Origin of the sequence: Gordonia sp. DT219 (assembly GCF_049847065.1) — a bacterium.
In the GTDB taxonomy this organism is placed as follows: domain Bacteria; phylum Actinomycetota; class Actinomycetes; order Mycobacteriales; family Mycobacteriaceae; genus Gordonia.
On the sequence record NZ_JBNCNR010000003.1, the window covers coordinates 230,182 to 345,524 of the forward strand.

General features: G+C 67.7%; 101 protein-coding genes, 1 tRNA gene and 1 other RNA gene (1 of these 103 running past the window's edge). 43 read left to right on the top strand and 60 right to left on the bottom strand.

Annotated elements, in window-relative coordinates:
* Positions 1 to 148 precede the first annotated feature (148 nt).
* From ACPXB3_RS06750 to ACPXB3_RS06760, 3 genes are all read right to left on the bottom strand, one after another.
* Positions 149 to 1,114: a carbohydrate kinase family protein gene (locus tag ACPXB3_RS06750; RefSeq protein ID WP_425705819.1), complete on the bottom strand. Its 966-nt coding sequence runs from the start codon at positions 1,112 to 1,114 to the stop codon at positions 149 to 151.
* Positions 1,115 to 1,253: 139 nt separating this feature from the next.
* Positions 1,254 to 1,613 (bottom strand): HesB/IscA family protein, encoded by a 360-nt coding sequence (locus tag ACPXB3_RS06755; RefSeq protein WP_425705818.1) that lies wholly within the window; start codon positions 1,611 to 1,613, stop codon positions 1,254 to 1,256.
* Positions 1,614 to 1,778: 165 nt separating this feature from the next.
* Positions 1,779 to 2,840 carry a glycerate kinase gene (locus ACPXB3_RS06760; RefSeq protein WP_425727132.1) on the bottom strand — a complete coding sequence of 354 codons (1,062 nt, stop codon included), beginning with the start codon at positions 2,838 to 2,840 and terminating at the stop codon, positions 1,779 to 1,781.
* Positions 2,841 to 2,954: 114 nt separating this feature from the next.
* Between ACPXB3_RS06760 and ACPXB3_RS06765 the strand changes: the two genes are divergently transcribed.
* Genes ACPXB3_RS06765 through ACPXB3_RS06775 form a run of 3 tightly spaced genes read left to right on the top strand, consistent with a single transcriptional unit; the run spans position 2,955 to position 6,269 of the window.
* Positions 2,955 to 3,635 carry a DUF3043 domain-containing protein gene (locus ACPXB3_RS06765; RefSeq protein ID WP_425705816.1) on the top strand — a complete coding sequence of 227 codons (681 nt, stop codon included), beginning with the start codon at positions 2,955 to 2,957 and terminating at the stop codon, positions 3,633 to 3,635.
* A gap of 4 nt (positions 3,636 to 3,639) precedes the next feature.
* Positions 3,640 to 5,463, top strand: a complete 1,824-nt coding sequence (cobT, locus tag ACPXB3_RS06770) for a nicotinate-nucleotide--dimethylbenzimidazole phosphoribosyltransferase (protein ID WP_425727133.1) — start codon at positions 3,640 to 3,642, stop codon at positions 5,461 to 5,463.
* Positions 5,464 to 5,471: 8 nt separating this feature from the next.
* Positions 5,472 to 6,269: an adenosylcobinamide-GDP ribazoletransferase gene (locus ACPXB3_RS06775; RefSeq protein ID WP_425727135.1), complete on the top strand. Its 798-nt coding sequence runs from the start codon at positions 5,472 to 5,474 to the stop codon at positions 6,267 to 6,269.
* A gap of 29 nt (positions 6,270 to 6,298) precedes the next feature.
* Here ACPXB3_RS06775 and ACPXB3_RS06780 read toward each other — a convergent pair whose 3' ends face one another.
* From ACPXB3_RS06780 to ACPXB3_RS06790, 3 genes are all read right to left on the bottom strand, one after another.
* A complete protein-coding gene (locus tag ACPXB3_RS06780; protein WP_425727137.1) occupies positions 6,299 to 7,405 on the bottom strand; it encodes a branched-chain amino acid aminotransferase in 1,107 nt (368 codons plus the stop codon).
* 65 nt (positions 7,406 to 7,470) lie between these two features.
* Positions 7,471 to 8,580 carry a glycine cleavage system aminomethyltransferase GcvT gene (gcvT, locus tag ACPXB3_RS06785; protein WP_425727139.1) on the bottom strand — a complete coding sequence of 370 codons (1,110 nt, stop codon included), beginning with the start codon at positions 8,578 to 8,580 and terminating at the stop codon, positions 7,471 to 7,473.
* 33 nt (positions 8,581 to 8,613) lie between these two features.
* Positions 8,614 to 9,210, bottom strand: a complete 597-nt coding sequence (locus tag ACPXB3_RS06790; RefSeq protein WP_425705875.1) for a CHAP domain-containing protein — start codon at positions 9,208 to 9,210, stop codon at positions 8,614 to 8,616.
* 194 nt (positions 9,211 to 9,404) lie between these two features.
* Here ACPXB3_RS06790 and ACPXB3_RS06795 point away from each other — a divergent pair, with 194 nt between their 5' ends.
* The 6 genes from ACPXB3_RS06795 to ACPXB3_RS06820 all read left to right on the top strand — a co-directional run bounded on the left by ACPXB3_RS06795 (position 9,405) and on the right by ACPXB3_RS06820 (position 16,472).
* Positions 9,405 to 10,946, top strand: a complete 1,542-nt coding sequence (locus ACPXB3_RS06795; protein ID WP_425705811.1) for a leucyl aminopeptidase — start codon at positions 9,405 to 9,407, stop codon at positions 10,944 to 10,946.
* Positions 10,947 to 11,111: 165 nt separating this feature from the next.
* Positions 11,112 to 12,965, top strand: a complete 1,854-nt coding sequence (gene sucB, locus ACPXB3_RS06800) for a 2-oxoglutarate dehydrogenase, E2 component, dihydrolipoamide succinyltransferase (RefSeq protein WP_425727141.1) — start codon at positions 11,112 to 11,114, stop codon at positions 12,963 to 12,965.
* A 6-nt stretch (positions 12,966 to 12,971) separates the two neighbouring features.
* Positions 12,972 to 13,859 (top strand): TIGR01777 family oxidoreductase, encoded by an 888-nt coding sequence (locus tag ACPXB3_RS06805; protein ID WP_425705809.1) that lies wholly within the window; start codon positions 12,972 to 12,974, stop codon positions 13,857 to 13,859.
* Positions 13,849 to 14,610 carry a lipoyl(octanoyl) transferase LipB gene (gene lipB / locus ACPXB3_RS06810; protein WP_425727143.1) on the top strand — a complete coding sequence of 254 codons (762 nt, stop codon included), beginning with the start codon at positions 13,849 to 13,851 and terminating at the stop codon, positions 14,608 to 14,610. The genes ACPXB3_RS06805 and lipB overlap by 11 nt, the downstream gene beginning before the upstream one ends.
* The gene (gene lipA / locus ACPXB3_RS06815; protein WP_425727145.1) at positions 14,607 to 15,695 is read left to right on the top strand and encodes a lipoyl synthase; all 1,089 of its coding nucleotides are present in this window, start codon (positions 14,607 to 14,609) and stop codon (positions 15,693 to 15,695) included. The genes lipB and lipA overlap by 4 nt, the downstream gene beginning before the upstream one ends.
* Before the next feature lie 30 nt (positions 15,696 to 15,725).
* Positions 15,726 to 16,472: a DUF4191 domain-containing protein gene (locus ACPXB3_RS06820; protein WP_425705806.1), complete on the top strand. Its 747-nt coding sequence runs from the start codon at positions 15,726 to 15,728 to the stop codon at positions 16,470 to 16,472.
* 52 nt (positions 16,473 to 16,524) lie between these two features.
* On the opposite strand, the gene ACPXB3_RS06825 is transcribed toward ACPXB3_RS06820, so the two are convergent.
* On the bottom strand, positions 16,525 to 17,022 hold the full coding sequence (locus ACPXB3_RS06825) for an RDD family protein (RefSeq protein ID WP_425705805.1): 498 nt from the start codon (positions 17,020 to 17,022) through the stop codon (positions 16,525 to 16,527).
* Between the two features lie 399 nt (positions 17,023 to 17,421).
* Here ACPXB3_RS06825 and glnA (ACPXB3_RS06830) point away from each other — a divergent pair, with 399 nt between their 5' ends.
* A complete protein-coding gene (gene glnA, locus ACPXB3_RS06830; protein ID WP_425727147.1) occupies positions 17,422 to 18,855 on the top strand; it encodes a type I glutamate--ammonia ligase in 1,434 nt (477 codons plus the stop codon).
* A gap of 206 nt (positions 18,856 to 19,061) precedes the next feature.
* A complete protein-coding gene (locus ACPXB3_RS06835; RefSeq protein WP_425705803.1) occupies positions 19,062 to 19,247 on the top strand; it encodes a hypothetical protein in 186 nt (61 codons plus the stop codon).
* A 36-nt stretch (positions 19,248 to 19,283) separates the two neighbouring features.
* Here the strand turns inward: ACPXB3_RS06835 and ACPXB3_RS06840 are convergent, their stop codons facing one another.
* Entirely contained in the window at positions 19,284 to 20,819 is a 1,536-nt protein-coding gene (locus tag ACPXB3_RS06840; protein WP_425727149.1) for an MFS transporter, read from the bottom strand.
* Positions 20,820 to 20,919: 100 nt separating this feature from the next.
* Here ACPXB3_RS06840 and ACPXB3_RS06845 point away from each other — a divergent pair, with 100 nt between their 5' ends.
* On the top strand, positions 20,920 to 21,657 hold the full coding sequence (locus tag ACPXB3_RS06845) for a TetR/AcrR family transcriptional regulator (RefSeq protein WP_425727151.1): 738 nt from the start codon (positions 20,920 to 20,922) through the stop codon (positions 21,655 to 21,657).
* Between the two features lie 99 nt (positions 21,658 to 21,756).
* Here the strand turns inward: ACPXB3_RS06845 and ACPXB3_RS06850 are convergent, their stop codons facing one another.
* From ACPXB3_RS06850 to glnA (ACPXB3_RS06860), 3 genes are all read right to left on the bottom strand, one after another.
* The gene (locus tag ACPXB3_RS06850; RefSeq protein WP_425727153.1) at positions 21,757 to 22,698 is read right to left on the bottom strand and encodes an endonuclease/exonuclease/phosphatase family protein; all 942 of its coding nucleotides are present in this window, start codon (positions 22,696 to 22,698) and stop codon (positions 21,757 to 21,759) included.
* Between the two features lie 16 nt (positions 22,699 to 22,714).
* Positions 22,715 to 25,723 (bottom strand): bifunctional [glutamine synthetase] adenylyltransferase/[glutamine synthetase]-adenylyl-L-tyrosine phosphorylase, encoded by a 3,009-nt coding sequence (locus tag ACPXB3_RS06855; RefSeq protein WP_425727155.1) that lies wholly within the window; start codon positions 25,721 to 25,723, stop codon positions 22,715 to 22,717.
* Positions 25,724 to 25,790: 67 nt separating this feature from the next.
* Positions 25,791 to 27,131 (bottom strand): type I glutamate--ammonia ligase, encoded by a 1,341-nt coding sequence (glnA, locus tag ACPXB3_RS06860; protein ID WP_425727157.1) that lies wholly within the window; start codon positions 27,129 to 27,131, stop codon positions 25,791 to 25,793.
* 248 nt (positions 27,132 to 27,379) lie between these two features.
* Between glnA (ACPXB3_RS06860) and panB the strand changes: the two genes are divergently transcribed.
* From panB to ACPXB3_RS06875, 3 genes are read left to right on the top strand one after another with little or no spacing between them, the layout of a single operon-like run.
* Positions 27,380 to 28,240 carry a 3-methyl-2-oxobutanoate hydroxymethyltransferase gene (gene panB, locus ACPXB3_RS06865; protein WP_425705797.1) on the top strand — a complete coding sequence of 287 codons (861 nt, stop codon included), beginning with the start codon at positions 27,380 to 27,382 and terminating at the stop codon, positions 28,238 to 28,240.
* 51 nt (positions 28,241 to 28,291) lie between these two features.
* On the top strand, positions 28,292 to 29,260 hold the full coding sequence (gene pip, locus ACPXB3_RS06870; protein WP_425727159.1) for a prolyl aminopeptidase: 969 nt from the start codon (positions 28,292 to 28,294) through the stop codon (positions 29,258 to 29,260).
* A 51-nt stretch (positions 29,261 to 29,311) separates the two neighbouring features.
* On the top strand, positions 29,312 to 30,802 hold the full coding sequence (locus tag ACPXB3_RS06875; protein WP_425705795.1) for a CHAD domain-containing protein: 1,491 nt from the start codon (positions 29,312 to 29,314) through the stop codon (positions 30,800 to 30,802).
* 81 nt (positions 30,803 to 30,883) lie between these two features.
* Here ACPXB3_RS06875 and rnpB read toward each other — a convergent pair.
* From rnpB to cobC, 5 genes are all read right to left on the bottom strand, one after another.
* An RNA gene (rnpB, locus tag ACPXB3_RS06880) (RNase P RNA component class A) lies at positions 30,884 to 31,288 on the bottom strand.
* A gap of 55 nt (positions 31,289 to 31,343) precedes the next feature.
* Positions 31,344 to 31,991, bottom strand: a complete 648-nt coding sequence (locus tag ACPXB3_RS06885) for a histidine phosphatase family protein (protein WP_425727276.1) — start codon at positions 31,989 to 31,991, stop codon at positions 31,344 to 31,346.
* Between the two features lie 50 nt (positions 31,992 to 32,041).
* Positions 32,042 to 32,779, bottom strand: a complete 738-nt coding sequence (locus ACPXB3_RS06890; protein ID WP_425727160.1) for a zinc ribbon domain-containing protein — start codon at positions 32,777 to 32,779, stop codon at positions 32,042 to 32,044.
* A gap of 60 nt (positions 32,780 to 32,839) precedes the next feature.
* A complete protein-coding gene (locus ACPXB3_RS06895) occupies positions 32,840 to 33,964 on the bottom strand; it encodes a Nif3-like dinuclear metal center hexameric protein (RefSeq protein ID WP_425727162.1) in 1,125 nt (374 codons plus the stop codon).
* The gene (gene cobC, locus ACPXB3_RS06900) at positions 33,957 to 35,042 is read right to left on the bottom strand and encodes an Rv2231c family pyridoxal phosphate-dependent protein CobC (protein ID WP_425727163.1); all 1,086 of its coding nucleotides are present in this window, start codon (positions 35,040 to 35,042) and stop codon (positions 33,957 to 33,959) included. Before cobC ends, ACPXB3_RS06895 begins: the two co-directional genes overlap by 8 nt.
* A 33-nt stretch (positions 35,043 to 35,075) precedes the next feature.
* Between cobC and ACPXB3_RS06905 the strand changes: the two genes are divergently transcribed.
* From ACPXB3_RS06905 to ACPXB3_RS06915, 3 genes are read left to right on the top strand one after another with little or no spacing between them, the layout of a single operon-like run.
* Positions 35,076 to 35,759 carry an HAD hydrolase-like protein gene (locus ACPXB3_RS06905; RefSeq protein ID WP_425705791.1) on the top strand — a complete coding sequence of 228 codons (684 nt, stop codon included), beginning with the start codon at positions 35,076 to 35,078 and terminating at the stop codon, positions 35,757 to 35,759.
* Positions 35,752 to 36,234, top strand: a complete 483-nt coding sequence (locus ACPXB3_RS06910) for a low molecular weight protein-tyrosine-phosphatase (protein ID WP_425705790.1) — start codon at positions 35,752 to 35,754, stop codon at positions 36,232 to 36,234. The genes ACPXB3_RS06905 and ACPXB3_RS06910 overlap by 8 nt, the downstream gene beginning before the upstream one ends.
* 49 nt (positions 36,235 to 36,283) lie before the next feature.
* The gene (locus tag ACPXB3_RS06915; protein WP_425727165.1) at positions 36,284 to 37,330 is read left to right on the top strand and encodes an SURF1 family protein; all 1,047 of its coding nucleotides are present in this window, start codon (positions 36,284 to 36,286) and stop codon (positions 37,328 to 37,330) included.
* Positions 37,331 to 37,432: 102 nt separating this feature from the next.
* Here the strand turns inward: ACPXB3_RS06915 and ACPXB3_RS06920 are convergent, their stop codons facing one another.
* Both ACPXB3_RS06920 and ACPXB3_RS06925 read right to left on the bottom strand, forming a co-directional pair.
* Positions 37,433 to 38,338, bottom strand: coding sequence for a cobalamin biosynthesis protein (locus tag ACPXB3_RS06920; protein WP_425727277.1), 906 nt, complete (start codon positions 38,336 to 38,338; stop codon positions 37,433 to 37,435).
* Between the two features lie 89 nt (positions 38,339 to 38,427).
* Positions 38,428 to 39,060, bottom strand: a complete 633-nt coding sequence (locus tag ACPXB3_RS06925) for a Type 1 glutamine amidotransferase-like domain-containing protein (RefSeq protein ID WP_425705787.1) — start codon at positions 39,058 to 39,060, stop codon at positions 38,428 to 38,430.
* A gap of 62 nt (positions 39,061 to 39,122) precedes the next feature.
* Between ACPXB3_RS06925 and ACPXB3_RS06930 the strand changes: the two genes are divergently transcribed.
* On the top strand, positions 39,123 to 39,953 hold the full coding sequence (locus ACPXB3_RS06930; protein ID WP_425727166.1) for a spermidine synthase: 831 nt from the start codon (positions 39,123 to 39,125) through the stop codon (positions 39,951 to 39,953).
* On the opposite strand, the gene ACPXB3_RS06935 is transcribed toward ACPXB3_RS06930, so the two are convergent.
* The gene (locus ACPXB3_RS06935; protein WP_425727168.1) at positions 39,941 to 40,759 is read right to left on the bottom strand and encodes a maleylpyruvate isomerase family mycothiol-dependent enzyme; all 819 of its coding nucleotides are present in this window, start codon (positions 40,757 to 40,759) and stop codon (positions 39,941 to 39,943) included. The genes ACPXB3_RS06930 and ACPXB3_RS06935 overlap by 13 nt on opposite strands.
* A 335-nt stretch (positions 40,760 to 41,094) precedes the next feature.
* On the opposite strand from ACPXB3_RS06935, the gene ACPXB3_RS06940 reads away from it, so the two are divergent.
* The 3 genes from ACPXB3_RS06940 to ACPXB3_RS06950 all read left to right on the top strand — a co-directional run bounded on the left by ACPXB3_RS06940 (position 41,095) and on the right by ACPXB3_RS06950 (position 43,150).
* On the top strand, positions 41,095 to 41,910 hold the full coding sequence (locus tag ACPXB3_RS06940) for an alpha/beta hydrolase family esterase (protein ID WP_425727170.1): 816 nt from the start codon (positions 41,095 to 41,097) through the stop codon (positions 41,908 to 41,910).
* 58 nt (positions 41,911 to 41,968) lie between these two features.
* Positions 41,969 to 42,946, top strand: a complete 978-nt coding sequence (locus ACPXB3_RS06945; RefSeq protein ID WP_425727172.1) for a helix-turn-helix transcriptional regulator — start codon at positions 41,969 to 41,971, stop codon at positions 42,944 to 42,946.
* Between the two features lie 129 nt (positions 42,947 to 43,075).
* Positions 43,076 to 43,150 (top strand) — tRNA-Val (locus ACPXB3_RS06950).
* A 160-nt stretch (positions 43,151 to 43,310) separates the two neighbouring features.
* Here the strand turns inward: ACPXB3_RS06950 and ACPXB3_RS06955 are convergent.
* The gene (locus tag ACPXB3_RS06955) at positions 43,311 to 44,585 is read right to left on the bottom strand and encodes a DUF222 domain-containing protein (protein ID WP_425727174.1); all 1,275 of its coding nucleotides are present in this window, start codon (positions 44,583 to 44,585) and stop codon (positions 43,311 to 43,313) included.
* A 300-nt stretch (positions 44,586 to 44,885) separates the two neighbouring features.
* Here ACPXB3_RS06955 and ACPXB3_RS06960 point away from each other — a divergent pair, with 300 nt between their 5' ends.
* Positions 44,886 to 45,065 carry a hypothetical protein gene (locus tag ACPXB3_RS06960; protein ID WP_425727176.1) on the top strand — a complete coding sequence of 60 codons (180 nt, stop codon included), beginning with the start codon at positions 44,886 to 44,888 and terminating at the stop codon, positions 45,063 to 45,065.
* 97 nt (positions 45,066 to 45,162) lie between these two features.
* Here the strand turns inward: ACPXB3_RS06960 and ACPXB3_RS06965 are convergent, their stop codons facing one another.
* Entirely contained in the window at positions 45,163 to 46,572 is a 1,410-nt protein-coding gene (locus ACPXB3_RS06965) for an MFS transporter (protein WP_425704309.1), read from the bottom strand.
* Positions 46,573 to 46,777: 205 nt separating this feature from the next.
* Between ACPXB3_RS06965 and ACPXB3_RS06970 the strand changes: the two genes are divergently transcribed.
* A complete protein-coding gene (locus tag ACPXB3_RS06970) occupies positions 46,778 to 47,683 on the top strand; it encodes an IclR family transcriptional regulator (protein ID WP_425727177.1) in 906 nt (301 codons plus the stop codon).
* Positions 47,684 to 47,840: 157 nt separating this feature from the next.
* Here ACPXB3_RS06970 and ACPXB3_RS06975 read toward each other — a convergent pair whose 3' ends face one another.
* The 4 genes from ACPXB3_RS06975 to ACPXB3_RS06990 all read right to left on the bottom strand — a co-directional run bounded on the left by ACPXB3_RS06975 (position 47,841) and on the right by ACPXB3_RS06990 (position 53,894).
* A complete protein-coding gene (locus ACPXB3_RS06975; protein WP_425704311.1) occupies positions 47,841 to 48,710 on the bottom strand; it encodes an NAD(P)-dependent oxidoreductase in 870 nt (289 codons plus the stop codon).
* Between the two features lie 143 nt (positions 48,711 to 48,853).
* A complete protein-coding gene (locus tag ACPXB3_RS06980) occupies positions 48,854 to 50,563 on the bottom strand; it encodes a dihydroxy-acid dehydratase (protein ID WP_425727179.1) in 1,710 nt (569 codons plus the stop codon).
* Positions 50,560 to 52,014: an NAD-dependent succinate-semialdehyde dehydrogenase gene (locus ACPXB3_RS06985; protein WP_425704313.1), complete on the bottom strand. Its 1,455-nt coding sequence runs from the start codon at positions 52,012 to 52,014 to the stop codon at positions 50,560 to 50,562. The genes ACPXB3_RS06980 and ACPXB3_RS06985 overlap by 4 nt, the downstream gene beginning before the upstream one ends.
* Positions 52,011 to 53,894 (bottom strand): thiamine pyrophosphate-dependent enzyme, encoded by a 1,884-nt coding sequence (locus tag ACPXB3_RS06990; protein ID WP_425704314.1) that lies wholly within the window; start codon positions 53,892 to 53,894, stop codon positions 52,011 to 52,013. The genes ACPXB3_RS06985 and ACPXB3_RS06990 overlap by 4 nt, the downstream gene beginning before the upstream one ends.
* Positions 53,895 to 54,227: 333 nt before the next feature.
* Between ACPXB3_RS06990 and ACPXB3_RS06995 the strand changes: the two genes are divergently transcribed.
* The 3 genes from ACPXB3_RS06995 to ACPXB3_RS07005 all read left to right on the top strand — a co-directional run bounded on the left by ACPXB3_RS06995 (position 54,228) and on the right by ACPXB3_RS07005 (position 56,506).
* The gene (locus ACPXB3_RS06995) at positions 54,228 to 54,656 is read left to right on the top strand and encodes a GlcG/HbpS family heme-binding protein (protein WP_425704315.1); all 429 of its coding nucleotides are present in this window, start codon (positions 54,228 to 54,230) and stop codon (positions 54,654 to 54,656) included.
* Complete coding sequence (locus ACPXB3_RS07000) at positions 54,653 to 55,474, top strand: sugar phosphate isomerase/epimerase family protein (RefSeq protein WP_425727180.1); 822 nt, start codon at positions 54,653 to 54,655, stop codon at positions 55,472 to 55,474. Before ACPXB3_RS06995 ends, ACPXB3_RS07000 begins: the two co-directional genes overlap by 4 nt.
* A gap of 141 nt (positions 55,475 to 55,615) precedes the next feature.
* Entirely contained in the window at positions 55,616 to 56,506 is an 891-nt protein-coding gene (locus tag ACPXB3_RS07005; protein WP_425727182.1) for a DMT family transporter, read from the top strand.
* An 11-nt stretch (positions 56,507 to 56,517) separates the two neighbouring features.
* On the opposite strand, the gene ACPXB3_RS07010 is transcribed toward ACPXB3_RS07005, so the two are convergent.
* Complete coding sequence (locus ACPXB3_RS07010; RefSeq protein WP_425727184.1) at positions 56,518 to 57,501, bottom strand: TauD/TfdA dioxygenase family protein; 984 nt, start codon at positions 57,499 to 57,501, stop codon at positions 56,518 to 56,520.
* A gap of 108 nt (positions 57,502 to 57,609) precedes the next feature.
* Entirely contained in the window at positions 57,610 to 59,958 is a 2,349-nt protein-coding gene (locus tag ACPXB3_RS07015; protein ID WP_425727186.1) for an arylsulfatase, read from the bottom strand.
* 206 nt (positions 59,959 to 60,164) lie between these two features.
* On the opposite strand from ACPXB3_RS07015, the gene ACPXB3_RS07020 reads away from it, so the two are divergent.
* Genes ACPXB3_RS07020 through ACPXB3_RS07035 form a run of 4 tightly spaced genes read left to right on the top strand, consistent with a single transcriptional unit; the run spans position 60,165 to position 65,378 of the window.
* The gene (locus ACPXB3_RS07020; protein WP_425727188.1) at positions 60,165 to 61,763 is read left to right on the top strand and encodes an ABC transporter substrate-binding protein; all 1,599 of its coding nucleotides are present in this window, start codon (positions 60,165 to 60,167) and stop codon (positions 61,761 to 61,763) included.
* Complete coding sequence (locus ACPXB3_RS07025; RefSeq protein ID WP_425704321.1) at positions 61,763 to 62,719, top strand: ABC transporter permease; 957 nt, start codon at positions 61,763 to 61,765, stop codon at positions 62,717 to 62,719. The genes ACPXB3_RS07020 and ACPXB3_RS07025 overlap by 1 nt, the downstream gene beginning before the upstream one ends.
* Positions 62,720 to 63,703 carry an ABC transporter permease gene (locus ACPXB3_RS07030; protein WP_425727190.1) on the top strand — a complete coding sequence of 328 codons (984 nt, stop codon included), beginning with the start codon at positions 62,720 to 62,722 and terminating at the stop codon, positions 63,701 to 63,703.
* A 1-nt stretch (position 63,704) separates the two neighbouring features.
* Positions 63,705 to 65,378 (top strand): dipeptide ABC transporter ATP-binding protein, encoded by a 1,674-nt coding sequence (locus tag ACPXB3_RS07035; RefSeq protein ID WP_425727192.1) that lies wholly within the window; start codon positions 63,705 to 63,707, stop codon positions 65,376 to 65,378.
* Positions 65,379 to 65,387: 9 nt separating this feature from the next.
* Here the strand turns inward: ACPXB3_RS07035 and ACPXB3_RS07040 are convergent, their stop codons facing one another.
* The 7 genes from ACPXB3_RS07040 to ACPXB3_RS07070 all read right to left on the bottom strand — a co-directional run bounded on the left by ACPXB3_RS07040 (position 65,388) and on the right by ACPXB3_RS07070 (position 71,075).
* A complete protein-coding gene (locus ACPXB3_RS07040) occupies positions 65,388 to 65,828 on the bottom strand; it encodes a nitroreductase family deazaflavin-dependent oxidoreductase (protein ID WP_425727193.1) in 441 nt (146 codons plus the stop codon).
* A gap of 6 nt (positions 65,829 to 65,834) precedes the next feature.
* Entirely contained in the window at positions 65,835 to 66,071 is a 237-nt protein-coding gene (locus ACPXB3_RS07045) for a hypothetical protein (protein ID WP_425704325.1), read from the bottom strand.
* 93 nt (positions 66,072 to 66,164) lie between these two features.
* Positions 66,165 to 67,265, bottom strand: a complete 1,101-nt coding sequence (locus tag ACPXB3_RS07050; protein WP_425704326.1) for an ABC transporter substrate-binding protein — start codon at positions 67,263 to 67,265, stop codon at positions 66,165 to 66,167.
* A gap of 96 nt (positions 67,266 to 67,361) precedes the next feature.
* Complete coding sequence (locus tag ACPXB3_RS07055) at positions 67,362 to 68,165, bottom strand: ABC transporter permease (protein WP_425704327.1); 804 nt, start codon at positions 68,163 to 68,165, stop codon at positions 67,362 to 67,364.
* Positions 68,162 to 68,917 carry an ABC transporter permease gene (locus tag ACPXB3_RS07060; protein ID WP_425704328.1) on the bottom strand — a complete coding sequence of 252 codons (756 nt, stop codon included), beginning with the start codon at positions 68,915 to 68,917 and terminating at the stop codon, positions 68,162 to 68,164. Before ACPXB3_RS07060 ends, ACPXB3_RS07055 begins: the two co-directional genes overlap by 4 nt.
* Positions 68,910 to 69,746: an ABC transporter ATP-binding protein gene (locus ACPXB3_RS07065; protein ID WP_425704329.1), complete on the bottom strand. Its 837-nt coding sequence runs from the start codon at positions 69,744 to 69,746 to the stop codon at positions 68,910 to 68,912. The genes ACPXB3_RS07060 and ACPXB3_RS07065 overlap by 8 nt, the downstream gene beginning before the upstream one ends.
* 36 nt (positions 69,747 to 69,782) lie before the next feature.
* Positions 69,783 to 71,075 (bottom strand): DNA polymerase III subunit delta', encoded by a 1,293-nt coding sequence (locus ACPXB3_RS07070; RefSeq protein WP_425704330.1) that lies wholly within the window; start codon positions 71,073 to 71,075, stop codon positions 69,783 to 69,785.
* 172 nt (positions 71,076 to 71,247) lie between these two features.
* Here ACPXB3_RS07070 and ACPXB3_RS07075 point away from each other — a divergent pair, with 172 nt between their 5' ends.
* The gene (locus tag ACPXB3_RS07075) at positions 71,248 to 72,729 is read left to right on the top strand and encodes an adenylate/guanylate cyclase domain-containing protein (protein ID WP_425704447.1); all 1,482 of its coding nucleotides are present in this window, start codon (positions 71,248 to 71,250) and stop codon (positions 72,727 to 72,729) included.
* A 22-nt stretch (positions 72,730 to 72,751) separates the two neighbouring features.
* Here ACPXB3_RS07075 and topA read toward each other — a convergent pair whose 3' ends face one another.
* The 3 genes from topA to ACPXB3_RS07090 form a co-directional block, all read right to left on the bottom strand.
* Positions 72,752 to 75,961, bottom strand: coding sequence for a type I DNA topoisomerase (gene topA, locus ACPXB3_RS07080; RefSeq protein WP_425727195.1), 3,210 nt, complete (start codon positions 75,959 to 75,961; stop codon positions 72,752 to 72,754).
* A gap of 262 nt (positions 75,962 to 76,223) precedes the next feature.
* Entirely contained in the window at positions 76,224 to 76,805 is a 582-nt protein-coding gene (locus ACPXB3_RS07085) for a hypothetical protein (protein WP_425727196.1), read from the bottom strand.
* A gap of 188 nt (positions 76,806 to 76,993) precedes the next feature.
* Positions 76,994 to 77,197: a cold-shock protein gene (locus ACPXB3_RS07090; protein WP_004022110.1), complete on the bottom strand. Its 204-nt coding sequence runs from the start codon at positions 77,195 to 77,197 to the stop codon at positions 76,994 to 76,996.
* 472 nt (positions 77,198 to 77,669) lie between these two features.
* Here ACPXB3_RS07090 and ACPXB3_RS07095 point away from each other — a divergent pair, with 472 nt between their 5' ends.
* Together ACPXB3_RS07095 and ACPXB3_RS07100 are read left to right on the top strand one after the other, a co-directional pair.
* The gene (locus tag ACPXB3_RS07095) at positions 77,670 to 80,030 is read left to right on the top strand and encodes a DEAD/DEAH box helicase (RefSeq protein WP_425727278.1); all 2,361 of its coding nucleotides are present in this window, start codon (positions 77,670 to 77,672) and stop codon (positions 80,028 to 80,030) included.
* Between the two features lie 35 nt (positions 80,031 to 80,065).
* The gene (locus ACPXB3_RS07100) at positions 80,066 to 82,090 is read left to right on the top strand and encodes a response regulator transcription factor (protein WP_425727198.1); all 2,025 of its coding nucleotides are present in this window, start codon (positions 80,066 to 80,068) and stop codon (positions 82,088 to 82,090) included.
* A 57-nt stretch (positions 82,091 to 82,147) separates the two neighbouring features.
* On the opposite strand, the gene ACPXB3_RS07105 is transcribed toward ACPXB3_RS07100, so the two are convergent.
* A complete protein-coding gene (locus ACPXB3_RS07105; RefSeq protein WP_425727200.1) occupies positions 82,148 to 84,943 on the bottom strand; it encodes a LuxR C-terminal-related transcriptional regulator in 2,796 nt (931 codons plus the stop codon).
* A gap of 74 nt (positions 84,944 to 85,017) precedes the next feature.
* Complete coding sequence (locus ACPXB3_RS07110) at positions 85,018 to 86,421, bottom strand: hypothetical protein (protein WP_425727202.1); 1,404 nt, start codon at positions 86,419 to 86,421, stop codon at positions 85,018 to 85,020.
* A gap of 415 nt (positions 86,422 to 86,836) precedes the next feature.
* Between ACPXB3_RS07110 and ACPXB3_RS07115 the strand changes: the two genes are divergently transcribed.
* On the top strand, positions 86,837 to 87,382 hold the full coding sequence (locus ACPXB3_RS07115; protein WP_425704336.1) for a hypothetical protein: 546 nt from the start codon (positions 86,837 to 86,839) through the stop codon (positions 87,380 to 87,382).
* Between the two features lie 60 nt (positions 87,383 to 87,442).
* On the opposite strand, the gene ACPXB3_RS07120 is transcribed toward ACPXB3_RS07115, so the two are convergent.
* The 12 genes from ACPXB3_RS07120 to ACPXB3_RS07175 form a co-directional block, all read right to left on the bottom strand.
* On the bottom strand, positions 87,443 to 87,811 hold the full coding sequence (locus ACPXB3_RS07120) for an Rv3654c family TadE-like protein (RefSeq protein WP_425704337.1): 369 nt from the start codon (positions 87,809 to 87,811) through the stop codon (positions 87,443 to 87,445).
* On the bottom strand, positions 87,808 to 88,224 hold the full coding sequence (locus ACPXB3_RS07125) for a TadE family type IV pilus minor pilin (RefSeq protein WP_425704449.1): 417 nt from the start codon (positions 88,222 to 88,224) through the stop codon (positions 87,808 to 87,810). The genes ACPXB3_RS07120 and ACPXB3_RS07125 overlap by 4 nt, the downstream gene beginning before the upstream one ends.
* Positions 88,225 to 88,226: 2 nt before the next feature.
* Entirely contained in the window at positions 88,227 to 88,448 is a 222-nt protein-coding gene (locus ACPXB3_RS07130) for a DUF4244 domain-containing protein (protein WP_425704450.1), read from the bottom strand.
* 115 nt (positions 88,449 to 88,563) lie between these two features.
* A complete protein-coding gene (locus ACPXB3_RS07135; protein ID WP_425704338.1) occupies positions 88,564 to 89,187 on the bottom strand; it encodes a type II secretion system F family protein in 624 nt (207 codons plus the stop codon).
* Positions 89,184 to 90,011 carry a type II secretion system F family protein gene (locus ACPXB3_RS07140; RefSeq protein WP_425704339.1) on the bottom strand — a complete coding sequence of 276 codons (828 nt, stop codon included), beginning with the start codon at positions 90,009 to 90,011 and terminating at the stop codon, positions 89,184 to 89,186. Before ACPXB3_RS07140 ends, ACPXB3_RS07135 begins: the two co-directional genes overlap by 4 nt.
* Complete coding sequence (locus ACPXB3_RS07145; protein ID WP_425704340.1) at positions 90,008 to 91,177, bottom strand: TadA family conjugal transfer-associated ATPase; 1,170 nt, start codon at positions 91,175 to 91,177, stop codon at positions 90,008 to 90,010. The genes ACPXB3_RS07140 and ACPXB3_RS07145 overlap by 4 nt, the downstream gene beginning before the upstream one ends.
* Complete coding sequence (gene ssd / locus ACPXB3_RS07150) at positions 91,174 to 92,229, bottom strand: septum site-determining protein Ssd (protein WP_425727204.1); 1,056 nt, start codon at positions 92,227 to 92,229, stop codon at positions 91,174 to 91,176. The genes ACPXB3_RS07145 and ssd overlap by 4 nt, the downstream gene beginning before the upstream one ends.
* Positions 92,230 to 93,179: 950 nt before the next feature.
* The gene (locus ACPXB3_RS07155) at positions 93,180 to 93,935 is read right to left on the bottom strand and encodes an oxidoreductase (RefSeq protein ID WP_425704342.1); all 756 of its coding nucleotides are present in this window, start codon (positions 93,933 to 93,935) and stop codon (positions 93,180 to 93,182) included.
* A gap of 55 nt (positions 93,936 to 93,990) precedes the next feature.
* Positions 93,991 to 95,721 (bottom strand): dipeptide ABC transporter ATP-binding protein, encoded by a 1,731-nt coding sequence (locus ACPXB3_RS07160; RefSeq protein WP_425727206.1) that lies wholly within the window; start codon positions 95,719 to 95,721, stop codon positions 93,991 to 93,993.
* Positions 95,718 to 96,725: an ABC transporter permease gene (locus ACPXB3_RS07165; RefSeq protein WP_425704344.1), complete on the bottom strand. Its 1,008-nt coding sequence runs from the start codon at positions 96,723 to 96,725 to the stop codon at positions 95,718 to 95,720. The genes ACPXB3_RS07160 and ACPXB3_RS07165 overlap by 4 nt, the downstream gene beginning before the upstream one ends.
* Positions 96,718 to 97,644 (bottom strand): ABC transporter permease, encoded by a 927-nt coding sequence (locus ACPXB3_RS07170; protein ID WP_425704345.1) that lies wholly within the window; start codon positions 97,642 to 97,644, stop codon positions 96,718 to 96,720. The genes ACPXB3_RS07165 and ACPXB3_RS07170 overlap by 8 nt, the downstream gene beginning before the upstream one ends.
* Positions 97,645 to 97,738: 94 nt before the next feature.
* Positions 97,739 to 99,337: a peptide ABC transporter substrate-binding protein gene (locus tag ACPXB3_RS07175; protein ID WP_425704346.1), complete on the bottom strand. Its 1,599-nt coding sequence runs from the start codon at positions 99,335 to 99,337 to the stop codon at positions 97,739 to 97,741.
* A 415-nt stretch (positions 99,338 to 99,752) separates the two neighbouring features.
* Here ACPXB3_RS07175 and acs point away from each other — a divergent pair, with 415 nt between their 5' ends.
* The 3 genes from acs (at position 99,753) to ACPXB3_RS07190 (ending at position 103,374) form a co-directional block, all read left to right on the top strand.
* Positions 99,753 to 101,705 carry an acetate--CoA ligase gene (gene acs / locus ACPXB3_RS07180; RefSeq protein ID WP_425727208.1) on the top strand — a complete coding sequence of 651 codons (1,953 nt, stop codon included), beginning with the start codon at positions 99,753 to 99,755 and terminating at the stop codon, positions 101,703 to 101,705.
* A 166-nt stretch (positions 101,706 to 101,871) separates the two neighbouring features.
* Positions 101,872 to 102,441, top strand: coding sequence for a phage holin family protein (locus ACPXB3_RS07185; RefSeq protein WP_425727210.1), 570 nt, complete (start codon positions 101,872 to 101,874; stop codon positions 102,439 to 102,441).
* A 3-nt stretch (positions 102,442 to 102,444) separates the two neighbouring features.
* Entirely contained in the window at positions 102,445 to 103,374 is a 930-nt protein-coding gene (locus ACPXB3_RS07190; protein WP_425727212.1) for an alpha/beta fold hydrolase, read from the top strand.
* An 8-nt stretch (positions 103,375 to 103,382) separates the two neighbouring features.
* Here the strand turns inward: ACPXB3_RS07190 and ACPXB3_RS07195 are convergent, their stop codons facing one another.
* From ACPXB3_RS07195 to nth, 4 genes are all read right to left on the bottom strand, one after another.
* Entirely contained in the window at positions 103,383 to 104,576 is a 1,194-nt protein-coding gene (locus ACPXB3_RS07195) for a MarP family serine protease (protein ID WP_425704350.1), read from the bottom strand.
* The gene (locus ACPXB3_RS07200) at positions 104,573 to 105,406 is read right to left on the bottom strand and encodes an NUDIX hydrolase (RefSeq protein ID WP_425704451.1); all 834 of its coding nucleotides are present in this window, start codon (positions 105,404 to 105,406) and stop codon (positions 104,573 to 104,575) included. Before ACPXB3_RS07200 ends, ACPXB3_RS07195 begins: the two co-directional genes overlap by 4 nt.
* An 80-nt stretch (positions 105,407 to 105,486) precedes the next feature.
* A complete protein-coding gene (locus tag ACPXB3_RS07205) occupies positions 105,487 to 106,260 on the bottom strand; it encodes a TlpA disulfide reductase family protein (protein ID WP_425704351.1) in 774 nt (257 codons plus the stop codon).
* Complete coding sequence (nth, locus tag ACPXB3_RS07210; RefSeq protein ID WP_425704452.1) at positions 106,260 to 106,946, bottom strand: endonuclease III; 687 nt, start codon at positions 106,944 to 106,946, stop codon at positions 106,260 to 106,262. Before nth ends, ACPXB3_RS07205 begins: the two co-directional genes overlap by 1 nt.
* Positions 106,947 to 107,185: 239 nt before the next feature.
* Between nth and ACPXB3_RS07215 the strand changes: the two genes are divergently transcribed.
* Positions 107,186 to 107,398: a hypothetical protein gene (locus tag ACPXB3_RS07215; protein WP_425704352.1), complete on the top strand. Its 213-nt coding sequence runs from the start codon at positions 107,186 to 107,188 to the stop codon at positions 107,396 to 107,398.
* 132 nt (positions 107,399 to 107,530) lie between these two features.
* Entirely contained in the window at positions 107,531 to 108,205 is a 675-nt protein-coding gene (locus tag ACPXB3_RS07220) for a Crp/Fnr family transcriptional regulator (RefSeq protein ID WP_006373149.1), read from the top strand.
* 124 nt (positions 108,206 to 108,329) lie between these two features.
* On the opposite strand, the gene ACPXB3_RS07225 is transcribed toward ACPXB3_RS07220, so the two are convergent.
* From ACPXB3_RS07225 to ACPXB3_RS07240, 4 genes are all read right to left on the bottom strand, one after another.
* Entirely contained in the window at positions 108,330 to 109,181 is an 852-nt protein-coding gene (locus tag ACPXB3_RS07225) for an MBL fold metallo-hydrolase (RefSeq protein ID WP_425704353.1), read from the bottom strand.
* 62 nt (positions 109,182 to 109,243) lie between these two features.
* On the bottom strand, positions 109,244 to 110,011 hold the full coding sequence (locus tag ACPXB3_RS07230; protein WP_425704354.1) for a sulfite exporter TauE/SafE family protein: 768 nt from the start codon (positions 110,009 to 110,011) through the stop codon (positions 109,244 to 109,246).
* Positions 110,008 to 110,484 carry a RidA family protein gene (locus tag ACPXB3_RS07235; protein WP_425727214.1) on the bottom strand — a complete coding sequence of 159 codons (477 nt, stop codon included), beginning with the start codon at positions 110,482 to 110,484 and terminating at the stop codon, positions 110,008 to 110,010. The genes ACPXB3_RS07230 and ACPXB3_RS07235 overlap by 4 nt, the downstream gene beginning before the upstream one ends.
* A 6-nt stretch (positions 110,485 to 110,490) precedes the next feature.
* On the bottom strand, positions 110,491 to 110,655 hold the full coding sequence (locus ACPXB3_RS07240) for a hypothetical protein (RefSeq protein ID WP_425704356.1): 165 nt from the start codon (positions 110,653 to 110,655) through the stop codon (positions 110,491 to 110,493).
* A gap of 286 nt (positions 110,656 to 110,941) precedes the next feature.
* Here ACPXB3_RS07240 and ACPXB3_RS07245 point away from each other — a divergent pair, with 286 nt between their 5' ends.
* Together ACPXB3_RS07245 and ACPXB3_RS07250 are read left to right on the top strand one after the other, a co-directional pair.
* Positions 110,942 to 111,940: an ArsA family ATPase gene (locus tag ACPXB3_RS07245; RefSeq protein ID WP_425704453.1), complete on the top strand. Its 999-nt coding sequence runs from the start codon at positions 110,942 to 110,944 to the stop codon at positions 111,938 to 111,940.
* Positions 111,940 to 113,034: an ArsA family ATPase gene (locus ACPXB3_RS07250; protein WP_425704357.1), complete on the top strand. Its 1,095-nt coding sequence runs from the start codon at positions 111,940 to 111,942 to the stop codon at positions 113,032 to 113,034. Before ACPXB3_RS07245 ends, ACPXB3_RS07250 begins: the two co-directional genes overlap by 1 nt.
* 63 nt (positions 113,035 to 113,097) lie before the next feature.
* Here the strand turns inward: ACPXB3_RS07250 and ACPXB3_RS07255 are convergent, their stop codons facing one another.
* Positions 113,098 to 113,406, bottom strand: coding sequence for a WhiB family transcriptional regulator (locus tag ACPXB3_RS07255; protein WP_425704358.1), 309 nt, complete (start codon positions 113,404 to 113,406; stop codon positions 113,098 to 113,100).
* A 307-nt stretch (positions 113,407 to 113,713) separates the two neighbouring features.
* On the opposite strand from ACPXB3_RS07255, the gene ACPXB3_RS07260 reads away from it, so the two are divergent.
* A protein-coding gene (locus ACPXB3_RS07260; protein ID WP_425704359.1) for a penicillin-binding protein crosses the window boundary here: on the top strand, positions 113,714 to 115,343 show its 5' portion. 821 nt of this gene lie beyond the right edge of the window; only the first 1,630 of its 2,451 coding nucleotides appear in the window; its start codon is at positions 113,714 to 113,716; its stop codon lies beyond the right edge, outside the window.

The following is a 115,343-nucleotide window of genomic DNA, read 5'->3' on the forward strand; positions in this document are numbered from 1 at the left end:
CGTCGGGTCTGCACGACGAAGAGCGAGGAGCGCAGCGACGGTGCGATGAGGAGGAAGACCCGGCGCCAAGAGCCCGGCGGGCGCGACGGCGAAGCCGGCGCCAAAAGCAGAGCCCGGCGGGCGCGACGGCGAAGCCGGCGCCAAAAACTCAGAAGATGGCGCCGATTTCGTGTGCGGCGTCGGTGCCGTAGGCGTCGGCGATCCGGGCGATGGCCGAGTCGTGGTGCCATGTCCAGTCTTGTGTCGAGACTGTTTCGAGCACAAGTACGGCGACCATCGAGCCGAGTTGTGCGGCTCGCTCGAAGCCGAGCCCGTTGCTGACGGCGGTGAGGAATCCGGCGCGGAAGCCGTCGCCGACACCGGTCGGATCGACTTTCGCTTTCTCGGGCACCACCGGGACGTGAATTCGGCTGCCGTCACTTTGGATGATTTCGACGCCACCGGCGCCGAGGGTGGTGATGCGGGTGCCGACCATGTTGCGTACGCGTTCCTCGGTCAGTCCGGTTTTCTCGCGCAGTAGTCCCCATTCGTACTCGTTGGTGAACAGGAAGGTGGCTCCTTCGATGAGGCTGCGCGCGGATTCGCCGTCGAGTCGTGCGAGTTGTTGTGAGGGGTCGGCGGCGAATGGGATGCCCAGGTCGCGGCATTCGGCGGTGTGGGCGACCATTGCCTCTGGGTCGTCGGCACCGATCAGCACCAGCTCGGCGTTTGCGGCGTCGTGGTCGGCGAGTTTGATGTCGCGGGCTTCGCTCATCGCGCCGGGGTAGAAGAAGGCCAGTTGCGCCATCGCTTCGTCGGTGGTGCAGGTGAAGCGCGCTGTCTGATGCTGAGTGGATACGCGGACCGCCCGGCAGTCGACACCGTGCGTTTCCAGCCACCCGCGGTAGTCGTCGAAGTCGGCGCCGACCGACCCGACAAGCACGGGAGCACCGCCGAGCTCGCCCATCGCGTAACAGATGTTGCCGCCGACTCCTCCGCGCCGGACCACGAGGTCTTCGGCGAGGAAGCTCAATGAGATGTGGTCGAGTTGGTCGCTGAGCAACTGTTCGGAGAACTTGCCGGGGAATTTCATCAGATGGTCGGTTGCGATCGAGCCACATACATAGATGGTCACGGGGGATTCAGCCCTTCATCTCCTCGGCGGTAACGGCCTCTCACGCTACCGACCGACTCATAAAAGCATCCGACCGCATCCCCGGAGTACGGGAATGCGGTCGGATGTGGCTGATCCGGCGTCGGCGTGCGACGGGAAGTCAGTTGAACGAGTCGCCGCAGGCGCAGCTACCCGTCGCGTTCGGATTATCGATGGTGAAGCCCTGCTTCTCGATGGTATCGACGAAATCGATGGTCGCGCCCTGCACGTAGGGAGCGCTCATGCGGTCGACCGCGAGGTTGACGCCGCCGAAGTCGGCGATGACGTCGCCGTCGAGGCTGCGGTCGTCGAAGAACAACTGGTAACGCAGTCCCGCGCAGCCGCCGGGCTGTACGGCGATGCGCAGCGACAGGTCGTCGCGGCCTTCCTGATCCAGAAGCGTCTTCGCCTTGGACGCGGCGGCGTCGGTCAGGATGATTCCGGTGGTGGTCACGGTGCCGGATTCGTTCTGCACAGTCATCGATGTTCCTCCGTGCTGGTCGAGGCCGGCTCGATTGGGCCGGTTGCGGTCGGCCCCCGGCTCACGCGCGGGGACGCACATTTGTACGGTCGGCTTCAACGGTACCCCTTGTACGCGTATTCCCGCCCCACCCGATTCGACCATCGGCGGTGAACTCGCCGACACTCACACCCAGCCCGCGGCGATCCCGCGGACCATCTGGCTGAGCTGATTGCCCGCATCGTCCATCGCCAGCTGTATCGACCCGGCGTGGTCGACGATCGAGTAGGCCGCGGCGATGTCGGCTTCGGCTATCTCACGGGCGCCGAGCGTGACCTGGCCGGCCACCACCATGGTGGGCACCGAGGCGGCGCGGGCGGTGGCGTTCAGCGCGGAAACGACCTTGCCGCGCAGGGTCTGGCTGTCGAATCTGCCTTCCCCGGTGATGAGCAGGTCAGCCGTCGCGATCTGCGCGTCCCGGTCGGTCGCCCCGGCAACCACGGATGCCCCCGACACCCGATGCCCACCCAGCGCGAGCAGAGCCGCGCCCAGCCCGCCGGCGGCTCCGGCCCCGTGTTCGGCGCTGACGTCACGACCGGCCATCTGCGCCAGCACCCGATTCCACCGGGTCATCCGTTCCTCGAGGATGCCGACGGTCTCGGTGTCGGCCCCTTTCTGCGGACCGAACACCGTCGCCGCACCCGACGCGCCGAGCAGCGGATTCTCCACGTCGGAGGCCGCCACGACGTCGATTCCGCGACACCGCGCCACGGCGTGCTCCGGTCCGCCGAGCGCGTCGATGAGGCCGCGGCCGCCGTCGGTGGTGGCGCTGCCGCCGAGACCCACCACCACCGAGGAGGCGCCCGCACGCAGTGCCGCGTCGACGAGTTGACCGACACCGAATGTGTCGGCGGCCGTTGCGGTGCGTGGCGTGGGGCGGCCACCGAGCTGGTGCAGACCGCACGCCTGCGCGCCTTCGACGTAGGCGACCGTCCGCTTGCGAACCCGGTCGTCGAGCAGCCATTGTGCGGTCACGGCGGCTCCGAGCGGTCCGGCCACCTCCGCGGAATGCACCGTCCCGAAACTGCCGGCGAGCACCGACACGAACCCGGGGCCGCCATCGGATTGGGGTGCGCGGACGACCTCGTCATCGGGACGGGCTGCTAGCCATCCGCGCGCGATCGCGTCGGCGGCCTCGACCGCGGTCAGGGTGTCGCCGAAGGAGTCCGGGGCGATCAGGAGACGCATGTCACCCCCGCGGACGCGGTGCGAATCGGGGGGTGCAATGCCGTATCCGTCATGCGGGGCAAGTATAGGGAGGTCGGCGCATCACGGCAGCGCGGATCACCTAGGCTCGGGGATGTGAAGTTGCCATGGACCAAGGACGATTCCACCCCGGCGGACGACGCCGCCGAGACGTCCGTCGACGCCGATTCGACGGACTTGGTCGATCTCTCGAAGCCGCGGGGCGGCGGGTACACGCCAAGCAAGGGACGTCCGACTCCGTCGCGCCGTGAGGCAGAGCGCCGACGCCGCGGTCCGGTCGCGCCACCGCCGACGACGCGAACCGAGGCCCGGGCCCGCAAGAAGGAACTGCGGAGCTCGATGACCAAGGAGGACAAGAAGCAGGTCTCTGCCGACCGTCGTTCCCAGCGCCTGGAGCAGCGTGAACGGATGATGGCAGGCGAGGAACGCTATCTGATGCCGCGCGACAAGGGTGACGTGCGTCGTTACACCCGTGATCTGGTCGATTCGCGGCGCAACTTCGCCGGGCTGTTCATGCCGTTCGCGGTGGTGCTGATCATTGTCATGTTCGTGCCGGCGATCGCGGTCTACTCGACCTTCTTGCTGCTGGCCTTCGTCGTCCTGATGGCGATCGACGGTGTGATCCTGGGCCGGCTGGTGAGCAAGCGCACCCATGAGCGTTATCCCGACAGCACCGATGGCGGACTGAAACTGGGCTGGTACGCCTTCACGCGTGCGATGCAGCTGCGTAAGATGCGCGCACCCAAGCCGCAGGTCTCCGTCGGCGACGAAGTCTGAGGCGATGACGACACGAGGAATCCGGACCCTGATCCTCGGTGGGGTCCGGTCAGGAAAGTCGGCTCACGGTGAGGGACTGCTGCGTGACGCCGTGGCCGTGCGATACATCGCCACCGGCCCCACGCTGACCACCGATCCGGAGTGGACTGCGCGGGTCGAGCGGCATCGTCGCCGACGCGATTCCCGGTACACGACGGTCGAGACGATCGCTCTGGCCGAAGAGTTGCGCTCGCATCATGACACCCCGACACTCGTCGACGACCTGGGCAACTGGCTCGCCGCACGTCTGGACGCCACTCAGGCATGGTCGCAATCACCACCGCCGGACCGGACCGCCGAAAACAATGAGTTATGTTCTGCGATAGCAGCATTCACGGATGACCTCGTCCTGATCAGCCCGGAGGTCGGGTTGGCTCCGGTGGCCGGAAACCCCGCAGGTCGACTGTTCCAAGAGGAACTCGGTGCACTCAACGAGGCCATCGCCGCGGTGTGTGACCGAGTACTGCTGGTGGTTGCCGGCCGCGTGCTGGAGCTGACACCGGCACCGGCGTCGGTGCCGACACCTACGCCATCGGTGAGCGAAGCCGCGGCAGGCGCGGCCGCTTCGACGACGACCGAGCGCGTCCCGGCCGCGGCGGCCACCGCTGATCCGACGATCGCGACCCCGACCCCGACCGCTACAGATCGCACCATTGCCGACGCGACCACCGCCACCGGTCCGGCCATCCCCGAGGTCTTCGACCCGATCGTGCCGCCCGATGAGCAGGCCGCCGAGGCGGCCCGCGCGCGCCAGCTGCAATTGACCAAGCCGGCCGGTTCCCTCGGACGCCTCGAAGAGCTCGGCGTGTGGATCTCGGCCTGCCAGGGCACGTGTCCCCCGCGTCCCCTCGAGGCTCCCACCGTGGTGGTGTTCGCGGGCGATCACGGCGTGGCTCAAGGCGGGGTGTCGGCATACCCGCCCGAGGTGACCGCGCAGATGGTGGCCAACATCGCCGCCGGCGGAGCGGCCGTGAATGTCCTCGCCCGCCGCTACGGTGCCACGGTGCAGGTGGTGGATATGGCCGTTGATGCCGACACCGCACCCGAGGTCTCGGCCTACAAGGTGCGTCGCTCCAGCAACGACCTGCGGGTCTCCGACGCGCTGACGATCGATGAGGCCCGACGTGCGCTCGCCGCCGGGCGGGCCATCGTCGACGATCTCGTCGACTCGGGCGCCGATCTACTGATCGCCGGCGACATGGGTATCGGCAACACCACGCCCGCCGCGGTCATCATCGGCACCCTGGCCCGGCGCGAGCCGGTCGAGGTCGTCGGGCGTGGCACCGGGATCGACGATTCGGGCTGGATACGCAAGACAGCCGCGATCCGCGACGGGATGCGCCGCGGCCGTCGGCATCGCAACGACCCGCTGTCCCTGCTGGCCGCTGTCGGTGGTGCCGATCTCGCTGCCATGGCCGGATTCCTGGCCCAGGCCGCCGTGCGCCGGACGCCGGTGATTCTCGACGGTGTCGTCGTCACGGCAGCCGCGCTGATCGCGGTCGAGTTGGCGCCGGGCGCCACCCGCTGGTGGCTGGCCGGACACCGGTCGGTCGAGCCGGCCCAAAACATCGCGCTGGAACACCTGGATCTCGAGCCGCTGCACTCGTACGGTATGCGACTCGGTGAGGGCACCGGCGCGCTGAGCGCACTGCCGACGGTGATCGCCGCCGTCGATGTCATGACGTCGATGTCGACCTTCGGCGAGGCCGGCGTCAGCGATTCCGACTCCGCCTCAGATGGGGCGGCCGGATCGGATCCGGCTGCACCGCAAGCGGTCACGCTCCCCTGATAGCACCGATGCGTCCGATCCGCGCAATCGCTGTCGCGGTCAGCTGGCTGACAGTTCTGCCCATACCGCGCCGGTTCACCGACGCACCGCCGGACCGACAGGTGGGCGGCAGGGTCATCGCGGCGGTGCCGGTGGTCGGCGCGTTACTCGCGGTGGTCGCGGCCCTGGCGGCCTGGGGGTTGTCGGCCACCGCCGCTCCGAGCGCGCTGATCGGGGTGCTCGTCGTCGCGGTACTCGGCCTCCTCACGCGCGGCATGCACCTCGACGGGCTGGCCGACACCGCCGACGGCCTCGGGTGCTATGGGCCACCCGAACGGGTCGCCGCGGTGATGCGGTCGGGCACGGTGGGACCGTTCGGGGTGGCGACGCTGGTCGTGGTGGCAGCGCTCGAGATCGTCGGATTCGGCACCCTCACCACCCAGAGCCGTTGGTGGGAGCTGGGTTTGGCGATAGGCACCGCCCGCGTCGCGGCTGTGGTGGCATGCCGGTGGTCACAACGCCCGGCACACCCGAACGGGTTCGGTGCGCTCGTCGTCGGCACCCAACGCACCTCGATCGCGCTGTGGACGGTGACGGCCGTGGCCGTTGCCGCGCTCATCGGCGGCTATGGCAGGACCGGATACGCTTCCGGCGCACCCGACGGCGGCTCGCTGCTGCGGGCCGCCATCACCGTGGTCGTCATGCTCGCATTCACGTGGGGCTTCACCCGCCATTGCGGCCGCCGCATGGGCGGGCTGTCGGGCGACGTGCTCGGTGCAGTGATCGAGCTGGGGACCGCGATCATGCTCGTCGGACTGATGCTCTGAGCGCCACCCACTGGGAGCCGCCGGGGCCGTCAGCTGCGGTACAGCTCGGTCATCCACCCGTGGGTGTCGGCGAACTTGCCGCGCTGGATGCCGGTGAGGGTGTCGCGCAGCGCCAGGGTGACCTCGCCGGGCGTGCCGTCACCGATGGAATAGTCGTCGGTCTCGCTCTTGACGTGGCCGACGGGGGTGATGACCGCGGCAGTGCCGCACGCGAACACCTCGGTGATGTCGCCGGAGGTGACGCCCTTGCGCAACTCCTCGGTGGTGATCTTGCGTTCCTCGACGGCGAACCCGGCATCGGTCGCCAGCGCCAGCAGCGATTCGCGGGTGATCCCGGGCAACAGCGACCCGGTGAGCTCCGGCGTGACCAGCCGGGCGTCGGCGCCCGAACCGAAGACGAAGAACAGGTTCATCCCGCCCATCTCCTCGATGAAGCGGCGTTCGACGGCGTCGAGCCAGACCACCTGATCACAGCCCTTGGCGGTGGCCTGCTCCTGGGCGAGGAAACTCGCGGCGTAATTGCCGCCGCACTTGGCGAAGCCGGTCCCACCGGGTGCCGCCCGGACGTACTCGGTGGACAGCCACACACTGACCGGTTTGATGCCACCGGAGAAGTAGGCGCCGGCAGGCGAGGCGATCACGCAGTAGCGGTACTGATTGGACGGGGCGTTGACGCCCAGACCCGCCTGGGAGGCGAACATGAACGGGCGCAGGTACAGCGACTCCTCGCCGCCGGCCGCGGGAACCCACTCGTTGTCCGCATCGAGCAGTACGCGCAGCGATGCGATGAAGTCCTCGACCGACAGCGGCGGCATCGCCAGCCGCTCCCCCGACCGCTGCAGGCGCAGTCCGTTGGCCTCCGGGCGGAACGCCGCGACCGATCCATCGGGCTGACGGTAGGCCTTGAGTCCCTCGAAGATCTCCTGGCCGTAGTGCAACACCATCGCCGAGGGGTCGAGCGCGATCGGCCCGTACGGAGTGACCCTGGCGTCATGCCAGCCACGGTCCACGTCGTAATCCACCGTCACCATGTTGTCGGTGAAGAATTTGCCGAAGCCGGGAGTGGCGAGGATGTCCGCGCGCTGCGACGCCGGCACCGGGTGTGGATGCTCGGTACGGGTGAACTGCAAGGTCATTGGTTCATGGTAACGCCGGCGGGCAAACCGATTCCGTTGAGGTGCGGCGCACGATCGGCCGAATCCTAGACGTGCGACTCGACGAACGGCGGGATGACGACCTCGCAGGGCAGTGACCGGCCGCGAACGTCGACGATGACCTCGGCGCCCTTCCCGATCGCCGAGGTGGTGTCGATGAGCGCCAACGCGATTCCCTGTTTGAGGGTGGGCGAGAACGTCCCGGAGGTACATACGCCGATGCGCTCACCGCCCGCGGCACCAAGCACGTCGCAGCCGGCGCGCGGCACGCCACGACCGGTCGCGCGCAAACCGTAAAGCCGACGCGCCGGCCCGTGGACCTTCTCCGCGATCAGCGCCGCGCGGCCGAAGAACGACGGCTTGTCCCAGCCGACGGCCCAACCGCTGCGCGCCTGGTTGGGGCTGATCTCCGGGGACAGTTCGTGTCCGTGCAACGCATAGCCCATCTCGGTGCGCAGGGTGTCGCGCGCACCGAGACCGGCCGGCAGACCACCGAGCCGGTGCACCTGTTCGAGTAGCGCGTCGAAGACGGGACCGGCCGCCGACCACCGGGGCAGGATCTCGTAGCCCCGCTCACCGGTGTATCCGGTGCGGCAGACCCGCACCTGATACGTCCGGCCGCCGGCAGCCAGCTCGGCGTCGACGAAGGCCATGTATTCCATCTCGGTGGGCAGACCCACCGCGGCGAGGACCTCAGGGCTGCGGGGCCCCTGCACTGCGAAGACCGCATACTCGCGATGGCGGTCGGTGATCGTGATCTCCGCGGGCGCGGCCGCCGCCAGGGCGCCGACCACTGCAGCGGTGTTCGCCGCATTGGGGACCAGGAACACGTCGTCGTCGGCCACCAGGTAGGCGATCAGGTCGTCGATGACTCCCCCGGAAGCATTGCAGCACAACGTATATTGCGCCTTGCCTGGCACGATCTTGCCGAGATCGTTGGTAAGTGTGGAGTTGACGAACGCCGCCGCCCCCGGCCCACGGACCGAGGCCTTACCAAGGTGGCTGACGTCGAAGAGGCCCACCGCCTCGCGCACCGCGGCGTGCTCGGCGACGGTCCCGGAATATGCAACGGGCATGTCCCATCCGCCGAATTCGGCAAAGCTCGCCCCGAGTGCGACGTGCCGATCGGCGATGGGGCCGGCGAGGATATCGGTCATGGGGTCAACCTACCGCGGCCCCCGACACGTCGGTCAGCCCGCGCCGGGCATCCCGAAACCCTGCAGGCCCGGGTCCGTCGCGAGCGCCGCGGTGCGCAAGGTGATCCCATCGGCCTCGTTGCCGCCGACGGTGCGCACCTGATCACCGTCCACACTGACCACGATGTTCGTGTGCTGTCCGAGCGGACTCGGCTTGTCGTAGACCACGATGTCGCCGGGTTGCGGATGATGTGCCGGTCCCCGCCACCGCCCAGAGCTGTGCAGATAGTCCGTCAGCGTGGCCACGCCCGGGATCCGCCACGATCCGGAGTTCGGATTGTTGAGTGGCACACCGGATTCGCGCATCACCGTGCTCACGAAGTCCGCGCACCACGGCTCCTCGGCACCACCGGAGTACGTCGTCCCCGGCGCGTTGCGTGCGTACTGCGCCCGCACCACGTCGATGATGCGGCGACGCTGTGGCGAAAGACCCGTGGTGTCGACAGCCGGAAATGACGGCCGCGCCGAGGGCACCAGTCCACCGACCGCGCGTGACAACGGATCACCGCCGCCACCGAGTGCACGCATGCCGACGACCGCCGACACGCAGGCCACGATCAACACCACACCGATCACGATCGCCCCGCGCATCCGTGCACGGTCCGTTCGTCCCCCTGCCCGCCCGGCGGCGGGCACCGCCCCGGTCTCCTCGCGCGCTGCTCCCACACGTTCGCTCACCCCGGCGATGCTACGGCGGCGGCGTGTCCGGACCGCTGCCCGCGCCACGGACGTCGGACGCTGAGATGACGGGCGGCCGGCGAGCACCCTGTGGCAAGGTTGATCGGGTGAGCAAGAACGAGAGCGTCGACCGTACCCGCGGCCCCCAGATCACCCTGACCACCTCGATCGGCAAGGACGACCAGGCCCTCGTGCTGGGGCTTGTCGAGGCCAACGCCGGCCCCGACGGTTCCGGCAATGCCGACGCAGCCCCGGCCCTGCTCGGCGCGGACCTCCTCGACGACGCGGCCGCCGCCGCGATCACCTCGGCTCTCACCGCGGTCGGTGCCACCGGGTCGCACGGCGAGGTCACCCGCATCGCCGCCCCCGAGTCACTCGGGGTCACGGTCGTGGTGATCATCGGAGTCGGTGACGAGGCCGCACTCGACGATGCGGAAAAGGTGCGCCAGGCCGCCGGCATCGCCGCCCGGTCCCTCGACGGATATGACGTCGTGGCGACCAGCCTGGGGACGGCCGACCTCGGCGCCGCGGCCGAGGGCCTGTTCCTCGGCGCCTACCGCTTCGAAGAATTCCGGTCAGCACGGTCGGCGTCCAAAAAGCTGCCGCCCACGATTGTGCACATGCTCGTCGGGTCTGCCGACAAGGCCGCCAAAACCGAACTCGCACATGCCCTCGCGGTCGCCGATTCGGTGGCGATCGCCCGTGACTTCGTCAATACCCCGCCGAGCCATCTCTATCCCGAGGAGTTCGCCGAGCGCGCCCGCGAGCTCGGCTCCAAGGCAGGACTCAAGGTGGAGATCCTGGACTACGACGCGCTGCGCAAAGACGGCTACGGCGGGATCGTCGGTGTCGGCAAGGGCAGCTCACGTCTGCCCCGGCTGGTCCGGCTGACCCACACCGGCAAGAAGTCGGCCAAGAAGGTCGCGCTCGTCGGCAAGGGCATCACGTTCGACACCGGCGGCATCTCCATCAAACCGGCCGCCAACATGGACGCCATGACCTCGGACATGGGCGGCGCCGCGGCCGTCATCGCCGCCACGATCGCCGCGGCCCGACTCGATCTTCCGGTCACGGTGACCGCCACCGTGCCGATGGCCGAGAACATGCCGTCGGGTACCGCGCAGCGTCCCGGCGACGTCCTCACCCAGTACGGCGGGACGACGGTCGAAGTACTCAACACCGACGCCGAGGGGCGACTGGTCCTCGCCGATGCGATCGTGCGGGCCTGTGAGGACGAGCCCGACTATCTCATCGACACCGCGACCCTCACCGGCGCGCAGATGGTCGCGCTCGGCACCCGCACCCCAGGGGTGATGGGTACCGACGAATTCCGCGACCGGGTGTCGTCGTTGTCGCAAGAGGTCGGCGAGAACGCCTGGCCGATGCCGCTTCCCACCGAGTTGCGGGCCGATCTGTCGTCCCGGGTCGCCGATCTGGCCAATGTGACGCCGCACCGCTGGGGCGGCATGCTCGCCGCCGGACTGTTCCTCAAGGAATTCGTGCCCGCGGGCGTGCAATGGGCGCACATCGATATCGCCGGGCCGGCGTTCAATACCACCGGGCCTTGGGGGTACACCCCGAAAGGCGGTACGGGAGTACCGGTTCGGACGATCACGCGAGTTCTCGAGGACATCTCGGCCCAGAGCTGACGCGTGGTATTCGGCCCACACGCCACGTCCGCGGCTGCGGTGGCGGGTAAGGTCTAGCGATGGGCGCTCGGCCACCCGCCACACGCCCGGGAGACGCGGCACACACACCGCTTTCCATGCGAACCACGCACAGACCCACCACGTCGAGTTCAGGAGTCAACAGCAATGGCCTTCTCCGTCCAGATGCCCGCCCTCGGTGAGAGTGTCACCGAGGGGACAGTGACCCGGTGGTTGAAGGAAGAGGGCGACACCATCGAGGCCGACGAGCCCTTGCTCGAGGTGTCGACGGACAAGGTCGACACCGAGATCCCCGCCCCCACCTCCGGCGTGCTGACCAAGATCGTCGCCAAGGAAGACGACGTGGTGGAGATCGGCGGCGAACTCGCGCTGATCGGCGAGGCCGGCGAGAGCGCCTCAGACTCCGGCAACGCAGACTCAGGCAACGCGGACTCGGGCAGGGCGGACGAGGCCGGCGGCGACGAGCCCACCGATGCCGGCGAACCCGAACAGGCCGACGAGGCCCCGTCGACCTCGGCCGAGGCACCGGCCCCGAAGCCGGTCGCGGCGACCGGTGGCAGTGGCGCGAGCGGAACCGACGTGCTGATGCCCGAACTCGGCGAGTCGGTGACCGAGGGCACCGTGACCAACTGGCTCAAGTCGGTCGGCGACGAGGTCGCCGAGGACGAGGCGCTCCTGGAGGTCTCCACCGACAAGGTCGACACCGAGATCCCGTCCCCGGTCGCCGGAACGCTGCTGGAGATCCTCGCGCAGGAAGACGACGTCATCGAGGTCGGCGGCAAGCTGGCCGTGATCGGCGACGCCGCGGCGGCCACCGCCGAGCCGCAGCGCGCGCCGGAGCCCGAACCAGAACCCGAGCCCGCAGAGCCCGAGCCGGCGAAGTCCGAATCTCCCGCACCCCAGGCTCCCGCACCCCAGGCTCCCGCACCCCAGGCTCCCGCACCCCAGGCTCCCGCACCCCAGGCTCCCGCACCGAAGACCGAGCCGGAGCGCGAACCCGTCAAGGTGGAGTCGGCGACTGCTGCGGCCGGCGACAACAATGATCTGCAGTCGACGCCGTATGTCACCCCGCTGGTGCGGAAGCTGGCTGCGGAGAACGACATCGACCTCGCCACGCTCAAGGGCACCGGAGTCGGCGGCCGCATCCGCAAGCAGGACGTGCTCGCCGCCGCCGAGTCGAAGAAGGCGCCCGCATCGGCACCCGCTCCGGCCGCAGCCGCACCGGCGCCGGCAGCATCGCAGGCGTCGTCGCCGGAAGTCCGCCCGGAACTCGCCGCCCTGCGCGGCACGACCCAGAAGATCAGCCGCATCCGGCAGATCACCGCCAAGAAGACCCGCGAGTCCCTGCAGAGCAGCGCACAACTGACGCAGGTGTTCGAGGTCGACATGACCAGGATCGTCACTCTTCGCAAGGCCGCGAAGGAGTCGTTCAAGGCGTCGGAGGGGGTCAACCTCACATTCTTGCCGTTCATCGCCAAGGCCGTCGTCGAGTCGCTCAAGGCGCACCCGAACGTCAACGCCTCGATCGACGAGGACGCCAAGGAGATCACCTACCACGACAAGGTGCATCTGGGGATCGCGGTCGACACCGAGCAGGGGCTGCTCTCCCCGGTGATCCACAACGCCGACGATCTGTCGATCGCCGGCTTGGCCCGCGCCATCGCCGACATCGCCGCCCGCGCCCGCAGCAATGGCCTCAAGCCCGACGAGTTGGCCGGTGGCACGTTCACCATCACCAACATCGGCAGTCAGGGCGCGCTGTTCGACACACCGATCCTGGTGCCGCCGCAGGCCGCCATGCTGGGCACCGGCGCGATCGTCAAGCGCCCGGTCGTCATCACCGGCGACGACGGTTCGGAATCGATCGCGGTGCGTTCGATGTCCTATCTGCCGCTCACCTACGACCACCGGCTGATCGACGGTGCCGATGCCGGACGCTTCCTGACGACCATCAAGAAGCGACTCGAGGCAGGCTCGTTCGCCGCTGATCTCGGCCTCTAGGTACCGATGCGGGTCGCCGTCGCCGGCTCACACGGGCTGATCGGATCCGCTCTGGTCACCGCCCTCGAGTCGTCGGGCCACGCCGTGCGTCGGCTTGTCCGTCGCGAGGCCGCGCTCCCCGACGAGTTCAGTTGGGACCCAGAGACCTTCGGGGTTCCCGGGGAGGCTCTCGACGGAGTCGACGCGGTGGTGAACCTCGGCGGAACCGGGATCGGCAACCGGCGTTGGAGCGGGCACTTCAAACAAGAGTTGCGCGATTCGCGGATCACACCGACCGAGGTCATCGCCGAGGCCGTCCGTGGGGCCGGTGTCCCCACCCTGGTGAGCGCGAGCGCCACCGGCTACTACGGGGACACCGGTACACGGACGGTCACCGAAGGTGATGGGCCCGGCTCGGGATTCCTGGCCGAGCTCGCCACCGATTGGGAGCGGGCCGCGACCGGCGATGCCGGCTCCGGCACCCGCGTCGTGCTGTTACGGACCGCACCCGTGCTCTCGCCGCACGGTGGCGTCCTCGCCCGGTTGCGTCCATTGTTCACACTCGGCCTCGGCGGCACCATAGGCAATGGGCGCCAATACTTTTCCTGGATCTCACTGGTCGACGAGGTACGCGCGATCGCGTTCCTGTTGGACTCGTCGATCAGCGGGCCGGTGAATCTGTGCGCGCCTGCGTCCATTCCGTTCGCCGGCTTCGTCGATGCGCTCGGGCGCGCCGTGCACCGGCCGACGCTGGTCGGCGTGCCGGCGTTCATCGCACGCAAGGCCGGTGGCGAGATGATCGAGGAGATGGTTTTGTACTCCCAGCGCGTTGCACCCGGTGTGCTCACCGACAACGGTTTCGATTTCGTCCACCCCACCATCGCGCAGGCCCTGGAGTACGCCAATGCCCGCTGACACCACCGCCGCCCCGCCGTCCCGGCGGAAGTCCTTGCGCGCCTCCCAGGCCCCGATCGAGGTGCGTCACCTCGGCGTCGTCGGGTATCGCGAGGCATACGAGCTGCAGCATCACCTGGCCGGTGAACGTGCCGACGGCACGCTCGACCACGACCTGCTGCTGCTACTCGAACACCCGTCGATCTACACCGCGGGCAAACGCACCGAGGACGCCGACCGACCCACCAACGGCGCCGAGGTCATCGACGTCGACCGCGGTGGCCGGATCACCTGGCACGGCCCGGGTCAGCTGGTGGGCTATCCGATCATCAAACTGGCCGAACCGCTCGACGTCGTCGAATACGTGCGGCGCCTGGAGTCCGCGCTGATCGGGGTGTGCGCAGCACAGGGCGTAACCACCACCCGCGTCACCGGCCGCTCGGGTGTGTGGGTGGTCGACGACTCCCCCGCCCCCGGGGTCACAGCCGAACGCAAACTGGCCCAGATCGGCATCCGGGTGGCGCGCGGCGTCGCGCTGCACGGTTTCGCACTCAACGTCGACCCCGACATGAGTGCCTTCGACGCCATCGTTCCGTGCGGCATCGCCGATGCCGGGGTGACATCGATAAGCCGTGAGACCGGGACCTCGCCGGCCGTAGGCGAGGTCGCCGAGAAAGTCGCCGACGCCGTGTTCGCCGCCCTCGACCGGTCCGAACAGCCGGCACCACCGCCGGTCGGGCAGTCCGGCCCGCGCGTAGCATCGGTGCGGTGACCGTGTCAGAGACCCGCCCCGCGGCTACCGCTCAATCCGCCCCCACTCGATCCACTCCGGCCGAGCCCGCCCCCGCCCAGTCCGCCCCCAACGGGCGCAAGCTGTTGCGGCTGGAGGTTCGCAACGCGCAGACCCCGATCGAGCGCAAGCCCTCCTGGATCAAGACTCGCGCGACGATGGGCCCGGAGTACACCGAACTCAAGGGTCTTGTGAAACGTGAAGGGCTGCATACGGTCTGCGAGGAAGCCGGATGCCCCAACATCTACGAGTGCTGGGAAGACCGGGAAGCCACCTTCCTGATCGGCGGTGAGCAGTGCACGCGCCGATGCGACTTCTGCCAGATCGACACCGGCAAACCCGCCGAGCTCGATCGCGACGAACCCCGTCGCGTCGCCGAGAGCGTGCAGGCGATGGGACTGCGCTACTCCACGATCACCGGCGTCGCCCGCGACGATCTGCCCGACGAGGGTGCGTGGCTCTACGCCGAGACGGTACGCGCCATCCACGCACTCAATCCCGGCACAGGCGTGGAGAACCTCATCCCCGACTTCCACGCCAACCCCGATCTCCTCGCCGAGGTCTTCGAGGCACGCCCGGAGGTGCTCGCGCACAACCTGGAGACGGTGCCCCGCATCTTCAAGAGCATCCGCCCGGCGTTCCGGTACGAGCGGTCTCTCGATGTACTCACCCAGGCCCGCGACTTCGGACTGGTCACCAAGTCCAATCTGATCCTCGGGATGGGTGAGACCCCCGCAGAGGTGCAGTCGGCGATCGTCGATCTACACGAGGCGGGCTGCGACATCCTCACCATCACGCAGTACCTGCGGCCGTCGCCGCGGCATCATCCGGTGGCCCGGTGGGTCAAGCCCGAGGAGTTCGTCGATCACTCGGAGTTCGCCGAAGAGATCGGATTCGCCGGCGTGATGGCCGGCCCACTGGTGCGCTCGTCATATCGCGCGGGCCGGCTGTACGCGCAGGCCATGGCCCGGCACGGCCGGCAGCTACCGGAGTCGCTGGCCCACCTCGTCGCCGAGGGATCGGCCACGCAGGAGGCCTCGAGCCTCATGGCCCGACTCGCGCGCTGACCGGTTTTTCCGCGCCGTAGACTGTCACCTATGGCAAAGGCGCAAGACAAAGACGCGAAGGCCGCCGCGAAGAAGGCCCGCAGGCAGGCCTCGAAGGAACGCTACAAGCAAATCTGGCAGGCGTTCCAGATGCAGCGCAAAGAAGACAAACGACTGATCCCGTACATGGTCGGCGTCTTCGCGCTGATCGTCGTGATCTTCGTGGTCATCGGCTTGTTCATCGGGTCGCCGTGGTTGCTGGTACCGATCGGCGTCGTGCTCGGCATCCTCGCGGCGTTCCTGCTGTTCGGACGGCGCGTCCAGCGATCGGTGTACACCAAGGCGGAGGGGCAGCCCGGCGCAGCCGGGTGGGCGCTGTCGAACATGCGCGGCCAATGGCGTGTGCAACAGGCGGTCACCGGCACCGCCCACCTCGACGCCGTGCACCGCGTAATCGGGAAGCCGGGGATCATCCTCGTCGGCGAGGGTTCGCCCACACGCACCAAAACTCTTCTCGGGCAAGAGAAGAAGAAGATCACCCGTGTCGTCGGCGACACCCCGATCTACCAGATCGTGGTCGGCAACGACGACGATCAGGTACCCCTATCGAAGCTCGAACGCCACCTCAACAAGCTGCCCGGCAACATCGACCGCAAGCGAATGGACACCCTCGAAGGACGCCTGTCGGCCCTCGGCGGCAAGCAGCCCGGACCGGGGATGCCGAAGGGGCCGATGCCCGGCAACGCCAAGATGCGCAGCATGCAGCGCACCGCTCGCCGACGCGGGGCCGGGACCTGACACGCGATTCCCGGACGGTCAGCGGCCCCGGACGGTCAGCGGCCCCGGACGGTCAGCGGCTGCGAACGATGGCCGTGCCGGTGGCGCGGTCGTGCAGCGCTCGGCCGTTGTAGTCGTTCATCAGCGCCGGCACCAGGAAGACGATCAGCACCTGTCGCATCAGCGCGCGGATCACGCCGACGGCCGCGACCGGCACCGTGCCCGCGACCTCGTCGGCGAGCCGGTCGGGGCCGTGATCGACACGGGCCACTCGCATGCCCACGGCGTACTGCCCGGGCGTGAATCCGAACATCGTCACCGTGAAGACGCCGATGACGAACCACACGGCCAGTACGGCGAAGCCGAGGTTGGGTGAGCCGAAGCCCACGAAGAACAGCGACAGTCCGCCACCGATGATCCAGTCGATGAGCAGGGCGATCGTGCGCGGCCACCCACCGACGAGCGAACCCGGCCCGGATTCGGGCAGTCCGAGGTCCGCGCCGCGGTATTCGAGGTCGACCGGCGTCGTGGACTGCACCCCGGACAGCCAGGACCCGGTGACCCTGCCCATCAGCGATCCCTCCCGGCAAGGACGGTCTCGGCGCGAGCGGATTGCGGCAGGTCGTTCATGTCGTCCATGGTAGATCCCCCGTCACGAGCTCCCCGACGGCGCCGAGTCCAGCACGCCGACGTCGGGCCGAGCTGCGCCCTCAGACCCTTGCCGCACCACCGAACAGCGATGCCGCATTCGCACATCGCGGCCCCATACGGAATAGTTGCCGTGGGCGTGGTAGCTCGCCGGCCGGGGTGTGTAACACAGGAGAAACACAGCCTTGACGTGCGGGCAACGTCGCGTCCATACGGTTTGCTGAGATCCGCCGTGGTTGTCTCGACGGCGGTCCAGGCGCGTCAGGTCATGCGTGTGCACACGTCGACCTGACCCCGATAACAGTTAAGGAGTCACCGCACGGTGTACAGCAGCAACGAAGAACTACTCGAGGGCATCAAGAAAGCGGGTGTCGAGTACGTCGACATCCGCTTCTGCGACCTGCCCGGTGTGATGCAGCACTTCTCGATCCCGGCCACGGCCTTCGACGAGTCGGTGTTCGAGGACGGCCTGGCGTTCGACGGCTCGTCGGTACGCGGCTTCCAGTCGATCGACGAGTCCGACATGATGCTGCTGCCCGATCCGGCCACCGCGCGGATCGACCCCTTCCGTCGAGCAAAGACGATGAACGTCAGCTTCTTCGTCCACGACCCGTTCACCCGCGAGGCCTACAGCCGCGATCCGCGCAATGTCGCCCGCAAGGCCGAGGACTACCTGGCCTCTACCGGTATCGCCGACACCTGCTTCTTCGGCGCCGAGGCCGAGTTCTACATCTTCGACTCGGTCGCTTTCGATTCGCAGATGAACGGCACCTTCTATGAGGTCGAGTCCGAATCCGGGTGGTGGAACAGCGGCTCACCCACCGACCCGGACGGTTCACCCAACCTCGGCTACAAGGTGCGCCCCAAGGGCGGCTACTTCCCGGTCGCCCCCTACGACCACTACGTCGACTTGCGCGACGAGATGTCGACCAACCTGACCAACGCCGGTTTCCAGCTCGAACGCGGCCATCACGAGGTCGGCACGGGCGGCCAGGCCGAGATCAACTACAAGTTCAACACGCTACTGCATGCCGCCGATGACGTTCTGCTCTTCAAATACATCATCAAGAACACCGCGTATGGCAACGGCAAGACCGTCACCTTCATGCCGAAGCCGCTGTTCGGCGACAACGGCTCGGGCATGCACGCCCACCAGTCGCTGTGGAAGGACGGCAAGCCGTTGTTCCACGACGAGGCCGGCTACGCGGGTCTGTCGGATCTGGCGCGCTACTACATCGGCGGCATCCTGCACCACGCTCCGTCGCTGCTGGCGTTCACCAACCCCACGGTGAACTCCTACAAGCGTCTGGTGCCCGGCTACGAGGCCCCGATCAACCTGGTCTACAGCCAGCGCAACCGCAGCGCCTGCGTGCGTATCCCGATCACCGGCAACAACCCCAAGGCCAAGCGCCTGGAGTTCCGTTGCCCCGACAGTTCGGGCAACCCGTACCTCGCGTTCGCGGCGATGATGATGGCCGGCCTCGATGGCATCAAGAACAAGATCGAGCCGCACGAGCCCGTCGACAAGGACCTCTACGAGCTTCCGCCGGAGGAGGCCAAGAACATCCCGCAGGCGCCGACCTCGCTGTCGGCCGTCATCGACAGGCTCGAAGAAGATCACGAATACCTCACCGCAGGTGGCGTGTTCACCGAGGATCTCATCGAGACCTGGATCGCTCTCAAGCGCGAGAACGAGATCGAGCCGGTCCAGATCCGTCCGCACCCGTACGAGTTCGCGCTCTACTACGACTGCTGAGTTCTGTTCCGCCAGAACTTCTTCGAGAGCAGCACAGCGACCCGCTCGACGATCGGATTCGATCGTCGGGCGGGTCGCTTGTCGTCTGCCGTACGCCCATTTCCGTCGTCGGTTTCCGTGGACAGCGGCGGAGGCGAACGTGAATGACACCACGCGGGGACCTTTTGCTCTCACACGATCACACCGGACGCCGTAATCTCTTCTACATGTCCCGTATGCTTTTCGTTGAAGATCTCGTCCCCGGCGATCGGATCGCCCTGGACGGAATCCGCGCCGTCGTCCGCAAACAGGTGCCACATGGCACCGAGGAGCGCCTCGTCGAACTGGTCCAGAGCACCGACGATCGCAGTGAGCTGATCCTGAAGACGGGTTCCAAGGTCGAGGTCATCTGACTCCTCCCCCACGTACCGCCGCGATAGGCCGGCCCTTCACGCGTGCACACGGGGCGCGTCGCCGTGCCGGCGGGCCGGATCGGCCCGCACGGGCGACCGCGCCGACCACGCAACGAGCAGCGCGGTGACCACCAGCACCCCCGCTCCGGTCCAGGCCGCCGCCGACATCCCATCGACGAATGCATGACGTGCGGCGTCGAGTATCCGCGCCGCCGCGTCGGGTGTCTCGGTGTGACTCACCGCGACCGCGCCGGCGAGGCTACGACCGGCCTCGGCCGGACCCGGCCCGGCCGGAAAGGCGATGCGGTACACCGCGTTGAGCACGCTGCCGAGTACCGCGATGCCCAGCGCGCCGCCGAGTTCGCCGGAGGTCTCCAACAGCCCGGAGGTGGCCCCAGCGCGATCCGCCGGGGCGATGCCCATGACGTGATCGGCGACCACCGAGGTGGTGGCCACGATCCCACCGGCCAGCAGCGTCGACGCGACGAGGACGATCCACAGCGAGTCCGGGCCGGTCAGTGAGCCGAGCAGCAGATAGCCGACGGCGCCGACGAGTAGTCCGGTCACCATCACCACCGGCCGGCCGAAACGCCCCGCCCCGACCGCGGCGAGCGGTGCGGCCACGCCGACGAACACCGACGGCACCACACTCCACAGGGCGGCCCGCAACGGGCTGTAACCGAGCACCGACTGCAGGTACTGCGTGACCATGATCGAGTTGCCCAGCAGCGCGAACATACAGATGAGATTGGTCCAGATGGAGACCGAGAACCGCCGGTCGGCCAGCAGGCCGAGATGGAGTACCGGATCGGCCAGCCGCCGCTGCCGCCGCACGAAGACGACTCCGAAGACCACCCCGATCATCCCGATCAGCAGTCGGCCCACCGCCCAGCCATCGGCGGCGAACTCCTTGATGGCGTAGATCAACGGCAGTATCGCACCGAGCACCAGCGCCGCACTGAGCGCGTCGACGCGCCGGTGCGCAACGGCGGTGTCCCCCGGCAGCAGAATCGGCGCCACCACCAGCAATGCGATCATCACCGGCACGTTGATCAGGAACACCGAGCCCCACCAGAAGTGCTCGAGCAGCAGCCCGGAGATGATCGGACCGAGGGCCACCCCACCGGCGAGCACGGCGTTCCACGCTGCGATCGCCTTCGCCCGATCGGCGTCGTCGTCGAAGATGTGGCGGATCAGCGCGAGTGTCGACGGCATCAGCGTCGCCCCCGCGACCGCCAGTATCGCGCGCGCTCCGATCAGCATCTCCGGGGTCGTCGAGAACGCCGCCAGAAGTGAGGCAGCACTGAAGCCCGACGCGCCCCACATCAGCAGTCGCCGGTGCCCGATGCGGTCGGCCACCGATCCCATCGTCAGCAACAGCCCGGCCAGCACGAAGCCGTAGACGTCGAATATCCAGAGTTGTTGGGCAGGTGAGGGTTCGAGGTCCGAAGCGATGAACGGCACCGCGAAGAACAGTACCGACACATCCATCGAGACGATCAGCATCGGCAGGCACAGCGCCGTCAACGCCACCCAAGGCGAGCCGTGAGGTACCGAACGGGAGAGAGACATCTCATCACCACCTATCTGTATGATCCATATACTGTTTATGGATCATACAGATGTTAGAGCCCATCTGTTTACAGCGCAAGCAGTTAGTAGGATGTCTGCCATGGAACCCGTACCGATCCCGAAGTCGACGGCGCTGCTCTGGGGGCGCGTCCCCGACGCCCCACGTCGCGGGCCGAAACCGACCCTCACCATTCGTGACATCGCCCGCGCAGCCGTCGACATCGCCGATCAGCGCGGCTGGGAAGCGGTGTCGATGAAGGCCATTGCCCAGAGCGTGGGACTGACCGCGATGTCGCTCTACCGCTACGTCGACAGCAAGGACGACATCATCGACATCCTCGTCGACGAGGCCTACGGCGCCGCCGATCCGCAACTGGGTACCACCGGCACCTGGCGGGAGCAGATCACCGAGTGGGCCCGGACCGCCGCGGGCACGCTGCGCCGGCGGCCATGGCTGACCGAGATCCCGATGTCCCGGCCACCGACGGGCCCGAATGTGATGTCCTGGACCGAAGCGGGGGTACGGGCCTTCGACACCACCGGTCTGAGCGGACCGCAGAAGATGAACGCTCTCTTGCTGGTCGACGGATTCGTTCGACAGCACATCCGGCAGTCGGCGCAGATGGGACTCCTACAGGGCGGCACGACAACCGACGCATCGCCCGGCCCGGGCTACGAGGCAACGGTGGCGAGCCTGATCGACCCGGACCGCTTTCCCGCGCTCACCTCCGCGATGAGGTCCATGGTCGACGACGACGGCGACTTCGACCGCGAGCAGTTCGACTTCGGGCTCACGATCATCCTCGACGGACTCGCCGGCATGATCGAGAGCGATTGAGCCCAACGGCCTTTCGCATATCGGAGGTACACGATCGAGCCGGCCGGAGCGGCGGCGGAACGTGCCGTCAGGCCGTCAGGCCGTCAGGCCGTCAGGCCGTCAGACCGTCACCAGCGATACCACCACGCCTCGATGATCAGAGCCCGACACCGTGAACGTGCGGACCGAGGTGGCCACGAATCCGCGGACGATGACCCGGTCGATCGCCACCAGCGGCCGGCCGCCGATCCGGTCGGTAGGGAAGGTGGGCTGCCACCACGCGCCGGCCTGTGAGGTGGCGTCGGCAAAGCCCGCCGTGAGCAGTTGGCGATACTGCGCGTGGTCCCAGGTGGCGTTGAAGTCGCCGGCGACGATCGCCGGGCCGTCGCCGAGCCCCTGGAGCTGCTCTTTCAGCAGGTGCATGTCGTGGACCCAGTCACCGGCGTGCCCCGACATCGGAGCCGGCAGGTGGATCGCGAGCACCTGGGTGCGCGGACCACCGGGCACCGATGTCCGGCCACCCGGGTTGTTCATCACCATGTTCGGCATCCGGCGCTCCTCGTCGAGAGCGCTGCGGCCGAGTAACACGCCACCGGTGGCGGCCGGTCCCGGCAGTGCGTACACGAACGGAAAGCGGTGTCCCAGGGCGCTGTGGCGGACCCGCTCGAGAGCCAGCGGGGTGACCTCCTGCAGCGCGACGAGTTGTGCACCGGCGGCGGCCGCGGCGACGTCGGCGACGTCACCGGACCCGACTCGCAGATTCGCGGTCACCACCGTGAACCGATCACCGGCCTGCGGGGTCTGCGACACCCACAGTGGCCCTTGGGTGAAGCACACGCCCGCGATCACCAGCACCGATACGAAGAATGCGACCCAACGGCGCAGCACCACGAACAGCAGAGCCGCGAGCACACCGGGCAGAATCGCGAACGGTACCCCTGCCGTCGCATAGATCGCCACCGAGCCCCGCGACGCGGTGTAATGCAACCAGATGGCCAGGCCCGTCACCACGATCAACAGCCATGCCAGCGCGAGCGCGAGGAATCTCAGGACGCTGCGCACGTCATTCCCCCACGCATCATTCCCCGAACACCTTGCGCACCACGTTCTTCGCCCGTCGGGTGACGCGCAGGTAGTTCTCGAGGAATTCCGCTGCCTGGTCCTCCGGCCACCCCGCGGCAAAGGCTATCTGCCGCAATTGCTTTCCGGGAGCGGGCAATTGATCGACCGGCTTACCACGAACAAGTACCAGCGCGTTGCGCGCCTTGGTCGCCGTCAGCCACGCCACCTTGAGGATGGCGACCTCGGTCTCGGGCAGCAGCTCCGCCGATCCGATCGCGTCGAGGACTTCCAGGGTCGAGGTGTTGTGCAGTGAGGTGTACTCGTGCGCGTAGCGCAGCTGCATCAGCTGAACGGTCCATTCGACGTCGGCGAGGCCGCCTCGCCCGAGTTTGGTATGCGTTGCCGGGTCTGCGCCGCGCGGCAGCCGTTCGGAATCGACCCGCGCCTTGATGCGGCGGATCTCACGGACCGCCGCCGACGACACCCCGCCGGCCGGATACCGGGAGCGATCGGCCATGTGCAGGAACTCGACGCCCAGCTCCTCGTCACCGGCGACCTGGTGGGCACGCAACAGTGCCTGGACCTCCCAGGGCTGCGCCCACTGCTCGTAGTAGGCCGCATATGCCGCCAGGGTGCGCACGACGGGACCGTTGCGGCCCTCCGGACGCAACCCGGTGTCGACGACCAGCGGTGGGTCCTCACTGGGTGATCCGAGCATCGACCGCACCTTCTCGGCAATCGTCTGCGACCATCGGACCGCGGCGGCCTCGTCGGCACCCGGAAGCGGCTCGCAGACGAACAGCACGTCGGCGTCCGACCCGTAACCCAACTCCAGACCGCCCAGTCGGCCCATGCCGATCACCGCGATCCGCGCCGGGGCCGGCGCGCCACGCTCGGACTCGGAGGCATTGACCGCCACCGTCAACGCGGCATTGAGCACCGCTGCCCACACGTTCGACAACGCACAACACACCTGCGGCACATCCAGCATCCCGAGGATGTCGGCGGACGCGATCCGGGCGAGCTCGGCGCGGCGATGCGACCGGGCGATCGCCACCGCGCGGCGCAGATCGGTCTGCCGGACGGTGGAAGCGATCAGTCCCTTTGCGACGTCCTCCGGTCTGGCCTCGCACAGCTTCGGCCCGCTGGCGCCATCGGAGTACAGATGAATGACCTCCGGCGACCGCATGAGCAGATTCGCGATGAACTCGGAGGTCCCCAGCACCCGCATCAGTCGTTCGGCGACGACCCCGTCGTCGCGCAGCAGCCGCAGGAACCACTCGTTGTCCATCTCCTCGCACAGGCGTCGATAGTTGAGCAGGCCCGCATCGGGATCCGGTGTGTCACCGATGTATTCGAGTAGCTGCGGGAGGATCAGTAGCTGCACCTGACCACGCCGGCCCGGGGCCGACGCCAGTGCCCGGATATGGCTGAGGGCGCGCTCTGGCTGTGCGTAGCCGAGAGCGGCGAGCCGTCGCTCCGCCGAGGTGTCGGTGAGTGTGAGCTCCTCGGTGTTGAAGCGGGTCGCCGCCTCCAACAGGGGTCGGTAGAAGAGCTTCTGATGCAGTTTGCGCACCCGCAAGGCCTGATGTTTGATCTGGCGCCGCAGCACCGCCGTCGCGTCGAGATCGCCCTCGCGCCGGATATGGGCGGCGCGGGCCAGCCAGCGCATACCCTCGTCGTCGTCGAATTCGGGCAACAGATGCGTCCGCGAGAGTCGCTGCAACTGGAGCCGGTGCTCGAGCAGCCGCAGGAATTGATACGACGCGATCAGATTGGCCCCGTCATCGCGGCCGACGTAGCCGCCTGCGATCAGTGCGCTCAGTGCGTCGACGGTGGCGCATACGCGCAACGTCTCGTCGACGCGACCGTGCACCATCTGCAGCAGTTGGACCGCGAACTCGACGTCACGAAGGCTGCCGCTACCGAGTTTCAGATTGCGTTCCCGTTGGTCCTCGGGCACCAGTTCTTCCACCCGCCGCCGCATCGCCTGCACCTCGTGCACGAAGTCCTCGCGCTCGGCAGCCCGCCAGACCATCGGGTTGATGGCGTCGTGGTAGGCCCGCGCGAGTTCCATGTCACCGGTCATCGGGCGCGCCTTGAGCTGGGCCTGGAATTCCCACGTCTTGGCCCACCGGTTGAAGTAGGCGACATGCGACTCGAGCGTGCGGGTCAGCGCACCTGCCTTGCCCTCCGGCCGCAGTGCCGCGTCGACCTCGAAGAAGGCGAGCGTTCCGATGCGCATCATCTCGCCCGCGATCCGCGCGGCGACGCCGTCGGCCGGTTCGCTGACGAACACCACGTCCACATCGCTGACGTAATTGAGTTCGCGCGCACCACATTTGCCCATTGCGATCACACCGACGCGCACCGGCACCGGCTTGTCGCCACAGACCTCACGGAAGGCGACCGCGAGTGCGGCGGTCAGCGCCGCGTCGGCGAGGTCGGCGAGGTAGGCGCCCACCTCGGGCAGCCACATGACCCGCTCGTCCTCGACGGTGGGCGCGACGTCGTGGGCGGCGAGTTGCATGAGCAGATTGCGATAAGCCTGCCGCAACGCGACCACCGCACCCGGTCCCTGCAGACCGGCGCGGAAGATCTTGTTGCCCTTCTCCTGTTCGCCCGGCTCGGCGACGGCGTCGACAGACGCGAGCATGGTCGCGTAGAGCTCGTCGGTGTCTGGCAGGGTGTCGGGCTCGAGCAACCGCCACGTGGTGGGCTCGGCGGCGAGGTGATCGGCAAGCGCATCGGACGAACCGAGCACACCGAAGAGCCGGCCACGAAACCCCTTGTCGGTGCGCAGAAGTGCGTCGACGGCCGACCATTGGTCACCGACGACGCCACGCAGACGCGTCATCGCCCGCAGTGCCAGGTCGGCGTTGGGAGCCCGCGACAGCGCCCAGAGCAGGTCGACCGAATCCTCGGTGTTCCACCCCAGTTCCGCCAGCTCCGCCGACGCCGACGCGTCGAGTAGCCCCAGACGTCCGGAACTGGGGATGCCACCTCGGCCGTAAAGCGATGTCACCCCACGAAAGTAGCGTCACACCCCGACATGTGCCGCGCCGGGCGCCGATCGGGAACCCGGCCGGCGGTCAGAGAGACAGATAGTTGGTGAGCTCGAAGGGCGTCACCAGGCTGCGGTAGTTGGTCCATTCGGTCCACTTGTTCCGCAGGAAGTAATCGAAGACGTGTTCGCCGAGGGCCTCGGCGACCAACTCGGAGCCCTCCATGGCACGCAGCGCCTCGGCCAGGCTGCCGGGCAACTCGGCGTAACCCATGGCCCGCCGTTCGGCCGACGTGAGCGACCAGACGTCGTCCTCGGCCTCGTCGGGCAGCTCGTAGTCATCGGTGATGCCCTTGAGTCCGGCGGCCAGCAGGACCGCGAACGTCAAGTACGGGTTGCACGCGGAATCGGGACTGCGGACCTCGACGCGTCGTGACGACGCCTTGTTGGGGGTGTAGAGCGGTAGCCGGATCAGCGCCGAGCGATTGGCGCCACCCCAGGTGGCCGCGGTCGGCGCCTCCCCACCGTGGATGAGCCGCTTGTAGCTGTTGACCCACTGGTTGGTGACGGCGCTGATCTCGTTGGCGTGATGCAGGATCCCGGCGATGAACTTCTTGCCGGTGTCCGAGAGCTGCATCGGGTCGTCGGGATTGTGGAAGGCGTTGGCCTCACCTTCGAACAGGCTCATGTGCGTGTGCATCGCCGACCCGGGGTGCTCGCTGAACGGCTTGGGCATGAACGTCGCCCAGGTGCCCTCGCCGATGGCAACCTCCTTGACGACATACCGGAAGGTCATCACGTTGTCGGCCATCGACAGCGCGTCGGCGTACCGGAGGTCGATCTCCTGCTGCCCCGGCGCACCTTCGTGATGGGAGAATTCCACCGAGATGCCCATCGATTCCAGCGCCTCGATCGCGTGCCGGCGGAAATTCGGTGCCGCGTCGTGGACGGCCTGATCGAAGTACCCGCCGGAATCGGCCGGTACCGGCACGCTGCCGTCCAGCTTTGCCTCCTTGAGGAGGAAGAACTCGATCTCGGGGTGGACGTAGCAGCTGAACCCGAGGTCGGCTGCCTTGTTCAACTGACGTCGCAATACGTGCCGCGAATCCGCCCAGCTCGGAGTGCCGTCGGGCATCGCGATGTCGCAGAACATCCGGGCGGAGTGATGGCGGCCCCGCGAGGTGGTCCAGGGCAGGATCTGGAAGGTGGACGGATCGGGCTTGGCCACGGTGTCGGCCTCCGAGACGCGGGAGAAGCCCTCGATCGCCGACCCGTCGAAACCGATGCCCTCGGAGAACGCGCCCTCGAGTTCGGCCGGGGCGATCGCCACGGACTTCAGATATCCGAGGACATCGGTGAACCACAGGCGGACGAACCGGATGTCCCGCTCTTCGAGAGTCCGCAAGACGAATTCTTTTTGGCGATCCATGAACGCCGACATTAGGGATGCCCTGTTAAATCTGTGTTACATACACAAGTCGAACTTTGCACCCAGCGACTTTGCGCGCGTGATCTCAGATCGTGGCCACGACCTACCAGATACTGGGATGAGTTTTGCATTGTGACCAATGGCACAGCGTCCGCCGATGTCTCTCGCACCGGCGTCGGTGCGAGAATGGATTGTCCCAACCGCCCGGGTACCTGCCAGCCAGGACTCGAGGAAGAAAAGAGACAATGATGTCTGACACCCCTGTCTACGGTTCGCGCCCCGCCGCCGACGATTCCGATTCTGCCGCACCTCGCCGCGGCGTCACCCGCGTCCATCACCTCGCCCAGATGAAGGCCGAAGGCGAGAAGTGGTCGATGCTCACCGTGTACGACTACTCGACCGCCCGCATATTCGACGAAGCCGGCATCCCCGTGCTGCTCGTCGGCGATTCCGCCGCCAACGTGATGCTCGGCTACGACACCACCGTCCCGGTGACCGTCGACGAACTGATCCCGTTCGCCCGCGCCGTCGTGCGCGGTGCGCCGCATGCGCTCGTCGTCGCCGATCTGCCCTTCGGCAGCTACGAGGCCGGGCCGCAGCAGGCACTCGAGACCGCAGTGCGGTTCTTCAAGGAGACCGGCGCCCACGCGATCAAGCTCGAGGGCGGTGAACGCGTCGCCGATCAGATCGCCACCCTGACCGCCGCCGGCATCCCGGTGATCGCCCACATCGGTTTCACCCCGCAGAGCGTCAACGGACTCGGCGGATTCCGCATCCAGGGCCGCGGCGATGCCGCCGATCAACTCGTCGCCGACGCCATCGCGGTCCAGGAGGCCGGTGCGGTCGCGGTCGTCATGGAGATGGTCCCGGCAGAACTGGCCGGCCAGATCACCCGCAAGCTCACCATCCCCACCGTCGGCATCGGCGCGGGCAACGAGACCGACGCCCAGGTACTCGTGTGGCAGGACATGGCCGGCCTCACCCACGGCAAAACCGCGCGGTTCGTGAAACGCTTCGCCGATATCGGCAGCGAATTGCGCAGCGCGGCAGAGGAATACGCCGACGAAGTGCGTCGGGGCACGTTCCCCGGGCCCGAGCACAGCTACTGATCGGACTTCACGCCTCCACCGATCGGCGGTCGCCACGAATAGTGTTGTGCCATGCGCGACTTCTATCCCGAAATCGATCCGTACGCGTCCGGGCATCTGCCGACCACCGACGGTCAGCAGATCTACTGGGAGACCTCCGGTGATCCCGACGGCAAGCCGGTGGTGTTCGTCCACGGCGGCCCCGGCGGCGGCACCGCACCCGACCAGCGGCGCTTCTTCGACCCACAGCGCTACCGGATCGTGTTGTTCGACCAACGCGGATGCGGCAAGTCCGCGCCACACATCGCCGACGGCGCCGACCTCACGGTCAACACCACCCCGGCACTCATCGCCGACATGGAGGCACTGCGCGAGCACCTGGGCGTCGATCGGTGGCAGGTGTTCGGCGGTTCCTGGGGCTCGACGCTGGGCCTTGCGTATGCTCAGGCCCATCCCGAGCGTGTCACCGAACTCGTGTTGCGCGGAATCTTTCTCCTGCGCCGCAGCGAGATCGATTGGTACTACAACGGTGGCGCCGCGCACCTCTACCCGGACCGCTGGGAGTCCTATCTGGCGCCCATCCCGGAGGCCGAGCGCAGCGGCGATCTCGTCGCCGCCTATCACCGACTGTTGACCGCCGATGATCCGGCGGTCGCGGCGCGGGCCGCGCGCGCATGGGCCGGGTGGGAGCAGGCCACGAGCTACCTCATCCCCAAGCCCGCGGAGGCCGCCGCGGCCAAGGAGGACGCCGGACCGCGGTTCGATCTCGCTTTCGCCTCGATCGAGAACCACTACTTCGTCCACCACGGCTTCCTCGACGACGGGCAACTGCTGCGCGACATCGGCCGGATCGCCGACATCCCCGGCGTCATCGTGCAGGGCCGCTACGACGTGGTGTGTCCCATGCGCAGCGCGTGGGATCTGCACCGGGCGTGGCCGACGGCGTCCCTGCACATCGTCGACGATGCCGGACATGCCTCCTTCGAGCCGGGTATCCGGCATCACCTGATCGAGGCGACCGACGGCTTCGCCGACCGTTGACCCATCGGCGTGCATACACTTCACGCGTACCGACATCCGACAGGAGGACCCGTGGCAACCGAGCAGGTCGAGGTGGAGCTCAAGTTCGACGTCGAAGCCGGTACCGCGGCGCCCGATCTGCGGGTACTGCCCGGAGTGGTCGGTGCGCGCGAACCGGAGACATTCACCCTCGACGCCACGTACTTCGACACCGACAGTCTCGATCTGGCGGGCAATCGGATCACTCTGCGCCGCCGCACCGGCGGGCACGACGCCGGTTGGCATCTCAAGCGTCCCAGCGACATTCCAGGTGCTCGGCGCGAGCTGCAGGTCGGCTTCGACGAGGCGCCGGCCGACGGCGACCTACCCGAGTCGCTGCTCATCCCGGTGCTGGCCATCACCCGGCACCGCAGCCTCATCCCGGTCGCGGTGATCTCCACCTCACGCACCATCACCACGTTGTCCGGCGTCGATGACGAACCGCTTGCCGAATTCGCCGAGGACCTCGTCACCGCGCGCTCACTACTCCCCGGTGGCGGGACACAGCAGTGGGCCGAGTGGGAGTTCGAACTCCTCTCCGGCGGCACCGGGCGACTACTGAAGGCGGCCCACAAGCTGCTGCGCGGCGCCGGTGGCAGCGAACCGTCGAGCGCGTCGAAACTGGCCCGGGCCATCGGGTCGACACCGACGATGACCGAACCGCGACTACCCAAGCGCCCCACCGCATTGGAGCTGGTGGTCACCGACCTCGCGATCCATCGCAACGATCTGGTCGCCTACGACCCCGAGGTGCGCATCGACGCCGACGATGCCGTGCACCAGATGCGGGTGGCCACCCGCAGATTTCGCAGCGTGCTGTCCGGATTTCCGACGGTTCTCGATTCCCACCACACCGCCCGAATCAACGACGAACTGCGCCTGCTCGCCCGAATCCTCGGCGACGCACGCGATTCCGAGGTTCAGTTGGCCATCGACACCGACTTGCTACGCGATGAGCACCCGTCGGAGGCGCTGGTGGCGGCGCTTGCCGGAACCGAGTCGGACACACATGATCGGGCACTGCGCGCCGCGCACACCGCGTTGAATTCCGAACGGTATTTCCGGTTACTCGACGACATCGACACGCTGATCGCCGACCCGCCGCCGGGACCCGACGCCGACGTCTCGGCGGTAGCTGCCGTGGACACTGCGATCAGCAAGAACCGCAAGAAGATCCGGCAGGCCCAAACCGAACTCGCCTCGTACCCCGAGGGTTCGCACGAGTGGGCCGAACAACTGCACGCCATCCGAAAGCGCGCCAAGAAGCTGCGCTACGCCACCGACGCGGGTGAACCCCTCGGGATCAAGCGGTATGGCAAGGTCGCCGGCGTCGCCAAGCAAATCCAGTCCGCGCTCGGCGATTACAACGACACCCGCATCAACCGGTCCCGGCTGGCCGAGCTCGCTGCCGGCACCGACCTGTCCGGGCGCGACATGTTCCTTCTCGGACGACTCGACGCACTGCAGGAGGCAGCAGGCAACCGCGCGGTCGCGGCCTACCGCAACGCGGCAAAAGGTCTGTGATCCAACAAGTTGGCAGCCCTCGCCGCTCCAGTGCGCGACCGCCCCATCGCGGGCGGCCGGCCCGCCGGATTCGGGTGAGGGCGAACGAGTCGGCGTGTAAGCCGGATCCTGTTCCGACCAGAGGTCGGCGGCGACCATCCATCTGGGCACACCGTCACCGGGTACCTCGAGCAGCCCACCCGCGGACTGGGGCGAGCAGCCCTCATGACGTCCGCGCACACGCACCCGAGGGGTTCGTGCTTCGGCCTTGCTCCGGGTGGGGTTTACCTAGCCGACGCGGTCACCCGCATCGCTGGTGCGCTCTTACCGCACCGTTTCACCCTTACCGGTCTGACGACCGGCGGTCTGTTTTCTGTGGCACTGTCCCGCGGGTCACCCCGGGTTGCCGTTGACAACCACCCTGCTCTGTGGAGTCCGGACTTTCCTCGGCGTATGGCGTATCCAGTGACTGGCCGTTCCACGCGCCGCGGCCGCCCGGCCGACTCGTTCGCCGGTCCAGGATAGCCCGCGCCGTAGCGCACCCCGCTGCGCGGTCGGCGGTTCAGCGTAGGTGGGCGGTGTCGTTGACCGAGCGGACCACCGCACCACCGTCGGGAAAGAACTCCGCCACCGATACCGACGCCAGGTCCAGGTGCAACCGAAACAGCAGTTGTGGCCCCACATCGAGTGCATGTTGCAGCAGCGACTTGATCGGGGTGACATGGCTGACGACGACCACGGTCTGGCCCGGATACCGTGCCAGCAGACGGTCATTGGCCGCGATCACCCGCGCCGCGGTCTCGGTGAAGCTCTCCCCGCCGGGTGCGGGCACCGAGTGGTCGGCGAGCCAGCGGGCATGCAGCTGCGGGTCACGGGCCTTGGCCTCGGCAAAGGTCAGTCCCTCCCATGCGCCGAAGTCGTTCTCGATCAGGTCGTCGTCGACCAGGACCTCACCGCCATGGACCGCACCGCCGAGAAGTCCCTCGCCGAGACGGTCGGCGATCACCTGAGCCGTGTGCCGCGCACGCGCGAGCGGCGAACTGACGACCGCGGCAACCGGGCTCTCGAGCAAGGCACGTTCGGCCGCGCCCTCCGCCTGTACCACCCCGAATTCGGTGAGCGGCGGATTCCCGCGCCCGGAGTACCGGCGCTCGACCGAGAGCGCTGTCTGGCCATGACGGACCAGCACCACGCGGGTAGGCGGGGCCATCTGTCCCTGCCACGAGGGCGCCGACGGCGTGGCGGTCGCCCCGGCGTCGCTCACAGCCCGGACTCGTGTGTACGGATGAGGATGGCGCCGCACTCCTCACACCGGATCACCTCATCGTCGTCGGCGGCGGCGATCGCCGCGAGCGTCCCGCGATCGATTTCCATTCGGCACGCGCCGCACCGCTGGGCACGTAGAAGTCCCGCGCCGATCTTGCCCTCGTCACGCTGCCGCTGGTAGATGGGCAGCAGCTGGTCGGGGACCTCGCCGATGATCTCCTCGCGCCGCGCGGTGAGCGCGTCCTGATCGGCGGTCAGCACCGCCACCGCTTCTTCCCGGAGCTCACGCTGCGCCGACAGTTGGCCATCGAGGTGCGCGATGGTCGCCGAAGCGCGGTCCCGCTCGGCACCTAGCGCTTCCTGCCGTTCCATCAGCTCGAGCAGATCGTCCTCGAACGACTGACGGCGCCTGGCCAGGCCGGACACCTCATGCTGCAACTCGGACAACGCTTTCGGCGCCAGACCACCGGCGCTGAGCAGGGTCGAATCCTTCTGCTCGCGCTCGCGCATGCCGGTGATCTCGCCGTCCATGCGGCGGTATTCCCGATCGAGGTCCTCCGCGGCGATCTCCGCGCGCACGAGATCGGCCCGCGCGGACTCGATGCCTGCGGCGGTCTCGGCGATCGCGGCGTCCTCGGGCAGAGTGCGTACTCGGTGGTCGAGCCGCGCCAGCCGGGCGTCGACGTCGGCCAGCTCCAGCAGGAGTCGTTGCCGTCCGGCCTCGACCTTCATCGGGTGTCTCCTCGTGGAATGTGGGGGTATTCGGGTGAACGGTTCACGGTACGCGCAGCGTCATCCGGTCGCGTGGACGGTAAAGGGATCCGTCGGGTCGTCGTGGCAATCCACCGGCGAGCCGGTCGCGCCGGCGATGAGGTCGGCGGCCTGGCGGCACCACGGAAACTCCGTCGCCCAGTGCCCGGCATCGATCAGCACGGGTCCCCCGGCGCGCAACGCCTCGTCGACCGGATGATGACGCAGATCGCCCGTGAGGTAGGCGTCGACGCCGAGTCGGGCGACCGCGGCCAGCAGTGAGTCGCCCGCACCGCCACACACCGCGACCGTCTCGATCCGCCGATCCGCCGGTCCGGTGGCCCGCACGCCCCATGGGGTGCGCAGAACCACCGCGGCCCGCGCGGCGAACTCGCCGACCGTGACCGGTTCGGGTAGCACCCCGACGCGTCCGAGCCCCAGCGCCGAGGGCAGCGCGGCCTGTTCGAGGACGTCGAAGGCCGGCTCCTCGTAGGGATGCGCGCCGCGCAGGGCGGCCAGCACGCGGGTCCGTAGTCCCCGCTCGGCGACCATCTCCACCCTTGCCTCGTCGACGCGGGTCCGTTCACCGATCTGTCCGATCGCCGGACTCGCCCCGTCGATCGCCTCGAACTGCCCGGTGCCGACCACCGACCACGCACAGTCGCGGTAGTCGCCGATGGCACCCGCGCCTGCCGCGAACATCGCCTCACTCACCTGCTCGGCGTTGCCCTCGGGGACCATCACCACCCACTTGTCGACCGGCCGCTGCGGCTGCGGGTCGATGGGGGTGACGTCGCGCAGACCCAGCGTCTCGGCGAGCGCATCCGACACCCCGGGATCGGCCTTGTCGGCGTTGGTGTGGGCGGTGTAGAGCGCGATGCCGCCGCGGATGAGCCGATGCACGATGCGTCCTTTGGGGGTGTCGGCGGCCACCGACTCCACTCCCCGCAGCAGCAGCGGATGATGCGCGACGATCAATCCGTAGCCACCGGCACCCGCGGCTTCGACCACATCATCGGTGACGTCGACGCAGACGAGGATGCGGCGGGCCGGTTCCTGCGGGTCGCCGCACACCAGGCCGACGGCATCCCAGCTCTCGGCCAGCCGGGGCGGATACGCGTCGTCGAGGACCGCGATCACCTCGGCGACGCTCACGTTCTCAGACACGGCCGACTCCTGTCCTGCCAACGGTGATCTCCTCCTGCGCACGTCCGAGCGCCCCGATGAGCCGGTCGACGTGTGCGGCCGGACGCACCGCCAGCCGCAGATGATCGTCGGTCAGCCCGACGAAGTTCGCGCAGCTGCGCACCGCGATCCCATGCGCGCGCAGCCGTTCGCGGATCGCCAGCGCGCCCGGCGTCTCGACGAGCACAAAGGGTGCCGACGCCGGTGCGCACACCGCCGGCCCGATGTCGGCGAGCCGGGACACCAGATACTCACGTTCGGCGGCCACGATATGGGCCTGGTCACGGCAGAAGCGTTCGCCGGCCGGGCCGCAGCACGCAGCCAGTGCTGCGAGCGCGGGCGCCGACAGTGGCCAGGCGCGTCGCCCGGCCTCGAGTCGTGCGATGACCTCCGGTGCCGCCAACAGGTAGCCGGCGCGCAGACCGGCGAGCCCGAAAGTCTTGGTGACACTGCGTAAGACGACGAGATCGGCGGCACGATTGCCGCTGCACGACTCGGGCTCGCGGCGACCGGTCACCGGGTCGAGGGTCAGGTCGGCGAAGGCCTCGTCGACGACGACGATCCGCCCGGGGCGGCGCAACGATTCGATGGTCTGCGCCGGATGCAGCATCGACGTCGGGTTCGTAGGGTTGCCGAGGACGACGAGGTCGGCGTCGTCGGGGACCCGCCCGGCGAGCTCGGACAGCGAGGCGTCGGGAGCACCGACGACCTGGGTGATCCGAATCCCCGCGGCGCGCAGCACCAGTTCGGGCTCGGTGAACGACGGCTGCAGCAGTGCCGCATGTGCGACACCCAGCTTCGGAAGCAACTCGAAGCCATCGGATGCGCCGGCGAGGAGCATCACCTCGGCCGCGGTGCGACCGTGCAGATCCGCGATCACCTCGCCGGCGTGCGCGGTGTCGGCCGATGTCGGGTATCGGGCGAGGTCGTCGAGTGTGGCCTCGATCGCCGCCCGCACGAATGGGGGCGCCGCACCACGCACGTTGACGGCGAAATCGAGCATGCCCGCGGTGCTGTCCCGGTCGCCGTGCCGGTCGAGCGCATGCAGCCCCGATGTCATACCGGATGAGCCTACGTGCACCATGGTTTGGTGATGGCCCGACCAGACCCCGCCGATCCCGACACCGTCCTCCTCGTCGACCTCGACGGGACGATCACCGACAGTTTCACGGGGATAGCCAACAGCTTCCGGCATGCCCTGGCCGCAGTCGGTGCGCCGCCGGCCCCCGACGACGTGATCGCCGGGATCGCCGGACCGCCCATGATCGACACGCTGCGCCAATTGGGCCTCGACGAGGCCACCGCCGCCGCGGCCATGCGCGCCTACCGGGCCCGCTACACCGACGTCGGATGGCTGGAGAACTCGGTGTTCGACGGCATGAACACGGTGCTCGCCGACCTCGATGCCACCGGCCGCACGCTGGCCGTGGCGACATCGAAGAACGAGTCCACCGCACGCGCGATCCTCCAACACTTCGGCCTCGCCGAGCATTTCCGCGTCATCGCCGGGGCCAGCGATGACGGCACCCGCCGACACAAACCCGACGTGATCGCCCATGCGCTGGCACAATTGGGCATATCGCTCGACCCGAGCACACACCGACCCCTTCGCCCGGCGGTGATGATCGGCGACCGGTCCCACGATGTCGAGGGAGCTGCGCGCTTCGCAATCCCGACGATCCTGGTGGGATGGGGTTACGCTCTGCCCGGGGAGCGCGACGCCGCCTCATGGGGTGTCGATTCGATTGCTGATCTGCGCGAGGTGCTCGGTGTCTGATCCACTACACATCTGTTTCGTCTGCACCGGCAACATCTGCCGGTCGCCGATGGCGCAAAACATCTTCGCCAAGGCGCTCTGCGAGGCGGGGCTGGCCGATCGTGTCGAGGTGAGCAGTTCCGGGACGAGCGGCTGGCACGTCGGTGAAGCCGCCGACAACCGCGCACGGACCGAGCTGCTCGCCCACGGCTACTCCGACGCGCACGTCGCCGACCAGCTCGGACCCGACCACATCGACGCGGACCTCTTCGTCGTCGCCGACGCCGGTCACGTCAAAGAACTCGAACGCAAGCGGCTCGGCGACCGCACCCGGCTGCTGCGCAGCTTCGACCCCGACGCGGGCGACGCGCTCGACCTCGCCGACCCGTACTACGGCACTCCCGAGGATTTCACGATCACCCGCCGCCAGATCGAGGCGGCGGTACCGGGCCTGCTCGACTGGGTGCGCCACCATCTCGACGAGCCCGACGCCTGACCAGCCCTCCGACGCACCAGCGATCGTCGTGTCTCGGTAACGTTGTTGTATGCGCACGTTGCGAAACGTCATCCGACCGGGGTGGATCGCCCTGATCATCGTGGTGATCGCATTTGCTGCGGCGTGCTTCATGCTGTTGGCGCCGTGGCAGCTCGGCAAGAACTCGGCGACCTCCGAACGCAATCACCTCATCAAGTCCGCGGTCGCGACGGCACCGGTACCGATCGACAAGGTCGCGCCGCCCGGCTCGGGTTTCGCACCGTCGACAGAGTGGCGTGAGGTGTCGCTGACCGGCACGTTCCTCACCGACAAGCAGGCCCTCGTCCGTCTGCGGTCGGTCGAGGAGCGGCCGGCCATCGAAGTCCTGACGCCCTTCCGGATCGCCGGCAGCGACCGGGTGCTCGCCGTCGACCGTGGCTATGTGCGCCCGGACCAGAGCAACAACGCCCCGGTGATCCCGGCACCGCCGACCGGTGAGACGACCATCAATGCGCGGATCCGCGCCACCGAGGGCACCACCGCCGGGCGCGGCGCCCGTCCCGAGGACGGCGCGCTGACGATGTACACGATCGACCCGACCCAATTGTCGATGGCGACCAGCACTCCGATGGACCCGTTCTACCTGCAGCTCTCCCCCCAGCAACCGGGTTCGCTCGGCGAGATCCCACTGCCCCAGCTCGACTCCGGCCCATATCTGTCCTACGGCCTGCAGTGGCTTGCCTTCGGGATCATGGCACCACTGGGGGCCGGCTATTTTCTCTATTCCGAGATCCGGCAACGCCGGCGTGCGGCCGCCCAGAAGCGAGCCCACGCGGCCGAGGCGGCTGCGTCCGGTGGCGACGTGCCGCCGACGAATGGCGCGGACCTGTCCGGCGCCTCCGGCCGGCCGGCGAATCCCGGTGACGTCTCGTCGGCCATCTCTCGTTCTGAGCGACGTAAGCGGATGCGCGCCGACCTGCGGCAGGCAGCCGCCGGACGTTCCTCGAGAGACGACTCGACCGACGACGTCACGCCGGTGGGCATCGGCGCGGGCCCGGACACCGAACATGTCTCCACGACGGTCCGCGACAAACTCTCCGAACGCTACGGCAGCTGAGCGCCCAACCGTCGCGGCATTCCCGCTCACTCATTTCGTTCCCGCTCAACGATCTCGTCGAGCGGGAATCAAATGGTTGAGCGGGAACTCGAGGCGAATCACCTACATGCGTCGGCTGCGCAGCCACGCGAGCACGACGGAAGCGCCCAGTGCCCCGATCTGTACCCGCCTCGACAACCGCAGGGCGGCACGCAGATCGGTCGTCGCCGGTGGGCGGCCCCGGCCGAGTGCCGGACGGTTCTCGGTGTGGTGTGGATACACGGTGACCCCACCGAGCCGCACGCCGAGCGCGCCGGCGAACGAGGCCTCGACCACGCCGGCGTTCGGACTCGGATGTGCCGACGCGTCGGCGCGCCACGCACGGAGCGCTCCCCGGCGGTCGGGTCCCACGGCCACCACCACGAGTCCGGCGAGGCGTGCGGGCAGCAGATTCAGCGCATCATCGAATCGGGCCGCCGCCCAACCGAATCGGGCATAGCGGGTGGTGCGGTGGCCGATCATCGCGTCCAGAGTGTTGGCGGTTCGGTAGATCAGCAGCCCGGGCACCCCGGCGAGCGCACCCCACACCAGCGGACCGACCGCGGCGTCGGAGGTGTTCTCGGCCACCGATTCCACAGCGGCGCGGCAGATTCCGGCCTCGTCGAGCGCATTCGGGTCGCGTCCGCACAAGCTGGGGACGAGTTCGCGGGCGCCGGATACGTCGTCGGCGTCGAGACGCCGGGCAACCGAGCCACCGACACCGATCAGGGTGGTGCCACCGAGTACCGCCCAGGTGACCGCGGCGGTCACCGCGATACGCCATTCCCTGCGCTCGGCGAGCGGACCGACCGCGAGCATCCCGGCCGCCGCGGCACCGCTCACGCACATCGCGCAGTGAGCGAGACCCGCGGCTCGGCTGTCGGCATAGGTGCGGCGCTCCAGTGCGGCGGCGATGTTCCCGATCCCGGCGACGGGATGCCCTCGGCGCGGGTCGGCGAGGACGCGGTCGAGAAGGTAGCCGAGGACCAGTCCAACCGGCTCCGGACGGAAGGTGCCGGCCCACCCCGACCACGTCGGCCTCCCGGTGCTCGCATGCCGGACAGTCACCCGCCCACCCATCAGAACCCCGAGCTGATGACGGCGTGCTCGTCGCCACGAACCCGCAGCGCCTCCTCGTCGGCAAGGGGCTGCAGGTGATGGCGTGACCCGTACTCGCGGCGTACCGAGTCGATCAATTCCCGCGGGTAGGGCGGCAATTGGCCGTCGGCGTGTGGCAGGACGACGGTGTCGATCAGCTCCAGTCCGCGCGGATCGACCGGGCCGGGCGCCTCGGCCGGATCGTCCATCCGGGCCACCGGGGCAATCGACGGGCCGACGACCACCGCCCCGGCACTGCACCCGATGTAGGGCAACGAGTGGCGCACCCGGTCCGCGAGCACATCCCCGGCGCCGTCGCGGCGCAGTGCCCACAGCAGCGCAAAGGTGTTGCCGCCGGCGACGTAGAGGGCATCGACCCGATCGAGGTCCGCGGCGAACTCGTCGCGGTCCTGCCGGGCTGCCGACACGTCGACGATCGCACAGCCTGCGGCATCGAGCCGGTCGCGCTCGGCCCGCTCGCCGGGCTGCCCCGCATAGGGGATCCGCGCGTCGCCGAGATAGCCGATCGTCAACTGCCGCATCGCCTTTCCGGTCGTTTCCGCCACGAATGCGGGGACCGCACCGAAGCCCAGGGACAGCAGCAGCAAATCCATCCTGGCCACGCTACCCGTGATCGCCGCCGGCCCGACCGGAGGACCGATAGACTCCTGCGGTGATGGCACGCCACCGCCCCGCGCCGGTCGCGGGAACCTATCCGATCGACACCGGCACGGCCGAGCTGGCGCCCGATACCACCTCGGGCGGATGGCTGCTGCAGATCAACGGCACGCACAGTTCGCATATCGATGACGACCCCCGCGTGCTGGACTTCGAATACCTGCGGCAGATGGCCGCGGTCATCGAGGACCACCATCCGACCGAGGACCGCCTGTCGGTCCTGCATCTGGGCGGCGCCGCGTGCGCGCTGCCCCGCTACCTCGCCGCGACGTACCCGGCGTCGCGGCATGTCGCCGTCGAGATCGACGCCGAACTCGCGCGTCTGGTCCGCGAGTGGTTCGACCTGCCCCGCGCGCCGCGTCTGCGCATCCGTGTGGGCGACGCGCGCGCGGTTCTCGAGTCGTTGCATCCGGGCTCGCGCGACGTGGTCGTGCGCGACGCCTTCGAATCCAACCGCACACCAACACATCTGACGACCGTGGAGTTCGTGCGCGCGGTGGCCGACGTCCTCGTTCCCGGCGGTCTGTATCTCGCCAACTGCGGCGACGGGCGCGACCTCGGGCTGGTGCGCACCGACGCCGACGCCGTCGCGCAGGTCTTCGCCCACGTGCTGCTCATCGCCGACCCGGCCATGTTGAAGGGGCGTCGCACCGGCAACGTGGTGATCGTGGGCAGCGATCGTCGGTTGGAACCGTCGGCGGCGCTGGTCCGTCGACTGCTCAGCGACCCGTTGCCGGCGCGCACGATCGCTGGTGACGAGGCGCGTGCGTTCGGGCGGGGGCGGGCGCGACACGACCCGCCGGCACCCGGCACCGATCAGATCAGGTAGTCGATCCGGGCCAGGATCGCCTGTGCGAGTTCGTCGTCCCCGCGGATTGTCACCGCGGACGGGTCTGCGGTCCGCCGGCCTCCGGCCAGCCGCACGAGATCGACAGCGTGGAGCTCGAGGACGACGTCCGCAGCGGCGTCGCCGCCGTCGAAGGAATCGACGAGTCCGGCCCGCTCGGCCACCGCGATCCGCACCGTACGCGGCGCGGCCCCGGTGACCTCGAAGATCACCGCGCTGCCCATCGGCACCTGCGCGCGCTTGCCGACGACGTAGGGCAACGAGGCGGTGATCTCATCGAGCACCCAGGCGACCGGTTCGGCGGACGGCGTACCACCGATGCCTCCGTCGCGCAGATCCACCTCGTGAATCCAGCAGTCGAACAACCGGATTCGCATGAACCTGCCGTAGGTGTCCGGACCGGCCGGGGTCTGGGCGTCGACGTCGAAATCGGCTTGTGACATCCGTTGCAGCGCGGCGCTGCGCGTCGCGACGATCTCGTCGAAGGCGTCGAGCACGTTGCTGGCGGGGCGTCCACGGAAGTGCTCGACCCACTTCTCGTTGAGTTCGCCGATCGGATTGCGCACGTGTGCCCGGTCGGCGATGTCGGCCGGGGCGTCGACGTCGCGGCCCTCGAGCATGGACTCGGTCCCGATGATGTGGGCGATGATGTCGGCGTTGGTCCAGCCCGGCAGGATCGACGCCGCAGTCGACCGGTCACCGAGTTCGGTCGCGAGGGTCCGTAAAGCGCCCCACTCATCGATCAGGACCGGAATCAGTGCGGACGGGTCGATCGACGTGGCGGGCATGGCATCTCCGATTTCTGAACGCGGGCGCTTCTTGCGGTCCGGGTAGGGCCGGGGCCGCGGGTCCGACGCTACCGCGTGGTGCACCGCCGGATGGATCATCTCGGGATCTGGCGACGATGGGCGCGAGACGATGCCGGACAGCGGCATTCGCGGAGGTCCGGCGGCGACCATGCCCTATCCTTGCACCCGTGCGCGTAGCGAATCGGTGGTCGTGGGGTGGCGTCGTTGCTGTGCTGGGTATCTTGGCGACCTGTCTCCTCGGGCCCGGAACGCCCGCCCGTGGCGCCCCATCACCCTCGCCGTCACCGGCTGCGGCCTGCGCCCCTCGCGCCGGCATGCCGGCGAACACGAGCCACACGACCCGGGTCGACGGCGTCGACCGGACTTACCGCGTCCACCTGCCGGCCGGCTACACCGGACGCTCCCCCATGCCGTTGATCCTCGCGTATCCCGGCCACACCGAGTCGCCGGTGAGTTTCGAGCGCTACACCGGCTTGTCGGGTCTGCCCGCGGTCGTGGCCTATCCCGACGGTCTGCTCGGCACCGACGGGGAGCTGTCCTGGCAGGGCGCCCCGTACTCGTCGCCCAAGGCCGACGACATCGCGTTCACCTCGGCGATCCTGCGTGAGGTGCGGGCCACCACGTGTGTGGACCGCAACCGGACCTTCGCCGTCGGGCGCTCCAACGGCGGCGGACTTGTGTCGATGCTGGCGTGCCGGCTGCCCGGCCAGTTCGCCGCCTACGCCATCGTCAACGGGGCGTTCTACGACCAGAGTCGCCCGTACTGCCCGTCGTCGAAAGCGCCGGCCTCGATCATCGACTTCCATGGCACCGCAGATCCCGTCATCCACTACAACGGTGGCACCCGACTCGGCGGACGTTACGGACCGCTCTTCGACGTCGTCGCGTCATGGGCGCGCCGCGACGGCTGTGTGACCACGCCACTGCAGGTGCCGATCAATACGGTTGTGACGCAGTTCGATTGGCCGTTGTGCAGTGCGCTGGGCAGCGAGGTCGCGCATTACCGCATCGCCGGCGGCGGGCACGTCTGGCCCGGTTCGACGACGCACGGCCAGCCGGGGGTCAGCGACACCGTGTCGGCGACACCACTGATCTGGCAGTTCTTCAGTCGGCATCCCCTCACCCTCTGAGTGCCGCAATCGGCCAACGCGGACACCAATGGTCCGCGATCTACGGCACGATGAGCTCATGCTCGAAACGTCGGCGCGCCTCCTGCAACTCCTGTCGCTGTTGCAGATGCGACGCGAGTGGTCCGGCCAGGAGTTGGCCGACCGGCTCGAGATCACCACCCGCACGGTGCGACGCGACGTCGACAAGTTGCGTGCACTCGGCTACCCGGTCGGCGCCAGCGTCGGTGTAGGCGGCGGATACCGACTCGGCGCCGGCGCCGAGATGCCGCCGCTGCTTCTCGACGACCAAGAAGTCCTCGCGGTGGCGCTCGGGCTGGATGCGGTGACGACCGGCCCGGTATCGGACATGGCCGAGGCGTCGGCCGGTGCGTTGAGCAAGTTGCGGCAGGTGATGCCCTCGCGGCTGCGACACCGCCTCGACTCGCTGTCGCTGGAGGCCGTGCCGCGCACGCGCGGTCAGGCGTCGGTCTCGGCAGCGGTTCTCACCGACATCGCCGCCACCTGCCATCGCCATGAGCGGCTGCGGTTCGAGTATCGGCGCGGTGACGGCACCGAGTCGCGCCGCGAGGCCGAACCGTACCGGCTGGTCCGCAACGGTATGCGCTGGTATCTCGTCGCCTTCGATCTCGGCCGCGACGACTGGCGCTCGTTCCGCGTGGACCGGATGGTGCCCAAGACGCCCACCGGCCCCCGGTTCGCGCCGCGCGACCTGCCCGCAGGCGGGGCGTCGCGATTCCTCGAACGCAGTATCGGCGAGGTGTATCGACAGGCCTCGGCACGAGTGCGCGTCCATGCCCCGCTCGAGGTGATCGCACCCATGGTGTCCGATGCGTGGGGCACGATCGAGTCCGGCGACGAGTCGAGTTGCGAACTGACGATGTACTCGACGTCGCTGACCTCGATCGCCCGGTGGCTCCACGCCTTCGACGCCGACTTTTCTGTCCTGTCCCCCGATGAGCTGCGCGGCGAACTGACCGCGGTGGCCGACCATCACGAGCATCTCGCCGCCCGGTATCGCCGCGCCTGCGGCCCGTGACCTGACGTCGCCGCCGCCGCCGCCGACACGCTGACATGTGCACACACCGGAGCACGTCCCGCTCGGTTTGGGCGATCACACCGTGAGCCGCTACATTCGTGTGTTGGTGCGGGCAGTTGCCCGCCCAGCGCGCGTATAGCTCAGCGGTAGAGCTCTGGTCTTACACACCAGCGGTCAGGGGTTCGAATCCCTTTGCGCGCACCAGGTAGATCGCGCAGTGCTGCCGTGAACGGTGCTGGGTCGCGGGCCGGCGGCCCGTATGAAGTTCTCAAGGAACAGTTGCGGTCCCGGCGGGCCGGGTGCAAGGGTCAGAAAGTCATTGTGGGTGAGCCTGTTTCAGGCAAGCACGGTCATGCAGCCGGTCTCAGGCAGCGCTGTCGAGTCGTAGGGTGCGTCGGTTGTAGGCCGGTAGTGGCCGCCGGCGCGGGTCGACCGTGGCCGGCGGGATGAGCCACGGATGTCGATCGAACCCCATGACCACGTCCCACCCTCTGTCGTGGACGTCGTGGTGGCAGCTGGTGCACAGTAGGCAGCCGTTGTCCAGGTCGGTGGTCCCACCGTCAACCCACGTCACAAGGTGGTGCGCCTGCGTTCGCGATGCCGGCGCACCGCATTTGACGCAGCACTTATCCCTGAGCAGCAATGCTTTTCGTTGCGACGGCGTGAACAGCCGCTTCTCACGCCCGACGTTCAACGGCACCTGCTCGCCGTCGACGATGACGACGGTGACCCCGGCATCACAACCCAACGTCTTCGCCGTCGCGGGTGTCACCGATCCCATGAACTCGAGTGCGGACAATTTCGGGGTGTCGGCAGGAATCGTCAACAGGACGCCGCCGGTCGGTTTGCACGACACCGTCTCATCGGCGAGACCCTTCTCGGCAAGCTCGAGGATCGTCTCGAGAGCATCCGCGCGTTTCCGTTCCGCCGACCGCGGGTCGTGCGAGCCGTCGGGCTGGGGTTTCGGCGCGGATAGCGATTCGACCAGGCTGTGCAGCTTCTCCCCGGCGACCGCATCGAGGTTGGCGCACACATCCAAACGGCCGTCGTCGGTTCTGTGGTAGCCGAGTTCGTTGATCGTCTTGTCTTCGGCAGCAGGCTTGCCGTCGTCGGTGTCGGCGGCGAGTTCGTTGGCGATGGTGCGGGCGTGATCGGCGATCTGGGCCGGCGTCATGCCCGCCGAAGACCACGACATCAGTGACATCAACTGCGCCGACCGCAGGTCGGCGTCGGCAGGCGCAGCGGATCGGGATTCGATGTGCGACAGCCCCCGCACGATCGCGTCGGCATGCTCGGACGAGATCGAACCGTCGGCGGCGTGGCGTAGCAGTGGGTCGATGTCGGTGGCGGTGCCGATCCGTACGAACCGCGCGGCGACGGCGGGCGCGCACCCCATCACGACGAGTAGTTCCCGCAACCGGCGGCCCTTGCCGTCGGCGACACCGAGGCGGTCGAGGTCACCGGCGAACGTGGCTGCGTGATGGTCGGCGAGATTGCGGATCAGCAGGATCTGTTGCAGCGCGGCGTGTGCCTGCGGCCCGGTCATGTCCGGGCTGGTGCGGAGTTCGGTGAGCTGGTCGACAACGCCGGCCAAAACTGCTGCAGTATCCGTGCTTTCGATGGTGACGTCGGCGATCATGGTGCCCCCCCTTGGCGATCGATGCGATGTCTCCATCCTACACGCATGCGCCGACAATGACATCCAGATAGGCGGCATCTGTGTATCGAATATGGTTTGTGGACAACGTCTTTCGCTTCCCCTGCGACTGCGAATTTCTGTCGGTGGCATGTGGTAGCGCAGGGGCCCCGCATAGCCAAAACGATACGAAGAACGCGGCGGCCGACAAAAGAAATCGCATCACCATGCAGGGTTCGTGAATAATGGTTCAGTCCGCGTGTCAGCCGATGACGAACCATCTGCATATAGGTTCCTGGTCGGGTGCCAGATCACACAGAACGGGAGTTAGCCGGTATCGGGAACTGGTTGCGAACCGGCGCCGCACGGATGTGGGCAACTCCCACCGACGATCAGCGCCGGCGCATTGCCGTGTTGCTCGTCGACGCCCCCATCGACAGCCGTCGTGTCGCCGTGGTCGCCTTCCATGCCGGAATCGGCTGACCGCCGAACGCTCCCCGCTTGGTGCGACCATCTCACCACACACTTCTGCCCGACCCACAGACATGTGGGTCGGGCAGAAGCGTAGGTGTTCGCGGAACTACATCTGCTCGGGGATCAGCGACTGCGCGTCCGCGTCCCTGACGACCTCTCCCTTGGCTTTTCGCGCAACCTTTCCGTCGACGGAATGGTTGGAACGGAATGGACGCCAACGTGTCTCGGGAATGAACCGGAGCAGGATCAAACTCAGCACATACATCGCGACAACCAGGATGACGAGGGCCCAGTTCGCTCCGGTCAACGTGAACAGTCCGGCCGCGACGAATGGCGCGGTGCCTCCGGCGAGCAGATTGTTCAGGGTGTACACCGAGGCGTGGCCCGCGTAGCGAATGGACGTCGGGAAGGGCTCGGCAAAGAGTGCAGGCATCACGCCGCAGGCCGTCAGCTGCGCTCCCTGAGCGATCAACATGGCCAAGAACATCAACGGAAGGGACTTCGTGTCCAACAGCGGGAAGAGCAGTATCACACCGATCATCGACGTCGTCAGACATACGCCGAGGACCGGCTTGCGACCGAAGCGGTCCGAGAGAATACCCCCCAGCGGAAGTACTGCCATGCCGATGACGTTCAGCACCAGAAGCAGACCGAAGGTGACCGTCGAGGACATGTTGAGCTGATCGGTGATGTACGACAGCGAATAGGTCACGATGACGTAGCTGCATGCGGTGTTCGGGGCCCAGATCAGCACCAGCGTCACCACCCGACGCCAGTCCCGGGCCAGGACGGTGCGCAGCGGCGACGCGGTTTCGGCCCCGATTCGCTTGGCCTCGATGAAGGCCGGCGACTCGTTGAGTTGCCGGCGAATCCAGTAGCCGACGATTGCCATCGCAGCACCGGCGACAAATGGCAGACGCCAAGCCCATTCGTTGAGGGCATGTTCGCCGATGGTCACACCGACGAGAAGCATCATCGACCCGACCAGAACCTGACCGACCGGGTTGCCGATGTTGACCAATGCGCCATAAAGTCCGCGCCGGTTACTCGGAGCGAACTCCATGGCCATGATCTGGCCCGCGCTCGCCTCCCCACCGACACTGAAACCCTGCAGGAAGCGAAGCAGCACCAGCAGCGTGGGCGCAGCCACGCCGATCACGGCATACCCTGGCAGACAGGCGATACCGAGCGACGCGGTTCCCATCATGATCAGGGTGACGACCATCGTGTGCTTTCGTCCGACGCGATCGGCGAGCCGGGAAAACGCCGCCGCACCCACCGGTCGTGCGAGGAAGCCGACACCGAAGGTGGCGAACGACTGGAGTAGCGCGGCGCTCGGTGAGGACTCCGGAAAGAAGACGTGCGGAAAGACGATGCCGGCCAACGCGCCGTACAGGAAGAAGTCGAACCACTCGAGTGACGTGCCGATGGACGCTCCCAGCAGAGCGCGCCGGTAGCCCGCTGCGGGAACTGTCGGCTCCTCGTCCGCGGAGTGGGTGTGCGGTTCCGATATCAAGACAGTGCGCCTTTCGCCAGTAAAACTTTGGTGATTGCTTGCGTGACAACAGCGTTGCCGCAATTCGCTAACTCACTATGAATCACGCCACAGTCGGCGTCAAGAGGTGATGTAGGTAATTTTCGTCGGAGTTCCACAATCGACCGGCACGTTGAACAATTCCGTATCCGTTACGTCGCATATCGCGGCGTCTTTGCCTGCCGCGGTGCAGATTTCCGGCAACACCGAATGCCGCAGATGCGGCGATGATCGACCGCTTGCCACGAACCCATACCGTCACGCCCAGATTCTTTTTCCTAAAGCGTTGCCGGATCGGCAACTGTCTGTAGACTGCATAACCATGACTACTGGGGAAGATCGCGGTGGGGTCCTGTTGTCCGGTCTCGCCATGCTGGAATGTTTGGGCGAGAGTGGGCCACAGGGGGTGACGCAATTGGCCAACGCAATAGGCATCGACAAAGGCAATGCGCATCGGATCGCCAAAGTGCTGATCAATCAAGGCTTCGTGGATCAAGACGTTGCGACGAAGCACTACCGGCTGGCACCACGCACGATCCAGCTCGCCGGACAAGCGTTGCGGCAGCTCGATGTTCGCCAGGCCGCCGACGATGTACTCGCCCGCTTGGCTGCCGAGACCGGCGAATCCACTCACCTGGCCGTGCGTACCCCCGATGGCGGTGTGTATGTCGCACAGGTGAAGGCGGGAAACCGGCTGAGCGTGGAAACCGAGATCGGCAGCTCGCCCATCATCCACGCCACCGCCACCGGAAAGGCACTCTACGCCGGCGCCGAGCCGGGTGAACTGGAACTCGTTGCCCCAGAACCACTCGCCAAATTCACCTCGACGACGATCACCGATCGGTCTGTCCTCGATGCCGACCTGGCCACGGTACGCAGCCGCGGATATGCCGTCGATGATGAGGAACTCAATCCTGATATCCGTTGTGCTGCAGCACCTGTCACCGGCGCCGGCGGCAAGACGGTCGCCGCGGTCGGAATATCGGGTCCGGTGAGCAGGGTCGATCAGCAGCGGCTTCACGACCTGGGTGTCCGACTGCGCATCGCGGCCGCGGAGATCTCCGCCCGCCTGTCCTGGCATCAGCCCGCCTGAGGCGTCGACACCCGCGTCCACGCCTCGAACGACCAGTGGCGCAGCCATTCCGGATCTCGTGGATCCGGAATGGCCCACCACCGCGCACCGGCGCAGGCACCGAGCCCGCCCCTTCATGGGGGTCCAGCGGTACCGGCGCGCCGACCTGTTCGATCGGCTACGCGTCGTAGCTCGTCCCACGCTCATCCAGCTCGACCTTGCGCTGCTTGAACGACGGCCCGAGCAACTGCTGGGAGAGCGCGGTCAAGGGCATCGACAGACCCTCATCGCGAGCGGCAAGGGCCAGGCACATCAGGTCCTTGTCGTAGAAGCGGTACAGATCTTCGGTTCCGGCGAGCGTGTGGGTGAACAGCTGCCGATCGAAGTGCCCCCAGTTCCTGGTCATGAAGGACTCCCCCGTCGTCGCCGAGGCGATGTCCATCAGGGCGGTCTCGTCGACGTCGTGCAAGGCGGCAAAGCGCACCGACTCCAACAATTGCAGCTGGTTGGTGAAAGTCATTCCCTGCAGTGCGAGTTTGGTGGCAGCACCGGCTCCGACCGGTCCCATGTGACGGATCTTGGAGCCGAGCGCATCGAAGTACTCGGTGCAGCGGGCGACGTCTGCTTCGGCACCGCCGACCATGACTGCCAGCGTGCCATCGGCCGCGCGGAGGTCGCCGCCGCTGACCTGGGCGTCGACGATGTGCACGCCTGCCGGAGCCACGCGCTCGGCAATCGATTTCACCGTCGCCGGCAGGATCGTCGAGTGGATGATGAACAGGTGCGCGTCGGTGACCGGGCTCGCGAGGAGCTCGTCGATCACACCGTTGACCTGGGCATCGTTGACCACGCAGATGCCGATGATCTTGGCATCGGCCACCACCGACGCCACCGAGCCGCCGGCACGGCCGCCGAGTTGCACAACCTTGTCGACCGCTTCGTCACGCCGGTCGTAGGCGATGACCTTCAATCCGCCGCGGACGAGGGTCTGTGCCATCGGCAGACCGATGTTGCCCAGACCGATGAAACCTACGGTGTCTTCACTCATTTCTCACTCCTCCTGTTGCGGGACCGGCAGCCGTATTTCGCAGCTGCATCCTCCCGGTGAATTTCGCGTTCGGTCATTCCTGTGCGCGCACGCGCCGTTCCACCTGACGTGTGGCTCGGCAACGTGTCGCGTCCGTTCAGGTTCTAGAGAAAATCCATATCTGCGCCGAGGTCCGCGCCGGTCACGTGATCGGCGTAGAGCTTGCGCCAGCCACGCGATGGTGCGTTCTCGACTCCCGGTGCGTGCTCCTGGGCACGGCGGGTGAGCTCGTCGGGCTCCACGCACAGATCCAGGCGCCCCTCGCCCACGTTGAGCTCGATGATGTCGCCCTCGCGGACCAAGGCGAGCGGGCCACCACGAGATGCCTCCGGCGTTCCGTGCAAAACCACTGTGCCATACGCTGTTCCACTCATCCGGCCATCGGAGATACGGACGATGTCGCGCACTCCGCGCTGCGCCAGGTACCGGGGAATCGGGATGGCACCGGCCTCGGGCATCCCAGACGCGGCGGGCCCGATGTTACGCAGCACGAGCACGTGGTCTTCGGTGATGCCGACTGCTGGATCATCGACCCGGGCGGCGAGATCGTCGAGCGAGTCGAACACCACCGCAGGCCCCCGATGATTCATCAACTCCGGTGATGCCGCCGCCGCCTTGATGATCGCGCCGTCGGGGAACAGCGAACCATGAAGCGCCACCAGCGCTCCGGCGGGTTTGACCGGATCGTCGATCGTACGGATCACGTCCTGGTACGGCTGTGGACCCGACCAGGTGTCGAGAAGCTCACCCAGCGTCTGCCCGCCGATCGTGCGGACATCACGAGCCAGATACGGCTCGAGTTCCTTGAGCAGCGCCGGCATGCCACCGGCGGAATGCATGTCGGGCAGATACCGCGTACCCGCCGGTTTGCAGTCGGCGAGGACCGGGATCTTCTGTGCCGCTTCATGGAAGTCGTCGATGGTCAAGGTGATGCCCAACCGCCGCGCGATCGCCGTCAGATGGATGATCGCATTGGTCGAACCCGAGATCGCCGCGAGAACAACCATCGCGTTCGCGAAGGCGTCGGCGGTCAGGATCGACGACGGCCGAAGATCTTCGGTGACGAGTTCGACGGCACGGCGTCCGGTCGCCACACCCAGGCGCAACCGTTCTGAGGAGACCGCGGGTGCGGTTCCGGCGCGGGGCAGTGTCATGCCCAACGCCTCGAGCACGCATCCCATGGTCGAGGCGGTGCCCATCACCATGCAGGTGCCGGCCGTCGGACACAGTTCGGTGTTGACCTCGGCGATCTCGTCGTCGTCGAGTACGCCACCGCGGTAGTCGGTCCACATCCGCCGGCAGTCGGTGCATGCACCGAGGCGTTCGCCCCGCCAGGTGCCCGTCATCATCGGACCGACGACCAGCGAGATCGACGGGATGTCGGCCGACGCGACGGCCATCAGCTCGGCGGGCACCGTCTTGTCGCAACCACCCAGCAGCACAACGGCATCCATCGGCTGCGCGGTGACCTGCTCCTCGACCTCCATCGCCATGAGGTTGCGGAACATCATCGACGTGGGGTTGATGAGGATCTCCGGCAACGACATCGCCGTGAACTGGAAAGGCAGACCGCCGGCCTGGAGTACGCCGCGCTTGACCGCGTCGATCAGGGCGGGCATGTCGCGGTGGCAGGTCGTGTAGTCCGAACCCGTGTTGACGATCCCGATGACCGGCTTGGACAGGTCTTCGGCGTCGAGTCCCGCGGACGAGAGAAACGCCCGCCGCAGGAACTTCGCCAGACCGTCGTCACCGTAGCTGGTGAGCTTGCGGTCGAATCCGCCCGCGGCGTCGGGCCGTACGATGTCGTTGGTCATCCCGCCACGCTCACGTACTTGACGGTCGTGTAGTCGGCGACGCCCTCGGCACCGCCCTCGCGACCGAACCCGGACTTCTTGACACCGCCGAACGGCGCCTCCGCGGTGGCCAGCGCCATGTGGTTCACCGCGACCATGCCGGCCTCGATGGATCGGCTCGCCGACATCGCAGTGTTGAGGTCGGAGGTGAACACGTAGCTGGCCAAACCGAATTCGGTCGAATTCGCGAGTTCGATCGCTTCCTCGAAGGTGCGGAACGACGTCAACGGGGCCACCGGGGCGAACGGCTCGTCCCGCATGATGGCCGCCGTGTGCGGCACATCGGCCAGCACGGTCGGCGAGAAGAAGTGCCCCTTCTCGAAGCCCGGTGCCCGGTGGCCGCCGACGGCGACGGATGCGCCCGCGCGGGTGGCGTCGGCGATGAGCGCCTCCGCGGCATCGATCCGGCGGCTGTTGGTCAACGGACCGACATTCGTCCGCGGATCGCGGCCGTCTCCGACCACCAATGCCCGTGTTGCGGTGACGAAGTGATCGATGAACTCGGCAAACGCGTCCTCCTGCACGAAGAACCGGCTCGGCGATGCGCACACCTGACCCGCGTTGCGGAACTTCGCGGCCACGCACGCCGTTGCCGCCTGCTCGATGTCGGCGTCGGCGAAGACGAGGACCGGCGCGTGTCCGCCCAGTTCCAGTACGACGTCGGTGATGTTCTCCGCGGCCGCACGCAGCACGGCCCGGCCGACGGGCACCGAGCCGGTCAGACTGACCTTGCGGATCACCGGCGATGCGACGAGTTGCTCACTGATCTGGGCGCCGTCACCGGTCAGCGTCTGCACCACGCCCGCGGGCACGCCCGCGTCGACGAGCGCACCGACGACGGCCAGGGTGGTGAGTGGGGTTTCCTCCGCCGGCACCACGATCACCGCACAGCCGGCCGCGAGCGCCGGGGCGATCTTCCGAGAAGCCAACAGCGCCGGGAAGTTCCACGTGCTGAACGCGGCGACGACGCCGACGGGCTCCCGGCGTACGTAGATGTTCTTGCCGGGACCGTGTCCGTCGACGATCCGGCCGTAGATGCGGCGCGCCTCGTCGGCGTACCAGTCGTACTGGTCCGCGGCGGCGAGAGTCTCGCCGCGCGCCTCCCCGAGCGGCTTGCCCTGCTCGGCGGTCATCAGGGCGGCGATCTCCTCGACGCGCTCCCGGATGAGTCCGGCAGCCCGCCGCAGCACGGCCGAACGCTCCCAGGCATCGGTGTCGCGCCAGCGGTCGAAACCCTTGCGGGCACCGGCGATTGCGGCTTCCACATCGTCGGGGGTCGCACGCGCCACGTCGGCGACGAGCGTCTCGGTGGCCGGGTCGACGACGGCGAACGTGCCGTTGTCGGAAGCGGCCACCCACTGGCCGTCACGCAGCAGGTCCGTCGTCTGCACAACACTGTTGGCGGTGGTCAAATCTTCATCTCCTTACGCAGAGCCTGCGTGTCAGTAACCCATGGTCCGACGTTCCATCGACCGAACGTCCCGAATCCGCCGAGCTCGTCGTCGCCGAAGTAGATCGGGACGTGAATGAGGGAAAGTCCCTTGTGTGCAAGCGATTCGTCGAGCGCTACCCGCAGTTCGGCAACACTGTGTCCACCATGGAGGGCGTTGATGCCGCCGACGGCCGACGCCCAGGCGACATAGTCGACCGCCACCTGGTCGTTGGTGGCGAAGTCCGTGCCGTACTGCGCACGCTGCAACGAGGAGATCGCGCCCTGGCGGCGGTTGTCGAACAGCACGATCACCCCGGTGGCGCCGTGCTGCACACCATCGATGAGCGCCTGCGGATTCATGGTGAACGACCCGTCGCCGGTCATCGACACCGCGAAGTAGGGGGCATCGGTCATCGCGGTGGCCAGTACCGCCGAGGTGGCGAATCCCATGTAACTGGCGCCCGACTCGGTGAACGTGAGGCCCAGTCGATCGTCTTCGTTGGCCTGAAAACCGTTGGCCTGCACATCTCCTGCGTCGAAGTACGACACCGCCCCGGCGTTGCGCGCCCAATCGCCGACGGTCTTGATGGCGGCCGGCTGGGTGAGCACTTCGCGCTGCCATACCGGGTCGAACAGGGTCGGTGCCCGGTATCGCTTGTCCTTGAATTCCTGCCATTGCGCTTTTGCGGCCACATTGGCGCGGGCCCACTCGGAACCGAGATCGTGCGGCTGCGCACCGAGGCGCACCAGGGTCGCGATCAGTTCCTGCAGCGTACTCGTCGCATCACCGACGAACGGGATCGTATTCGCGTAATGCAGTGCGGCATCGATGTCGCCGTTGATATTGATGACATGGTGGACGTTCGGGTAGCCGGTCCGCGACATATCGGCCTGGCACACCGCGCGGGACCCGATGGCGAGCAGCACGTCGGCGTTCTCCATCGCGTGGTTGCCGCTGATGGAGCCCTTCGACCCTCCCACCCCTTGATTGCGAGGCAGGCCGGCCGGAATCGTCCCGGTGGCCAGCGGAGATACGACGGCGAATCCGTCGACGAGGTCGAGCAGGCGAGTGACCTCCTCGCCGGCACCACGAGCCCCGCCCCCGACTCGGACCACGACCCGCTCGGCGTCGAGCAGCAATCGCGCGGCGGCTTCGTACCGTTCGGGACCGGCCGCCGCTCCCAGCGACGGCGGCGCTCCGGTCGGCAGCGAGTCGAGCGGGAAGTTCTCGAGGAACTGCGGCTGCGTGTTCATCGGCAGCAGCAGATAGAAGGGACGCGCCCGGTGCGGATGCTCGACGGTGTTGAGTCCGCGCCGGAGCGCCTCGGGCAACGCCTCGGGGGTGTGCAGGGTGAAAGCCGGTCCCATCTGGGCACACAGCGCCAAGAAGCTCTCCTGCCGATCGCTGGGGATCTGCTGCATGTTCGGACCTTCGGCCTGAGTGGTCTCATCTGCGTACAGATGCCATACGCCGATCCCGTCGCTGGCGGCGGCCAGGCTGCCTGCCATGGCCTGCAGCGCACCCGGGCCGATCGAGGTGATGACCGCCGCCTTCTCGCCCGTCGTCCAGCGCAGCGCGGTGGCCGCGTGTGCGGCCTCGACCTCGTTGCGGACGGCATAGGTCTGCACTACGCCTTCTGCCTCGTAGATGCGCAGCACCTCGGCGACATCGGTGGATCCGTGGCCGAAGATGCCGACGAATCGTCGGACGTCTTGCCGCAGGAGGCCGAGCACCACGGCCTCGGACGTGGACAGTGTCGCCACCGCGCCGAGAGACCTGTTGGCCAGCGCCTTGTCAAAGCTCCCTGCCGCAGCGATGGCCCTCGCTCGCGAGGCACGCTCGTCAGTTAGTGATGTCATGAGGATGGACTGTACAACGCCGTTGTCCTCACATCAACTAGCGATAGTGGTGGGGCACACACATGCCCACTTCCCGTTCGGATTGTCGCGAGTATGTGGCAGCGACCAGATTGGTTCCACGCCCAGTACGGGTGTGTCCTGACCGACACATCGTTCCCAACGTGTGCGTTGACACCATCACAGTCCATGGTCCAACATCGTTGTTGTTGTTGCGACAACAGAGCCGATGTGCTCTCGTCGATGTGGCAACGCCCGGAGCGGCGACCTATCGGATAAAGCCCATGACGAAATCACCCCGGGGAATCGCCCTCGGAGGAAAGGAAGCGAAACGAAATGAAACTGTCCCGCACCAAGGCATCCATCACGCTGGAGGCCGCGCGAGCACTCGTCGACGCCGCACTGACGCACGCCGAGTCGATCGGCAAGGACGTCAGCATCGCCGTCGTCGACGAGTCCGGCCGCGAGGTCGCCACCGCGCGCATGGACACCGCCAACCCGTCGAGCATGAAGATCGCAATCGACAAGGCATACACCGCCGCGACGACGCGGATCTCCACTCATGACTGGTTCAAGATCGTCACCACCGACGAGCAATTGTCGGTCGGCGCCCTGACCGGCATGGAGCGACTGATCACCTACGGCGGTGGCCAGATCATCGAGGTCGACGGCCAGGTCATCGGTGGCATCGGCTCCAGCGGCGGACACTGGACCGGCGACACCGAGATCACCTCTGCTGCACTGACCGCGGTGGCACAAGCATGATGCGCACCGGTTTTCACACGGCCTTCCTCCATGAGTACCCCGTACTCGACGCCGTCCGGCTCGTCGCCGACCACGGATACGACTACGTCGAACTCAATGCCGAGACGATGCCGTGGTGCACGCCGCACATCACCCCGCAGACCGATGCCCGCGTTCGCCGCGAGATCGCGGAGATCCTGCCGGTCTCGTCCATCAGCGCACACCACGCCGACTACGGCAACGCCGATCCCGACCTGCGCGCCAAGGCGGTGCAGTTCACGCAGGACATGATGGATTTCGCCGTGGACGTGGGTACCGACATCGTGCACGTCATCCCCGGCGAGCACTCGACATCGATTCCGCTGCTGGTGGATTCGCTACGACGCGGCGTCGATGCGGCGGCGCAACGCGGTGTCACGCTGGCTCTCGAACCCATCGTCAACCAGGTGATCGGAACCGCCGATCAGACCGCCGCGGTCCTCGCGCAGGTTCCCGGACTCGCCGTCAGCTTCGACGCCTCACATCTGCAGGTGATGGACGGCGAGGTCGCCCGCGGGGCGCAACTCCTCGGCAAGCACGTGGCGCACGTCGCGCTCAAGGACGCCTCCGGCGATCCGCTGGCGTGGCGATTCGACCCACTCGGTGACGGCGTCATCGACTTCGTCGCCATGCTGCAGACACTGCAGCGCGCGGGATTCGACGGTGTGGTGTCGGTCGAGCACGAAAGCCATGTGTTCGCCGACGACATGCGCGGCCCGGAGCAGGTACTCGCCGAGAGCAAGACCTTCCTCGACGACGTGCTCCGGCAGGTCGCGCAGGTACCGGCCGAAACGCACTGACGGACAAGCACAACCACAGACGCCGCCGTAGATCGGTAGACATTGGCTCGCGGAAACCGCCTGATATATAGGTGATCGGCGAGGTATGTCTACCGATCGGTCATGGGCCGATTACGATTCCGACATGACCTCTGAGGTAGCGTGCCACTGCTCGCGATAGTCCTGTCCCTGGTCGCGGCGATGTTGTTCGCCGTCGCATCGGTACTTCAGGCAGCGGGCACCCGCGGTGTGCCCGCCGACGACGCCGTCGGCGCGGGATTCTTCGTCACGCTGGCACAACGCAAGACGTGGGTGGCGGGGATCGTCGCCGACATCGTGGGCTTCGTCGTGCAGGCCTGGGCCCTGACCGTCGGCAGCCTGATGCTCGTGCAACCGCTGCTGGTCACCACGCTCCTGTTCGCATTACCTCTCGCCGCGTTCTCCGAGCGGCGACTGTTGACGGTTCGCGAATGGGTGTGGGCCGGCGCGCTGATCGCCTCGCTGGTGGTGTTCATGGTCCTCGGTCGGTCGACGGACGGCATCGAGGATCCAGGGTTCGGCCGGTGGATCATCCCGCTGTGCGTCATGATCCCGATCGTCGTCGTGTGCGTCATCGGCGGGGCGCGGTTGCCGCACGGCAGTTTGCGATCGCTCACGCTCGCCATCGCGGCCGGACTTCTGCTGGGACTGTCGGCACCGTTCACGAAGACCGGGATCGGGGCCTTCGACGACGGCATCCTCGCCGGACTGTCGGCGTGGGAATTCTGGGCGATGGCGGTCACCGCCACACTCGGAACGCTGTGGCAGCAATCGAGCTACCAGGCCGGCGACGTGCAGACCAGTCTGCCCGCGGTGACGGTTCTCCGACCCATCATCGCGATGTCGCTGGGCCTGACCATCTACGAGGAGTCGTTACAGGTCGGAAACGCCGGCGGGTTCATGATCGTCGTCGCGCTCGGTGTGATGCTGGTGTCGACGATCATGCTCGGACGACTCGGAGCACCGCCGGACGCCCGCGCCGGGAACCGATCGATGTCGGTGCCCGGCGCGTAGCGTTGCCCGCCTCAGGCGGCGAAGACGTCCAGCCGTCTTGACCGCTCCACCGACGAGTAGTGCGACGCATCGCCGGAGAGGACCTGACTGGACTGACCGTGGATGTCGACGGGCACATCACCGGCGAGGGTGACACGGTGCAGCTGCCGCTTCTGGCTGCCGAAGTCGGCGATCCCGTAATGCTGCGTCGCGCGGTTGTCCCAGATCACCAGGTCGCCGTAGCTCCAGTTCCAGCGGAAGGTGTTTTCCAGCTTGATGATCCGTGCCTGCAGCAGCTGATACAGGTCGGCGAACTCGGCGGCCTTCAGTCCGCGGAACTCCTTGGCGAAGTGCCCGAGCAGCAAGCTGCGCTCACCGGTCTCCGGATGGACGCGCACGACGGGGTGCAACGTCTCGTATTCGGTGCTGGTGAACTCGGCGTAGTGATCTTCCTTCTGCGCCACGTCGATGCCGCCGGAGGGCTCCTTCTGGCTGACGTAGTCGTAGAGGTTGGAGTGGGTGGCCCACAGGTCGTCGACGAGTGACCGCAATGGCGTCGGCAGCTGCTCGTAGGCGGCGACCGTCGAGGCCCAGGTGGTCGCGCCGCCGTAGGTCGGCAAGACGATGGGCCGCAGCAGTGACGCCTTGGGGATTCGATCGACGAAGGTGACATCGGAGTGCCAGCTGTTGGCGGCGCCCTCGATGGTGAGCAGCTGATCACCGCGCGAGGTCACTGTCGGATGCGGCGCCGTCGGCTCGCCGAGCAGCGACGCGAATGCGTACTGACTCGCGTCGTCGAGATGTTCCTGTCCGGAGAAGACGACCACCTTGTTGACGGCGAGGGCGGTGCGGATCGCCTCGATCTGTTCGGTCGCCACGTCCCCGCCGAGCCGCACGCCGTCGATGCCTGCACCGATGTACTCACCGAGCTTCGTGACGGTGACGCCGCCGTCGGCATAGACTTTCCGAGCCGACTCCTCGCGCTCGCCGCGAATGTCGCTGTCTACCACAGTCATTGCAATTCCTTTCGTTTGGTACTGGCCTGCTTTGGTACTGCCCTGCTTGTTACAACCCTGTTTGTTGCAACCCTGTTTGTTACAACCCCGTTTGTCACTGCCGCCACCTCAGTCGGCGTGGTATTCGGCACTCTCCTCGATCTCGCGCCGAACGCTCTCCGGCACACGCACCGCCCCCGGCCGATAGGTGACCGCCCGCAGAGCCCGGCCGAACCGAAAGGTCCCGCGGCGGGCCCGCAACTGCGCATCGACGGGTCCGCGTGCGTCGACGCCGACGGAGATACCGGTCCACGGCGCCATCCCGATGAGCTGGAACTGGTTGTCCAGCTTGGCGATGACCTCCGACTGGCCGTCGTCGGTACGTGCCTCGAGAGTGAGATCCCACCGAACCTGCGGGGTGGCCACCGCACGAAGCGTCAGCCGGTCGGTACCACGCGGAACCTCGGCCGAGGTCCGCACGATGCGCCCATAGCTGTTGAAGACGACGTGCGCAACCCCGTCTTCGATGTAGAGCAGGTACCCGCCCTGCTGATCACCATGGGCGACCAGCACACCCGCGTCGTCGGGGGTCCACTCATCGAGTTCTATCTCGATGTCGAAGTCGCGGTAGGCGATCAGCTTGCTCGACCGGTAGCGTTCCAGCGTCGACGTACCGGCGAGGATACGGACGGGATCGCCGTAGCGCGCCTCCTCCGGGCGTCGCCGGATCTGGTCGGCCGGTGAATCGAACAGCGGGAACACGGTGTTGCGCCAGGCCGCCGCGTCCCAGGCGGCGGCGAGTTCGGCGACGAGCGCCGGGTGCCGAGCGGCGAGATCATCGGTCTCGGCCGGGTCGGCGGTGACGTCGTAGAGTTCCCAGATCGGATTGTCGACATCGGCCGGATCACGGTGCAGGGACACCAGTTTCCACCCGTCGCGATAGAAGCCGCGGTGGCCGCCGAACTCGGCGTACTGCTCGGTGTGGGCCGAGTTCGCGGTGCCGTCGCGGAGCACCTCGGCGGCACTGACGCCGTCGCGTTCCTGAGCGGGCTTGCCTCGACGGTGGGTTGGTGTGCTCAATCCGGCGAGATCGAGCAGCGTCGGCACGATGTCGGTGACGTAGGAGTACTGGCGGCGCACGCCGTTGTCGTCGGCGGCGCGGGGCAGCCCCTTCGGCCAGGACAGTACGAACGGCACCCGCACCCCACCGGCGAAGGTCTGACCCTTGTAGAACCGGAACGGGGTGTTCGACGCCTGGCCCCACCCGCGCGGGTAGTGCACGCCGAGCGCCGCCGAACCGATCAGCTCCTCGTCGTGCGGCACGTCGCGCTCCCAGTCCGGCGGGACAGGTCCGTGCACGAATTGGCTGAAGTACGAGCGGGTTCCGGCCGGACCGCCCTCGGCGGTGCCACCGTTGTCGGAGGTGAACACGATGATGGTGTTGTCGAGTTCGCCGAGTTCGGTCAGGGTGTCGACGATCCGTCCGACGCTCTGGTCGACGGAGTCGACCATGGCCGCGTACACCTCCTGATACCGCGCGAAGCGCTGCTTCTCCTCATGACTCAGCTCGTCCCAGGGCGGGGCGTCATATCCCGGCTCGGTATTCCGCTCGGCGATCGGAGTCCCCGGGTCGAACAGCCCGGAGGCGACCTGCCGATCGAAACGCTTGCGCCGCACCTCGTCCCAGCCCTGCGAGTACCGCCCGCGGTACTTGTCCAGATCGGTCTGCTTGACCTGATGCGGTCCATGCATCGCGATGTGGGAGAAGTAGAGAAAGAACGGCTTGTCGGCGTCGTGTGCACGCAACGAGGTGATCTGGCCGATGGCCCGATCGGTCAGATCGTCGGTCACGTAATAGTCGTCGGGGTATTCTTCGATGTCGACGACCGAATTGTCGGCGATCAGTTGATTCGGGTAGAAGAACGAATTCAGGCCCTCGAGAGATCCGTAATACGAATCGAATCCGCGTTGTACCGGCCACGAGTCACGCGACCGGCCCGGACTCATGTTCGCATCGCGCACCAGATGCCACTTGCCCACCGCGAATGTCGCGTAACCGTTCTCGCGCAGGATCTCCGGGAGCGACAGCACGTCGTCGGCGAGCTCGAGCCGCAGGCCGGGGAATCCGGGGTCGGAGTTGGCGACGCTGCCGTAGCCGGCCCGGTGCGGGTTGAGCCCGGTGAGCAGGGCGGCGCGAGCGGGCGAACACACCGGAGTGGTGTGATAATTCGACAGCCGGAGCCCCCGATCGGCCAGCGCGGCGATGTGCGGGGTATCGATCTCCGCGCCGAACGGCGAGATGTCGGAGTACCCCATGTCGTCGATGAGCACGACGACGATGTTGGGGGCACCGGCTGGTGCAGTCGGTTCCGGACGCCACCACGGCACCGACTCCGACGACGTCCGGCCGATCACACCGTCGAAGTCGTCGTAACCCCTTGCGTCCTCGGGTATTCGGGATTGTTGCTGCGGCACCATGACCTCCGGGAAGAGCTGTTCGGGCGTCCGGACTGAACACTTGCGCCCCCACCTTCCAGACAGACCGATGAAGTGTCAACCCTTTGTCCGAGCCGACTCAGAAACCCCCGGCCGGGGTTGGCAAGGCGCCATGTTGCCCTGACAGTGGTCGCAACCGAACTCACCGCAGTTTCCCGTCCGCCCACACCGAAAGATCACCGACTGACATGTCCGTACCCCGATTGCGCTCGGCTGCACTGTCTTTGCTCGCCATGACCGTGGTGATCGCCGTTGCCGGATGCAGTTCGGCCGTCGCAGCGCAACAGAACTCGTCGGCGGCCTCCGTCGCGGCCGGTCAGCCCGCCCCCCGGGGCGGCGATCTGCGGGTCGGTGTGCTCACCGACCTGTCACCGAAGTCCTTCCTGCAGATCGGAACCGGTGCCCTCAACGGCCAGATCGTCGCCAACGTCTACGACACCCTGATCCGCTACTCCCGCGATGACCTCACCGTGAAACCGGCGCTCGCCACGCGCTGGCAGCTCGCACCCGACGGCAAGTCGCTGGCCCTCGATCTGCGTCCCGACGTGCACTATCACGACGGCCGGCCATTCGTGTCCGGCGATGTCGAGGCGTCGATCAAGGCATATCTGAGCGGCCCCTGGACACCGCAGTTCAAACGCACCGCGGCGGCGATCACCGGGTTCGACACCACCGATCCCCACCGCGTCGTGCTGAGTTTCGCCCATCCGCTGAGCAACATCTTCGACCTGCTGGACTCCGCACCCATCATCGACGGCAATACCTTGCCGCAACTGAAGGCCGGCACCGAGTTCAACGGCACCGGGCCATTCAGATTCTCGTCGTGGCAACCGAATTCGTCGGTGCGTGTGGTCCGCAACGACAAGTACTGGGGCGGCCCGGCCAACCTCGACGCCATCACCTTCGACGTGATTGCCGACCAACAGGCGCTCTACACGCGGCTGCGCACCGGGCAGGTCGACGCCGCACTGGGCCTGAATTATCACGATCAGCAGCTCGCGACGAGCCGCTACGGGTTCCGTGAGGTGACCTTCACCGGCGGTGAGGCACAGGAATACGTGGGCGTCAACGTCACCAATCCGGTGTTGTCGGATGTGCGGCTGCGCCAGGCGATCGCCTACGCCATCGACCGGCCACGCATCATCGACGACGTATTCCGCGGCAGCGGCTATGTGGTGAATCTGCCGTGGCCCAAGTGGTCACCGGCCTACGACGCGGCGGCCAACCAGACCTATCGCCGCGACCTGGACAAGGCCCGCCGACTGGTCGCCGAGCACGGACCGATCACCGAGCCGATCCCGCTGGACTACTCCACGCAGGGGGTCGACGACATCGTCGCCCAGATCGTGCAGTCCAACCTCAAGGATGTCGGGATCCCGGTGGTGTTGCATCCCAACGATCAGACGCAGCAGTCGAGCAAACTCATCGGTGGCAAATTCGAAGGACTCTGGTTGCTGCAGCACGCCTTCGCCCAGTTCACGCCTTCCACGCTGGCGGTCTCGGCCTACCCGTTCAACGCCTCCAAGAACTCGTCGAACTACTCCGGTCCCGCCTACACCGCCGCCTCCACCGCGGCCTGGGACACCCCGGACCCGGCCTCGCCGGCCGCACGGGCCGCCTACCGGCAACTTGACGACGTGTGGCTCAAGGACCTGTTCCTGGTGGAGATCGGTGTCATCTTCACGAAGGTCGCCGCGTCACCGTCGGTGGGCAACATCGACTGGGACCGGCGCGGCCAACTCCACCTCGGCACGACTTATCTTGCGAACCAAGGACGGAACGACTGATGGCCGGCTATCTCGCCCGACGCATACCGACCGCGATCGGTGTCCTGCTGATCGCGTCCCTCCTCATCTTCTCCATCCTGCGGCTGATCCCGGGCGGACCCGAGGCGGCACTCGCCGGTCCCGACGCCGGCCCCGAACAGCTCGCGGCCATCCGCCACGACCTCGGACTCGATCGCAGCTTCGTCACCCAGTACGTGACGTGGATCGGTGCGCTGTTCACCCTCAACCTCGGACAGAGCTATCAGGTCGGTGGCGACATCAGTTCGCTGGTGGGATTCGGGCTGGTACACACGGTGGTACTGACGGTCACGGCCCTGGTGATCGCGGTGCTCCTGGCGCTCGTCTTGAGCCTGCTCAGCACCATCTATCCCAACCGATATGTCCAGTGGCTGGTCACTGCGGTCAATGCGTTCGCGATCGCGATGCCCACGTTCGTGGTCGGAACGGTGCTGATCCTGCTCCTCGGGGTCCGGTGGCGCATTCTCCCCGCGGGCGGCACGCCGCCGGACGGACTGTGGTCGGACCCGGGCATCACCGCGCAATACCTGCTGTTGCCCGCGCTCACCCTGGCATTGCCGGCCGGCGCGATGCTGGCCCGCTTCCTCACCGAGGCACTGCGTACCGAACTACGACAGCCCTACGCGACGACGGCCCGCGCCCTCGGCGTTCCCCAACACCGGATAGTGCTACGGAATGCGCTCCGAAACGCGTTGCCGCCCAGTCTCACCGCGCTCGGTCTGGTGACCGGCGGGTTGCTCGGCGGAGCGATCCTCGTAGAAGCAATTTTCGGGTGGCCGGGTCTCGGATTGCTCACCGAGCAAGGCATCTTCGCCCGCGACTATCCCCTCGTACAGGTCCTGGTGCTGCTCTCGGTCGCCGTCTTCGTGGTGATCCAGTTGTTCGCCGACATCCTGCACGCCTGGCTCGATCCCCGAATCCGATTGGCAGGACAGTAGATGCCCACCACCCCAGCTTCTGACACCACCCACCTCACCGATACCATCGACACCCATACCGATACCGATACCACCGACACCGCAGGCACCGCAGGCACTGCGGGTACTGGGGTCGAGGTCGGTCCGGGCCTGATCCCGGAGTCCGCCGCCGACCGTGAGTACCGCACGACGCGGCAGCCGCTGTGGCGGTCGCTGATCACCGGCCCGGGTCTGGTCGGCACGATCCTGGTGGCAGTGGTCATCGTTCTCGGCGTCGCGGCTCCCCTGCTCACGTCGTACGGTCCCGACCAGCAGATCGACGGCGCCTTTCTCCTCGGGCCGAGCGGCGACCACTGGTTCGGCACCGACGACCTCAACCGTGATGTGCTGACCCGTGTACTCTACGGAATCCGCATCGACCTGCTGATCATCTTCATCGCGGTGCCGATCGGCGCCCTGGTGGGTACCCTCATCGGACTCTTCACCGTTTCGAATGCGGTCAGTGATGTTGTCGCCCAGCGCGTTTTCGACGTCATCCTGGCCTTCCCCGCGCTGGTCCTCGGTATCGCGCTGACCGCCGTGCTCTCCCCGGGAGCCACCACCATCGGCATCGTGATCGTCATAGCCGAGATCCCCATCTTCGGTCGGCTGACGCGCACGTCGGTGCTCCGAGTCCGCGAACTGCCCTATGTGGAGGCCGCACGGGTCAGCGGGGCGAGCGCCGCCTACGTGCTGCGCCGGCATGTGCTGCCCAACTCGGTCGAATCGTTGAGTGTGCAGTTCGCGCTGTCGCTGTCGCTCGCGGTGTTCGTCGAAGGCGCACTGAGCTTCCTGGGTATCGGCGTCACCCCGCCCGCGCCGTCGCTGGGCGCGATCCTCGCCGCAGGCAACGGATACCTGGAGACCAACCCGTGGTTCTCGGCGGGTCCCCTCGTCGTCATCTCGGTGCTCGTCCTCGGATTCGCCATCATCTCCCAGTCGATCTCACACAGCCGGAGGCAGTGACATGACCACACAGACGACCGCGCAGCCCGCCCTCGAGGTCGATTCGCTGCGCATCACCTTCGACTTTCCGCGGCCCGCCGTGTCCGACATCAGTCTTCGAGTCGACCGCGGCGAAATCGTCGCGCTCGTCGGCGAATCGGGCTCCGGCAAGACGATGACGGCACGCGCCGCGATCGGCCTGCTGCCGGAGTCCGCACGCGCCACCGGATCGGTCAAGGTCGACGGCGCCGAGGTGCTGAACCAGGACGAGAAGGTGCTCAACACCATTCGCGGCGCCCGCGTCGCCATGATCTTTCAGGAGCCGCAGACCGCGCTCAACCCGGTCCAGACCGTGGGATGGCAACTGCGGCAGGCGTTGCGCACCCACCGTAAGATCTCCCGGCGCGACGCAGCCCGTCGAGCGGTGGAATTGCTGACGCTCGTGGAGATCCCCCAGCCGGAGCGTCGTGTCGACCACTACCCGCATCAACTCTCGGGTGGGCAGAAGCAGCGTGTGGTCATCGCGCTGGCCCTGGCCAATGACCCGGCGCTGCTGCTCGCCGACGAACCCACCACCGCACTCGATGTGTCCGTGCAGCGCGAGATCCTCGACCTGCTGGTACGTCTGCGGGATCGGACCGATGCGGCAATCCTGCTGATCACACACAATCTCGGCGTCGTCGCCGACATCGCCGACCGCGTCGTGGTCGTCCAGTTCGGCGAGGTGGTCGAGCGTGGTGACGTCTTCGACATCTTCGCCCGGCCCACCCAGCCCTATACCCGGGCGCTGCTCGATGCCGTGCCGCGGCTCCCGTCCCCCGGGTCTGCGGCCCCGGGCGCACACGCCGCCGCCACCAGCACCGCCCGCGACACCGCCGATGCCACTCCGGTGGTCTCGGTCGAACATCTCACCGTCACCCATCGCGGACAGTTCGGGCAGGCTCCGCACACCGCGCTCGACGACGTGTCGTTGACGGTCGAGACCGGCACGGTCCTCGGCCTGGTCGGCGAATCCGGTTCGGGCAAAACGACTCTCGGACGCACGATCGGCGGGCTCATCACACCTCGGGCCGGCCGGGTGATCGTCGACGGCCACGACCTCGCCGGGGTGAGTTCGGCGCGGCTGCGTCAGCTGCGCCGCACCATCGCCTTCGTGCCACAGGATCCAACGGCCTCCCTCGACCCCAGATTCACTGCGTCGGAATCGATCCGGGAACCGCTGGACATCCAGGGCGTCGGCACCAGGGACGAGCAGGCACGTCGCGTCGACGAGCTCCTCGACGCGGTCCACCTGCCGCGCTCGTTCGCCCATCGGCTCCCGCACGAACTTTCCGGCGGGCAGCGTCAGCGGGTAGCACTGGCCCGCGCACTGGCGTTGCGGCCCAAGCTGCTGATCGCCGACGAGCCGACCAGTGCACTCGACGTCTCGGTGCAGGCGCGCGTCCTGGAACTGTTCGGCGAGTTGCAGCGCGACCTCGGCTTCGCGGCGCTGTTCATCAGCCATGATCTCGCCGTCGTGGAGCAGGTCGCCGACCGCGTCGCCGTGCTCCGCGACGGCCGGCTGGTCGAGGAGGGCGCGGCCGGCACGGTCCTCACCGCACCGCGCGCGGACTACACCCGGGCACTGCTCGAGGCCGTCCCCTACCCCGACCCGGTGCGGCAACGGTCCCGCGCCCGTGCAGGTACCCCCAGTTGACGTGGACCCTCACCCGCGCGGCGTCAGCTCCACGATCGCGATCGGCCGACTCGTCTTGCGCTGATATTCGGTGTACCGGCCCTTGTTGACGCCGTCGACCAGTGGCCAGCGGCGCGCGTACTCGGTGTCGTCGGGATAGGTGGCCCGCGCGGTGACCGGGGTGCGCCGGCGTCCGACCTGGATCTCGACGTCGGGGATGGCCTTGAGGTTGGCCAGCCATGCCGGTGGTCGGGGCGAACCCCCGTTGGATGCGACGACGAGGTAGGCGTCGCCGTCGCGGGCGTAGGTGAGCGCGGTGGTTCGAGGTTGCCCGCTCTTACGGCCGGTCATGTGCAGGAGCAGGGTCGGGTTGCCGAACAGCAGCCGGTGCCCGATCAGCCCGTTGGTGCGCTGATAGATCCATTGGTGCGCCTTCAGGGCGACGACGAACAGTTCGGTCGAGCGCGACACGCGGTCCTACGACCCTTCGACCGGCGTGCCGCCGCCCTCGGTGTCGTCGTTGGGTGGGGCAGCGCCGCCCTTGTCCGCATCGGTGGCGTCTTTGTCCGTGGGGGCGTCGCCCGTCTCGTCCTGGTCTTCCTCGGAGAGCGGGTCGTAGCCGCCGGGGGCGCCCTCGAGCACGGTGAGTTCGTTGTCGATCGCAGCCTCGACCGCCTTGGCCTCTTCCTTGATCTTCCTGATGAATCCAGGCATATGCCTCACTCCTCGTCACGGTTCGCCCGCGCAGCGATGCGCCGGGCAGATCTTCAGCGTATCGGAGATGGTCCCGGCGACGACGAGCTCCGCTCAGGTGCGCTTGAGCCCGGGATTCTCGGCGTAGACCTCCTTGATGAGCGACATGTCGAAGATCTGGTCGGCGGTGAGCCGGTACCCGGCCTTGGCCAGCGCCTCGATGTTCTCGGCGATCAGCGCGTCGGTCATCGTCAGCAGCCCGTTGGCCTTGGTGTCCGCGGACACCACCAGCGCATTCTGGGCCGTCGCCTCCTTGACCTGTTCGGCCTCGTCGAGGCCGAGGTCCTTGCCGTAGGTGGAGACCGCGAGCCGGGCCGAGCCGGCGGGATCGGCGACCGCGTCGTACCAGCCGGCGATGTCGGCCTTGAGGAAGGCCTTGAGCTTGTCCCGCTCGTTGTCGATCGTCTCCTGCCGCACCACGAGCGTCTCGGCCACCAGCGGCAGGTTGAAGTCGGCGAAGAGGAACGCCTTGTTCGGGAACCCGGCCTCCGCCAGCGTGATCGGCTCGTTGGTGATGTAGGCCACCCAGCCGTCGACCTCACCCTTGGTCAGCGGAGTCGGGTCGTATTGCACGGTGATCTTCTGCACGTCGGATTCGGTCAGCCCGTTCGCCGTGAGCAACGCCTTGAAGACATTCTCGTTGGAGGCCTGCACGCCGATCTTCTTGCCCTTCATCTCCTGCGGGGTGTTGATCGGCTTCGCCGCCGACGACACGATGCAGAACGGATTCTTCTGGAACGTCGCCCCAACTGTTTTCAGTTTCGCGCCCTGCAGGATGACCGGCGCGGTCAGCTGCGGCGCGGTCATGCCGATCCACACCTTGTTCGATGTCAGGCCGGTCTCCACGCCGGTACCGGCACCGCCGCCGGTCTGCAACTGAGGACTGCCCATGCCCGCGTCCTTGAAATAGCCCTTCTCCAAAGCCCAGTATTCACCGGCGAATTCGACGTTCTTCTGCCACGACAGCTGCACCTTGGGATCGGTCGACGACGCGCCGCCGCCACCCGAACCACCACCGCTGCTGCATGCCGACAACGCACCCGCGACGCCGAGCGCGCCGGCCGCGCCGCCGGCCATCATGGTGTAGCGGAGGAAGGAGCGTCGATCGAATCCGGCGCCGCGAGTTCCGTCGTCGAGGCTGTGGTGCTGATTCATGGTGTGGTGTCCCCTCTTTCCGGGCGGTTCCCGGGTGTCTGTTCTCGGTCGGTCACGAAAGGTCACCGGGGCCACGCCGACCCGGATCGGATTGCGCTAGTTCTCACTCATGCCCATCTGGTGCAACACCACCGTCTCGACCACGCCGACGATGGCGTAGAGCACGATCGACGACACGGTGATCACCACGACCGACGCCCACAGCTGGTCGTAGGCGGCGGCCGGAAGCGCTTGCTGCAGTGTCGCTCCCAGTCCCCGGTTGGTACCCAGCCACTCCGCGACGGTGGCGCCGATGATCGCACCCGGCACCGAGACCTTGGCGGCCCCGAACAGCGACGGCACCGCCGACGGGATCGCCGAGCGGCGCAACGCCGTCCACCGGCTGCCGCCGTACACCTCGATCACGTCGCCGAGATGTGTGGGGGCATTGGACAGTCCGGTCATGATCAGGACCAGGGCCGGGAAGAACACCACGATTCCGCCCATCACCGCGACCACCGCGACACCCCGTCCGACGACGAGCGTGATCAGTGGGGTCATCGCCACCAGCGGCACCGATCGCAGCAGCGTCGCGACCGGCATGAATGTCTGTGCGGCCGGACGGTATACGACGAACAGGGCGGCGGCACACAGCGCCGCGGCCATACCGGTGACGAATCCGATGGCCGAATCCTCGAGGGTGATCCACAGGTCGTCGAGTATCTGGCTCCGGGACTGCGCTGCGTCGGGCGCGGTGAACAGGTATGCGTACACATCGGCCGGCGTGCGGCCGATGATCGGCCCGATGTCGGGGAACGCCAGCAGGAACAACCACCAGATCACCAGGATCAACACCAGCGACAACAGCAGAGAGGAAAGGAATCTCGTTGCTGCCCATAGGCTTTGCGCTCCGGCGTTCATCCGAATACCGCCCGTCCCGACGACCATCGGGTCATCAGTCGTGCGAGGACCGCGACGATCGCGTATCCGATCCCGGCGGCGATGCCCGACAGCAACGCGATCGCCCACACCTGCGGGATGTCACCGGCCTGCTGGGCGATGATCATCGCCGGCCCGGCGCCACGCTCGGGCATGGCCAGGAACTCGCCGAGTACCGCGCCGAGCACCGCGGCCGGTGCGGCGATCTTCACCGCGGCCAGGGTGTTCGGCAGGGCGGCGACCGAGCGCACCCGCCACAGCTGCACGAACCGTCCGCCACCGTAGACCTTGACGAGGTCGAGGCTGCCCTTGTGCGGTGAGCGCAGACCCGACAGCGTGCCGATCATCGTCGTGAAGAACACCGAGATCGCCGCGAGGAACACGATCATCGTCTGCACCTGGGCGAAGGCCACCTGGATGATCGGGGCGACGGCGATGATCGGGGTGCAATAGGAGATGATCGCCAACTGGGTGGCGAGCGCCTCGACCGGCGGCAAGAGGATCACCAGCACGGCGAGCACGATCGCCAGCACGTTGCCCCAGAGGAAGCCGCGCAACGCCAGCGTCAGCGTCGCCGAGAAGTTGTCGACGTAGAACTGAAGTCCTTTGTCCCCGATTGCTTCACAGACGGCCCATGGGGTCGGGATGGTGCCGTGGAACCACTCGAGTGCGCCGGCGATCCACCACAGCACGATCAGCCCGAGAAGGCCGATCACGCCGGCGGCCCTATCCACGCACCGCTCCGGCGACCCCGGCGCCACCGGTCCCCCGGGCGCCGAACAACAGCCCCGACAGGTGATCGGTGAGGGCGTGGAACTCGGGCGTGCGCAACATCTCCGGTGTGCGCGGACGCGGCAGATCGATGGGCACCAGCTCGATGACGCGACCGGGGCGTGGACTCATCACCGCCACCACATCGGAGAGGAAGACCGCCTCGGCGATGCCGTGGGTGACCATCAGCGTGGTCGCCGGTTTCTCCGTCCAGATCCGCAGCAACTCGATGTTGAGGCGTTGGCGCGTCATGTCGTCGAGTGCGCCGAACGGTTCGTCGAGCAGCAATGCGGTCGGCCGCACGACGAGCGCCCGTGCGATCGAGACACGTTGGCGCATACCGCCGGACAGCGTTGCCGGCTTGGACTTCTCGAATCCGGTCAGTCCGACCAGTTCGATCAGGTCGGCGACGAGGTCGTCGTCGGCGGGGAGCCGGCCGACCTGCAGCGGCAACTTGATGTTGGTCTCGACCGATCGCCACGGCAACAACGCGGAGTCCTGGAATGCGATGCCGAGCTCGTGGTTGCGCTGCAACTCTTTTGGCGATTGCCCATTCATCAGTACGGTGCCCGACGACGGCGATTCGAGTCCGGCGAGGATGCGCAGCACCGTCGATTTGCCGCATCCGGAGGGCCCGAGCAGTGCCAGGAAGCTACCTTCGGAGGTCCGCAGGTCGACGTCGGTGAGCGCGGTCACCGACGACGCCCCACGGAGCCCGCGGGTGGTGAAAACCTTGGTCAGACCGGTGATGTCGAGGCCGGTGCCGGGTGGCCGCGGCGTGGTGGGGACCATGCGACGCCACGTTAGGAGTCCGGTATTTCCCTCCGATTACCGACCTGTAACCCTCGGGGGCGGCCGCATCGCCAGACCGATCTGCGCGACCATCGCATCGACCGCGAACTTGGGCTTGACGTTGACGTCGAGGGCGGTACGGCAGTCGAGTACCGCCTCGACGCAGCGCAACAACTGCTCGGGCGCGGCATAGGAGGCCATCGGCCAGGTGGTGTCGTCGGTCTTGTCCGGGTGCATCGGCGTCACTCGTGCACCCATCGACAGCACCAGCGCATCGCGGTAGAGCGCCGCGAGGTCGACGAGGGCGCGGTCGAGGACGTCGCGGCCCACCCGGGTGGCGCGCGACTTCTGCCGTTTCTCGAGTTCCTTCAACGCCCCGGCGCTGCCGCGTGGCGCGCGGGCCGTGCCCTTCCCGGTGCCACCGGCGCCGAGTGCGGTCTTGAGTTCGTCGGTTTCGGACCCGTCGAGTTCGGCGCTGATCGCCTTCGCGGCCGTATCCGCCGAACGCACCAGATCCTCGGCGGCCTTGTAGGCGGTCGAGTCGCGGGTGGCCGCCCGGGCGATTCCCAGGGCGGACTCGCGCTGGGCGCGGGCGTCGGCGTCGGTGGCCAGCCGCCGGGCCCGGCCGATATGCCCGCCGCAGACCGACGCCGCCCAGCGGGCCGCGTCGGCGTCGATGCCGTCGCGCGTGACGAGCACCCGTTCGATGTCGGCGACCGACGGGGTCGTCAGCGCGACGTGGCGGCACCGCGACCGCAGCGTCACCGAGATGTCCTCGGGATCGACCGACGGTGCGCACAACAGGAACACCGTGCGCGACGGTGGTTCCTCGACCACCTTCAGCAATGCGTTCGCGGCCTGTTCGGTCAGCCGGTCGGCGTCCTCCACGATGACGATCTGCCACCGGCCCGTCCCCGGCCTGCGCGAGGCGACCTGCACGATCTCGCGCATCGAGTCCACCGACAGACTCAATCCCTGCGGGACGATGTTGCGGACGTCGGCGTGGGTGTGCGCCAGCACCGTCTCGCAGGCACGGCATTCGCCGCACCCGACGACGTGGGGGTCCTGGCATTGCAGTGCCGCGGCGAAGCACGTCGCGGCGACCGACCGGCCGCTGCCCGGCGGACCGGTGAACAACCAGGCGTGGGTCATCGACGAGCGGCCCTGGTCACCGAGCTCCTCGTCGGCGGCGCCCGGCCCGAACATCGACACCGCACCTGCGGCGTTCTCGTCGAGACGGTTCGCGAGCCCGCGGGCGCCGGCCGCGGCCGCCCGCAGGTCGGCGACCACCCCGGCCTGCCCGATCATGCGGTCGAAGACATTTGTCACAACTTCACCCTAAACTGCACGTCGGACACGTCCGATTGGTCCACTCGCGTTTAGCACTTGCAAGCAGCCAGCTACCGTAGTTGACGTGATTGAGCGTCGGTCGTGGCTGTCAAAAGCCCTGTACACGGGGAAGTGGCTGGTCCGTACGCCCTGGCCGATCCTCGCACTCGACATGCTGCGGGCAAACCTCGTCGGCGCGCTGTTCACGTTTGCCTTCCTGCGGTTCGGGATGCCGGCCTCCGACTCGTTCCGGTTCAACGAGATCACCACCCTCAATCAAGTCATCTTTGTCGGCTATCTCGTGGTCGCGATGATCGTCGGTGCCTACCTGAGCATCCAGGTGTCGCTGCCGGTCCTGGTCTGGCACCGCCGCCGCACCCGACTGGACAACAAAGGCGCCCGACGCCGCGCACTACAGCTGCCGATGATCCTCTCGGCGATCAATGTCGGTATGTGGCTGGTCGGCGGCATCCTGTTCACCTGCGTGAATCTGACGGTGTCACGGCGCGACGCGTTCATCGTCGCGATGGCCAGCTTCATCGGCGCACTGGTGACGTGTGTGCTCAGCTTCCTGCAGTTCGAAAAGGTGTTGCGCCCCATCACCGTTGCGGCGATGGCCAACAACCCCGACAACGCGATAGCCCCCGGGGTCACCACCCGCATCACCGTGTTCTGGGTGATCAGCGTGGTTGCGCCGATGCTGGTGATCGTCGGCCTGATCACCATGCAGCGACTCGATTTCATCGAGACCGACGCGCCCGGTCTGCAGCGGCCGATCCTGTGGATGGCGCTCGCGTCGCTGGCGTTCAGCCTGCTGGCGATCGCGCGTGTGGTGGCCGCGATCAACGATCCGATCAAACAGCTGCGCCGCGCCCAGGCGAAGGTGTCCGAAGGCGACCTGAACGCCGCGGTGAAGATCTATGACGGCTCCGACATCGGGCTGCTGCAGGCCGGCTTCAACGACATGGTCGCCGATCTGCGGGAACGCCAGTTGCTGCGCAACCTATTCGGCCGGTACGTGGGTGAGGATGTGGCCCGCCGGGCCATCGAGACCGGTACCGAACTCGGCGGCGAGGAACGCTACGTCGGCGTGCTGTTCGTCGACATCGTCGGCTCGACACGCCTGGCGGTGAACCGGCCGCCGCGGGAGGTCGTCGACATGCTCAACGAGTTCTTCCGCGTGGTGGTCACCGTGGTCGGTCGCCACGGTGGCTTCGTGAACAAGTTCCAGGGTGACGCGGCACTCGCCATCTTCGGCGCGCCGCTGGATCTCGACGACTTCGCCGGGCGGGCGCTGGCCTCGGCCCGCGAACTACGCACGGAGCTCTACGCCACCCTCGGCGACACCGACATCGGCATCGGGGTGTCGGCGGGCAAGGCGATCGCCGGGCACATCGGTTCCGAGCAGCGGCTGGAGTACACCGTCATCGGCGACCCGGTCAACGAGGCGGCCCGGCTCACCGAACTGGCCAAGGACGAGCCGACGCGCGTTCTCGGGTCGGCCCGGGCGGTGTTCCTGGCCGCCGAGGCCGAGGCCGAGAACTGGGACATCGGCGAGGGCGTCGAACTACGTGGCCGGGGCATCGAGACCCTGCTCGCGCGCCCGCACGCCGACCCGATGAACACCAGCCCCATCCCGGTCACCCACAGCTGACGCGCGGCCGGTGGCCGGCCCCTCAGGAGTCGTCGCCCGGTGCACTCTTCTCGGCTGCGGTCTTCTTGGCTGCGGTCTTCTTGGCTGCGGCCTTCTTCGCCGGTGTTTTCTTGGCCGGTGTCTTCTTGGCTGCGGCTTTCTTCGCCGGTGCCTTCTTCTTCGCTGCCGCCTTCTTGGCGGTCTTCTTGGCCGGCCCACGGGCGCGACGGTCGGCGAGCAGTTCCATCGCCCGCTCCGGGGTGATGGTGGCCACCTCGTCGCCCTTGCGCAGACTCGCATTGGTCTCACCGTCGGTGACGTACGGACCGAAACGGCCGTCCTTGATCACCATCGGCGCACCGCTGACCTCGTCGTCCTTACCGAGCTCCCGCAGCGGCGGGGCCGCGGCCTGACGGCCACGACGTTTGGGCTCGGCGTAGATCTTGAGCGCCTCGTCGAGGGTGATCTCGAAGAGCTGCTCCTCACCGGTCAGCGACCGGGAGTCGGTGCCCTTCTTGAGATAGGGGCCGTACCGGCCGTTCTGGGCGGTGATCTCCTCACCGGACTCGGGGTCGGCGCCGACCACCCGCGGCAACGACAGCAGCTTGAGCGCATCGGCGAGCGTGACCGTCGAGACATCCATCGTCTTGAACAGCGAACCGGTCCGCGGCTTGGGCCCGGCAGCCTTCTTGGCCGTCTTCTTCGCGGTCTTCTTCGCCGCCGTCTTCTTCGCGGTCTTCGTCGCCGCCCCCCCACCGCCCGACGGTGTCTCGTCCAGCGGCACCACATCGCCGCCTGCCCCGCCGTCACGCGGCGTCGGCCCGGCCGGGATGGTGGCCGGCGCATTACCGCCACCCTCACCCTCGTCGTCGTCGGCGGGCAGCACCTCGGTCACATACGGACCGAAACGCCCCTCCTTCACCACGATCTCGTGTCCGCTCACCGGATCGGTACCGAGCGAACGACCCTCCTGCGGGGTGGAGAACAACTTCTCCGCCACCGCGAGAGTCAGCTCGTCGGGCGTCATGTCGGTGGGCAGGTTCGCGCGCTGCAGATCCGGCTCGGCCCCGCTCGCTGCGCTCCCGGCGGCCGTCACATCGGCCCCGCTCGCTGCGCTCCCGGCGGCCGTCACATCGGCCCCGCTCGCTGCGCTCCCGGCGGCCAGATCCCGTTCGAGGTACGGCCCGAACCTGCCGACGCGCACATACACCGGGCGGCCCTGCTCGTCGTCGAAGAGCCGGATCGAGTTCACCGCGCGGGCGTCGATCTCCTCGAGGTTCACCCCGACCAGCTTCTTCAGTCCCCCGTGCTTGGCGATATCGGAGCCGGCTACATTCGGCCCGCTCGCTTCGCTCCCGGCGCCGGCTACATTCGGCCCGCTCGCTTCGCTCCCGGCGCCGGCTATCTCCGCGTCGTGTTCGGCGCCGTTCGCGGCGTCGCCGAAATAGAACTCGGTGAGCCAGCGCGTGCGGTTCTCCTGGCCGTTGGCGATCTGGTCGAGATCGTCCTCGAGCGACGCGGTGAAGTCGTAGTCGACAAGGCTCTCGAAGTAGGCCTCGAGCAGCCCGACGACGGCGAATGCGACCCACGACGGGACGAGCGCATTGCCCTTCTTGATCACATACCCGCGGTCCTGGATGGTGCCGATGATGGAGGCATAGGTCGAGGGCCGGCCGATCCCCAGCTCCTCGAGCACCTTGACCAGCGACGCCTCGGTGAAGCGGGCCGGCGGGTTGGTGGAGTGTCCGTCGGCGTCGAGCGCGGTCGCGGTGAGCGACTGCCCCTGCGTCAGCTGCGGCAACCGATTCTCGGCGTCGTCGGCCTGGCCGCCGGCCTGATCGTCGACGGTCTCGACGTAAGCCGACAGAAAGCCCGGAAAAGTGATGGTGCGGCCCGACGCGGCGAATGTGCATTCCTCACCGCTGGAAGCGGTTCCGGTGATGCGCAAACTCAAGGTGGTGCCCTTGGCGTCGGCCATCTGGCTGGCGACGGTGCGCTGCCAGATCAATTCGTACAGGCGGAATTCGTCGGCCTGGAGCTGACCGGCGAGCTGACCCGGCGTACGGAACGTCTCGCCCGAGGGACGGATCGCCTCGTGAGCTTCCTGGGCGTTCTTGACCTTTCGCGTGTACTGACGCGGTGTCGGGTGAACGAAGTTGTCGCCGTACAGTTCTCGCGCCTGGGCGCGGGCGGCGTTGACGGCCGACTCACTCAGCGTGGTGGAGTCGGTACGCATGTAGGTGATGAAGCCGTTCTCATACAGGCGCTGCGCGATCCGCATCGTGCGGTCCGACGAGAACCGCAACTTGCGCCCCGCCTCCTGCTGCAGCGTCGAGGTCATGAACGGCGCATACGGACGACGCGTGTACGGCTTCTCCTCGACCGAGGTGACCGTCATGTCGGCGCGCTCGAGCGCGGTGGCGAGGGCGGTGGCGCGGGACCGATCGAGAACGACCACCCCGTCGGACTTCTTCAAGCCGCCCTTCGGGGTGAAGTCACGGCCGGTCGCCACCCGGACGTCGTCGACCGACACGAGCCGGGAAGTGAACGTCCGCGGGGTCGTCGAAGCGTCGGCGCCGATGTCCATGGTGGCGTCGATGTCCCAGTACTCGGCCGAGACGAACGCCATCCGTTCACGTTCGCGCTCGACGATGATGCGGGTGGCCACCGACTGCACGCGGCCCGCCGACAGCTTCGGCATGACCTTCTTCCACAGCACCGGCGACACCTCGTAGCCGTAGAGGCGGTCGAGGATGCGGCGGGTCTCCTGCGCGTCGACGAGGTCGATGTCGAGGTCACGCGGGTTCTCGGCGGCCGCCCGGATAGCCGGTTCGGTGATCTCGTGGAACACCATGCGCTTGACCGGGATCTTCGGCTTGAGCGTCTCCAGCAGATGCCACGCGATCGCCTCACCCTCGCGGTCACCGTCGGTGGCGAGATAGAGCTCGTCGACGTCACGCATCAACGACTTCAGCTCGGTGACCGTGGACTTCTTGTCCGGCGAGACGACGTAGAGCGGCTCGAAGTTCTCGTCGACGTTGACACCGAGACGCGCCCAGGGTTGCCCCTTGTACTTGGCCGGTACATCGGCGGCGCCGCGCGGGAGATCGCGGATATGCCCCCGCGACGACTCCACCACATAGTTGGACCCGAGGTATCCGGCGATCTTGCGCGCCTTGGTGGGCGACTCGACGATTACGAGTCGCCGGATCGCTTTGCCGCTCGTGGAGCTCGTCGTGCTGGTCTCGGCCAACGGGGGTCCTTCGCTATGGAGTCGGTCCCTCGGCGCAGGAGGTTGTGCCGGAGGTGGAACCGCTCTGTGTCCGTCAGTGGGTTTGTACCTTATACATAGCGGCAATTGCACATCTGAATTCCCGGCAAGGTATACCCCAACCGGCCCCGAACCCGAATTCTCGTGACAAAACGCCTGGTCACACCGGTCGTGAAGGGTGCATCACATTTCTTCGACGCCACTGTCCCCCGTTCTGGCGACCGAGCCGGGAAATGCGACACGTTCACTGTGCGCCCGGCCATTCACTTGCGGGTGCACCGGCCGGGGGCACCCCGATGTACTCGGCCAGACGCGAGAGCCGACGTCGCCCCGACACCCGCAAGGCGGGCGCCACGCTCCGGGTCCCGACCAGAGTGGGGGCGATCCCGGCCCGCATCAGCGCGGTGGCCAGTGGGGCATGCGATTGCGGGCAATGCGGGTCGAGTCCGAGGAGGTATTGGCCCCGCACGTCCTCGCGGCCGGCCGCGAGCACCCAGAACCGCAGGGCGCGCGGGGTGGGGACCCAGCCGGCGGGCATCGTCTTGACCGCGCCCGTGAACCAGCGGCGGTGGAGATCGTCGAGCCCTGATATCGATGCCGTTCGCGCGAGCGGGCTGCCCTCGTCGGAGCGGGTGACCTCGGCGTCGAGGCCGGTGGCCCGCATCTCGGCGGCGATGGCCTGCGCCCGCCAGACGTCGGCGACGACCACCGACACCCGCGTACCGCTCTTCGTGGACGCAGACTGGCCCGGACCGGCGAGCAGACCTGCCAGGTCGGCGACCCCTGGTTCGTCGGTCTCCGCCGAGAAGAACGCCAACTGACCCACGCCATGACACTACTGCGCAGCGACACTACTGGGACCGCGACACTACTGGGCAGCGACACTACTGGGCAGCGACACTTGGGCAGCGGCCACTGCTCCGGGCGGCACCGTACACAAAAGACCGCTCCCGGCCTGGATGATCCAGACCGGGAGCGGTGCGACAAACCTCTTCGCGTTACCGCGAGTTCATCTCAGACGGCGCGGACGCCCGTCGCCTGCGGGCCCTTGGTGCCCTGCCCGACCTCGAACTCGACACGCTGGTTCTCTTCGAGGGTGCGGAAACCGGATCCCTGGATCTCGGAGTAGTGGACGAACACGTCGTCAGACCCCTCGTCAGGGGCGATGAAGCCGAAGCCCTTCTCCGCGTTGAACCACTTCACAGTTCCCTGTGCCATTACTGCATTCCTTCACATTCGATCTGAACTCGGTACGACATTGACTCGCACCGTGGCCGGTTCTCACCGCCATACCTCGAAGATGCCCCGATGAACCGTGAACGCGGTTCGCTGAGGTAAAACTCAGTACCACGGCTGCAACCAGATTCCCCCGAACACCGCAGTGGCGATGTATCGGAAGAAGCTGCGGCCGCTGACAGTCAATCACGTTCGCCATCGATGCGATAGTCGCAGCAACCACCCTGAACGAAAATGTGGATGATTTCGGCAGTCCGACAATCAGCGCTAACATCTGCGTGGACGTCGCGCCAGGGCCGTACATACCGATCCGGTCTCGAATCACCCTCGCGGAGCACGAGAACCACTGCGAAGCACGAGAACCACTGCGGAGCAAGAACCACTGCGAAGCAAGAACCACTGCGAAGCAAGAACCACTGCGGCGTCCGCGCGACACATGGGACGACAGACAACGATGACCGTGCACACCTTTGGAACCGAGTTGCTGCGCCGATCACTCGCCGGCACCGAAGCGGACTCCGGTCCCCTCACCCATCTCTCTGTCATACCGTCGCGCACACCGACTTTCGGGCAGTGGCCGGAGTGGCTCGACGGTGCGGTGCGCGCCGCGTTCATCGACAACGGGATTCCGCGACCGTGGTCACATCAGGCCGCGGCAGCCGAGCATGCGCACGCCGGCCGGCACGTGTCCATCTCCACCGGCACCGCATCGGGGAAGTCGCTCGCATACCAGTTGCCGATTCTGAATACGCTGCTCACCGAACCACATTCGACCGCACTGTATTTGGCGCCCACCAAGGCTCTGGGCGCCGATCAGATCCGGGCGCTCTCGGATCTGACCGCGGGTCGCAGCGCATTCGCCCACCTCGCGCCATGTACCTATGACGGTGACACCGATCCGGAGATCCGGCATTGGGCGCGTGCCCATTCGCGGTGGATCTTCACCAACCCGGATATGCTGCACCTCGGCATCCTCACCGGGGTGCTGGCCGGCGGCTCCGGGTCGTCGGCGGGTCCGGTACGCGGGCAGTGGCGACAATTCTTGCGACACCTGCGCTACATCGTCATCGACGAATGCCACCACTACCGTGGCGTGTTCGGATCACATACGGCACTGGTACTGCGCCGACTGCTCCGGCTGGCACGGGCGTGCGGGTCGAATCCGACGGTGATCGCCGCCAGCGCGACCGTCGCCGATCCGGCAGCGGCACTGACCCGGCTGATCGGTGAGCCCGCGGTCGGCGTCACCGACGACGGTTCACCACGGGGCGAGCGCACCATCGCGCTCTGGGAACCGGACTTCATCCCGGGCATCACCGGTGAGCAGGATGCCCCCGTGCGCCGATCTGCCGGTGCCGAATCATCCCGACTGCTGGCCGATTTCGTCATCGAGGGCGCCCGCACCCTGTTGTTCGGCCGCAGCCGGCGCGGTGTCGAGATCGCCGCCCTGGGAGCCCGGAACCTCTTGGCGCACAGTGCACCCGAGCTGGTCGACAGGGTCGCGGCCTACCGGGCCGGATACCTCGCCGGCGATCGGCGCAAGCTCGAGCAGGCGATCTCCGACGGCGAGCTCCTCGGCGTGGCGACGACCAACGCACTCGAGCTCGGCGTCGACATCAGCGGTCTGGACGCGGTCATCATCGCCGGCTATCCCGGCACGGTCGCCTCGTTCTGGCAGCAGGCCGGACGCGCCGGACGCCAACGCACCTCCGGTGATGCGCTCGTCGTCCTCGTCGCCCGCGACGATCCCCTCGACACCTATCTGGTGCATCATCCGCAGGCGCTGCTCGCCACCCCGGTCGAGGCACCGGTCATCGACCCCACCAATCGCTACATCCTCGGCCCGCACCTGCTGTGTGCGGCTACCGAATACCCGTTGCAGGACGACGAGATCGAGCGATGGCAGGCCGGCGAGATGGTGGCCGACCTCGCCGCGCAGGGATTGCTGCGCCGACGCCGGGCCGGCTGGTATGCCGCGCCCGGGGTGGACCCGCACGGCGACATCGACATTCGTGGTGGCATCGGCGGACAGATACTCATCGTCGATTCCACCACCGCCGAGTTGCTCGGCACCGTCGATGCCGGGCGCGCACCGGCCACCGTGCACCCCGGGGCCGTGCACATCCATCAGGGCCGCACCTACGTCGTCGACGAACTCGACCTCGACGACGGCCTGGCGCCGGCGCATCCGGACGAGCCGGACTGGACGACCACGGCGCGCGAGACCACCGAGATCACCATCACCGACGTCGTCGCACAGGCCCGCCACGGGGTGCTCACCACGGCGCTGGTGGACGTCGACGTCACCCATCAGGTGGTCGGATATCTGCGGACGCTGCCCTCGGGAGAAGTGCTCGACTCGATCGAACTCGACATGCCGCGTCAGACCCTGCACACCCGGGCGGTCATGTATACGCTGCCGCCCGAGGTACTCGCCGACGAGGGCATCGACGCCACCCGCCTGCCCGGATCGCTGCACGCCGCCGAGCACGCGGCGATCGGGCTGCTGCCCCTCATCGCCACCTGCGACCGGTCCGACATCGGTGGGCTGTCGACGAATCTGCATCCCGACACCGGCCTGCCGACGGTCTTCGTCTATGACGGCTACCTCGGCGGCGCGGGCTTCGCCGAACGCGGCTTCACCCAACTGCAGACCTGGATCGCGGCCACCCGCGATGCCGTCGCAGGCTGCGGCTGCGAGAACGGGTGCCCGTCCTGCGTGCAGTCCCCCAAGTGCGGCAACGGCAACGATCCGCTCGACAAGGCCGGAGCGATCACCACGCTGTCGCTGATCTCACGGCTTCTCGTAGGCTGAGCGTCGGGTCGGGAGCCCTGGAACGAAAGTGCAGCATGCCCACATCGTCGGCCGCCGGCCTGCTCGCCGGTCAGATCGCGGCCGACCTGAGCGCCCCCGGCCCACACACGGGTCTGCTGATCGCGTCCGGGAGTACCGGCCGACCGGTACTCGACGCCCTCGCCGCGCATGCCGGTGCCACCGGACGTGGCGTCCTGCGGCCGGCGCCCCACGCCCGGGATTCCCGTGCCGAGGATTCCCGTCCCTACTCGGCGCTACGCCGCCTCGTCGACCAGCTGCTCACAGCCGCCTCGGCGATCACCGACGACCAGCGCACCGCACTGCGCGTGGCCTTCGGCGTCGAGCTCGGTGCCGAACCGACCCGGCTGATGCTCTGCACGACGATCCTGACGTTGCTGCGCGGATGGGGTGCTGACCATCCCGGCGGGCTGCTCCTCGTCGACGAGGCCACCAAGTTGGAGAAGGCCAGCGCACAGATCCTGGCGTTCGTTCTCCGCCGCATCGGGCACACCGGAGTCGGTGCGCTCGTCAGCGCGGCGCCGGGCGACGAACTGTTCGACGATCGCATCGCCGAATACGTATGGGTGCTCGAGAACACCGGCAGCGCCGACACTTTGGGCGTCGACGAGATCGGGACCGACCGTCCGGCCGCCGACGCCGACGGTCTCGCACGGATCGTGGCCGATTCATTTCGTGCCTTCGCCGGCGGCGCGCCGTCCGACCAACTGCACGCCGACCTGCGAGCGGCACTCACCGGCACCCCGGGCCGAGCAGGCGCCGAGGCCATCGATGACGCCATGTGGCTGCTGTGCGTGACCGAGCAGCTGACCGGCGATACCACGCCATCGGATCTACGAGCGGTCGCCGATGCACTGCCCGTCCGCCCGCACTGGGCACGACTCGCAGGACGGGTCAACGGCGATGCCGCGCTGGGTCATTCGGCGCTGGCGGCCGAGGCCGACCGGATGGTTGACGATCTCGCCGTGGCCTCGGATCCGACGATGATGGTGCGAACGGCATTCGTGACGCAGGCCCGCTATCACCGATTCTGGTGGCGTGACGCGCTGGTCCGGGTGCTCTCGGACGCAAACGCATCACCGGACGATACGCTCGCCGCGGCGGCACTGCTGGCGGCCGAACGTCTCACCGCAGGCGACTGGGATGCCGCGGGCACCCTGTCCGCCCGGGTGCGGGCGATCGCGGATGCGCAGGGCCACCGCATGATCGGGACCGAGTGGGCCGACTACACGGCGGCCCTGCTCGCGGCATATCGCGGCGAGCACGACGTCCTCGAGGCGGCGATCTCACGGATGCTGCGCCGGGACGGCATGCGGGGCATCTTCCTGACGCGGCGGGCCGCACACGCGCGCGCCGCGCTCGCTCTCGGTTCCGGTGCGCCACGTCGTGCATACCGGCTGCTCGGCGACGTCACACCCGAAAGTGGTTATGCCGCACTCGTCGACGTGGACTCACGGATGGTGCTCGACCTCGCGCAGGCAGCGGTCGGTGCAAACGCCGGCGATGACGTCGCAGCCCTGACCGAGGTCTTGTCCAGAGACGAGTCCGAGGCACCGCTGGGTGTGCTGGAACCATTGCTCACCGCGGGCGCACTTGCCGTCGTCACCGGTGAACGTGTGCACTACGAGCGCGCGCTCGCCCTGCCCGATGCCGACCGGCAGCCGTTCGCACTCGCCCGTATCCGGCTGTCATACGGTGCGGCGCTGCGCAGTCGCGGGGACCGGGTACCGGCCCGTCATCAACTCCGTAGTGCCGCATCGATATTCCGCGGACTGAAAGCGACACCCTGGCTCGAGCGGACACACGAGGAACTGCGTCGGCTCGGCGATCCGTCGGCCGCGACACCAGTGCGGGGGCGGCTCACCCCGATCGGCCATCGGGTGGCCGAGCTCGCCGCGTCCGGTCTGAGCAACCGGCAGATCGGCGAGCTGCTGCACCTGTCGGCGAGCACCGTGGGCACCCACCTGTCGTCGGTGTACGCGACACTCGGGGTGACTTCCCGTGCGGCGCTGCGTGACTCATTGAGCCGTCTCCGGCTCTGACGATGCGGAGGACCGGGATACCAGCGCCGTAGATTGCTGCCACCAGGTGACACCGATCTACGGCGTAGGGGTGTTCTGCGTGTCGTCGGCGTCGGCCCGCAGTTCCCGCAGTGCGTCTCGCAGACCGCCACGCGATCCGATCCCGAGTTTGACGTACACGTGGTGGAGGTGATTGCCCACCGTCCGTGCCGAGATACCCGTCTGCACGCCGATCGCCTTGTTGCTCAATCCCGATGCCGCCGCCTCGGCGATCCGCAGTTCCCGGTGGGTCAGTCCGCCGGCGGCCGGACCACCGAACACCTGGCGCGCCACCACCGCGGTATCGAGTTCGGCCCGCACCAGCTCGGCCCAGTGCCGGCACTCCATCCCGGCGAACAGTTGTAGCGCGGTGGACAGCGGCTCACGTGATTCGGCAACCGCATGCATCCGTCGCAGATGCGCGCCGAAATAGTAGTGGATCCGCGCCAGATCGAACGGCCACTGCTGCGCACCCGGCACCGCAAGGGCCGCGCGGAACAACGTCCGAGCCGCATCGTCGGGCAGCACGCATGCCTGTGCGGCCAAGTGAATCATGCTGCAACGCGGCGAGATCAGACCGAATCCGGCCCGGGTCATCGCATCCACATGTGCGCGGGCCACATCGAGGCGGCCCACCTGTCGGGCGGCGACGACGATGTCGAGCGCGACGGCCCGGGCGGGCAGGGAATCGTCGGCGAACTCGCCGATCGGTCCGACGGCTGCGGCCCGCTCCAGAACACCGATGGCGTCGGAACGTGCTGCCGCCGACATCAACTCGGCGCGTGCAGTCTCGGTCAGCACGGTACGCGCGCGTCGGGGGATAGCCCACGACACCGGCCGCGCCACCCGATCGGCCACGTCCGCCGGGTCGCCGCGCACCGCGGCCAGACGAGCCTGCTGCGCATCGGCGCCCCAGGACAGCAAATTGAAACCCGCAGCGCCCCACCGACTCCGGGCGTGATCGAGTCGGGACTGGGCACGCGTGAAGGCGCCACGTTCTAAGTCACCATCTGCCAACAGGAGGGTCGCCCAGACCGCAGGCATGACCGGGCCGCGGTCATCGGCGCCGGCGATGAGCCGTTCGAGATGTGGCGCCATCACCGCCACCCGATCCACCGCGGCGGCGGCTTCGGCGACGAGGATGATCGCGGTCGGATCGGTATGCCGGTCGACCGCGACGGCCGCGCGCTCGATCTCGGCCACGCTCAGCCGGTCGGCGAGCAGGACTGAGAGCGCCGTCCGGTGCGCGATATCGGTGACGGCGTGATGCGCGGTCACCTCGGCGGCCACTCGCTGATATGCCTGCCACAGGTCGTTGCGTCCGGAAAGCCAGCACACCCAACGGAGTTCGCCGATCGCCTCGATCAGCATCGGATCGGGTGCGTCACGGCGCCGGCGGTGACCGATGGCCTCGTCGAGGAGTCGATGGGCCATGTCCAGTTCCGTGGCATCACCGCGTGAGGTCACTGCCGCGATGGCCAGCGCACCACCGAGAGTGCTCGCCGCGGTTCGATCGTGCTCCCGCATCTCGCCGACGAGCCGCGCGGCGAGGGTCAGGTCGACCGACGACGCCAGGTAGGCGGCGCGGGCGAGGCGGCGGGCGCACTCGGATGCCGTGGTGTCGACGCGGGCGGCGGCCTCCAGCGATGCGACGGCGCTGCGCCAATCCCCTTGCCTGCAGGCCGCTTCGGCTGCGGCCTCCATCAGTGACGCGCGGCGCCGGACGGAACTCACCTGGGCCACCGCCGCCGGATCGGGCGCGCCGTCGGCGACGAAGACCGCACCGAGCACGCGATGGACGAGATCACGCTCGGCGGAAACCGCGCTCGTCTCGATCATGTGCAGCGCCACCGGATGCAGGCTGTGGATACCGATCTGGGCGCCATCGGTGAGCTCCACGAGCCCGGCGCCGACCGCAGGCAGCGAGGCCACCAGCGCGTCACCGCCGCCGAGCACGGCGTCGAACGCACGTAGTTCCCGGCCCGGATCGATCGCATGCATGAGCAACAGCAGCCGGGTATCGGGCGGCAGTTCGGTGATCGTCGCCGACATCTGGCGTCGCAGGCGTGCGGTCAGGGCCGGGCGATCCGGCACCGGCTCGGCGCCGGTGCGTTGCGCCGACGTGAGGCTGCGCGGAATCTCGGTGATCGCCAACGGATTTCCGAGCGACGCCGCGAGCACGCCGCGTCGCAATCGTGGCTCGAGGTCGGGGTACTCGGCGGACAGGACACGATCGGACTCCGCCTCGGTCAACGGCCCGAGCATCAGCCTGGACCCCGACGCCAGTGCCGCACGTCCGGCGCGGGTCGTGGCGATCAGGGACAGGCCGGGCAGTTGCCGGTCGGCGATGGCCTCGACGACGGTGATCGACTCGCGGTCGAGCTGACGGAGATCGTCGATCAGCAGCAGCATCGGGCCGCGCGCCAGCTGTGCGGCGATCACCACGACCACCGCGTCGGCGACCCGGCGCACATCGGGGGACGGTCCGGAGGCGAGGCCGACGGCGACACCCAGTTCCGCAGGCACGTCGTCGGCCGGCACATCGCACAGCAGCGGTAGCAGGAATTCGTGGAGCCCGGCGAAGGGTTCGGTGGACTCGGCCTCGAAGCCGCGGGCGGACAGGGTCCGCATTCCCAAGGCGGCGCCGTGCCGGGCGGCCACCGCGAGCATCGTCGACCTGCCGGAGCCCGGGTTCCCCGCGATCGTGAGGGTATGGACGGCGTCCGGGATGCCCGACGACGCCGCGTGCAACACGTCGTCGATCCGGTCGATGATCCCTCGGCGTCCGACGACGCCGTCGTCCGCGGACTTCGGCACGGCGCGGACGCTACTCACCGATCATGTGTAACACGACACACTCCCCACCCTGGTGTCCGGGATGGGGAGTGCGCCGATGCGGCGAGGGGCGGTCAGGAGTCCGATGAACCCTGTGAACCACTCGATCCGCCCGTGGACGACGACGCCGAAGATGACGAGGATGCGGTCGACGAGTCGGTGCTCGTCGCTCCGGCCCCTGCCGAACTCGTGTCCGTCGAGCCGGTTTCACTCGATCCCGTGGTGCCCGAGCCGGCGCTCTCCGAGCCGGTGGTGGCCGAGTCGCTGCCGGTGGCCTCGGGTGCAGACGACGGTGCGGTCGGCACTTCGGCGGATCCGGTGGTCGGGGCACTCGTGGTCGGCGTGCTGGTGGTCGGCGTGCTGGTGGACGGCGTGCTGGTGGTCGGCTCGGCCGTGGCGGGTGCCGACGCGGTGGCACTCGACTCGGTCGCGCCGGCCTCGGAATCGGTCGTCGACGTCGTCGCACCGACGGTGACCGAGGTGGCCCGCGGGCTGGTCACGGCGCTGATGTCGGTGGGCGAGATCGACTTGACCGCGACCGACGACGTGGCCGACGTGGTCTTGGGCGGCGTGATGATCTTGAGGATCCCCTTCTGCAAGGACTGCCACGACGACACACTGCCGGGCAGGGTCAGGACTCCGTCATCGCCGAACTCGGTGTTGCCGAATATTCCGCCCGCGACGACCTTGAGCCCAATGCCGCCGAGACCGGCGACCGGTGCGAGGTCGATCCCGTAACCGCCGTTGAGGAGTCCGTCGAGCATCACCGCGGGCGCCGCCACCAGCGCGTTCAGCGTCGCGGCCGGGTCACCTGTCTTCGCCGCGTCGATCACGTTCTGGATGCCCTGCACCAACCCGCCCATGCCCCCGAGCAGCGGGCTGACCGGCACGAGGACTGCGGACAGGATGAGCTGGTTCTGGGTTTCATTGATGACGTTGGCGAGATTTTCCAACGGACCGGCCAGCACCTTCTGGAGCGCCGGCAGGATGGGACCGGGCAGCATATCGAGACCGGCGGTGACCGGCAGGATGGCCGCGAGGACCACCGAGTTGATCGCCGTGGCCAGGTCACCGTCCGCCAGTGCGGCGGCGGCCTCTTCCAGCAGCGGTGGGACCTCCGTCTGAAGCGCGTCGAGCGCCTTCGGTCCGAAGGTTCCCAGCGCCGAACCCAGACCGGACAGATTCGCCTGCTGGTTGCTCAGGATCTGGTTGAGGATCGGTAGCGTGCCGTCCGGCGCGGACTTCTGCAGCTTCTGGATGTTGGCAATCGTGTCGGCGATGACCTGCTGGTACATCCCGATCCCGGTCGTGGCGGCCGCGCTGGTCGCGTGGTTCACGTCGGCAGCGAGTGCGGGTGCGCCGGTCATGGCGAGCGGGGTGATCGCAATGGCCGCGGCCCCGGCAAGGGCAAGGCCGGTGGTGACTCGCGGGCGTCGGGTGCGCGTCGCCGTGACTTCGGGACTGGTGAGTGCGTGCACTGTCTTCTCCTATGGAAACAGGTGAATCGAAACGTGGTCTGTCACGCCGACCCAGCTGCACTGGTCGCACCCATGGCCGTCTGACTTACCGGTGAGTAGCTTGCGCCGCAACCGGTCCGTTATGAAAGCCAGATCACATCTTTATGGACATATGACTCATGCCGCACAATCAGTGGTCGGTGCGACGGAGAAGTCGGCATCGGCCGAGGTCGGGCCGTCGGTCCGCGGGCGTGTCAGCGCACCTGAGGCCCACTCACGCGTCGCCGAACGGCAGCCATATCCGGACAAAAGACTCATACCGGCGTGATGGCACATCGCCGGAGAACCTCGGGTGTATGGGCGCGAATGGCACAAATGCACGGCGAATTCCGCGGTCCGGCAGGTCGATCTGCCCGATGTCGGCGATAATCAGCCAATGCACGACAGGGATGCCCGGCGCGCCGCGGCGCCGAGGATGATCCTGCGGGCGTGTGCGGTCTACTACCTGCTGGCACGCCCGACTCAGGAGGCAGATCAGCTGCCTTCGACCATCGGCGAGAACGACGTGTTCTACTCCGAGGAACAGGCCCTCGACGCCCTCGACATCCACTTCGCGTGGGCGGCGGCACGCCACGACGATGCCGGCATGGTCGACTCCGCGCAGTGGTATCTGCAGAGCGCGATGGTCGGACCCCGGATCAGTCCGTCGCTCGGTGACGTGTACCTGGCCATCTCCGATGACGAGCACGGCGACACCTGGGCCGCGGCAGGCGGTTTCCTGACCGAGGGCGAGGTGGTGCACTGGGCGCCGTTCGTCACCGCGGTGCGCCCGCGCATCCCGATCGCGCGGGGCAACGGCGTCTTGGAACTCGCCTACCGCGGTGATGCCACGGTGTACTTCAACCAGGTGTGGTTCGCACCCATGCATTCGGTACGGGTGTACCCCAAACGGATCGTCGTCGGCGACGACGCGATCGGTTAGACGTCGCGCCAGTTCACGTACAAATGGCTGCTCCCCAACAGGTTTCACCGCCCACGCACATCACTGCACCGGACCGGCCCGGGCCGACGCGACCGCGTCCCGGGAACCGAAGACGCCCAGCTCGATCGGAACGACGACCTCGACGATCACGTCCTCGCCACCGACCCGGCAGTGACGCAACCGCGCACCGGTCCGCTGCTGGGCCACCACCGTGGTGGCGGTGGGACACGCGTCGCCGCCGGAGATCTGGTCGACGGCGGCGGCTAGGGCGGCGATGTCGGCAGCCGACTGCGCCCGGTGACGCGCGACGACGGCAGCGCCGACGTAGACGAGCATGATGAGCACCGACACGAGCCCCACGATCAGCCCCGCCGCCGCCACGGTGGCGTAGCCGCGCTCGTCCCGGATCAGGCCCGCACCGGATCTCACGGTTGCACGCCGGGCGCGAAGTCGACCTGATCGGAGCCGTCGGGCTCCCGGATCGCCACCGCCCGGGCCGACATCGTCAGCCCCGGCAGCGACAGCACCCGATCGGTGACCGAGACGATGATCTGCTCGCCTTCTTCGGTCACGGTGATCGTCGCATCCGTCCCCGCCAGGCGGGCCCCGGCGGCGCGCGCACCGGCATCGCCGGCCGCGGTCAGGCGGGCCACCTCACGAGCCGCGTCGGTGCACCGGATCTCGGTGACCACGGCACCGATCGCACCGACCCCGACAATCAGCACCGCCACGATCGCCGCGATCGCGTACGCCGCCTCGACCGTGACCATCCCCTCGTCGTCACTCCACAGACGGCATACCCGCGATACCCATACCTCGCGGGATGTCCAGTGTGGCAACATCATCAGTTGACCGACGTGTTGAGGGCCTTGTTGATGATCCCGGTCAGCGCGGAGACGATGTCGTTGCCGGTGACCACCGTGTACAGAATGGCACCGAAGGCCGCGGCGGCGATGGTCCCGATGGCGTATTCGGCAGTGCTCATCCCTTCGTCGTCGGTCACCAGCCGCACCGACTGAACGGTCAGCCAGTCACGGACCGAACGGAAATTCTTCTTGGGTGACATGAGATTCTTGGGTGACATGAGTTTTCCCTTCTGTTGACATCGATGGAGAGTGTGGCTCTCATGTAGTTGGACGCAGCACGCGGCGATTGCGCTCCACATCGAGGGGAGTTTCTTGTCACAATCCGCCCAAGGTCTGTGCGGCCAGGCCGATCACCACCGGCACGATGCCCAGGCAGATGAACGCAGGCAGAAAACACAGTCCCAGTGGGCCACTGACCATGACCCCGGCACGTTCGGCGCGGGCGAGGGCGTCGTCGTGGGCACTGCGCCGGACGTGTTCGGCAAGCTCATCGACACCACCGGCCAACGCCGAGCCGGCCCGCGCCGACCGACGGGCGAGCATCGCGAGGTCGGCGAAGCAGCCGGTGTCCGGGCGGGCCTTTCCGAACCTACGACGGCTACCGAGATCCGAAGACGCACTGGCCCAGGCCCGTTCGGCGTCGGCACCGAGTTCGAGGAGTTCGGCGGCGGCCGTCATCGGCCGCGCCAGCGAGGGCGGGGCGCTCGGCGCCGCAACGCGGATCGCGGCGACCACCGGCAATCCGGCGCGCAGACATACCGCCAGCAGATCGAGCGCGGCAGCGACCGCGAACGGGTCATCTGGCCGATCGCCGGTCCGGAGGAAGCGCGGTTCGCGCCCACGCGGCGCCGGCGCATCGATCACCCGGTACAACCGCCATCGCGCCGCCGGCCACAACCAACAGGCACCGGCCACCAGGAGCAGACCCGCGGCCGTCACGAGGAGAGCACCTTTCCGGCGATGCGTTCGGACCAGACCACTCCGGCAGCCACCAGAACGGTGCCGACCACCAGGAGAATGCCGCCGATCCCCCCGCCGAGCAGGGTCGATAGCGGCCGCGCTCCAGTGGCCTGTCCCAGGGCGACGCCGAGCAGCGGGAGTCCGGCCAGCACAGCGGCGGTGGCCCGCGGGCCGGCCATGCCTGCTCGGGTCCGCTCGGTGAAGGTCTTGCGCGCCACCATGTCCGCGCGGACCGACCCGAGCAGCTCGGCCAGCGGTAGCCCGTAGGTCTCGGACGTCTGCCACGCGATCGCGATGCGATGCCACGATTGCTCACCCCCGCCGGTGAGCCCGCTCCCTCCGATCACCTCACCGGCGATCACGCTGCCGCCGAGTTCGGCACGGCCGGCCAGCATGGCCAGTGCCGCTGCGACCGAGTCGGCGCGGCCGGACGTGCCGCCGTCCGACATCTCGGCCGCGGCGGCCGCGCAGGCCCGCGCCGGCGGAGCGCCCACCGACAACTCGGCGATCATCAACGACAATGCGGTCAGCAGATCATCCCGATGCGAATCCGCGTCCTCGGTACGTCGGCGGCGGCGGATACGCCAGAGGTAGAGGCTGACGAGAACTCCCGCCGCGCACAGCGCCGCCACCCCGCCGACGAGCAACGCACCGCCCAGAGCTGCCGGCACGACGAGCATTCGTGGCACGGTGGTCCGGGCCGGACCGGCTGCACTGCCGGCGAATGCACGGAGGCGATGTCCGGCGCGGGATCGTCCCGAACACAGCACCGCGCATGCGGCGGCGAGCAGGATGGCGGTCATCGGGCCGCCACCATCTCGTCGAGAAGTGCGCGGTGCGGAGTGAAACCGGTGCTGCGCAGCCACACCGGCACCGTGGTGACCAGTCCGTCCGAGCCGCGCCGGAGTACACCGATCTCGGACAGCCCGCGGGTACCGTCGGCTGTGCGCGCCAACCCGAGCACCACCTGCACCGCGGCCGAGAGCTGACTGTGCAGGGCGTCGCGGCCCATCCCGCCGAGCGCGGCGAGCGCCTCCATCCGGGCCGGCACCTCCGCGGTGGAGTTCGCGTGCAGCGTCCCGCCGCTGCCGTCGTGACCGGTGTTGAGCGCGGTCAGCAGGTCGATGACCTCGGCACCGCGCACCTCACCGACGATGATGCGGTCCGGGCGCATCCGCAGCGCCTGGCGCACCAGCATCCGGACCGGAACCTCGCCCGCGCCTTCGACATTGGCGGTGCGCGCCACCAGTCGCACGACGTGCGGGTGCGTCGGGGTCAACTCGGGTGCATCCTCCACGCAGAGCACACGTTCGGCCGGGCCCATCTGGCCGATCAGCGCCCCGAGGAGCGTCGTCTTGCCCGTCCCCGTCCCGCCGATGATGAGGAACGACAACCGGGCGCGCAGAATCGTCTGCAACATTTCGGCGGCCGGCGCGGGTACCGCCCCGGTGGCCACCAGCGCATCGAAACCCATACCGGCGCTGCGTAACACGCGGAGCGACAAGCACGTCCCGTCGGCGGCCAGCGGCGGGATCACCGCGTGCAGACGCACCGTGTAGCCGCGCCGGCCCAGATTCGACAGCTGCGCGTCGACCCAGGGCTGCGCATCGTCGAGGCGCCGGCCGGCGGCGAGCGCCAACCGCCCGGCGAGACGGCGCACCGCGGCGTCATCGTCGAAGCGGATCGGTGTGAGCTCGAGTCCTGCACCGCGATCGACCCACACGCGGTCGGGTCCGACGACGAGGAGATCGGCGATACCCGGCTCGGCGAGCAGCTCTTCGAGGCGACCCGCACCGGTCAGTTCGGTCTGCAGATAGCGCAGCGCCGCAAGGAGATCGGTGTCACCGAGCACTCCGCCCGACTCGGCCCGGATGGCATCGGCGATGACGGCGGCGGTGGGCTCGACGGCGTCGGCGGCCAGCCGCGACCGCACCCGCTCGAGCAGGGCCTCGTCGGTCCGCGCATTCATGCGCCCCGCCCCGTACCGACCGCCCCGTAGACCGCCTGTGCCGCACGGCCGAGCGGACCGCGCGCCGCGATGTGCGGGCGACCGTCCTCCAGGCGCGCGGGCAGACGCGGGTCCGGACGATATGAGGCGACCAGGCGCATATCGACTGCGTCGGCGATCTGGGCAGCGCGCAATCCGCCCGGCGACGGACCACGAACGGCCAGTGCGAGATCCGCGGCCCGGGTGAGCAGGCGCTCGGCCACCTGTGTGGCGGCGGCACATCCGGCGACGGTCGCCGATGTCACCAACAGCACCAGATCCACCGATTCGACGACGCCGCGCACCACGTCGGTGTCGGCGCGCGGCAGGTCGACGACGACCAGATCCCCGTGCCCCCGCCCGGCGTCGAGCGTGGCCAGCACGGCATCGGCGTGAATGGGTTGCGGGTCGTCGCGACGCGAGGTCAGCACCGCGACCCGGTCGTCGACGCGTGGCAGCGCGCTGTGCAGCGCCTGACCGTTGACGGCACCGCCTTCCAGAGTGAGGTCCTGCCAGCGCAATCCGGCCCGGTCCTCGATGCCGAGGATCAGATCGAGCCCGCCGCCGAGGTCGTCGGCGTCGAGCAGCAAGACCTGTTCACCGGCGTCGCCGGCAGCCAGGGCGGTGGCCGCCGACAACACCGACGCACCCGCGCCGCCATGGGCGCTCAGCACCGCGAGACCGCCACCGGCGGACCGCCGTGGTGCGCGCAGCTCGGTCAGGGTGCGCACGAGATGGCCCTCGTCGGCGGGCAGCAGCGCGGCATCGCCGGCACCGAGGTCCATCGCCGCCCGCCACACCCCGGCCGGCGGTGCGGCGGTGGCGACGAGCAGCACCCCGGTACGTCGCGGCACCGCGGTGGCCGCGAGCGCCGCGACCGCCGACGGATCGACGACGACCGCACACGCGCGCAGCCAGTCCGCTCGGCAGGCGGCGGGCTCGCCGACGACCAGCCGGTACCCGGCGGCCGCGGCGCAGCGCGCGACATCATCACGCAACTCGGCATCGACTAGGGCGAGCAGGACTTCGGACATGCCGTCATCCTGACGCGCACCGGCGCATCGACTGCGGATCTGCCGGCCCAGCGGCAGCGATCTGTGGAGACAGACCGGAATGGGGACAAACGGTGGAGATCTGGGTCAGAGGCCCAGCAACGGAAAAGTGCCCACCAGAAGAAAAAGACCCCAGACAGAGGACAACCCCGGCCAAGGGGGGGAGGAGGCCGGGGTCGTCGCGTTTCAGCCCCGGGGGGTCGGGCTGAAAGGCACCGGTCCGAAGACCGGGTACCCACGACTATACACGTTGCGCCCGCCGCCGCAAATACCTATCGCAAACGCGCCGTCCGGCCGTGCAGCGACCCTCCTACCTGCAGGTTTGTTTCGCTGTACAAATGACTCACTCTGGCCGACCCGCTCATGACGCCGCGGCATCGCGCGACATACCCCAAGTCGACTTACAGTGAGCTGAGAAGCCCCGCTAGCAGCGGCAACGCCTCCGCCGGCGCTCGGTCGAGACGCGAATTGCGCCCCCGCACACATCGGCAACCACTCACCGGCCGGAGCCTTGATGTGATCGACGTCACGGTGTACAAAGGTGTTACGGAACCTCGGAAGGCAACGTCCGATTCGGAAGAGAAGAAGCGGACCCCCATTTCGGGCACTTCCCAGCACGGGCGGCAAGTACCCACGCGGAGTGAGCCGCATAAAGGCACAAGTGTTGTGCGCCTGCGAAATCCCGGCCTTTTGGGCGATACCGCACATGGCAGCGCCTCGACCCCGGACAGCGCCGACGTCGTCATCGATGGCGTCGTGTGGGACGAGATCGGCAGCGCCGGAACGGTTTTCGTGACAGATGAGCGGGACTCATCGCCGAGGCGGTAACCACAACCCACCAAGCACGCTTGGTAACCTGGGTCCGTGCTTTGCGGGCGGCGACCCGGTTCTTCGGACCGGATCGCCGCCCGCAATGCTGTGCGCTCCTCTGGTCAGCCGGCTCGCGCGGCGTCGGCGATCGACTTCGCCTCGGCCGCGCCGGCGGTGAGCGCCTCGCAGCAGAACACGATCCAATCCTGCAGGGCCTGCGGACGGCCGCTGCCGAACGCCTCGGAGAGCACACGGTAGTCGGCGACCCGTCGGAACCACGTCACCTCCGGCACTCCCAGGTTGTGCGGGTCGAGTCCCGACGACGTGCACACCAGCCGGGACGCCGCGCGTGCCACGATCCCGTTGGCGCTGCCAAAGGCGTTCAGGCCGAGCAGTTCTCCGTGTACGACGGCCGCGAGGACCGGCGCGCCCACGCGCGTACCGCCGGTGATCAGCTGCGACAGCAGGTCCAGTCTCGTCGCGACCTCGGCCCCGTCGCGCGGACGGCCGAGTTCGTCGGGGTCGTCGACGAGGTCGGCGGCCGCGAGCATGTGTAACCGGGCAAACGCCTGGGCAGGGGCGCGACGGAATACCGTCGTCAGCCCGTCGAGCGACTCACCGTCGAGGGCCTGGGCCACGCGCATCGCCCCGGCGAGGATCGGGTCGTCGAAGTCGCCGTCACGACGCAACTCGACGCTGCCGCCGTCGATGGCCGCCGACGAGCGCCCGGCCCGCCACGAGGCCTCGGTGGCGGCCTTGTCCCAGCCGCGCAGGTTGGCCGGATGCCGGTGCACCGCACCGAGCGCGTCCCGCGCGGTGTCGGCGGCAGCGGCCACCCCGGGCAGTTCGGCCAGCGGCGCAAGCGGATCGGTGCTCATCGGATCACCATAAACCGGCCTCGATGCACGCCTGCCCGCACCCGGTACGGCCGCGTCACGCCCCGGTACGGCCGAGCGGGATCGATCGGCCGGGGATCGCCTCGAGCAGTTTACGGGTGTAGTCCTGCTCGGGAGCGGCGAAGATCTCGTCGGCCGAACGGTGTTCGACGACCCGGCCTTTTTCCATCACCAGCACGTCGTCGGCGATCTGGCGGACCACCGCGAGATCGTGGGTGATGAACAGGTACGTCAGCCCCATCTCGGTCTGCAGTTCGTCGAGCAGGCGCAGGATCTGGTCCTGCACGAGCACGTCGAGTGCCGACACCGCCTCGTCGCACACCACCACCTCGGGGTCCAGTGCCAGTGCCCGGGCTATCGCCACCCGCTGCCGCTGTCCGCCGGAGAGTTCGTTGGGGTAACGCCGCATCACCGACGCGGGCAGCGCCACGCGGTCGAGCAGCTCACGGACCCGCTTCTCGCGGCCGGCCTTGTCACCGATCTTGTGGACCCGCAGCGGCTCCTCGACGACCCGGAAGATCGAGAACATCGGATCGATGGACCCGTAGGGGTTCTGGAACACCGGCTGTACCCGGCGCCGCAGCCCAAGGGCGGCCCGGCCCCGGACCGAGCTGACATCGGTGCCGTCGAATTCGACACGACCCGCGGTGGGCGGCAACAGCCCGAGGACCATCTGGGCGACCGTCGACTTACCCGATCCCGACTCCCCGACGATGGCGGTGGTGGTGCCGCGGCGCACCGTGAACGAGACGTCGTCGACCGCCCGGAACGGCGTCGAACGCCACGGCACCTTGCCGCGCACCGTGAACTCCTTCACGAGTTGGTCGGCGACGATCAGTGCGGCCGACGCCGGTGCATCCGGGCCGGTTTCGCGGTCGCGTGGGGCCACCTCGCCCGGGGCCGGCGTGGCCCGCATCGTGCGCCGGGCCGCCAGGGACGGCGCCGCCTGCACCAGCCGCCGGGTGTAGGCGTGCTGTGGGTGTTGCAGGATCTCGACTGCAGACCCGGATTCGACCACCTTGCCGCGGTACATGACGACGATGTGGTCGGCCCGTTCGGCGGCCAGCCCCAGATCGTGGGTGATCAGCAGCACCGCGGTCCCCAGCTCCTCGGTCAGGCCGTCGAGGTGATCGAGGATCTGGCGCTGCACCGTGACATCGAGCGCCGAGGTGGGCTCGTCGGCGACGAGCAGTTTGGGCCGGCACGCCAGCCCGATGGCGATCAGCGCGCGCTGGCGCATGCCACCGGAGAACTCGTGCGGATACTGATTCATCCGGGCGGCCGCATCGGACATGCCCGCCTCTTCGAGCACCTCCGCCGCCCGCTTCTTGGCCGCCGATCCCTTCGCGACCTTGTTGACCTCGATCGCCTCACGGACCTGAAAGCCGATTTTCCACAACGGGTTCAGATTCGACATCGGATCCTGGGGCACCAAACCGATTCCGGTGCCACGCAACTGGTCGATCTGCTTGGCCGACGCCTTGGTCAGGTCGAGGCCGTCGAACATGATGGTGCCGCCGGTGATACGGCCGGAACCGGGCAGCAGGTTGAGTACGGCATTGGCGGTGGTGGTCTTGCCCGATCCGGATTCGCCGACCACGGCGACGGTCTGACCGGGATAGACCCGCAGGTTGACCCCGGAGACGGCCCGTACCGAATCCTTGTCACTGCCGAACGCGACCTCGAGATCCTTGATGTCCAGCAACGGTGCGACGTCGCCGTGGGTGCCTGCGGTGCCGGCGGGGTCTTCGGTGTGGTGCTCGGTCATCGCGTCCTCGATTTCGGGTCGAGCGAGTCCCGCAGCGCATCACCCATCAACATGAAGCTCAACACGGTGAGGGCAAGTGCGCCTGCGGGATACAGCAGAATCGGATTGCCCGCTCGCAGCAGGTCCTGGCCGGCGGCGATGTCGATGCCCCACGAGACCGCCGTCGAGGGCAGTCCGATGCCGAGGTAGGACAGCGTCGCCTCGGTCACGATGAACACTCCCAGCGAGATCGTGCAGGTGACGATCACCGGGCCGAGCGCGTTGGGGACCACGTGGGAGAACACGATCCGCGCCCGCGACGACCCCAGGGAGGTTGCTGCGGTGATGAATTCGTTGTTCTTGACGGCGATCGTCGAGCCGCGGGAGATGCGCGCGATCTGTGGCCAGCCGAAGACGGCCAGGATCGCCACCACCGTCCACACCGTGCGATGGGTGAACATCTGCATGATCACGATCGCCGCCAGGATCAGCGGCAGCGCGAAGAAGATGTCGGTGACCCGCGAGAGCAGAACGTCGAACCAGCCGCCGAGGTACCCGGCGAGCACGCCGATGAGACCGCCCACGATGAACACCAGCAGCGTGGTGCAGATGCCGACGATCACCGAGTCGCGGGCGCCGTAGATGGTGCGCGCGTAGATGTCACAGCCCTGTAGGTCGGTGCCGAACCAGTGGGCGGAGCTCGGTGAGAGCAGGCTGTTCGCGCCGACGCAGTGGCGCGGGTCCTGGTGGGCGAACAGGGACGGGAACAGACAGATCAGGATCACCAGGATGATCATGACCGAGGCGATGAGGAAGGTCGGGCTCGTCCGCAGCTGCAGCCAGGCCCCCTTCCAGAAGCCGGCCGAGGCACCGCTGTCGCGGACCGGGTCGGCGTCGAGCACCTCGACCTCGTCGGCGGGCGCGACGAATCGTTGCTGGCCCGGACGTGTTGTCTCACCGAGCGTCTCGGCGTCCGAGCGCAGGACCTCGGCCTCGGATTCGGGCGGGAAGAAACTTTCAGGCATATCGGATCCTCGGATCGATCACGGCGTACAGCAGGTCCACGACCAGATTCGCCACCAGATAGATGATCACGAGCACGGTGACGATCGACACCACGGTCGGCGCCTCACCGAGACTCACACTGCGGAAGATGGTCTGACCGATCCCGTTGATGTTGAAGATGCCCTCGGTGACCACCGCGCCGGCCATCAGGGCCCCGAGGTCGACACCCAGGAAGGTGACCACCGGGATCAGCGAGTTGCGCAGGATGTGCACGATCACCACGCGCGGGCGTGATGCACCTTTGGCGGTCGCGGTACGTACGAAGTCGGCAGTCGAGTTCTCGGCCACCGAGTTCCGGGTCAGTCGCAGGACGTAGGCGAATGATGCCGACGCCAGGACGAAGGCCGGTAGCCATAGATGTGCCAGGTCGTCGTTGGCGCCGACCGTGACCGGCGCGATCCCCCACTTCACCCCGAAGAGGAACTGGGCGATGAAGCCGATCACGAAGATCGGGATCGCGATGACCACGAGACTCGCGAACAAGACGGTCGCGTCGAACACCCCGCCGCGGCGGAGTCCGGCGATCACACCGAACACGATGCCGAACACGGCCTCGATGATCAGCGCGAAGATCGCCAGCCGGATCGTCACCGGAAAGGTCTGCGCCATCACGTCGGCCACCGGGCGGCCGGAGAACGACATCCCGAAATCGCCGGTGAAGATGCCACTCAGATAGTGCCAATACTGTTGGAAGAAGCCGTCATTGAGGTGGTATTGGTTGCGGATCTGCTCGCGGACCGCGGGAGTAAGCGGTTTACCGCCGCCCATCGCCGCGGTCGGATCACCCGGCAGGCTGAACACCATGAAATAGAGCAGCAGGGTGGCGCCGAAGAAGACCGGGATCAGCTGCAGAATGCGTCGAATTGTGTACCAGAGCATGTCAATTCATCTCTCGCGCACGGAATCGGACCCCCTCGGCCGCACCGGCCGCCGAACGGCGACCGGTGCGGGCCGAGCGGGTGGGCCCGAGACCTCAGCTCTTGGTCAGATTGGGATAGTCGGGCAGGTTGTTCCAGGTGACGGTGCCCTTGACACCCTGGGCCAGACCCAGCGTCGAGACGTAGTCGAACAGCGGGATCGCCGGCAGATCCTGCAACAGGATCTGCTGAGACCCGTTGGCCGCCTTGTAGGCCGCATCGTCGGTCGGCTGCGTCAGCGCACTGTGGATCGCCGCGTCGAACTGCGGGTTGGAGTAGTCGCCGTCGTTGGAGCCGGCCCCGGTCACATACAGCGGGTACAGGAACTCCAGAATCGACGGGTAGTCACCCTGCCAGCCGGTACGGAACGCGGTCCGGATGGTGCGGGCGTTGACCTCCGAACGCAACTGCTTGAAGGTCGGGACGGACTCGCCGTGCGCGTCGATACCCAACGTGTTCTTGATGTCGTTGGATGCGGCATCGATCCAGTCCTTGTGTCCGCCATCGTAGTTCGAGGCGATCACGAAGCTTCCCGACCACGGGGCGATCGCATTGGCCTGCGCCCAGAGATCCTTGGCCTTGGCCGCGTTGTAGGTGAGCACGTCCGAACCCGGGATGTGGGCGTCATGGCCCGGCAGCGACGCGGAGGTGAAGTCCGTGGACGGTGTCCGGGTGCCGGAGAAGATGTTCTGCGCGATCTGCGGCCTGTTGATGGCCATCGAGATCGCCTGGCGCCGTAGACGTCCCTCCTGACCGGAGAAGTGCGGCAGGTTCTCCGGGATGGTGATCGTCAGGTTGGCGGCGACCGGCTTGTTCACGACCTGCGACTCGCCGAGGTCTTTCTTGTAGGTGCGCAGCGCCGAGGTCGGGATGACCTCGAGGGCATCGAGATTGCCCGATTGCAGGTCACTGTAGGCCGCACCGGGATCCTGATAGGCGACGAAGGTGATGCCCTTGTTCTTCGCCTTGTCCGGACCGGGGTAGTCGGACTTGGCCTCGACGTCGATCTTCTGGTTGTGCTGCCAGTCGACGAACTTGTACGGGCCGTTGCCGATCGGCTTCTGCCCGAACGCATTGATGTCTTTGAACGCGACGTCGGGCAGCGGCTTGAACGGGGTGAACCCGAGTCCGAGCTTGAAGTCGATGTTCGGGTCCTTGAGGGCGACGGTGAAGGTGTAGTCGTCGACGACCTTCAGCCCCGACATGGTCTTGACGGTCGGATGCTCCGAGGCGACCTCGTCGTAGCCCTGGATCGGCTCGAAGAAGCTCTGCTGCTTCTGGGCGTTGGGCGTGTAGGCCCCGAAGTTCCAGGCATCGACGAAGTTGTGCGCCTTGACCTCGGTGCCGTCGTCGAACTTCCAGCCCTTCTTGATGGTGATGGTGTAGTTCTTGTTGTCCGTGGTCTCGAGCTTGTCGACCATCGCAGGCCTCGGGTTGCCCTGTGCGTCATAGGCATACAGGCCGGTGAACAGGGAGTCGACGACGCGTCCCCCGATGTTCTCGTTGGTCGTGGTGGTGATCAGCCCGGTCTCCGGCTCCCCGCCGTACACCCGGATGTACCCGTTGGAGTCGTCCGACGAACTCCCACATGCCGAGAGGACTCCGGCGGCCACCACGGCCGCACCCATCGCCACCCAGATTTTTCTCAACTTCACTCGCTATCGCCCTCCGAGGCACACCGGCGGTAACCGGATTTGATTCGACGCCAGAAGCTGCGGTCTGCGCCCCTGGCCGGAACTTGTCCATACGCTGCGCGGCAATTCGTGAATCACGCACGAAGGTTGGATGGGACGATCCTTAACGGATCCTGGCCGCAGGCTGTAAACCACTTGACCGGAAGGTAACAATACCGACCGGTACCCACCCCGTCGCGCCGAAGGGGAAACTTTCTTCTCTTTGCGAAAGACAATTTCGGACGTATCCCACAACTCCGACACGGCGCGATCGGCGACCCGCGCCTGCAACCAACATCCAACGTGACTACCCTCACAATGAGGACCTGGTGGCAGCCGGCGCACGCCCGGCTGTCCCTGCGCGAAGACGTTGCCGATCAGCGAAAGGCCAACCCAGATGACCACATCCGCATCCGAAACCGTTCCCGGTTATCCCCCGTCGGCGGAGTTCACGGCACAGGCCAACGGCACCGCCGAACTCTACGGTCAGGCGCAGGCCGATCGGCTCGAGTTCTGGGCGACCCAGGCCCGCCGCCTGGACTGGGACACCGACTTCGGCGAGGTCCTCGACTGGTCGGATGCCCCGTTCGCCAAGTGGTTCGTCGGCGGCAAGCTCAACGTGGCGGTCAACTGCGTCGACCGCCACGTCGCCGCAGGCAAGGGCGCGCGCGTTGCGATCCACTGGATCGGTGAGCCCGGCGATTCGCGCGACATCACCTACGCCCAGCTCAAGGACGAGGTCAGCAGGGCCGCCAACTACTTCACCGCGATCGGCTTGCAGGCCGGCGACCGGGTGGCCATCTACATGCCGATGGTGCCCGAGGCGCTGATCTCCATGCTCGCCTGCGCCCGCCTGGGCCTGACCCATTCGGTCGTCTTCGCCGGCTTCTCCGCCGGCGCGCTGCGCTCACGTGTGGACGATGCGCAGGCCAAACTCGTCATCACCACCGACGGCCAGTACCGCCGCGGCCAACCCACCCCGCTCAAGACTGCGGTCGACGACGCGCTGGGCACCGGCGCCGACGCCGCACCCTCGGTCGAGAAGGTCCTCGTCGTACGCCGCACCAACCACGACCCCGACCTCAACTGGGTGTCCGGCCGCGACGTGTGGTGGGACGACACCGTCGCCGAACAATCCCCCGAACACACCCCCGAGGCCTTCGACTCCGAACACCCGCTGTTTCTGCTCTACACCTCGGGCACCACCGGCAAACCCAAGGGCATCGTGCACACCTCGGGTGGCTACCTCACCCAGACGTCCTACACCTTCCATTACGTCTTCGACCACAAGGAAGGCCGCGACGTCTTCTGGTGCGGCGCCGACATCGGCTGGGTGACCGGACACTCCTATCTGGTCTACGGACCGCTGTCCAACGGCGCGACCGAGGTCGTCTACGAGGGCACCCCCAACTCCCCCAACGAACACCGACACTTCGAGATCATCGAAAAATACGGCGTCACAACCTATTACATCGCCCCGACGCTGATCCGCACCTTCATGAAATGGGGCCGCGAGATCCCCGACGCCCACGACCTCAGTTCCCTGCGGCTGCTCGGCTCGGTCGGCGAACCGATCAATCCCGAGGCCTGGAAGTGGTACCGCGAGGTCATCGGCGCCGGGCAGACACCCATCGTCGACACCTGGTGGCAGACCGAGACCGGCGCCATCATGATCTCCCCGCTGCCGGGCGTCACCGCCAGCAAACCCGGCTCGGCGATGACCCCGCTGCCCGGCATCTCCGCGAATATCGTCGGCGACGACGCCAAGCCGGTCGGCGCGGGCGAGCAGGGCTTCCTCGTCCTCGACCAGCCATGGCCGGCGATGCTGCGCGGCATCTGGGGCGACGAGGACCGCTTCCGCGAGACCTACTGGTCCCGCTTCGCCGAAGCGGGCTGGTACTTCGCCGGTGACGGCGCCCGCTACGACGCCGACGGCGCCCTGTGGGTGCTCGGCCGCGTCGACGACGTCATGAACGTCTCCGGTCACCGCATCTCCACCGCCGAGGTCGAGTCCGCACTCGTCGGCCACTCCGGGGTCGCCGAGGCCGCGGTCATCGGCGCCGCCGACGCCACCACCGGCCAGGGCATCGTCGCCTTCGTCATCCTGCGCGAAGGCGTCGCCGACAGCGGCGACCAGCTCATCAAGGAGTTGCGCGACCAGGTGGCCACCGAGATCTCCCCGATCGCCAAACCCCGCGAGATCAACGTCGTCCCCGAACTCCCGAAGACCCGCTCGGGCAAGATCATGCGCCGCCTGCTCAAAGACGTCGCCGAGGGACGCGAACTCGGCGACACCTCCACCCTCGTCGACCCCTCGGTCTTCGAATCCATCCGCAGGCGCAAGGCCTGACCCCAGCTTCCCGTGGGCCACTCCGGTGGCACGCGGGTCGACGGTGCGCCACCGGGTACCCCCCACCCGGTGGCGCATCCGTGTGCGGCGTTCGGTGAGGTCGCACGGCACCGCCGGCGGGCCCGCATGGCAACATAAGCCCCACACCCCAGATACGGAGGATGCTGTGAGCCGAAACGAGAACGGCCGGTCTGCACCCGGAGAACGTCCGGTCCCCTCGATCCCCCTGTCCGATGCCGACCTCGGCCCCAAGGGCGAACCGAGCATCGGCAACCTGGTCAAGGATGCGACCGCGAGCGTGTCGACGCTCGTCCGTTCCGAGGTCGCGCTGGCCAAGTCCGAGCTGATCACCGAGGCCAAAAAGGCCGGCGCGGGCACCGGCGCCCTGGTGGTGGCCGGGGTGACCGCACTCTATGCGAGTTTCTTCTTCTTCTTCTTTCTCGCCGAGCTGCTCAGCGAGTGGCTGCCCCGATGGGCGGCCTTCCTCATCGTGTTCGGACTGCTCGTGATCATCACCGTCGGCGTGGCGTTCGCCGGCTACCTCTTCTTCAAGAAGGTCCGCGGGCCGAAGAAGACGATCGAGACCGTCAAGGAGATCCCGACGGTACTGCCCAAGAGCAACCCGCCGGCCAAGAGCGGACGGCCGTCGGACCGGTCCAAGACGGCGGCACCCGACCCCGCGCTCGCGGTGACCACCGAGGACCATCCGCAGATCCCGCCCGCCCGCGAAGGCTGAGCGGTGGCCGCACCCGACCCGTCGAGTGTCCGGCTACCCGGCGTCTGGCGCCACCTCGACGTGCGGGCGAACGGCTTGCGCTTTCATGCCGTCGAGGTCGACGAGCCGGTCGCGGACCGGCCGCTGGTGCTGTTGCTGCACGGCTTCGGTGAATTCTGGTGGAGCTGGCGACACCAGCTCGCCGCACTCACCGAGGCCGGCCACCGCGCGGTCGCCGTCGATCTGCGCGGTTATGGTGACACCGACAAACCGCCCCGCGGCTACGACGGTTGGACCCTCGCCGGCGATACCAACGCGCTGATCCGGGCACTCGGATACACCGAGGCCACCCTCGTCGGACATGCCGACGGCGGCCTGGTCTGCTGGGCGACGGCAACCCTGCATCCGCGTGCGGTGTCACGGATCGCGGTGCTCGCCTCACCCCATCCGCGGGCGCTGCGCCATGACGTGCTGGTGCGCCGGCACCAGCGCGCGGCGTTCCTGCCGAACTTTCTGGAGAATCAGCTCCCGCGGTATGCGGAATCACGGCTGACCCGCCGCGACGCCGCCTTCATAGCCCGATACTTCGACCATCGCGGCGGCGCGTCGTGGCGCGCCACCGGTGACTATGCCGAGACCATCCGGCTCAATCGCTCGGCGATGCAGATCCCTTATGTGGCTCACTCGAGCCTGGAGTATCAGCGGTGGGCGTTCCGGTCCCAGTTCCGGCCCGACGGCTTCCGGTTCATGCGTCTGATGCATCGCCGCCTGCACATCCCTGCGCTGGCCGTGCGCGGCGCCGACGATCCGTTCATCACCGACCACGCGGTGCGCGCGAGCAGCCAATGGGCCGAGGCGCTCGATGTCCGCACGATCGAGGGCAGCGGTCACTTCGTGCATCAGGAGCAGCCCGACGCGGTCAACGCAGCACTCCTGGAGCTGTTGAAGACCTGAGCGGCCGGTCACTCCCGGACGCACGCCCCCGTCGACACGGGCGCGTAGCGGCCCTGCGCGCGGGTCAGATCCTGTTGGACGAGCGACGCGGTCAGCACATAGCCGGTCTCGTCGGCGGCGTTCTCCGACGTCGCGAACACCACTCCGAGAACCTCGCCGGCCGAATTGATCATCGGCCCACCCGAATTGCCCTGCCGGATGATGCCACGCACGGTGTACACCTCGCGGGTGACCTGCTGGTCGCGATAGATGTTGGCGGTCGGCAGCTCTCTCATGTCGCGCACCCGCACGGCGGTCGCCCGGAACGGTCCGGCCTGCGGGTAGCCGAGGACGATGGCGTCGGCGCCGGTCGTCGCGGCATGCGGGGCGAATCGCAGCGGCGTCGCGGCCATGCCGTCGACCCGCAAGATGGCGATGTCGTTAACACTGTCGAAGAGCACGACGTCGGCGTCGTAGGGGGTGCCGTCGGACTGCTCTGCCTGCAGCCGCGAGGTACCGGCCACGACGTGGGCGTTGGTCATGATCAGATCCGGCCCGACGACGAATCCGCTGCCCTCGAGCGCCTGCTGGCATCGGCGGGCCTCGCCCTCGATCTTGACCACGCTGGGCCGCGTCTGGGACACCACCGGCAGATTCAGCAGCGCCGGATCCGGGGGCGCGACCGGACCAGGGGTGGTGCTCGGGATGACACCGTCGAGTCGGGAATGCTCGAGCAGACGCCGGAATTCGTCGGCCGGCTTGGCGGCCAGCCAGTTCGGCGCGGCGCCGTCGACGGCACCGAGCACCGTGGAATCGTCGATCGCCTTGGTCAGCGCCGGCGAGTGGGAATTGGCCAGCAGCGTGCCGACCAGCCACATCGCGATCAGCGCGGCCACGGCCTGCAGGACCAGTCCTACGCCACTGTCGACCGCGCGCAGCTCCGGCGAGCGGATGCCGCCACGCGCGGCATGCCCCAGGATCATGCCCGCGATCTCACCGACCACGACCAGCCCGATCAGCACCCCGACGGCCGCGACGAGCTGCATCGACGAATCATCGATGTGCGAGATGACATGTGGCACAAGAAGAATCCCGGCAAACGCGCCGAGCAGAACGCCGAGTACCGCCAGCGCGGAGGCCACCGCACCCTGCCGGAAGCCACTGATCGCCGCGATCACGGTGACCACGACGACCACGAGGTCGACCCACGCCGAGCCGCTCACCGCGTCTCCGGCCCGTCGGCACCGGTCCGGCCGCCGGGTCGCTCGCCGGGCGGTCTCGCGTCGGCCGGCCGCTCATCGAGCGGTCTGTCGTCGAGGGTGGCCTGAGCGGGATCGGGGGCCGCCAAGCCGGACTCCTGCGGGCTGCCTGCCCGCCGGATCATCTCGTCGAGGGGCCGCACGTCGTCGGTGTCCCACGGCACATCCCACCCGGATGCCGCACTGATCGCCGAGATCAGTCCGCCGGTGAAACCCCACACCAGCAAGCCGTCGACAAAAAATGCCGGGCCCTGGTAGGCGCGCGCACCGAGCACCGAACGCCGCACCTGGAACCGGTTCTGCGGGGCGAGCAGTTCACGCATGTTGACGCGAGCGACCCGTGCCGTCTCCCCCTCGTCGACTACCCGCACCGGGCCGGGTTCGCGCCAATGCGCGATCACCGGCACCACGTCGAATCCGGACGGCGGGACGGGGAAGCTGGGCAGGGCCGCGACGACGTCGACACCGTTCGCGGCGAGTCCGGTCTCCTCGTCCGCCTCGCGCAATGCGGTGCCGACCGGATAGTCGTCGCCGGGGTCGAAGCCGCCGCCGGGGAAGGCGACCTGCCCGCTGTGCTGACGCAGCGTCGATGCGCGTTCGGTGAGCAGCACCTCGGCGTCGGCGGGCAACCCGCCCGGGTAGTCCGGGTCGGGGTCCCATGAGCCAGACACGAGTATCAGCACCGCCGCCGCCCGGCGGTCCCGGTTGAGCATGGCCATCCAGCGCGTCCGGTCGCCGCCGCGGTTGGCGACGATGTCGCTGACCGCTGCGACGTTGTCGGTGAGTCGACGCATCCACGGCGGGATCTGCTCGCGGGCGAGCAACGGCCCGACGTGCGGTTCGGTGGTCGGCGACCCATCGGAGTCGCGGACGCTCACGTGGCGACCCCCGTCGCCGCGCGCACCTGGTCGGCGATCTGTTGCGGATCATCGAACACCATCGGCGCCACCTTCGCGACACTCCCGTCGGCCCGCACGATGATCGTCGACGGGAACACCCGCGGCGCCTTCAACGCCGCCGCCACCTGCCCGTCGGTGTCGAGCACCACCGGCAGATGCACGCCCAGCTCAGACAGGAACCGCAGCACCAGATAGGGATTGCCCGCACCCTCACGCGCGTGGACGGTCAGCACCGTGACGGCCGGCCCGGCCCGCTGCGCGTACTCGGCGAGAACCGGCAGCTCGTTGCGGCACGGCTGACACCACACCGCCCACATGTTGATCACCAGGGGCTTGCCTGCGGTCCCGGCGCCCACGTCGTAGGGGGCTCCCGTCGCGAGACAGGGCGCACTCACCCCGGCAAGCACCGCGGCCGGGCCCGGGGTCGCGCCGCCGACCTGCGGGCACCGGTCGATCGCCGCGTCCCGGCGCGCCTGGCTCAGTTGCGCGTCGTCGACCTGCGCGTCGGTCGCCGACAACGCCCCCGACGGCCGGACCTGTTCGGCTGCCCCGCCGGTCGTCGAGTCGCCACGCGGCCAGATCGCGACGACCAGGGCGATGACGACGACGAAGAACACCAGCGTCCAGCGCGCGGCCGGCGGAAAACGCGAACCACGTCGGCGCGACGGGCGAGGCGACGGCTCGCCTGGTTCGGGGTTGTGATCGTCATCCACCTCGCCGGATTCGGCGGTGCCGTGATCGGTGGGCATCACGCGGTGATCCCCGCCAACGCGAGCAGATGGTCGGTCTCGGGGCCCTTGACGAGTGCGGCGGCGGCCGCCTTGTCCATCGGTCCGGTACCGACCGCGGGACAGTCCCTGGCCAGGATGCACACCCCGCATGCCGGTTTGCGGGAATGGCAGACCCGGCGGCCGTGGAAGATGACGCGGTGTGACAGGTCGGTCCACTCTTTGCGTTCGATCAGTTCACCGACCGCATGTTCGACCTTCACCGGATCGGTTTCGGCCGTCCATTCCCACCGCCGCACGAGGCGGCCGAAATGGGTGTCGACGGTGATGCCCGGCACGCCGAAAGCGTTGCCCAGCACCACATTTGCAGTCTTGCGGCCGAATCCGGGGAGGGAGACCAACTCTTTGAGGGTGTGCGGTACCTCGCCGTCGAATCGTTCGACGAGTGCCTGGCCGAGCCCGATGATGGAGCTCGTCTTGTTCCGGTAGAAGCCGGTGGTCCGGATCAACTCCTCGAGTTCGGTCCGGTCGGCCTGCGCGTAATCCAGCGCGGTGCGGTACCGCGCGAACACCGCCGGGCTCACCTGGTTGACCCGTACATCGGTGCATTGTGCGGACAAGATGGTGGCCACCGACAGTTCGAGCGGCGTGGTGAAGTCGAGTTCGCAGTAGACGTGCGGAAAGGCAACCTCGAGCGTCCGGTTCATCCGGCGTGCGCGACGGACGAGTCCGAGGTGGGTTTCGGTCTTCGCCGGCACCACCACCGGGGCCCCGTTCTGGGCCGACACCGCTGTCTTGCGCACGCTCACCCGACCAGGTTAGCGATGCGCCGCCCGTATCCGCGCCGCACGGCCGAAGTCGACGGCCCGCCCGCTTTGGTCACAAGTGGGTCACCGCGGCCGTTCCGGTTGGGAAGTCGGGTCCCCCATTGTGTTTACTGGTGGCCATGCAAGGACTCGCCGTGCTGCTGTTCCCAGCTGTGCTGATGCTCTTCGCCCTCGGTATGGAGAAGGTCCAGTCCTGGACCGATCGGGTTACCGTCAACCGCGACAACGTCGAGGAATTCCTCCAGTCCGCCGACCAGCAGCACGTCGACACGCTGGCGCGCGAGGGCATGCCCGCCGCGTTGGACGAGTTGCGCAACCGCCGGGCCGGCTGACCGAGGCGAAGACACTCCACGCTTTGCGGAGCCCGTGACCCATTCAACACTTATGCTGAGTGCGAGAGTAGCGTTGCACAGGGTGTGCCGAACCGGCGCGCCACTGGTTTTTGAGTGAGAAGGGACTCCTTGGTGGAGGAAGTACTGGCGCGGGCAGGCATATTTCAGGGCGTCGAGCCCTCTGCCGTCGCGGCACTGACCAAGCAGCTTCAGCCCGTCGACTTTCCGCGCGGACATGTCATCTTCCACGAAGGCGAACCCGGCGACCGGCTGTACATCATCCTGTCGGGCAAGGTGAAGGTCGGCCGTCGCTCACCCGACGGTCGGGAGAACCTGCTGACGATCATGGGTCCGTCGGACATGTTCGGCGAGCTGTCCATCTTCGACCCGGGGCCACGGACCAGCTCGGCGACGACGGTGACCGAGGTCCGCGCGGTGTCGATGGACCGTGACGCGCTGCGCGCCTGGATCAAGGACCGCCCGGAGATCGCCGAGCAGCTCCTGCGCGTACTGGCCCGCCGCCTGCGTCGCACCAACAACAACCTGGCCGACCTGATCTTCACCGACGTGCCCGGTCGCGTGGCCAAGCAGCTGTTGCAGCTGGCCCAGCGGTTCGGCACGCAGGAAGGCGGCTCGCTGCGCGTCACCCACGACCTCACGCAGGAGGAGATCGCCCAGCTCGTCGGCGCCTCGCGCGAGACCGTGAACAAGGCGCTGGCCGACTTCGCCCAGCGCGGCTGGCTGCGCCTGGAGGGCAAGAGCGTGCTGATCGCCGATTCCGAGCGACTGGCCCGCCGCGCGCGCTGACGCCTCGTCGTCGAAGTTCGTCCGTGGGTTTTGGGTTCGTTCCCCGGAAGTTTCTGGGGAGCGAACCGAGAAGTGGGGGAAGAAACATTCTTCCCCCACTTTTTGCGTCCCCACGTATTCCGGGCTAGAGCTGCCGCAGGTACTCCAACTGCGCCTTGACCGACATCCGCGCGGCCGGCCACAGCTTCTTGTCGACGTCGGCGTAGACCCGTTTGACAACCTTCATCGGCTTGGCCTGCTTTGCCGACACACCCATCTCGTCGAGGGCCGCCTGGATCTGGTCGATGCGCTCCTCGCGGTGCGCCTTGTAGTAGCGCGCAACGGGCTCGAGCACCGGATGATCGGGACCGTGCGCGGGCAGCAGCATCGCGTCGGCGCCGTCGACGATCAGCCGGTTGAGTGAGCCCAGGTAGTCGCGCAGGCTGCCGTCGGACGGGTCGATGACGGTGGTGCCGCGGCCGAGGATGGTGTCGCCGGTCAGCATGGCGCGCTGCCCATCGTGGTCGACGAGGAAGCTGACCGAATCGCCGCTGTGTCCAGGGGTGAACAGCACGGTGATGCTCAGCCCGGCGACCTCGATGACCTCACGATCGCGCAGCGGCTCGGCGTCCCGGCAGTGTGCGGACAACCGGGCCCGCGTCGGCGCGCCGGTCCGCTTGGCCAGCGCGTCGATGGCCCCGGTGTGATCGAAGTGCCGGTGCGTGATCAGGGTCAGCACGATACCGGGTTGGCGCGCAACCCTTTTCACGTGCTTCTTGTGCCGTGGCGGTCCCGGGTCGACGACGACGCACTCGGCGCTGCCGGGGGCACGCAGAATCCAGGTATTGGTGCCGTCGAGTTCCATCACCCCCGGGTTGTCGCACAGCAACACCGACGCGAACGGGGTCACCGCACGCAACTGTCCATAGGCCGGATGGCTCGGGCCGGGCTCCGAACCGGTTGCGGTATCGGGGGTGTCGTCGGCGGGGTCCGTCATGAGGCCAGGGTAATCCCGGGGCCGATCGGCCCGTGATCAGGCTCACCCGGTGACCGAGTCGCTCACGCAGTGATCAGGTCATATGACAGTTTCGCCACCATCACGACGACGACCACCAGCAACACCCACCGCACGAAGGCGCTGCCACGGCCCAGTGCCATGTGCGCACCGATCTGCGCGCCGATGACGTTACCGAGCGCCAGCATCAGCGCGAGTGGCCAGAGCACGTGCCCTTGCGCGGCGAAGACCACCAGCGCACCGAGATTGGTGCCGGTGTTGATCACCTTGGCCATCGCCGAACTCGTCAGGAAGTCGGTGCCCACGAGGGCGGTCAGCGTGATGATGAGGAAGGTGCCGGTGCCCGGACCCATCACCCCGTCGTAGAAGGCGACCACGACGCCGGCGATCCCGAGTCCACACAGCATCGACGCCCGTGATCGTGGTTGCGCCGCACCGGATCCGAATCCGGGTCTCAGCGCCACGAAGAGCCCGACGGCCACCAGCATGGCCAGCACGATCGGCGTGAAGACCTCGGTGGGCAATCGGCTCGCGACGAATGCCCCCGCGCCGGAAAACGCCATGGCGCAAGCGAATACCGGCACCAGCCGACGCCACGGCAAGGGCACCGAACGGGAGTAACGCCACGCCGCCGATGCTGTCCCCACCACGGCGGCGACCTTGTTGGTGGCCAGCGCCGAGGCGGGCAGGATGCCGGGCTGCCCGATCAGCAATGCCGGGATGAGGATCAGTCCCCCACCGCCGACGACGGCGTCGACCCAGCCCGCGGCCGCCGCCGCGGCAAAGAGCGCCGCGACGACCCCGGCGTTCACCGATCGGCGACCTCGACGATGACCTCGACCTCTACCGGGGCGCCCATCGGGAGTTCGGCGACGCCGACCGCGGAGCGGGCGTGCACCCCCGCCTCGCCGAAGACCTCACCGAGCAGATCCGAGGCGCCGTTGAGCACACCGGGCTGTCCGGTGAAGCCGGGTGCCGACGCGACGAATCCGGTCACCTTCACCACGCGCACTATCGAATCCAGCCCGACGAGACCGTGAATGGCCGCCAGCGCGTTGAGCGTGCATTGCCGTGCCGCCGCGGTGGCCTGCTCAGGCTTCACGACGCCCTCGGCACCAGGTGCGACCTTGCCATGGACCTGCAATACGCCCGCGACGAAGGGCAGTTGCCCCGAGGTGTACACCAGGTTCCCCGAGCGCACGGCCGGCGCATAGTTGGCCACTGGTGTGGGCGCCGGCGGAAGTTCGACGCCGAGTCCGGCGAGCCGTTGGGTCCAGGTGGTCACTGTCGATCAGCCCTTCGGTCGCTTCAGGTAGGCGACGTGCTGTTCGCCGGTGGGTCCGGGCAGCACACTCACCAGCTCCCAACCGTCGGCACCCCACTGGTCGAGGATCTGTTTGGTGGCGTGGGTCAACAACGGAACCGTCACATACTCCCAGGCGGTGGCTTCACTCATGGGCCAAGCCTAAGCCATCGCACCGACCGGGCCCCAGGAGGGAATCGGGAGAAGTCCTATCCGGTCCGACCCCACCGATGGGGTCAGTCGATATGGTGAACCGGTGGTGCACGACACGCCCGCGGGCGAGAAGACGCCCGGTGACCGGCAGAGCCGAACCGGACCAGACGGATCCGCAGCGCGCGACGCGGATTCGACGGCGGCGCGAGCCGCCCTCGATGACCCCGCGGCGCGAGCCCTCCTCGATGACCCTGCGGCGCGCGCCGCCCTCGATGACACCGAGGCGGTGACCGCACCCGACGTCTGGCCGGACGCGGCCGCCAAGGCGCGGCTGCACTTCGTCTCCGGCAAGGGCGGCACCGGCAAGACGACCGTCGCCGCCGCACTGTCGCTGGCCCTGGCGGCCTCGGGCAAGCGGGTACTGCTGGTCGAATGTGAAGGGCGTCAGGGCATCGCCCAACTCTTCGACCGGCCCCCGTTACCGCCGACCGACACCCGCGTCGCGACCGCCGAGGGCGGCGGCGAGGTGTCGGCGCTGGCGATGGACATCGAACACGCGCTGCTGGAATACCTCGACATGTTCTACAACCTCGGATTCGCGGGGCGCGCGATGAAGCGCATCGGCGCCATCGACTTCGTCACGACCGTCGCCCCGGGCCTGCGCGATGTGCTGATCACCGGAAAGATCAAGGAACGCATCATCGCGACCGACAAGAAGGGCGTGCGGCGCTACGACGCCGTCGTCGTCGACTCGCCACCGACCGGCCGTATCGGCAGTTTCCTCGACGTCACCAAGGCCATGGCCGATCTCGCCAAGACCGGTCCGATCCGCAATCAGAGCGAGGGAGTGGCCCGGCTGCTGCATTCGGAGGAGACCACGATCCACCTCGTCACCTTGCTCGAGGCGATGCCGATCACCGAGACCATCGAGGCGGTCGAGGAGTTGCGCGGCAAGAACCTGCGCGTCGGCAGTCTCGTCATCAACCGGGTGAATCCGCTACATCTGCCGGCCGATCAGATCGATCGCATCGCCGAGGGCGACGTCGACGCACAGCGGGTGGCGGCCGGCCTGGCCGATGCGGGGATCGAGGCGAGCGAGTCCGAATTCGCCGGCCTGCTCACCGAGACCATCGAGCACGCTTCGCGGCTGCAGGCGCAGCAGGTGGCCAAAGCCCAACTCGACGAGGTCGAGGTGCCGACACTCGAATTGCCCACTCTCGGCGAGGGGATCGATCTGGGCGGTCTCTACGAACTCGCCGATCTGCTGCAGAAAGCGGGCGTGTGATGCCTCTCGACCTCAAGATGGGCTCGGTGCTGGCCGACCCGCAGACGCGGGTGGTCATCTGTTGCGGTTCCGGTGGCGTCGGCAAGACGACGACGGCCGCGGCGATGGCGCTGCATGCCGCCGAGCACGGCCGCACCGTCGCGGTACTCACCATCGATCCGGCGAAGCGACTGGCGCAGTCACTGGGCATGAGTGAGCTGACCAACGATCCGCAGCCGGTCGAGATCGAGGGCAGCGGATCGCTCGACGCGATGATGCTCGACATGCGCCGCACCTTTGACGAGATGGTGCTGGAGTATTCGACGCCCGAGCGGGCCGCCTCCGTCATGGAGAATTCCTTCTACCAGACAATCGCCGAATCCTTCTCCGGCACACAGGAATACATGGCGATGGAAAAACTCGGCAAATTGCTGGAGACCAACCGCTGGGACCTGATCGTCGTCGACACCCCGCCGTCGCGCAACGCACTGGACTTCCTCGACGCACCTCAACGCCTCGGCTCGTTCCTGTCCGGACGGCTGATGAAGGTGCTCGTCGGCGGCGGCCGCGGGGTGGGCCGGATGGTGACCGGCGCGATGAGCCTGGCGATGCGTGGCGTCTCCACGATCATCGGCGGCGACATGCTGCGCGATGTCGCGACCTTCGTACAATCCCTGGACTCGATGTTCGGCGGTTTCCAGGATCGCGCCCTCAAGACCTACGAACTCCTCAAACAGCCCGGCACGCTGTTCGCGGTGGTCGCGGCCGCCGAGCCGGATGCGCTGCGCGAGGCCGCGTTCTTCGTCGACCGGCTCTCCACCGAATCGATGCCGCTGGCCGGGCTGATCCTCAATCGCACGCACCCCAACCTCGCGGGGATCTCCGAGGAGGCCGCGCGGGTGGCGCTGGACAAGACCGACGACGACCTCACACGCGGTGTGCTGCTGGTACACGCCGAGCGGGCGGCGACAGCCAAACGCGAGGTGCATCTGCTGGGCCGGTTCACCTCCGCGCATCCGCGGGTGCCCATCGTCGGCGTCCCGTCCCTGCCGTTCGAAGTGGCCGACCGTACCGCCCTGCGCGCGGTGGCCGAACAGATCACCGGACGCGGCTAGGCCGCAACACACGACATCACCGGCCAGGGACTCCCGGCCGGTGATGTGGGCCCCACGCTCCGCTCAGCCCGCAGCGCGCTGCCGACGGCGCTGGGCCTCGAAAAACGATGACCACGAAGTGACTTCGGGATGCTGCCGCAGCAGCGCCCGGCGTTGACGTTCGGTCATCCCGCCCCAGACCCCGAATTCCACCCGGTTGTCGAGCGCGTCGGCGCCGCACTGCAGCTGCACCGGGCAATGACGGCAAATGGTCGCCGCCTTGCGCTGCGCGGCGCCCCGCACGAACAGGTCATCGGGGTTCTCGCCACGGCACCTGGCCTGCGACACCCAGGTCAACCGCGCCTCATCTACCGATACTGCCGCTGTCGCCATCGCTTTCGCCCCTGTCTGTCGTGGTCCGCGGTGACCGCGTCACCGCCTCGACTGCAACCCGCCTACCCAGCCCGCCACCGGTACAAGCGTGATAACTCCGGCACTCTGCTGAACTGCTGTTAGGTGAGTCACATTCTGCCCTCAATCTAGGGATCTGTGCATGCGAAGGCAAGTGCTGAGCGCGAAAAACTGGCACAACCGTGCAGACTTTTCACAAAGTGCCTGGTGGCACCGTCCGCCGACTCGTGTCCGCCGCCGCAAGGGCGGGGTGCGGGGTTGTCGAGGAAATCACACGTATCCTGTCGGGGTGCCGATCTCGAAGAAGCTTGGGCCGCTTGCTGCCGCCTGTGTGTTGGCCGGCGTTCTCGTCGCCGGACTCCTCTATCCGGTGGCCAGCGGAGTGGGACTCGCATCCAACCGCGCGGCCTCGACGGTCGAGAACGTCTCCTCCGAGTTGCTGAACGGAACCCTGCCGCAGGTCTCGACGATGACCGACGCGGACGGCAATCCGATCGCGCTGCTGTTCGATCAGTACCGCTATCAGGTCGGCTACAACGACATCTCCCCCGACATGATCGCCGCGATCATCTCGATCGAGGACCGACGCTTCCTCGAGCACGACGGCGTCGACTGGAAGGGCACCATCCGCGCGGCCCTCAAGAACTCGTCGTCCGGCGAGGTCCAGCAGGGCGCATCGACGCTGGATCAGCAGTACATCAAGAACTACCAACTGCTCGTCCTCGCCCGCACCGAGGCCGAGCGGCAGGCCGCGACCGAGACCACCCCCGCCCGCAAGCTGCGCGAGGTCCGGATGGCGCTGACGATGGAACAGTCGCTGACCGAACAGGCCAAGCGCAAAGGTTTCTCCGACGCCGCCGCCAAGCAGGAGGCCAAGAAGCAGATCGTCACGCGGTATCTCAACGTCGTACCGTTCGGCAACAACGCCTACGGCATCGAGGCCGCGTCGCAGGTCTATTTCAACAAGCACGCCAAGGATCTCGCCGTCGAGCAGGCGGCGTTGCTGGCCGGCATGGTGCAGTCGAGCAGCGCGCTCAACCCCTACACCAATCCGGAGGCCGCACTCACCCGGCGCAACACCGTGCTCGACACGATGATCCAGAACTTTCCCAATCGGCGCGACGAGTTGGTCGCGGCCAAGGCCCGGCCGCTCGGGATCGTCCCGAATCCCAACATCCCGACCCAGGGATGCATCGGAGCCGGCAACAACGGATTCTTCTGCGATTACGCGCTGCAGTTCCTCGCCGAGAACGGGGTCTCGCGCGACTCGGTGATGCGTGGCGGCTACATCATCAAGACATCCCTTGACCCCGACGTGCAGCGTTCGGTGCAGCATGCGGTGCAGACCCAGGCCGATCCGCACGCCGACGGGGTCGCCAGCATCATGAGCGCGATCCGGCCCGGCAACACCGCCCATCCCGTCCTCGCGATGGCCTCGAGCCGCAACTACGGTCTCGATCAGAGAGCCGACGAGACCGTACAGCCACAGCCGTTCTCACTGGTCGGCGACGGCGCGGGCTCGGTGTTCAAGATCTTCACCACGGCCGCGGCGATGGAACAGGGCCTCGGCACCGGTTCGTCCATCCCGGTGCCACCCTTCCTCGCCGTCCAGGGGATGGGCAGCAGTGGCGGCTCCAACGGCTGCCCGGCGACCAGTTATTGCGTCAAGAACGACGGCCGCTATCCGGCGACCCTGCCGATCACCGAGGCGCTCGCGCAATCCCCGAACACCGCGTTCGTGGGTCTGCTGCAGCAGACCGGAGTGAAACCGACGGTCGACATGGCCGTTCGGCTCGGCTTGCGCTCCTACAACACACCTGGCACCTCCGGTGACGGCAACAAGTCCATCGCGCAGTACGTCAAGGACGGCAATTTCGGGTCGTTCACCCTCGGCCCGTTCCCGGTCAACGGGCTGGAAC

Bases quoted from the DNA above. Each gene is read 5' to 3' on its own strand.
- ACPXB3_RS06755 (WP_425705818.1), bottom strand. From the start codon at position 1,613: ATGACTGTGCAGAACGAATCCGGCACCGTGACCACCACCGGAATCATC.
- ACPXB3_RS06760 (WP_425727132.1), bottom strand. From the start codon at position 2,840: ATGCGTCTCCTGATCGCCCCGGACTCCTTCGGCGACACCCTGACCGCG.
- cobT (WP_425727133.1), top strand. From the start codon at position 3,640: ATGACGACACGAGGAATCCGGACCCTGATCCTCGGTGGGGTCCGGTCA.
- ACPXB3_RS06775 (WP_425727135.1), top strand. From the start codon at position 5,472: ATGCGTCCGATCCGCGCAATCGCTGTCGCGGTCAGCTGGCTGACAGTT.
- ACPXB3_RS06780 (WP_425727137.1), bottom strand. From the start codon at position 7,405: ATGACCTTGCAGTTCACCCGTACCGAGCATCCACACCCGGTGCCGGCG.
- gcvT (WP_425727139.1), bottom strand. From the start codon at position 8,580: ATGACCGATATCCTCGCCGGCCCCATCGCCGATCGGCACGTCGCACTC.
- ACPXB3_RS06790 (WP_425705875.1), bottom strand. From the start codon at position 9,210: ATGCGCGGGGCGATCGTGATCGGTGTGGTGTTGATCGTGGCCTGCGTG.
- sucB (WP_425727141.1), top strand. From the start codon at position 11,112: ATGGCCTTCTCCGTCCAGATGCCCGCCCTCGGTGAGAGTGTCACCGAG.
- ACPXB3_RS06805 (WP_425705809.1), top strand. From the start codon at position 12,972: ATGCGGGTCGCCGTCGCCGGCTCACACGGGCTGATCGGATCCGCTCTG.
- lipB (WP_425727143.1), top strand. From the start codon at position 13,849: ATGCCCGCTGACACCACCGCCGCCCCGCCGTCCCGGCGGAAGTCCTTG.
- ACPXB3_RS06820 (WP_425705806.1), top strand. From the start codon at position 15,726: ATGGCAAAGGCGCAAGACAAAGACGCGAAGGCCGCCGCGAAGAAGGCC.
- ACPXB3_RS06825 (WP_425705805.1), bottom strand. From the start codon at position 17,022: ATGGGCAGGGTCACCGGGTCCTGGCTGTCCGGGGTGCAGTCCACGACG.
- ACPXB3_RS06835 (WP_425705803.1), top strand. From the start codon at position 19,062: ATGTCCCGTATGCTTTTCGTTGAAGATCTCGTCCCCGGCGATCGGATC.
- ACPXB3_RS06840 (WP_425727149.1), bottom strand. From the start codon at position 20,819: ATGTCTCTCTCCCGTTCGGTACCTCACGGCTCGCCTTGGGTGGCGTTG.
- ACPXB3_RS06845 (WP_425727151.1), top strand. From the start codon at position 20,920: ATGGAACCCGTACCGATCCCGAAGTCGACGGCGCTGCTCTGGGGGCGC.
- glnA (WP_425727157.1), bottom strand. From the start codon at position 27,131: ATGGATCGCCAAAAAGAATTCGTCTTGCGGACTCTCGAAGAGCGGGAC.
- panB (WP_425705797.1), top strand. From the start codon at position 27,380: ATGTCTGACACCCCTGTCTACGGTTCGCGCCCCGCCGCCGACGATTCC.
- pip (WP_425727159.1), top strand. From the start codon at position 28,292: ATGCGCGACTTCTATCCCGAAATCGATCCGTACGCGTCCGGGCATCTG.
- ACPXB3_RS06885 (WP_425727276.1), bottom strand. From the start codon at position 31,991: ATGGCCCCGCCTACCCGCGTGGTGCTGGTCCGTCATGGCCAGACAGCG.
- ACPXB3_RS06890 (WP_425727160.1), bottom strand. From the start codon at position 32,779: ATGAAGGTCGAGGCCGGACGGCAACGACTCCTGCTGGAGCTGGCCGAC.
- cobC (WP_425727163.1), bottom strand. From the start codon at position 35,042: ATGACATCGGGGCTGCATGCGCTCGACCGGCACGGCGACCGGGACAGC.
- ACPXB3_RS06905 (WP_425705791.1), top strand. From the start codon at position 35,076: ATGGCCCGACCAGACCCCGCCGATCCCGACACCGTCCTCCTCGTCGAC.
- ACPXB3_RS06915 (WP_425727165.1), top strand. From the start codon at position 36,284: ATGCGCACGTTGCGAAACGTCATCCGACCGGGGTGGATCGCCCTGATC.
- ACPXB3_RS06925 (WP_425705787.1), bottom strand. From the start codon at position 39,060: ATGGATTTGCTGCTGCTGTCCCTGGGCTTCGGTGCGGTCCCCGCATTC.
- ACPXB3_RS06930 (WP_425727166.1), top strand. From the start codon at position 39,123: ATGGCACGCCACCGCCCCGCGCCGGTCGCGGGAACCTATCCGATCGAC.
- ACPXB3_RS06935 (WP_425727168.1), bottom strand. From the start codon at position 40,759: ATGCCCGCCACGTCGATCGACCCGTCCGCACTGATTCCGGTCCTGATC.
- ACPXB3_RS06940 (WP_425727170.1), top strand. From the start codon at position 41,095: ATGCCGGCGAACACGAGCCACACGACCCGGGTCGACGGCGTCGACCGG.
- ACPXB3_RS06945 (WP_425727172.1), top strand. From the start codon at position 41,969: ATGCTCGAAACGTCGGCGCGCCTCCTGCAACTCCTGTCGCTGTTGCAG.
- ACPXB3_RS06955 (WP_425727174.1), bottom strand. From the start codon at position 44,585: ATGATCGCCGACGTCACCATCGAAAGCACGGATACTGCAGCAGTTTTG.
- ACPXB3_RS06975 (WP_425704311.1), bottom strand. From the start codon at position 48,710: ATGAGTGAAGACACCGTAGGTTTCATCGGTCTGGGCAACATCGGTCTG.
- ACPXB3_RS06980 (WP_425727179.1), bottom strand. From the start codon at position 50,563: ATGACCAACGACATCGTACGGCCCGACGCCGCGGGCGGATTCGACCGC.
- ACPXB3_RS06990 (WP_425704314.1), bottom strand. From the start codon at position 53,894: ATGACATCACTAACTGACGAGCGTGCCTCGCGAGCGAGGGCCATCGCT.
- ACPXB3_RS06995 (WP_425704315.1), top strand. From the start codon at position 54,228: ATGAAACTGTCCCGCACCAAGGCATCCATCACGCTGGAGGCCGCGCGA.
- ACPXB3_RS07000 (WP_425727180.1), top strand. From the start codon at position 54,653: ATGATGCGCACCGGTTTTCACACGGCCTTCCTCCATGAGTACCCCGTA.
- ACPXB3_RS07010 (WP_425727184.1), bottom strand. From the start codon at position 57,501: ATGACTGTGGTAGACAGCGACATTCGCGGCGAGCGCGAGGAGTCGGCT.
- ACPXB3_RS07015 (WP_425727186.1), bottom strand. From the start codon at position 59,958: ATGGTGCCGCAGCAACAATCCCGAATACCCGAGGACGCAAGGGGTTAC.
- ACPXB3_RS07020 (WP_425727188.1), top strand. From the start codon at position 60,165: ATGTCCGTACCCCGATTGCGCTCGGCTGCACTGTCTTTGCTCGCCATG.
- ACPXB3_RS07025 (WP_425704321.1), top strand. From the start codon at position 61,763: ATGGCCGGCTATCTCGCCCGACGCATACCGACCGCGATCGGTGTCCTG.
- ACPXB3_RS07030 (WP_425727190.1), top strand. From the start codon at position 62,720: ATGCCCACCACCCCAGCTTCTGACACCACCCACCTCACCGATACCATC.
- ACPXB3_RS07035 (WP_425727192.1), top strand. From the start codon at position 63,705: ATGACCACACAGACGACCGCGCAGCCCGCCCTCGAGGTCGATTCGCTG.
- ACPXB3_RS07045 (WP_425704325.1), bottom strand. From the start codon at position 66,071: ATGCCTGGATTCATCAGGAAGATCAAGGAAGAGGCCAAGGCGGTCGAG.
- ACPXB3_RS07050 (WP_425704326.1), bottom strand. From the start codon at position 67,265: ATGAATCAGCACCACAGCCTCGACGACGGAACTCGCGGCGCCGGATTC.
- ACPXB3_RS07055 (WP_425704327.1), bottom strand. From the start codon at position 68,165: ATGAACGCCGGAGCGCAAAGCCTATGGGCAGCAACGAGATTCCTTTCC.
- ACPXB3_RS07065 (WP_425704329.1), bottom strand. From the start codon at position 69,746: ATGGTCCCCACCACGCCGCGGCCACCCGGCACCGGCCTCGACATCACC.
- ACPXB3_RS07075 (WP_425704447.1), top strand. From the start codon at position 71,248: ATGCTGCGGGCAAACCTCGTCGGCGCGCTGTTCACGTTTGCCTTCCTG.
- ACPXB3_RS07090 (WP_004022110.1), bottom strand. From the start codon at position 77,197: ATGGCACAGGGAACTGTGAAGTGGTTCAACGCGGAGAAGGGCTTCGGC.
- ACPXB3_RS07095 (WP_425727278.1), top strand. From the start codon at position 77,670: ATGACCGTGCACACCTTTGGAACCGAGTTGCTGCGCCGATCACTCGCC.
- ACPXB3_RS07100 (WP_425727198.1), top strand. From the start codon at position 80,066: ATGCCCACATCGTCGGCCGCCGGCCTGCTCGCCGGTCAGATCGCGGCC.
- ACPXB3_RS07115 (WP_425704336.1), top strand. From the start codon at position 86,837: ATGCACGACAGGGATGCCCGGCGCGCCGCGGCGCCGAGGATGATCCTG.
- ACPXB3_RS07125 (WP_425704449.1), bottom strand. From the start codon at position 88,224: ATGTTGCCACACTGGACATCCCGCGAGGTATGGGTATCGCGGGTATGC.
- ACPXB3_RS07130 (WP_425704450.1), bottom strand. From the start codon at position 88,448: ATGTCACCCAAGAAGAATTTCCGTTCGGTCCGTGACTGGCTGACCGTT.
- ACPXB3_RS07140 (WP_425704339.1), bottom strand. From the start codon at position 90,011: ATGACCGCCATCCTGCTCGCCGCCGCATGCGCGGTGCTGTGTTCGGGA.
- ACPXB3_RS07145 (WP_425704340.1), bottom strand. From the start codon at position 91,177: ATGAATGCGCGGACCGACGAGGCCCTGCTCGAGCGGGTGCGGTCGCGG.
- ssd (WP_425727204.1), bottom strand. From the start codon at position 92,229: ATGTCCGAAGTCCTGCTCGCCCTAGTCGATGCCGAGTTGCGTGATGAT.
- ACPXB3_RS07155 (WP_425704342.1), bottom strand. From the start codon at position 93,935: ATGAGCACCGATCCGCTTGCGCCGCTGGCCGAACTGCCCGGGGTGGCC.
- ACPXB3_RS07160 (WP_425727206.1), bottom strand. From the start codon at position 95,721: ATGACCGAGCACCACACCGAAGACCCCGCCGGCACCGCAGGCACCCAC.
- ACPXB3_RS07165 (WP_425704344.1), bottom strand. From the start codon at position 96,725: ATGCCTGAAAGTTTCTTCCCGCCCGAATCCGAGGCCGAGGTCCTGCGC.
- ACPXB3_RS07170 (WP_425704345.1), bottom strand. From the start codon at position 97,644: ATGCTCTGGTACACAATTCGACGCATTCTGCAGCTGATCCCGGTCTTC.
- acs (WP_425727208.1), top strand. From the start codon at position 99,753: ATGACCACATCCGCATCCGAAACCGTTCCCGGTTATCCCCCGTCGGCG.
- ACPXB3_RS07200 (WP_425704451.1), bottom strand. From the start codon at position 105,406: ATGCGTCGACTCACCGACAACGTCGCAGCGGTCAGCGACATCGTCGCC.
- ACPXB3_RS07205 (WP_425704351.1), bottom strand. From the start codon at position 106,260: ATGCCCACCGATCACGGCACCGCCGAATCCGGCGAGGTGGATGACGAT.
- nth (WP_425704452.1), bottom strand. From the start codon at position 106,946: ATGAACCGGACGCTCGAGGTTGCCTTTCCGCACGTCTACTGCGAACTC.
- ACPXB3_RS07215 (WP_425704352.1), top strand. From the start codon at position 107,186: ATGCAAGGACTCGCCGTGCTGCTGTTCCCAGCTGTGCTGATGCTCTTC.
- ACPXB3_RS07225 (WP_425704353.1), bottom strand. From the start codon at position 109,181: ATGACGGACCCCGCCGACGACACCCCCGATACCGCAACCGGTTCGGAG.
- ACPXB3_RS07240 (WP_425704356.1), bottom strand. From the start codon at position 110,655: ATGAGTGAAGCCACCGCCTGGGAGTATGTGACGGTTCCGTTGTTGACC.
- ACPXB3_RS07250 (WP_425704357.1), top strand. From the start codon at position 111,940: ATGCCTCTCGACCTCAAGATGGGCTCGGTGCTGGCCGACCCGCAGACG.
- ACPXB3_RS07255 (WP_425704358.1), bottom strand. From the start codon at position 113,406: ATGGCGACAGCGGCAGTATCGGTAGATGAGGCGCGGTTGACCTGGGTG.